At 71.0% G+C, this 112,930-nt stretch carries 103 protein-coding genes (2 of these 103 only partly in view); 33 read left to right on the forward strand and 70 right to left on the reverse strand.

Annotated features, from left to right (window positions below; genetic code table 11):
- The 5 genes from CIK71_RS07695 to CIK71_RS07715 form a co-directional block, all read right to left on the reverse strand.
- Nucleotides 1–450, reverse strand: the start of a protein-coding gene (locus CIK71_RS07695; RefSeq protein WP_096164613.1) for an ABC transporter permease. 762 nt of this gene lie to the left of the window's left edge; the window shows 450 of its 1,212 coding nt (coding positions 1–450); the start codon lies at nt 448–450; its stop codon lies beyond the left edge, outside the window.
- A gap of 26 nt (nt 451–476) precedes the next feature.
- Nucleotides 477–2,018, reverse strand: a complete 1,542-nt coding sequence (locus CIK71_RS07700; RefSeq protein ID WP_096164614.1) for a sugar ABC transporter ATP-binding protein — start codon at nt 2,016–2,018, stop codon at nt 477–479.
- Nucleotides 2,015–2,692 (reverse strand): DUF2291 family protein, encoded by a 678-nt coding sequence (locus CIK71_RS07705; RefSeq protein WP_096164615.1) that lies wholly within the window; start codon nt 2,690–2,692, stop codon nt 2,015–2,017. The genes CIK71_RS07700 and CIK71_RS07705 overlap by 4 nt, the downstream gene beginning before the upstream one ends.
- Nucleotides 2,693–3,074: 382 nt before the next feature.
- Nucleotides 3,075–4,175, reverse strand: a complete 1,101-nt coding sequence (locus CIK71_RS07710) for a zinc-binding dehydrogenase (protein WP_096164616.1) — start codon at nt 4,173–4,175, stop codon at nt 3,075–3,077.
- A 265-nt stretch (nt 4,176–4,440) separates the two neighbouring features.
- Nucleotides 4,441–5,388: a sugar-binding transcriptional regulator gene (locus CIK71_RS07715; protein ID WP_096164617.1), complete on the reverse strand. Its 948-nt coding sequence runs from the start codon at nt 5,386–5,388 to the stop codon at nt 4,441–4,443.
- A gap of 307 nt (nt 5,389–5,695) precedes the next feature.
- Between CIK71_RS07715 and CIK71_RS07720 the strand changes: the two genes are divergently transcribed.
- Both CIK71_RS07720 and CIK71_RS07725 read left to right on the forward strand, forming a co-directional pair.
- On the forward strand, nt 5,696–7,186 hold the full coding sequence (locus tag CIK71_RS07720) for an FGGY-family carbohydrate kinase (RefSeq protein WP_096164618.1): 1,491 nt from the start codon (nt 5,696–5,698) through the stop codon (nt 7,184–7,186).
- Between the two features lie 191 nt (nt 7,187–7,377).
- On the forward strand, nt 7,378–8,229 hold the full coding sequence (locus CIK71_RS07725) for an SMP-30/gluconolactonase/LRE family protein (RefSeq protein WP_096164619.1): 852 nt from the start codon (nt 7,378–7,380) through the stop codon (nt 8,227–8,229).
- A gap of 102 nt (nt 8,230–8,331) precedes the next feature.
- Here the strand turns inward: CIK71_RS07725 and putP are convergent, their stop codons facing one another.
- The 4 genes from putP to CIK71_RS07745 form a co-directional block, all read right to left on the reverse strand.
- Nucleotides 8,332–9,897, reverse strand: a complete 1,566-nt coding sequence (putP, locus tag CIK71_RS07730; protein WP_096164620.1) for a sodium/proline symporter PutP — start codon at nt 9,895–9,897, stop codon at nt 8,332–8,334.
- Nucleotides 9,898–10,522: 625 nt separating this feature from the next.
- Nucleotides 10,523–12,067 (reverse strand): glycerol kinase GlpK, encoded by a 1,545-nt coding sequence (glpK, locus tag CIK71_RS07735; protein WP_096164621.1) that lies wholly within the window; start codon nt 12,065–12,067, stop codon nt 10,523–10,525.
- A 73-nt stretch (nt 12,068–12,140) separates the two neighbouring features.
- Nucleotides 12,141–12,863 carry an MIP/aquaporin family protein gene (locus CIK71_RS07740; protein ID WP_096164870.1) on the reverse strand — a complete coding sequence of 241 codons (723 nt, stop codon included), beginning with the start codon at nt 12,861–12,863 and terminating at the stop codon, nt 12,141–12,143.
- Nucleotides 12,864–13,028: 165 nt separating this feature from the next.
- Complete coding sequence (locus CIK71_RS07745) at nt 13,029–14,771, reverse strand: glycerol-3-phosphate dehydrogenase/oxidase (RefSeq protein WP_096164622.1); 1,743 nt, start codon at nt 14,769–14,771, stop codon at nt 13,029–13,031.
- A gap of 161 nt (nt 14,772–14,932) precedes the next feature.
- On the opposite strand from CIK71_RS07745, the gene CIK71_RS07750 reads away from it, so the two are divergent.
- Nucleotides 14,933–15,892, forward strand: a complete 960-nt coding sequence (locus CIK71_RS07750) for a sugar-binding transcriptional regulator (protein WP_096164623.1) — start codon at nt 14,933–14,935, stop codon at nt 15,890–15,892.
- 223 nt (nt 15,893–16,115) lie between these two features.
- Here the strand turns inward: CIK71_RS07750 and CIK71_RS07755 are convergent, their stop codons facing one another.
- The 13 genes from CIK71_RS07755 to CIK71_RS07815 all read right to left on the reverse strand — a co-directional run bounded on the left by CIK71_RS07755 (nt 16,116) and on the right by CIK71_RS07815 (nt 26,955).
- Nucleotides 16,116–16,514 (reverse strand): ASCH domain-containing protein, encoded by a 399-nt coding sequence (locus tag CIK71_RS07755; RefSeq protein WP_241963922.1) that lies wholly within the window; start codon nt 16,512–16,514, stop codon nt 16,116–16,118.
- A 293-nt stretch (nt 16,515–16,807) separates the two neighbouring features.
- A complete protein-coding gene (fdhD, locus tag CIK71_RS07760) occupies nt 16,808–17,680 on the reverse strand; it encodes a formate dehydrogenase accessory sulfurtransferase FdhD (RefSeq protein ID WP_096164625.1) in 873 nt (290 codons plus the stop codon).
- 95 nt (nt 17,681–17,775) lie between these two features.
- Nucleotides 17,776–18,279: an SRPBCC family protein gene (locus tag CIK71_RS07765; protein WP_096164626.1), complete on the reverse strand. Its 504-nt coding sequence runs from the start codon at nt 18,277–18,279 to the stop codon at nt 17,776–17,778.
- A gap of 212 nt (nt 18,280–18,491) precedes the next feature.
- Entirely contained in the window at nt 18,492–18,980 is a 489-nt protein-coding gene (locus CIK71_RS07770) for an SRPBCC family protein (RefSeq protein ID WP_096164872.1), read from the reverse strand.
- A gap of 247 nt (nt 18,981–19,227) precedes the next feature.
- Nucleotides 19,228–20,178, reverse strand: a complete 951-nt coding sequence (locus CIK71_RS07775) for an ABC transporter substrate-binding protein (protein ID WP_096164627.1) — start codon at nt 20,176–20,178, stop codon at nt 19,228–19,230.
- 49 nt (nt 20,179–20,227) lie between these two features.
- Entirely contained in the window at nt 20,228–20,899 is a 672-nt protein-coding gene (locus CIK71_RS07780) for an ABC transporter permease (RefSeq protein ID WP_096164628.1), read from the reverse strand.
- Nucleotides 20,896–21,546 (reverse strand): ABC transporter permease, encoded by a 651-nt coding sequence (locus tag CIK71_RS07785; RefSeq protein WP_096164629.1) that lies wholly within the window; start codon nt 21,544–21,546, stop codon nt 20,896–20,898. Before CIK71_RS07785 ends, CIK71_RS07780 begins: the two co-directional genes overlap by 4 nt.
- A complete protein-coding gene (locus CIK71_RS07790) occupies nt 21,543–22,373 on the reverse strand; it encodes an ABC transporter ATP-binding protein (protein WP_096164874.1) in 831 nt (276 codons plus the stop codon). Before CIK71_RS07790 ends, CIK71_RS07785 begins: the two co-directional genes overlap by 4 nt.
- 112 nt (nt 22,374–22,485) lie before the next feature.
- The gene (locus tag CIK71_RS07795; protein ID WP_096164630.1) at nt 22,486–23,352 is read right to left on the reverse strand and encodes an amino acid ABC transporter permease; all 867 of its coding nucleotides are present in this window, start codon (nt 23,350–23,352) and stop codon (nt 22,486–22,488) included.
- Nucleotides 23,349–24,053, reverse strand: coding sequence for an amino acid ABC transporter permease (locus tag CIK71_RS07800; RefSeq protein ID WP_096164631.1), 705 nt, complete (start codon nt 24,051–24,053; stop codon nt 23,349–23,351). The genes CIK71_RS07795 and CIK71_RS07800 overlap by 4 nt, the downstream gene beginning before the upstream one ends.
- 130 nt (nt 24,054–24,183) lie before the next feature.
- Nucleotides 24,184–25,152 carry a glutamate ABC transporter substrate-binding protein gene (locus CIK71_RS07805; protein WP_096164632.1) on the reverse strand — a complete coding sequence of 323 codons (969 nt, stop codon included), beginning with the start codon at nt 25,150–25,152 and terminating at the stop codon, nt 24,184–24,186.
- A gap of 79 nt (nt 25,153–25,231) precedes the next feature.
- The gene (locus CIK71_RS07810) at nt 25,232–26,041 is read right to left on the reverse strand and encodes an amino acid ABC transporter ATP-binding protein (RefSeq protein ID WP_275542206.1); all 810 of its coding nucleotides are present in this window, start codon (nt 26,039–26,041) and stop codon (nt 25,232–25,234) included.
- A 113-nt stretch (nt 26,042–26,154) separates the two neighbouring features.
- On the reverse strand, nt 26,155–26,955 hold the full coding sequence (locus CIK71_RS07815; RefSeq protein ID WP_096164633.1) for a hydroxymethylpyrimidine/phosphomethylpyrimidine kinase: 801 nt from the start codon (nt 26,953–26,955) through the stop codon (nt 26,155–26,157).
- Nucleotides 26,956–27,158: 203 nt separating this feature from the next.
- Between CIK71_RS07815 and CIK71_RS07820 the strand changes: the two genes are divergently transcribed.
- Both CIK71_RS07820 and CIK71_RS07825 read left to right on the forward strand, forming a co-directional pair.
- Nucleotides 27,159–27,770, forward strand: coding sequence for a GtrA family protein (locus CIK71_RS07820; protein ID WP_241963920.1), 612 nt, complete (start codon nt 27,159–27,161; stop codon nt 27,768–27,770).
- A gap of 93 nt (nt 27,771–27,863) precedes the next feature.
- On the forward strand, nt 27,864–29,087 hold the full coding sequence (locus CIK71_RS07825; RefSeq protein ID WP_096164634.1) for an aminotransferase class I/II-fold pyridoxal phosphate-dependent enzyme: 1,224 nt from the start codon (nt 27,864–27,866) through the stop codon (nt 29,085–29,087).
- Nucleotides 29,088–29,299: 212 nt separating this feature from the next.
- Here CIK71_RS07825 and CIK71_RS17695 read toward each other — a convergent pair whose 3' ends face one another.
- The 3 genes from CIK71_RS17695 to CIK71_RS07845 form a co-directional block, all read right to left on the reverse strand.
- Nucleotides 29,300–30,175, reverse strand: coding sequence for a hypothetical protein (locus CIK71_RS17695; protein ID WP_176485586.1), 876 nt, complete (start codon nt 30,173–30,175; stop codon nt 29,300–29,302).
- 167 nt (nt 30,176–30,342) lie between these two features.
- Nucleotides 30,343–32,553, reverse strand: a complete 2,211-nt coding sequence (locus CIK71_RS07840; protein ID WP_096164636.1) for a 3-hydroxyacyl-CoA dehydrogenase NAD-binding domain-containing protein — start codon at nt 32,551–32,553, stop codon at nt 30,343–30,345.
- 245 nt (nt 32,554–32,798) lie between these two features.
- On the reverse strand, nt 32,799–33,656 hold the full coding sequence (locus CIK71_RS07845; RefSeq protein WP_096164637.1) for a hypothetical protein: 858 nt from the start codon (nt 33,654–33,656) through the stop codon (nt 32,799–32,801).
- Between the two features lie 117 nt (nt 33,657–33,773).
- On the opposite strand from CIK71_RS07845, the gene CIK71_RS07850 reads away from it, so the two are divergent.
- From CIK71_RS07850 to CIK71_RS07885, 8 genes are all read left to right on the forward strand, one after another.
- Nucleotides 33,774–34,181, forward strand: coding sequence for an ArsR/SmtB family transcription factor (locus CIK71_RS07850; protein ID WP_096164638.1), 408 nt, complete (start codon nt 33,774–33,776; stop codon nt 34,179–34,181).
- A 2-nt stretch (nt 34,182–34,183) separates the two neighbouring features.
- A complete protein-coding gene (locus CIK71_RS07855) occupies nt 34,184–34,666 on the forward strand; it encodes an SRPBCC family protein (RefSeq protein ID WP_096164639.1) in 483 nt (160 codons plus the stop codon).
- 143 nt (nt 34,667–34,809) lie between these two features.
- A complete protein-coding gene (locus CIK71_RS07860; RefSeq protein ID WP_096164640.1) occupies nt 34,810–35,565 on the forward strand; it encodes a GNAT family N-acetyltransferase in 756 nt (251 codons plus the stop codon).
- 47 nt (nt 35,566–35,612) lie between these two features.
- A complete protein-coding gene (locus tag CIK71_RS07865) occupies nt 35,613–36,077 on the forward strand; it encodes a hypothetical protein (protein ID WP_096164641.1) in 465 nt (154 codons plus the stop codon).
- Nucleotides 36,078–36,130: 53 nt separating this feature from the next.
- On the forward strand, nt 36,131–37,246 hold the full coding sequence (locus CIK71_RS07870; protein WP_096164879.1) for a PLP-dependent cysteine synthase family protein: 1,116 nt from the start codon (nt 36,131–36,133) through the stop codon (nt 37,244–37,246).
- Nucleotides 37,247–37,311: 65 nt separating this feature from the next.
- A complete protein-coding gene (locus CIK71_RS07875) occupies nt 37,312–37,650 on the forward strand; it encodes a hypothetical protein (protein ID WP_096164642.1) in 339 nt (112 codons plus the stop codon).
- A 2-nt stretch (nt 37,651–37,652) separates the two neighbouring features.
- Nucleotides 37,653–38,462 (forward strand): nitroreductase family protein, encoded by an 810-nt coding sequence (locus CIK71_RS07880; protein ID WP_096164643.1) that lies wholly within the window; start codon nt 37,653–37,655, stop codon nt 38,460–38,462.
- A 195-nt stretch (nt 38,463–38,657) separates the two neighbouring features.
- Nucleotides 38,658–39,050: an SIP domain-containing protein gene (locus CIK71_RS07885; protein WP_096164644.1), complete on the forward strand. Its 393-nt coding sequence runs from the start codon at nt 38,658–38,660 to the stop codon at nt 39,048–39,050.
- 37 nt (nt 39,051–39,087) lie between these two features.
- Here CIK71_RS07885 and CIK71_RS07890 read toward each other — a convergent pair whose 3' ends face one another.
- From CIK71_RS07890 to CIK71_RS07920, 7 genes are all read right to left on the reverse strand, one after another.
- On the reverse strand, nt 39,088–40,359 hold the full coding sequence (locus CIK71_RS07890) for an acyl-CoA dehydrogenase family protein (protein ID WP_096164645.1): 1,272 nt from the start codon (nt 40,357–40,359) through the stop codon (nt 39,088–39,090).
- Nucleotides 40,359–41,576 (reverse strand): acetyl-CoA C-acetyltransferase, encoded by a 1,218-nt coding sequence (locus CIK71_RS07895; protein ID WP_096164646.1) that lies wholly within the window; start codon nt 41,574–41,576, stop codon nt 40,359–40,361. The genes CIK71_RS07890 and CIK71_RS07895 overlap by 1 nt, the downstream gene beginning before the upstream one ends.
- Nucleotides 41,577–41,729: 153 nt before the next feature.
- Nucleotides 41,730–42,575, reverse strand: a complete 846-nt coding sequence (locus CIK71_RS07900; RefSeq protein WP_096164647.1) for an ABC transporter permease — start codon at nt 42,573–42,575, stop codon at nt 41,730–41,732.
- Entirely contained in the window at nt 42,572–43,729 is a 1,158-nt protein-coding gene (locus tag CIK71_RS07905) for an ABC transporter substrate-binding protein (protein ID WP_096164648.1), read from the reverse strand. Before CIK71_RS07905 ends, CIK71_RS07900 begins: the two co-directional genes overlap by 4 nt.
- Nucleotides 43,726–44,433 (reverse strand): ABC transporter ATP-binding protein, encoded by a 708-nt coding sequence (locus CIK71_RS07910; protein ID WP_096164649.1) that lies wholly within the window; start codon nt 44,431–44,433, stop codon nt 43,726–43,728. The genes CIK71_RS07905 and CIK71_RS07910 overlap by 4 nt, the downstream gene beginning before the upstream one ends.
- Entirely contained in the window at nt 44,430–45,581 is a 1,152-nt protein-coding gene (locus CIK71_RS07915) for an acyl-CoA/acyl-ACP dehydrogenase (protein WP_141393703.1), read from the reverse strand. The genes CIK71_RS07910 and CIK71_RS07915 overlap by 4 nt, the downstream gene beginning before the upstream one ends.
- A gap of 11 nt (nt 45,582–45,592) precedes the next feature.
- Nucleotides 45,593–46,150, reverse strand: a complete 558-nt coding sequence (locus CIK71_RS07920; RefSeq protein ID WP_096164651.1) for a DUF4242 domain-containing protein — start codon at nt 46,148–46,150, stop codon at nt 45,593–45,595.
- 142 nt (nt 46,151–46,292) lie between these two features.
- On the opposite strand from CIK71_RS07920, the gene CIK71_RS07925 reads away from it, so the two are divergent.
- Entirely contained in the window at nt 46,293–46,817 is a 525-nt protein-coding gene (locus tag CIK71_RS07925) for a GNAT family N-acetyltransferase (RefSeq protein WP_096164652.1), read from the forward strand.
- A 277-nt stretch (nt 46,818–47,094) separates the two neighbouring features.
- Here CIK71_RS07925 and CIK71_RS07930 read toward each other — a convergent pair whose 3' ends face one another.
- The 5 genes from CIK71_RS07930 to CIK71_RS07950 are packed head-to-tail and all read right to left on the reverse strand — an operon-like array spanning nt 47,095 to nt 52,914.
- Entirely contained in the window at nt 47,095–48,225 is a 1,131-nt protein-coding gene (locus CIK71_RS07930; protein ID WP_096164881.1) for an L-talarate/galactarate dehydratase, read from the reverse strand.
- Nucleotides 48,226–48,239: 14 nt separating this feature from the next.
- Nucleotides 48,240–49,679, reverse strand: a complete 1,440-nt coding sequence (locus CIK71_RS07935) for a glucarate dehydratase family protein (RefSeq protein WP_217990157.1) — start codon at nt 49,677–49,679, stop codon at nt 48,240–48,242.
- A 35-nt stretch (nt 49,680–49,714) separates the two neighbouring features.
- A complete protein-coding gene (gene garR / locus CIK71_RS07940; protein WP_096164653.1) occupies nt 49,715–50,599 on the reverse strand; it encodes a 2-hydroxy-3-oxopropionate reductase in 885 nt (294 codons plus the stop codon).
- A 38-nt stretch (nt 50,600–50,637) separates the two neighbouring features.
- Nucleotides 50,638–51,999: a GntT/GntP/DsdX family permease gene (locus CIK71_RS07945; protein WP_096164654.1), complete on the reverse strand. Its 1,362-nt coding sequence runs from the start codon at nt 51,997–51,999 to the stop codon at nt 50,638–50,640.
- Nucleotides 52,000–52,029: 30 nt separating this feature from the next.
- Nucleotides 52,030–52,914, reverse strand: coding sequence for a dihydrodipicolinate synthase family protein (locus CIK71_RS07950; RefSeq protein WP_096164655.1), 885 nt, complete (start codon nt 52,912–52,914; stop codon nt 52,030–52,032).
- A gap of 130 nt (nt 52,915–53,044) precedes the next feature.
- Between CIK71_RS07950 and CIK71_RS07955 the strand changes: the two genes are divergently transcribed.
- The 3 genes from CIK71_RS07955 to pdxH all read left to right on the forward strand — a co-directional run bounded on the left by CIK71_RS07955 (nt 53,045) and on the right by pdxH (nt 55,010).
- Nucleotides 53,045–53,833, forward strand: coding sequence for an IclR family transcriptional regulator (locus CIK71_RS07955; RefSeq protein WP_096164656.1), 789 nt, complete (start codon nt 53,045–53,047; stop codon nt 53,831–53,833).
- A gap of 156 nt (nt 53,834–53,989) precedes the next feature.
- Nucleotides 53,990–54,286 (forward strand): hypothetical protein, encoded by a 297-nt coding sequence (locus tag CIK71_RS07960; RefSeq protein WP_096164657.1) that lies wholly within the window; start codon nt 53,990–53,992, stop codon nt 54,284–54,286.
- 40 nt (nt 54,287–54,326) lie between these two features.
- Nucleotides 54,327–55,010, forward strand: coding sequence for a pyridoxamine 5'-phosphate oxidase (pdxH, locus tag CIK71_RS07965; RefSeq protein WP_096164658.1), 684 nt, complete (start codon nt 54,327–54,329; stop codon nt 55,008–55,010).
- Nucleotides 55,011–55,039: 29 nt separating this feature from the next.
- On the opposite strand, the gene CIK71_RS07970 is transcribed toward pdxH, so the two are convergent.
- On the reverse strand, nt 55,040–55,750 hold the full coding sequence (locus tag CIK71_RS07970; RefSeq protein ID WP_096164659.1) for an AAA family ATPase: 711 nt from the start codon (nt 55,748–55,750) through the stop codon (nt 55,040–55,042).
- Nucleotides 55,747–56,256, reverse strand: coding sequence for a GNAT family N-acetyltransferase (locus tag CIK71_RS07975; protein WP_096164660.1), 510 nt, complete (start codon nt 56,254–56,256; stop codon nt 55,747–55,749). Before CIK71_RS07975 ends, CIK71_RS07970 begins: the two co-directional genes overlap by 4 nt.
- Nucleotides 56,257–56,357: 101 nt before the next feature.
- Between CIK71_RS07975 and CIK71_RS07980 the strand changes: the two genes are divergently transcribed.
- Nucleotides 56,358–57,092 carry a DsbA family protein gene (locus CIK71_RS07980; RefSeq protein WP_096164661.1) on the forward strand — a complete coding sequence of 245 codons (735 nt, stop codon included), beginning with the start codon at nt 56,358–56,360 and terminating at the stop codon, nt 57,090–57,092.
- Nucleotides 57,093–57,132: 40 nt separating this feature from the next.
- Here the strand turns inward: CIK71_RS07980 and CIK71_RS07985 are convergent, their stop codons facing one another.
- The gene (locus CIK71_RS07985; RefSeq protein WP_096164662.1) at nt 57,133–58,008 is read right to left on the reverse strand and encodes a GH25 family lysozyme; all 876 of its coding nucleotides are present in this window, start codon (nt 58,006–58,008) and stop codon (nt 57,133–57,135) included.
- Nucleotides 58,009–58,046: 38 nt separating this feature from the next.
- The gene (locus tag CIK71_RS07990) at nt 58,047–58,784 is read right to left on the reverse strand and encodes a glutamine amidotransferase (protein ID WP_096164663.1); all 738 of its coding nucleotides are present in this window, start codon (nt 58,782–58,784) and stop codon (nt 58,047–58,049) included.
- Between the two features lie 95 nt (nt 58,785–58,879).
- On the opposite strand from CIK71_RS07990, the gene CIK71_RS07995 reads away from it, so the two are divergent.
- A complete protein-coding gene (locus tag CIK71_RS07995) occupies nt 58,880–59,836 on the forward strand; it encodes an aminoglycoside phosphotransferase family protein (protein ID WP_096164664.1) in 957 nt (318 codons plus the stop codon).
- Between the two features lie 39 nt (nt 59,837–59,875).
- Here CIK71_RS07995 and CIK71_RS08000 read toward each other — a convergent pair whose 3' ends face one another.
- On the reverse strand, nt 59,876–61,426 hold the full coding sequence (locus CIK71_RS08000) for an HNH endonuclease (protein ID WP_176485588.1): 1,551 nt from the start codon (nt 61,424–61,426) through the stop codon (nt 59,876–59,878).
- 396 nt (nt 61,427–61,822) lie between these two features.
- Here CIK71_RS08000 and CIK71_RS08005 point away from each other — a divergent pair, with 396 nt between their 5' ends.
- Nucleotides 61,823–62,311, forward strand: coding sequence for a glutathione peroxidase (locus CIK71_RS08005; protein WP_096164666.1), 489 nt, complete (start codon nt 61,823–61,825; stop codon nt 62,309–62,311).
- Nucleotides 62,312–62,315: 4 nt separating this feature from the next.
- Here CIK71_RS08005 and CIK71_RS08010 read toward each other — a convergent pair whose 3' ends face one another.
- From CIK71_RS08010 to CIK71_RS08030, 5 genes are all read right to left on the reverse strand, one after another.
- On the reverse strand, nt 62,316–64,127 hold the full coding sequence (locus CIK71_RS08010) for a serine hydrolase domain-containing protein (RefSeq protein ID WP_245857392.1): 1,812 nt from the start codon (nt 64,125–64,127) through the stop codon (nt 62,316–62,318).
- A gap of 91 nt (nt 64,128–64,218) precedes the next feature.
- Entirely contained in the window at nt 64,219–64,698 is a 480-nt protein-coding gene (locus CIK71_RS08015) for a hypothetical protein (RefSeq protein WP_141393704.1), read from the reverse strand.
- Nucleotides 64,699–64,705: 7 nt separating this feature from the next.
- Complete coding sequence (locus CIK71_RS08020; protein WP_096164668.1) at nt 64,706–66,772, reverse strand: dipeptidyl-peptidase 5; 2,067 nt, start codon at nt 66,770–66,772, stop codon at nt 64,706–64,708.
- A 29-nt stretch (nt 66,773–66,801) separates the two neighbouring features.
- Complete coding sequence (locus CIK71_RS08025; RefSeq protein ID WP_096164669.1) at nt 66,802–67,683, reverse strand: PhzF family phenazine biosynthesis protein; 882 nt, start codon at nt 67,681–67,683, stop codon at nt 66,802–66,804.
- A 54-nt stretch (nt 67,684–67,737) separates the two neighbouring features.
- The gene (locus CIK71_RS08030) at nt 67,738–69,153 is read right to left on the reverse strand and encodes an MFS transporter (protein ID WP_245857393.1); all 1,416 of its coding nucleotides are present in this window, start codon (nt 69,151–69,153) and stop codon (nt 67,738–67,740) included.
- 565 nt (nt 69,154–69,718) lie between these two features.
- Between CIK71_RS08030 and CIK71_RS08035 the strand changes: the two genes are divergently transcribed.
- Nucleotides 69,719–71,179, forward strand: coding sequence for a sodium:proton antiporter (locus CIK71_RS08035; protein ID WP_096164671.1), 1,461 nt, complete (start codon nt 69,719–69,721; stop codon nt 71,177–71,179).
- Nucleotides 71,180–71,243: 64 nt separating this feature from the next.
- Nucleotides 71,244–72,557 carry a Na+/H+ antiporter NhaA gene (nhaA, locus tag CIK71_RS08040; protein ID WP_096164672.1) on the forward strand — a complete coding sequence of 438 codons (1,314 nt, stop codon included), beginning with the start codon at nt 71,244–71,246 and terminating at the stop codon, nt 72,555–72,557.
- 73 nt (nt 72,558–72,630) lie between these two features.
- Here nhaA and CIK71_RS08045 read toward each other — a convergent pair whose 3' ends face one another.
- From CIK71_RS08045 to CIK71_RS08060, 4 genes are all read right to left on the reverse strand, one after another.
- Nucleotides 72,631–75,210: an alkaline phosphatase PhoX gene (locus CIK71_RS08045; protein ID WP_096164673.1), complete on the reverse strand. Its 2,580-nt coding sequence runs from the start codon at nt 75,208–75,210 to the stop codon at nt 72,631–72,633.
- A gap of 191 nt (nt 75,211–75,401) precedes the next feature.
- Complete coding sequence (locus CIK71_RS08050; RefSeq protein ID WP_096164674.1) at nt 75,402–75,815, reverse strand: universal stress protein; 414 nt, start codon at nt 75,813–75,815, stop codon at nt 75,402–75,404.
- Nucleotides 75,816–75,920: 105 nt separating this feature from the next.
- Nucleotides 75,921–77,375: an APC family permease gene (locus CIK71_RS08055; protein ID WP_096164675.1), complete on the reverse strand. Its 1,455-nt coding sequence runs from the start codon at nt 77,373–77,375 to the stop codon at nt 75,921–75,923.
- 122 nt (nt 77,376–77,497) lie between these two features.
- Nucleotides 77,498–79,114: an LssY C-terminal domain-containing protein gene (locus tag CIK71_RS08060; RefSeq protein WP_096164885.1), complete on the reverse strand. Its 1,617-nt coding sequence runs from the start codon at nt 79,112–79,114 to the stop codon at nt 77,498–77,500.
- Nucleotides 79,115–79,276: 162 nt separating this feature from the next.
- On the opposite strand from CIK71_RS08060, the gene CIK71_RS08065 reads away from it, so the two are divergent.
- On the forward strand, nt 79,277–80,116 hold the full coding sequence (locus CIK71_RS08065) for an aldo/keto reductase (RefSeq protein WP_096164676.1): 840 nt from the start codon (nt 79,277–79,279) through the stop codon (nt 80,114–80,116).
- Nucleotides 80,117–80,188: 72 nt separating this feature from the next.
- On the opposite strand, the gene CIK71_RS08070 is transcribed toward CIK71_RS08065, so the two are convergent.
- Nucleotides 80,189–81,862: an MFS transporter gene (locus tag CIK71_RS08070; RefSeq protein WP_096164677.1), complete on the reverse strand. Its 1,674-nt coding sequence runs from the start codon at nt 81,860–81,862 to the stop codon at nt 80,189–80,191.
- Nucleotides 81,863–82,031: 169 nt separating this feature from the next.
- Between CIK71_RS08070 and CIK71_RS08075 the strand changes: the two genes are divergently transcribed.
- A complete protein-coding gene (locus CIK71_RS08075) occupies nt 82,032–82,880 on the forward strand; it encodes an aldo/keto reductase (RefSeq protein ID WP_096164678.1) in 849 nt (282 codons plus the stop codon).
- 66 nt (nt 82,881–82,946) lie between these two features.
- On the opposite strand, the gene CIK71_RS08080 is transcribed toward CIK71_RS08075, so the two are convergent.
- From CIK71_RS08080 to CIK71_RS08105, 6 genes are all read right to left on the reverse strand, one after another.
- Nucleotides 82,947–83,702: an iron ABC transporter ATP-binding protein gene (locus CIK71_RS08080; RefSeq protein ID WP_096164679.1), complete on the reverse strand. Its 756-nt coding sequence runs from the start codon at nt 83,700–83,702 to the stop codon at nt 82,947–82,949.
- Nucleotides 83,699–84,838 (reverse strand): iron chelate uptake ABC transporter family permease subunit, encoded by a 1,140-nt coding sequence (locus CIK71_RS08085; protein ID WP_096164680.1) that lies wholly within the window; start codon nt 84,836–84,838, stop codon nt 83,699–83,701. Before CIK71_RS08085 ends, CIK71_RS08080 begins: the two co-directional genes overlap by 4 nt.
- Nucleotides 84,831–85,832, reverse strand: a complete 1,002-nt coding sequence (locus CIK71_RS08090) for an ABC transporter permease (protein ID WP_096164681.1) — start codon at nt 85,830–85,832, stop codon at nt 84,831–84,833. The genes CIK71_RS08085 and CIK71_RS08090 overlap by 8 nt, the downstream gene beginning before the upstream one ends.
- Nucleotides 85,833–85,950: 118 nt before the next feature.
- Nucleotides 85,951–86,961: a siderophore ABC transporter substrate-binding protein gene (locus CIK71_RS08095; RefSeq protein WP_096164682.1), complete on the reverse strand. Its 1,011-nt coding sequence runs from the start codon at nt 86,959–86,961 to the stop codon at nt 85,951–85,953.
- A gap of 132 nt (nt 86,962–87,093) precedes the next feature.
- On the reverse strand, nt 87,094–87,885 hold the full coding sequence (locus tag CIK71_RS17865; protein ID WP_199586252.1) for a phosphatase PAP2 family protein: 792 nt from the start codon (nt 87,883–87,885) through the stop codon (nt 87,094–87,096).
- Nucleotides 87,886–87,985: 100 nt separating this feature from the next.
- Nucleotides 87,986–88,405, reverse strand: coding sequence for a hypothetical protein (locus tag CIK71_RS08105; RefSeq protein WP_096164683.1), 420 nt, complete (start codon nt 88,403–88,405; stop codon nt 87,986–87,988).
- Nucleotides 88,406–88,534: 129 nt separating this feature from the next.
- Between CIK71_RS08105 and CIK71_RS08110 the strand changes: the two genes are divergently transcribed.
- The gene (locus CIK71_RS08110; protein WP_096164684.1) at nt 88,535–89,398 is read left to right on the forward strand and encodes a DMT family transporter; all 864 of its coding nucleotides are present in this window, start codon (nt 88,535–88,537) and stop codon (nt 89,396–89,398) included.
- Nucleotides 89,399–89,423: 25 nt separating this feature from the next.
- On the opposite strand, the gene CIK71_RS08115 is transcribed toward CIK71_RS08110, so the two are convergent.
- Nucleotides 89,424–90,254: a methyltransferase domain-containing protein gene (locus CIK71_RS08115; RefSeq protein WP_096164685.1), complete on the reverse strand. Its 831-nt coding sequence runs from the start codon at nt 90,252–90,254 to the stop codon at nt 89,424–89,426.
- Between the two features lie 121 nt (nt 90,255–90,375).
- The gene (locus CIK71_RS08120; RefSeq protein ID WP_096164686.1) at nt 90,376–91,440 is read right to left on the reverse strand and encodes an FUSC family protein; all 1,065 of its coding nucleotides are present in this window, start codon (nt 91,438–91,440) and stop codon (nt 90,376–90,378) included.
- Nucleotides 91,441–91,687: 247 nt separating this feature from the next.
- On the opposite strand from CIK71_RS08120, the gene CIK71_RS08125 reads away from it, so the two are divergent.
- The 4 genes from CIK71_RS08125 to CIK71_RS08140 all read left to right on the forward strand — a co-directional run bounded on the left by CIK71_RS08125 (nt 91,688) and on the right by CIK71_RS08140 (nt 95,274).
- Nucleotides 91,688–93,202: a purine-cytosine permease family protein gene (locus tag CIK71_RS08125; RefSeq protein WP_096164687.1), complete on the forward strand. Its 1,515-nt coding sequence runs from the start codon at nt 91,688–91,690 to the stop codon at nt 93,200–93,202.
- Nucleotides 93,199–93,831 carry a cysteine hydrolase family protein gene (locus CIK71_RS08130; protein WP_096164688.1) on the forward strand — a complete coding sequence of 211 codons (633 nt, stop codon included), beginning with the start codon at nt 93,199–93,201 and terminating at the stop codon, nt 93,829–93,831. The genes CIK71_RS08125 and CIK71_RS08130 overlap by 4 nt, the downstream gene beginning before the upstream one ends.
- Nucleotides 93,824–94,378, forward strand: a complete 555-nt coding sequence (locus CIK71_RS08135; RefSeq protein ID WP_096164689.1) for a DUF488 domain-containing protein — start codon at nt 93,824–93,826, stop codon at nt 94,376–94,378. The genes CIK71_RS08130 and CIK71_RS08135 overlap by 8 nt, the downstream gene beginning before the upstream one ends.
- A 101-nt stretch (nt 94,379–94,479) precedes the next feature.
- Nucleotides 94,480–95,274 carry an SDR family oxidoreductase gene (locus CIK71_RS08140; protein ID WP_096164690.1) on the forward strand — a complete coding sequence of 265 codons (795 nt, stop codon included), beginning with the start codon at nt 94,480–94,482 and terminating at the stop codon, nt 95,272–95,274.
- 248 nt (nt 95,275–95,522) lie between these two features.
- On the opposite strand, the gene CIK71_RS08150 is transcribed toward CIK71_RS08140, so the two are convergent.
- The 6 genes from CIK71_RS08150 to CIK71_RS08175 form a co-directional block, all read right to left on the reverse strand.
- Nucleotides 95,523–96,536, reverse strand: coding sequence for a TerC family protein (locus tag CIK71_RS08150; protein WP_096164691.1), 1,014 nt, complete (start codon nt 96,534–96,536; stop codon nt 95,523–95,525).
- A gap of 202 nt (nt 96,537–96,738) precedes the next feature.
- Nucleotides 96,739–98,310: a histidine ammonia-lyase gene (gene hutH, locus CIK71_RS08155; protein WP_096164692.1), complete on the reverse strand. Its 1,572-nt coding sequence runs from the start codon at nt 98,308–98,310 to the stop codon at nt 96,739–96,741.
- 14 nt (nt 98,311–98,324) lie between these two features.
- Nucleotides 98,325–99,689 carry an amidohydrolase family protein gene (locus tag CIK71_RS08160; protein WP_096164693.1) on the reverse strand — a complete coding sequence of 455 codons (1,365 nt, stop codon included), beginning with the start codon at nt 99,687–99,689 and terminating at the stop codon, nt 98,325–98,327.
- 2 nt (nt 99,690–99,691) lie between these two features.
- Nucleotides 99,692–101,374 (reverse strand): urocanate hydratase, encoded by a 1,683-nt coding sequence (gene hutU, locus CIK71_RS08165; RefSeq protein WP_096164694.1) that lies wholly within the window; start codon nt 101,372–101,374, stop codon nt 99,692–99,694.
- A 150-nt stretch (nt 101,375–101,524) separates the two neighbouring features.
- Nucleotides 101,525–102,394 (reverse strand): alpha/beta fold hydrolase, encoded by an 870-nt coding sequence (locus CIK71_RS08170; protein ID WP_096164695.1) that lies wholly within the window; start codon nt 102,392–102,394, stop codon nt 101,525–101,527.
- Nucleotides 102,395–102,403: 9 nt separating this feature from the next.
- A complete protein-coding gene (locus tag CIK71_RS08175) occupies nt 102,404–103,222 on the reverse strand; it encodes a formate/nitrite transporter family protein (RefSeq protein WP_241963954.1) in 819 nt (272 codons plus the stop codon).
- A 470-nt stretch (nt 103,223–103,692) separates the two neighbouring features.
- Between CIK71_RS08175 and CIK71_RS08180 the strand changes: the two genes are divergently transcribed.
- Complete coding sequence (locus CIK71_RS08180) at nt 103,693–105,474, forward strand: purine-cytosine permease family protein (RefSeq protein ID WP_096164888.1); 1,782 nt, start codon at nt 103,693–103,695, stop codon at nt 105,472–105,474.
- A 270-nt stretch (nt 105,475–105,744) separates the two neighbouring features.
- Here CIK71_RS08180 and CIK71_RS08190 read toward each other — a convergent pair whose 3' ends face one another.
- Entirely contained in the window at nt 105,745–106,536 is a 792-nt protein-coding gene (locus CIK71_RS08190) for an IclR family transcriptional regulator (protein ID WP_096164698.1), read from the reverse strand.
- A gap of 43 nt (nt 106,537–106,579) precedes the next feature.
- Here CIK71_RS08190 and CIK71_RS08195 point away from each other — a divergent pair, with 43 nt between their 5' ends.
- Nucleotides 106,580–107,650 (forward strand): arginase family protein, encoded by a 1,071-nt coding sequence (locus CIK71_RS08195; RefSeq protein WP_176485589.1) that lies wholly within the window; start codon nt 106,580–106,582, stop codon nt 107,648–107,650.
- A 317-nt stretch (nt 107,651–107,967) separates the two neighbouring features.
- Here CIK71_RS08195 and CIK71_RS18220 read toward each other — a convergent pair whose 3' ends face one another.
- The 3 genes from CIK71_RS18220 to CIK71_RS08215 form a co-directional block, all read right to left on the reverse strand.
- Nucleotides 107,968–109,068 carry a GNAT family N-acetyltransferase gene (locus CIK71_RS18220; RefSeq protein ID WP_338022868.1) on the reverse strand — a complete coding sequence of 367 codons (1,101 nt, stop codon included), beginning with the start codon at nt 109,066–109,068 and terminating at the stop codon, nt 107,968–107,970.
- Between the two features lie 5 nt (nt 109,069–109,073).
- Nucleotides 109,074–109,733 carry a DinB family protein gene (locus CIK71_RS08210; RefSeq protein WP_199586250.1) on the reverse strand — a complete coding sequence of 220 codons (660 nt, stop codon included), beginning with the start codon at nt 109,731–109,733 and terminating at the stop codon, nt 109,074–109,076.
- 390 nt (nt 109,734–110,123) lie between these two features.
- A complete protein-coding gene (locus tag CIK71_RS08215) occupies nt 110,124–111,044 on the reverse strand; it encodes a sulfite exporter TauE/SafE family protein (RefSeq protein WP_096164699.1) in 921 nt (306 codons plus the stop codon).
- A 173-nt stretch (nt 111,045–111,217) separates the two neighbouring features.
- On the opposite strand from CIK71_RS08215, the gene CIK71_RS08220 reads away from it, so the two are divergent.
- Together CIK71_RS08220 and CIK71_RS08225 are read left to right on the forward strand one after the other, a co-directional pair.
- A complete protein-coding gene (locus tag CIK71_RS08220; protein WP_096164700.1) occupies nt 111,218–112,360 on the forward strand; it encodes a phosphotransferase family protein in 1,143 nt (380 codons plus the stop codon).
- 113 nt (nt 112,361–112,473) lie between these two features.
- Nucleotides 112,474–112,930, forward strand: partial view of a fructosamine kinase family protein gene (locus CIK71_RS08225; protein WP_096164701.1) — the 5' portion only. 332 nt of this gene lie beyond the right edge of the window; the window shows 457 of its 789 coding nt (coding positions 1–457); the start codon lies at nt 112,474–112,476; its stop codon lies off the right edge, out of view.

Genomic DNA, 112,930 nt, shown 5'->3' on the forward strand with positions numbered 1-112,930 from the left:
GCGCACCACGTAGAGCATGCCCAGCGTCGCCACGAACGGCGCCACCTTGAACTTCGCGACCAGCACGCCGTTGATCAGTCCGAGCGCCCCGCCGAGCACGATCGCGATCAGCACCGCCGCCGGGACGTTCGGGTACAGGGTCACGCCGAACATGCTGATCGGCACGCCGCGCAGCAGGAATCCGGCGATCACGGCGGTGAAGCCGAGGATCGAGCCGACGGAGAGGTCGATCCCCCCGGTGAGCACCACGAGCAGCTGACCCAGCGACAGCAGCGCGAAGATCGCCACGTGGGAGGACATGATCAGCAGATTGTTGACCGTGAGGAAGTTCGGGGACAGCAGCGAGAAGATGACGATGATGAGCGCGAGGGCCAGGAAGGCCCGGCTCTCGATGAGGAGCTTCGAGATGTCGAGCTTCCTGGGGGCGGTGCCTGCGGCGGTGGAGTTCATGATGCGTATCCGTTCGTGGGGCAGGGTCAGGAGGTGACGACTTCACCGGAGGCGGCCATGACGTCGGCCTTCGCCGCGTCGGGCCCGAACTCGGCGGAGATGCTCCCGCGGCGCAGCACGACGATGCGGTGCGCGATGCTGAAGCACTCGTCGATCTCCGAGGTGGAGTAGAGGACGGCGAGCCCCTCGCGGGCGCGCTCGGCGAGCAGGCCGAACACCTCGGCCTTCGCGCCGATGTCGATGCCGCGGCTGGGCTCGTCCAGGAGCATGACGTCGGGCCGGGTCGCGAGGACCTTGCCGATCACGACCTTCTGCTGGTTGCCGCCGGAGAGGGAGCCGATGCCGACGCCGGGTCCGGGAGCTTTCACGGTCACGTCCTTGATCAGGCCCGTGGCCAGGTCTTCCTCCGCCCGGCGCGAGGTGAATCCGCGATGGAGGAACTGCTTGATGCTCGCGAGGGTGAGGTTCTGGCCGACGGTCATGGTCTGCACCAGCCCGTCGCGCTGGCGATCCTCGGGGACCAGACCGATCCCGCGGGACAGCCGCTCGCGGAGCGACTGCGCGGCGATGTCCTCGCCGCGCAGCAGGACGCGACCGCCGGCGATCTCGCCACGACCGGCGACCGCTTCGAGCATCTCGGTGCGCCCCGCGCCCATCAGCCCGTACACGCAGACGATCTCGCCCTCGCGCACCTCGAGCGAGACCCCGTCGACGACGGCGCGCTCGGGGTTCTCGGGATCGCGCACGGTGAGGTCCTCGATCCGCAGCACGCTCTCGCCGAACTCGTGGCCCCGCGGAGGGGATCCGAGGTCGAAGTTCTCGCCGACCATGTGCCGCACGATCCAGTCGAGGTCGATCTCCTCGCGACGGCCGCGGGCGGTCATGCTCCCGTCCCGCAGCACCACCGCATGGTCGGTGACCTGCAGCGCCTCCTCCAGGTGGTGGGAGATGTAGACGAGCGAGACGCCGCGGGCGGTGAGCTCGTCGATGATGCCGAAGAGGATCTCGACCTCCTTCGCCGCGAGGGCGGAGGTGGGCTCGTCCATGATGAGGATGCGTGCGTCGATCGAGAGCGCCCTGGCGATCTCGACGATCTGCTGCTGTCCGACCCGCAGGTCGCCCACCAGCGCCGACGGGCTCACGTCCAGGTGCATGTCCTCGAGCAGGGCCGCGGTGCGACGGGTCTCCTCGGCGAAGTCGACCCTCCCGCCGTGCGTGATCTCGCGGCCCAGGTAGATGTTGTCGCGCACCGAGAGGTTCGGGGCGAGGCTCAGCTCCTGGTGGATGATCGCGATGCCGTGGTCGCGGGCCTCGGTGGTGGTCGCGAAGGAGACGGGTTCGCCCTCCAGCTCGATCTGCCCGGAGGTGGGCTGCTCGACCCCGGAGAGGATCTTCATCAGCGTCGACTTCCCGGCGCCGTTCTCCCCGAACAGCGTGGTGACCTCGCCGCGGTGGATCTCGAAGTTCACGCCCTTCAGGGCGCGGGTGCCGCCGTAGGTCTTCACGATGTCACGGGCCGCGAGCACGACGTCCCGGGCCGGGTGCTGTGCGTCCGCCGCGGTGTTCACTGGACCTCCAGGGAGACGGGGGTGACGAGCCAGCCCTCGGGGTTGATGGCGGTGAAGGCGCCCGTGACGGTGATGGTCTTCCCGCTCAGCGTGCTCGGGTCGACGGGATCGAGCACCTGCTTCTTCATCTCGTCGTTCAGCGCGGCGCCGGCGTCCTGGAACTCGATCTGGTTGGTGAACTGGCCGAAGTCGTAGCTGCCGGTGGCATCGCGCAGCTCGGTGCCGTTGATGGCCGGGCCGGTCTGGAGGCGCACCGTGACGTCCTCGGGCATGCCTTCGATCGCCACGTCGTAGATCCCTGCCTGTCCCTCGCCGACGGTGCCGGTGAAGGTCGTGGAGTACACCGTGTTGCCGGCGGCCTCGATGCCGTGCTCCTCGGCGGTGGCCTCGGGATCCTCCAGCAGGGCGGGGGCGAGCTCGGTCGCCGGGACGGCACGTTCCGTGATCTGCTCCTGGACGGCGGGAAACTCCTCGGCGCCGAAGGTGGACTTGTCGAACTCGGCGGGACCTGCGAGCTCCTGCTCCTGGCCGTCGGGCACCACCTTGGTGCCCAGGACCACCACGAGCAGGGCGATCACGGTGAGGGCGGCGCCGATCCAGCGGCCGACGTGCTTGACGTGTCGTCGCGCGGGACGAGGGGCGGCCGGGGGTGCGTCGGCAGCTGCAGTGCTCATGCCGATCCTTCCTGTCTGGAGCCGTCGACGATGACGGTCCCCGCAGTGCCGTGGGCGGGACGCTGCGGTGGATGGTGGGTGCGGTTCCTGCGTGGGCGACGACGTCGACGCCTCGGCGCGAGGATCCTCGGGAGCCTACGGGAGCACTGCACGGCTCGCCCTCGTCGGCGGGTCATGCGCGTGCCGTCGGCTGGATGGGACGGGCGGGGTGGGCGCTCTGCGGCGAGCGCCCGACGGGATACGGGCTGGAGAAGGGGTGGGTGACGGGGTAGGAGACGAGGCTGGAGACGGGACGGGTGCGGACAGTCGCGGGCGCGGACTGTCGCGCGGGGGCCGCGGCCGGGTCGTCAGGCGGGACGATCCGGCCGCGGGGCCGGAGGGATCAGGCTCCGGGGAGGAGCGAGACCTTGATCGAGGCGCCGGCGGAGTCGGCGACGGTGTCGAGAGCCTTCTGCACCTCGCCCAGACCGAACTGGTGGGTGCAGATCTCGTCGAGCGGCAGCACGCCGGACTCGATGATCTTGATGGCGGCGGGCCAGCAGTGCGGGCCCAGGTGGGCGCCGAGCACGTCGAGCTCCTTGTCGTCGGAGATGATCGACCAGTCGACCGACACGTTCTCCTTGAACACCGAGTACTCGACGTAGCGACCGAGCTTGCGCAGCAGGTTCAGGCCCTGCGAGACGGCACTGGGGTGGCCGGTGCACTCGATGTACACGTCAGCCCCATAACCGCCGGTCAGAGCCCGGATCTCCTCGTAGACGTCGACCTTCGAGGGGTTCATCGTGAGATCGGCGCCGCACTTCTTGGCGAGCTCGAGCTTGTGCTCGTCGAAGTCCAGGGCGATGACCATCTTGGGGTTCTTGTGCGCGGCGCCGATGATCGCGCCGAGGCCGATGGGACCGGCGCCGGCGATGACGACCACGTCGTCGAAGGTGAGCTGGGCACGCTCGACGGCATGCAGCGAGCAGGACAGCGGCTCGGCGAACGCGGCGTGGTGCGGCGGGATCTCCGAGGAGATCTTGTGGGCTCGGGCCAGGGGCGGCACGATCATGTACTCGGCCATGCCGCCGTCGTAGTGCTTGAAGCCGAACATGTCGTGCGGTCCGCACATCCAGTACCAGCCGCGCTTGCAATACATGCACTCCTCGCACGGCACGATCTGCTCGAGCACGATGCGGTCACCGAGCTCGACCCCGTGCAGCGCGAGCGCCTCGGCGGATCCGGAGACGACCTCGCCGGTGATCTCGTGGCCGGGCGTGATGCCGGGCTCGACCCAACGCTCCCGGTTCTCGTCGCCCCAGAACTTCGCGGCGCCGGCGTAGGCCTTGAGATCGCTCGCGCAGACGCCGACCGCCTGGACCTTGATCAGGAGCTCGTCGGCCGCAGGAGAGGGCACGGCCTTGTCCTCGAGGCGGTAGTCCTCGGGCGCGTGCATGACCACGGCCTTCATGCTGGCGGGAGTTGCTCCGGCGGTCTCAGTCATCTCGACACATCTCCTTCGATACGTTCCGGTCGCAGTGCTCGTACCGGTCGACATCGGCGCCCGTCGGCATGACGGGACCCGGTCGCCAGTGAGCCTAGACACCCTCCGAACATTCGTCAAGCACAAATGTTCCGACCGTTGGTGCCGCCGACGCACGGGCGGGAACGCGCGGACCCGGGGGCGGGGCACCGTCAGTGCCGTCCGGTCAGGTGGGTGGGCCAGGCGGGCGGGGGACGACGTCCGGCCCGGTGAGCGAGAGGCGGCGTCAGGGCTGCTGGCCGAACTCCTCGAGCACGGCCTCGGCGGTCTCCACATCGGTGAGGAGGGTCGTGAACAGGCGTGCCTTCGCCCCTGCGACGATCGACGGGGCCTTGGCCGTGTCGGCGGCCAGCGCGATCGCATGGGGGATCGCGCGCAGCAGCTCGACCGACGGGCGCACCAGACGGTCCGCACCCGGATAGAGCAGGGTGTTGCCGTCGGCGTCGTAGAAATGCAGGCAGATGTCCCCTACCGCGTCATGCAGCGAGGGGTCATCGCGCGGGACCACCGAGGTCAGCGCCTCACGGTGCGCATAGGGGGCACCGATCCCGGAGACCAGCACCTGGGCACGTGCCCACAGGTCGGTGATCTCCACGAAGCTCGGATCCGCCTGCAGCGATCGCCACAGACTGGGGCTGGGCAGGGCCGGCGCGAAGATGAAGCGCGGGGTCGCTCCCGTGCGGTCCACCAGGTTGCGCACGGTCTCGTTGGTCTGGAACGCCGGGTCCGATTCCTGCTGGCCGCCGACGGTCGGAGCGATGACGACGCCGTGCAGATCGGGCATGCCCGACATCCGGCTCACCGCGTGGGTGGTCTTCCCCGAGGACATCAGCAGCACGTCACCCCGGCGCAGGTCCAGACGGCGAAGCTCCTCCCCCAGCAGATCCCCGATGCCGCGGAACTCCCGTTCCCTCTGGTCGCCGGGCGCGATCCGCACCCGCTGCACCCCGAGCAGGTCGCGCAGCTGCACCTCGAGCTCGGTGATGTCGGGCCCGGTCACGTCGAGCACCTCGAAGCGCACCATGCCGATGCGGCGGGCCTCGGTGAGCAGCTTGCTGACGGTGGGACGGGAGACCCCGAGCCTGCTCGCCACCTCCGCCTGGCGCAGGTTGTCGAGATAGTACGCGGAGGCCGCGCGATGCAGGAGCTGCGGATCCATGTGCGAGTCGAGCACGCCTGCTCCTTTCCTCGTCGTCCCGTCCCCGACGTCCACGTCGAGGCACGGATGTGCCGAAACTCGCTGCGGTTCCGGTCCCGGCGCGTCGATCCTAATGGAGGAGCGCACGGCCCCGCCCCCGGCGGCCCCCTCGTCGGCCGCCGCCGTCCCCTCCCGACGGATCGCTCCGAGCCCGGCCGGCCCCGCTTCCGCGATGTCCAGGGAACTCGCCGACCGGGGCGCCGGACAGTGGCAGGATGGTCCAGGCCCTCTCGGCGGAACCGATCGGGCAAGAACGCCGAGGCGGCGACGAAAGGGCAGGTCAATGCTGGAAACACGTGAGGCGGTGCTGGGCGTCGACATCGGGACGTCGAGCGCGAAGGGAGTGCTCGTCGCGCTCGACGGCACGATCCTGCGCACGGCGACCCGGGAGCACACCGTGGAGCGACCGGCCCCCGGGCACGTCGAGATGGACGCCCACGTGTGGTGGGAGGAGTTCGTGGGGATCTCCTCCGAGCTCGTCTCCGGCACAGATGTTCACGTGACGGGGATCGGCGTGTCCGGAATGGGCCCGTGCGTGCTCCTGGCCGACGACGCCGGCGAGCCCGTGCGCCCCGCGATCCTGTACGGCGTGGACTCCCGCGCCGAGCAGCAGATCGAGGACCTCACCGCCCGCTTCGGCGAGGACGAGATCCTCGATCGCTGCGGCAGCGTGCTGTCCTCGCAGGCCGCGGGCCCGAAGATCCGCTGGATCGCCGACCATGAGCCCGAGGCGTTCGCGCGCGCCACCTGCCTGTTCATGCCCGCCTCCTACCTCGGGTTCCGCCTCACCGGGCAGTACGCACTGGACCACGCCAGTGCCAGCATGGTCACCCCGGCCTACGACTCCGCGACGCTGGACTGGCACCGCCCCTGGGCCGAGCACGTCGCCCCGGGCCTCGAGCTGCCGCCGGTGCTGTGGTCCGGCGAGGTGATGGGCACGGTCTCCGAGGCGGCCGCGCAGTCGCTGTCCGGGATCGAGGCCGGCACCCCCGTGGTCGCGGGCAGCACCGACGCCTGGGCGGAGGCGATCAGCGTGGGCGCGACCGCCCCGGGGGACGTCATGCTGATGTACGGGACGACGACGTTCCTGGTCGCGATCACCGATCAGCCTGCGCCGAGCCGTTCCCTATGGGTGACCTCGGGGACCTCGCAGGGCACGTTCACCCTCTCCGGCGGGATGGCCGCCTCCGGAGCGATCACCGGCTGGATGCGGGACCTCACCGGCGGGGCCGACTTCGCGACCCTGGTGCGCGAGGCCGACGCGGCGGGGGTGGGCGCGAACGGCCTGCTCATGCTCCCCTACTTCGCCGGCGAGCGCTCCCCCATGCACGACCCGTCGGCCCGTGGCGTCATCGCCGGACTGACCCTGTCCCACACCCGGGGCGACCTGTACCGGGCCGCTCTCGAGGCCGCGGCCTACGGCGTGCGCCACCACATCGAGGAGCTGCGCGCCGCAGGGGTGCGCATCGAGCGCGTGGTCGCCGTGGGCGGAGGAACCCAGAACGCGCTGTGGCCGCAGATCGTCTCGGACGTCACCGGGCTGCGTCAGGAGATCCCGTGCCGCACCGTCGGCGCCTCCTACGGCACCTCGATGCTCGCCGCCCGGGCCGCCCACGGCATCGAGACCGACGGCTGGAACGCGATCGACCGGGCCTGCGAGCCGGATCCGGCGGCCACGGCACGCTACGACGACCTGTACCGGATGTACCGGGAGCTCTACCCCGCGACCCGCGACATCGCCCATTCCCTGGCGGCGCTGCAGCGCGACGGCTGACGCCTGCGGGCTGATGCCGGACGCATGACGTCTGGCTCCCGACTCCCGGCTCCCGACTCGTGGCTCATGGCTCCTGGCTCCTGGCTCCTGGGAGGAGGGGCGGCCGAAGACCGGTGGCCACCGGAGGCCCGCACGGCCGCCCCACCCCGTACGGTGGACAGACACCGCTTCCCTGCGCGAACGGAGCCCCCATGCACGCCGACCGCATCACCGACTCGCTCTGCCATCACGCCGAAGGCCCCTACTGGTCCGACGAGTGGGGTGGTCTGCGCTGGGTGGACATGCTCGCCGGGGACATCATGCACCTCGGCCCTCGCGACGAGGTCCGTCGGATCGAAGCGCCCTCCCCCGTGGTCGCGTGCGTGCGCCCGGCCTCGAGCGGCGGCGCGGTGCTGGCCCTCGAGAAGGGCTTCGCCTTCGAGGACGCCGACGGCTCGTTCGTGCCGCTGCCCCCGCTGTGGGACGGCCCGATCCGCATGAACGAGGGCGCGATCGCCCCCGACGGCTCCTTCCTGTGCGGCTCCATGGCCTACGGCGCGACGCCCGGCGCGGCCTCGATGTGGCGCCTGCGCCCCGACAGCACCACCACCGAGATCCTCACGGACCTGACCATCTCCAACGGTCTGGCGTTCTCGGCCGACGGCACGCGGGCGTTCTACGTCGACACCCCCACCGGCCGCGTCGACCAGTTCGGCTGGGACGACGAGCAGGGTCTCGTCGAGCGCCGGCCGTTCGCCGACCTCACCTCGCAGGACGGTCATCCCGACGGGCTCACGCTCGACAGCGAGGGCAACGTGTGGGTGGCGATGCACAGCGGCCACCAGGTGCTCGGCCTCGATCCCGAGGGGCAGGTCGCCGAGCGCATCGCGGTGGGTCCGAGGCAGGTCACCGCCTGCACCTTCGGCGGCGAGGACCGCTCCACGCTGTTCATCACCACCAGCCGGGAGAACCTGGCCGACGGGGAGGACCCGGAGGCCGGGTCCCTGTTCGCGGTGCAGCCGGGCGTGCGCGGCCCGGCCGACGAGCGGGTCTTCGGCGGCTGAGCGCACCACGCAGAGGAACGGCGGGGCATCCAGATCCTGGATGCCCCGCCGTTCTTCTGCACAGTGGCCAGTGGTGCGCCGTGCTCGTGCTGGCGCAGGCGATCAGAGGGTCCCGGCGGCTCCCGCCTCGGTGGGTGCCGCATGGGTGCCATGGATGGGGATCTCGCCGGTGGCGAGCGACTCCTCCATGTCGTCGAATTCCTGGATCGTCGAGGCCGGCGGACGCGGCGTCAGGAGGCTCACCACGACGGCGAGCACAAGGCAGATGAGGAATCCGGGGATGATCTCGTAGAGGTGCTCCCCGCCGAACAGACCCCACGTCTCGTCGGGCGTGAACTGGCCCCACACGAACGCGACCGCCGCGCCCGCGACCATCCCGGCCCCGGCGCCGGCCGCGGTCAGGCGGCGCCAGAACAGCGAGAGCAGCACGATCGGTCCGAAGGCGGAACCGAACCCGGCCCAGGCGAAGGCCACGAGGCCCAGCACGGAGCTCTCCGGGTTCAGCGCCAGCACCACGGCGACCACCGAGATGACCAGGACGCCGATGCGGCCGCCCCACAAGGACGCCCGGTCGCTGAGCTTGATCCCCACACCGCCGACGAGGTCCTCGACCAGGGCCGAGCTGCTGACGATCAGCTGCGAGGAGATCGTGGACATGATGGCTGCGAGCACCGCGGCCAGCAGGATGCCGGCGATCAACGGGTGGAACAGGATCTGGGAGAGGTCGAGGAAGACCGACTCGCCGTTCTTGGAATCACTGATGACGGCGTCCGCGTTCTGCTGGAAGTAGGCCAGGCCCGCGAGCGCGGTGAAGACCGCACCGATGACGCAGATGATCATCCAGCTCATGCCCACGACCAGGCCATATCGGGCATCGCGCGAGGAGCGCAGGGCCATGAAGCGCACGATGATGTGCGGCTGACCGAAGTAGCCCAGGCCCCACGCGAGCGAGGAGATGATGCCGATGAAGGTGCCGCCGGCGGTCATGGAGCCGAAATCGGCGTTGACCTCGCGCACAGAAGCGAACATCGCGGCCGGACCGCCGACCACGAACATGGCGGTGATCGGGACGACGAGGAGGGAGACCAGCATGATGATGCCCTGGACGACGTCGGTGTAGCTGGCCCCGAGGAAGCCGCCGAACAGCGTGTACAGGATGGTGACGCCGCCGACGAGCAGCATGCCGGTGAGGTACGGGCCGCCGAACATCGACTGGAAGAAGACGCCGCCGGCGACCATGCCGGAGGACACGTAGAAGGTGAAGAACACCAGGATGATCAGGCCCGCGGCGACGCGCAGGATGTTGGTGCGGTCATGGAGACGGTTGCCGAAGAAGCTCGGCACCGTGATCGCGTTGCCCGCGAGCTGCGTGTACTGCCGCAGTCGTGGCGCGACGAAGAACCAGTTCAGCCCGGCACCGACGGTCAGGCCGACGGCGATCCACGCCTCGACCAGCCCATTCATGTACAGCGCGCCGGGCAGGCCCATGAGCAGCCAGCCGGACATGTCGGAGGCTCCGGCGGAGAGCGCGGCGGTGAAAGGATGCAGCTGCCGCCCGCCGAGCATGTAGTCCTCACCTCCCGTCGTCTTGCGGAAGGCATAGATGCCGATGCCGATCATGGCGGCGAAGTAGATGCCGAGGGCGATCAGCTTGAAGACGAGATCCATGAGAGGACTCCGATCTCAGTGATGGGGAAGGGACGAGGAGGGGGTTGGAGCGGACAGGGTCTGGTGGGGGCGGACAGGGTCGGATGCGATGGTGCTCGTCGAGGCGAAGTCGGGCAGTCCCCCAGTGGAAACCATCCCGACCGATGCTGCCCGAGCATCCCCAGGGGATGCCGTACGGGCGTCAGGAACCACGCGGTTGCGCCGAGGATACGCCTCGGCGCGGCCGAAGCCGCCCCTCGTTGCCGGACGGTGACCTGAGACGGTGGCCTGAGACGGCGACCCGGGACAGAGCGTTCTCAGGCAGCCCGTGCCGTCGCACGGGCGCATCCGGAGCGGCGCAGGGCGACGCACGCACAGGTGCGCGGCGCACGGACTGCGCATCCGGACCACGACAGCACGATGCGCTGGCCTCCCCGCAGGGAGGTCCAGCGCATCATGCCCTCACGGGCGCGAAGCACGATCGATCGAGGCCACCCGATCATCGATCACCCGGCGCACGCAAACTCGCCGCCGACCCCGCATCCGCAGTTCGTCGATCAGCTGTACTGCTCTGCTGGTCTCCTCCCGCGAACGCTGCGCCGCCGACTCGTACCTCGCCGCCGACTCCGCATCCGCAGTTCGTCGATCAGCTGTACAGCGCCTCGGTGTCCTCGTCGACCCAGTCCAGGGTGCGCTCGACGGCCTTCTTCCACAGGCGCAGGTAGCGGTCGCGGGTCTCGTCGTCCATCGCAGGCTCCCAGCGCTTGTCCTCGGCCCAGTTGTCGATGACGTCCTGCTCACCGTCCCAGAAGCCCACGGCGATGCCGGCCGCGTAGGCGGCACCGAGCGCGGTGGTCTCGATGACCTTCGGCCGCACGACGGGCACGCCGAGGATGTCGGCCTGGAACTGCATGAGGGTCTCGTTCATGACCATGCCGCCGTCGACCTTGAGCTCGGAGAGCTCGACGCCCTCGCTCTCGGCGTCGGCGACCATCGCGTCCAGCACCTCGCGGGACTGGAAGGCCGTGGCCTCCAGCGTGGCGCGGGCGATGTGGTTCTTGGTGTGGAACCGGGTCATGCCGACCATCGCGCCGCGGGCGTCGGAGCGCCAGTGCGGAGCGAACAGGCCCGAGAAGGCCGGGACGATGAACAGGCCGCCGTTGTCGTCGACCTCCTTCGCGAGATCCTCGATCTCCGGGGCGTCCTTGATCAGGCCCAGGTTGTCGCGCACCCACTGCACGAGGGAGCCGGTCACGGCGATCGACCCCTCGAGGGCGTAGATCGGCTTGTTGTCGCCGATCTTGTAGGCGACCGTGGTGAGCAGGCCGTTCTCGCTGCGCACCAGGTCCTCACCGGTGTTGATCAGCATGAAGTTGCCGGTGCCGTAGGTGTTCTTGGCCTGGCCCACCTCGAAGCAGGCCTGGCCGAAGGTGGCCGCCTGCTGGTCGCCGAGGATGCCGGCGAGCGGGGTGTCGATGAGCAGGTCGTTCTTGCGGCCGTGCCCGTACACCTCGGAGGACGACTTGATCTCGGGGAGCATGGACAGCGGGATGCCCATGTCCTTCGCGATGTCCTCGTTCCAGTCGAGGGTGTCGATGTTCATGAGCATCGTGCGCGAGGCGTTGGTGACGTCGGTGACATGGATGCCGCCGCTCTGGCCGCCGGTCAGATTCCACAGCAGCCACGAGTCGGTGTTGCCGAACAGCAGGTCACCGGCCTCCGCCTTCTCGCGAGCACCCTCGACGTTGTCCAGGATCCACTTGATCTTCGGGCCGGAGAAGTAGGTCGCCAGCGGCAGGCCCACGCGCTCCTTATACTTGTCCGCGCCCTCCTCGCCCGCGAGCTCATCGCAGATCTTCTGGGTGCGCGTGTCCTGCCAGACGATGGCGTTGTACACGGGCTCGCCGTTGTTCTTGTCCCACACCACGGCGGTCTCGCGCTGGTTGGTGATGCCCACGGCCGCCAGCTGGTGACGGTTGATCTCGGCGCCCACGAGCGCCTGGCCCACGACGTCGCGGGTGTTCTTCCAGATCTCCTTGGGGTCGTGCTCGACCCAGCCCGACTTCGGGAAGATCTGCTCGTGCTCCTTCTGGCCGGAGGCGACGATCTGACCGTCGTGGTCGAAGATGATCGCTCGGGTCGAGGTGGTGCCCTGGTCGATGGACATGATGTACATGGTCTTGTCGTTCATCGGAACTCCTTCGTCATGGATGAGGGGTGGTATGGTCGCAGCTGCGCGAATCGGCGCGGAGCCGCGGGGTGGATCAGAAGTAGAAGATCGAGGCTACGCCCGCGAGAACGCCGCCGATCATGGGGCCGGCGACCGGCACCCACGAGTATCCCCAGTCCGAGCCGCCCTTGTGCTTGATCGGCAGGACTGCATGGGCCAGGCGCGGCCCGAGGTCTCGCGCCGGGTTGATGGCATAGCCCGTCGGCCCGCCGAGGGAGGCGCCGATGGCGAGCACCAGCAGCGCGACCGCGAGCGGCCCGAGCTCGTGGGGCGTGTTGCCGAACATGATGATCACGAAGACCAGCACGAAGGTCGCGATGATCTCGGTGACCAGGTTCCAGCCCTTGGAGCGGATCTCCGGGCCGGTGGAGAAGGTGCCCAGGATGGTGCCGGCGTCCGTCTCCTGGTCGTAGTGGTTCTTGTACGCGAGCCAGGCCAGCACGGCGCCGAGGAAGGCCCCGATCATCTCCGCCACGAAGTAGGTGATCGTCGTGCCGAACGTCATCGGGATGCCCGGTGCGAACTCGGTGGCCTCGCTCGAGAGCAGGCCGATGGTCACCGCAGGATTCAGGTGCGCGCCGGTCTTGTAGGCGGTCCAGACGCCGGCGAAGACCGCCAGCCCCCAGCCGAAGTTGATCATCAGCCAGCCGCCGCCGTTGCCCTTGGTCTTGCCCAGGATGTTGTTGGCGACGACGCCACCGCCCAGCAGGGTCAGCATCGCGGTGCCCGCGATCTCCGACAGCAGGATCGTTCCGATCGTTCCCATATGTTCTCCTCATCGAGAGCCGACCCGCGTCGGTGCGGGTCGGTACCGGCTCAGTGCCGGTGGCAGGCCGAGGGCGGCCTGCGGGGGCGTGCGCTCTGCCGCCCCGGATGGTGCATGTCCACGGCGCCCGGATCTCGTCTCCGGGCGCCCCTTCGGTCATCGTCTCGGCGGCACCTCCGCGACGTCGGCGAGGCAGGCCGCGGCCTGGTCATCGCTGGTGGCGCGCTCGCCCTCCAGGCGGGCGGTGATGAGGGCACGGTAGGTCTCGACCTCGCGGCGGCGGGCAGCGTCGTCCCAGCCCAGCTCGGGGCCGACGAGCGCTGCGACCTCATCGGCCGCGGCGACACCGCGGTCACGGGTCTCGTAGTCCAGCCGGGTACGGCGCTGGAGCACGTCGATCAGGTGGCGGGCGCCCTCGGCGCGGACCGCGTAGAGCGCCTCGGCGCGCAGGTAGCGCGGGGCGTGCTCGAGCGGCGTCCCCAGCGAGGGGTCCTCGTCGATGAGCGCGAGCACGTCGGTCAGCAGTGCGCCGTAGCGGAACAGCAGGCGATCCACGCGGACCTCGTCGAAGCCGTAGCGTCGGCCGATCTCATGCTTGTCGCGCACGAGCGTCTCGTAGCCCTGCGCGCCGATCACCGGCACGGAGCGGGTGAGGCTCGGACGGCCCGGCTCGGAGTCCTTGATCGCGAAGTCGACGACGTCCTCGGCCATCACGCGGTAGGTGGTGAACTTGCCGCCCGCGATCGCGGCCAAGCCCGGCTCGATCTCCATCACGGTGTGCTCGCGGGAGACCTTCGTGGAGCCCGCCCCGGAGTTCTTGCGCACCGGCTGCAGCAGCGGGCGCAGGCCCGAGTAGACGCCGATGACGTCCTCGCGGGTGAGATCGTCGGCGAGGACCTCGTTCGCGTGCTCGAGCACGTACTCGATGTCGTCCCTGGTCGCGCCCACGTCGCGTGGGTCCTGGGTCCAGGCGGTGTCGGTCGTGCCGATCACCCAGTACTCGTCCCACGGGATGATGAACAGCACCGACTTCTCGGTCTGGGTGATGATGCCGGTGTCCGGGACCGCGGGGATGCGGTCGCGGGCGATCGTGACGTGGATGCCCTTGGAGGCGAGCACCTCGAGGCCGGCGTCGGCCCCGGCGAGCTCCTGCTGGTCCTGGGTCCAGACGCCGCCGGCGAGGATGGTCCGGCGGGCGTGGATGTCGAACTCCTCGCCGGTCTCCTCGTCGCGCACCCGGGCGCCGATCACGCGCTCGCCCTCGTGGAGGTAGTCCACGACGCTCGTGTAGTTGGCGACCGCGGAATCGTTCTGGGCGGCGGAGCGCACCAGCATCATCACGAAGCGCGCGTCGTCCATCTGCGCGTCGTAGTACTCGAGCGCGCCGACGGCCTTCTCGCCGTCCAGCGCCGGGAAGACCTTCAGCATCTTGTCGTGCAGCAGGTGGCGATGCATCGGCACCGCACGCTTGCGGCCCACGGATTGCATCGCGTCGTAGAGCATGACGCCGGAGCCGATGAACGCGCGGTCCACGACCTTCTTGAAGAAGGGGAAGACGAACTTGATGGGCTTCACCAGGTGGGGCGCGGTGTGCTCGAGGAGCAGGTCGCGCTCGCGCAGGGCCTCGGCGACGAGCTTGAAGTCGAGCATCTGCAGGTAGCGCAGGCCGCCGTGCATGAGCTTCGAGGAGCGCGAGGAGGTGCCGCTGGCCCAGTCGCGACTCTCGACCAGGCCCACGGAGAGGCCGCGGGTGGATGCGTCGAACGCGGCTCCGGCTCCGTTGACACCACCGCCGACGACGAGCACGTCCAGCGGATCGTCGACCGTGGCGGCGCGCAGGCGCGAGAGGTGCTCCGCTCGGGATCCAGGGGTGAGGGCGGACCGTTGCTGATCGGACACGTGGCTGCTCCTTTGCCGTGACATCTGCTCGGCGGCGTCCGGGCCTCGCGGCCGGGAACCGTCATCGGCACCGCCGTAGGCCGCGGCACCTGATCTGGACATGGTGGAACCTCCGTGCAGTTCGACGCAAGTACGCTGCACGAACGTGCAAGACTGTGCCCATGACTGCCGAATCCCGCCTCGACGCGCTCTACGAGGCTGCACGGATGTACTACGGCGAGCAGCAGACGATGGAGGCGATCGCCGCCGCCCAGGGCGTCTCCCGCTCGACCGTCTCGCGCATGCTCCGTGATGCCCGCGATGCCGGTCTGGTCCAGATCTCGCTGCGCCCGCCCGGCGCCCATCGCGTCGAGGAGCTGCGGCGCCGCATCGCCCGCCAGTACGGGGTGCGGGTGCACATGGTGCCCGTGGGCTCGGGATACGGCGAGCGCGAGCGCCTGCAGTCCGTCGCCGAGACCGGGGCCGAGGTGCTCGACGGGATGCTCGAACCGGGCATGACCGTCGGCATGGCCTGGGGCACCACGCTCGCGGCCCTGGTGCGCTCCCTCCACCCTCGCCCGGTGCCCGGCCTGCGGATCGTCCAGCTGAATGGCGCCATCAACACCGAGGGGTCGGGCCTCACGTACGTCTCCACGGTGCTCGCCCGGGCCGCGACGCTCTGGGACGCGACCGTGCACCACTTCCCCGTGCCCGCTTTCTTCGACTACGCCGCGACCCGGGACGCCATGTGGCGCGAGCGCTCGGTGCACCGCGTCCTCGAGGCCCAGCAGCAGTGCACGCTGGCCGTGTTCAGCGTGGGCGCCTTCGATGCGGAGGTACCCAGCCACGTCTACACCAACAACTACCTGACCGGTGCGGACCTGCGCTCGCTGCGGGCCGACGGCGCCGTCGGGGACGTGTGCACCGTCTTCCTCCGGGCCGACGGCACCTTCCGGGACATCGGCATGAACGCCCGCTGCTCCGGCCCCGACCCCTCCCAGCTCGCCCGGATCCCCCACCGCCTGCTGCTCGCGGCCGGCTCCCGCAAGGCCCTGCCCCTGCGAGCCGCCCTGCGCGCCGGCGTCGCCACCGACGTCGTCGTCGACGAGGTCACCGCCGCGAGCGTGCTCGCCCTGCCGTGAGCCTGGGCGCCCTGCCGCGGCCTGGGCACCCTGCCGTGAGCTGGGGCGCCTCCACCTTGCCGCCCTGCGTCCCGCCTCCCGCCTCCTGCCTCCTGCCTCCTGCCTCCTGCCTCCTGCCTCCTGCCGGGACCGACGTTGTCATCGACGGGCCGCTGGTGACGAGCACTGGCGATATCGCCACGTGACGTCACCAGCGGCCCGCCCGTGACCGGCACGTTCAGGGTCAGCGAGGTGATCCGACGTGCAGCACCCGGAACAGTTCGCACACGACGGGCATGTGCGGGGCGAATCCGTGCACGGAGTGATCTGCCCAGAACTGCTGATGAATGCGCCGCCAGGAGGCGAGGGTCCGGTCGTCCTCCCCCTCCGCGAGGGCATGCTCGGCGGTGACGTCGCCGAAGGGGACGATCTCGATCGCGCTCACCTCGAGGACGGCGCGCGACACCCCGGCACCGTCCAGCACGATAGACAGATCACCGACGGCCGGGAAGGGTTCGCCCTCGGACTCGTAGTCCCCCGCCGCAGACGCCGTCGCGGTCTTCGTCCCGTCGAGCACCAGGGCGAGCAGGTCATCGGCCTGCTCAGGAGTCGCCCCGAAAGCCCAGGCCTCAGGCGGTTCCACGGGGAGCGCAGGATGCTCGGCGCGGGCCTCGGCCCAGAAGTCGGCGCCGTCAACGCTGGCTGCAGAGCCCGCAGAGCCTGCAGAAGCAGTGGACGCATCAGAAGCAGATCCAGAACCAGCGGACTCAGTGCGGTCGGAAGCGGTCACTCGGCGACGCTACGCCCAGAACACCGGCGCGACCAGGTTTTTTTGCCCAGCACTCCGCAGCGCCCAACCGTCCGCGGGCGCCCCACCGTCCTCGACGACCGGCGCCCAGCTGTCTTCGACCCGCAGCGTTCAGCCTCCCTCGACGCTCACCCTTCCGCAGCGGAGAGATCCAGGCGCTCGGGGTGGGTGTAGACGTTCATGCGGCCGTCGCCGTCGTCGGCCTCGCGGGTGAAGCCGACCAGGGTCATGCCGAACTCGTCGGCGGTCTCCACGGCGAGGGAGCTCGCGGCGGAGACGCAGGCCAGCAGCGGGACGCCGGCCATATAGGCCTTCTGGGCGATCTCGAAGCTGGCTCGCGAGGAGACCAGCAGGAAGCAGTCGCGCAGCGGCAGACGATCCTCGAGCAGCGCCCAGCCGATCACCTTGTCGACCGCGTTGTGCCGGCCGACGTCCTCGCGCACCACCAGCAGATTCCCCTCGAGGTCGACGAGAGCAGCGGCATGGACGCCGCCGGTGCGGGCGAAGACGGCCTGCTGGTCGGTGAGCGCGCCGGACGCGACGAGGATCGTGCGGGGGTCCAGGGACCAGCTGTTCAGCAGGGTGTAGCGGCTCTTCTGCCGTACTGCGTCGATGCTCTCGGACCCGCACACGCCGCAGGCCGAGGTGGTGGTGAAGTTCCTTGTGACCAGCGGAAGCAGCTGCGGTCGAGTGGTCGTGAAGTCCATGACGTTGTAGGTGTTGCGGGCGAAACCGCTGCCATCGTCGAGCACCGCGCCGTCGCAGTAGCGGGCCTCGGTGATGTCCTCCCGGTCGCGGATGATGCCCTCACCGTGGAGGAAACCGTGGATCAGCTCGACGTCATGGCCGGGAGTGCGCATGGTCAGCGACAGCTGCTGGCCATTCAGACGGATGTCGAGCGGCTCCTCGACGGCGACACGATCACCCTTGCGCCCGGCGTACAGCTTTCCCTCGCGCACCCGGACGGTGCGGATCCGTGCGCTCTCGGTAACCCTGCCCATGAGTCGAGGGTAGTCCTCTCACCTGCGGTGCGGCAGACCAGCAGCTGGCAGCCCCCCGACCACGGGCAGCCCGTCGGCCCGAGGCGCGGAGCGCGTCAGTCCGTCCGCTTCACCGCCGGCGAGCGCTTCTCGGCCAGCGTGCGTGCCAGCTCGAGCTCCTGCTCCCAGCCCTTGGAGTTCTCCTCGTAGTTCCTCCGACGCACGGAGGCGTCCTCGCTGAGCCGGGCGAAGCCGCGCTCTCGCACCGTCAGGCGGACCTCGTCGTCTCTCGAGGAACCGGCAGGGTCGATGGTGAACTCGACGGTGTTGGAGGCATCGGAGATCTCGCCCATCCCGCCGCCCAGCCAGCGGAAACCGACCCGGTACGGCGGCTCGTGGGCCATGGCCGACATGCTGAACGTGCCGTACACGGGGTCGACGACGCGGGAGATCCCGCCCGCGGTCTGCACGTCGTGCTTGCGGTATTCCCCGTCGTTGATGAACCAGCCCGGCTCGCGGACGATGGCGAACACGACCTCGGCGGTGGCCTTGATGTGGATGCTCCGCACGATCTCGTCGGGGACGTCGTCCGACGCGGCGTGGGTGGCGTCGTCTCTCATGATGGAGCTCCTCCCGTTCAGTGAGCGGCCACTGTGCCGCCTGACCCCAGAGTGGCAGAGTCCGGGCCGCAGTCAAGGGCGAACGCCCCGCAGCGCCGGATCACGCGGTCACGTGCGGTCCGACGCCGAACGGCGCCTCCCGAACGGGAGGCGCCGTCGAGGTGCGCCAGGGTGCTCGCGTCCGCGGCGCACCAGGCAGCGTGCGGCCGACGTCAGTCCTTGGTGGCCGCCGCAGCCAGCAGGTTCAGCGACTCCTCGAGATCCTCCTCAGGGATTGCCGGGAAGCCGACCTGCTTGAGGAGCTTCTCGTCGGTCACGTCCGACCAGTCGTACGTGAGGGTCACCTCGGTGGAGTCGTTGCCCTGGGACTTCAGCTCATACAGCCACTCCCAGCCGAGCGGCTCGGTGGGAGCGGTGCCGTCCTCGGCCTCGGGCGCGGGCTTCCATCCCACCATCTTGTTCTCGTCGTACGCGGTCACGAAGTTGTGGGTGCGGTAGTCGCCGCCCATCGCGTCACGGTGCATGTTCATCACGAACTTCTCGCCGGTCTTGGTGATGCGCTCGGTGTCGTCCGAGTTGCGCACCGTCCCCGAGCCGTCGAACTCGTGGTGGCGGGCCGGCAGCGTGAGCACGCTGAAGAGCTCCTTGGCGGGCACGTCCATCGTGCGGGTCACGGTCACATGGGTCTCGTTGTGCGTCATGCCCTCACCCTGCCGCTTCCCGCCCACGATGTCATCCGCGAGCCGACCGCCCGGTTCTCACCGCTGGTCACAGGCGCTTCACGGGGCGCTCCACAGTCCCGCCCACCCCCAGTCCGAGCTCCACGGGCCAGCCCACCCCACAGTCCAGGCACCACGGGCCAGCCCGCCCTCAGACCGACGACCACCGGTGCGGGTCCTGGCGCGGCGCAATGTCGCGAGGCGCGCGATGCAGTGATCGCGAGGCGCGTCAGGCCAGGCCCTTCTCCTCCAGCCAGCCCTTCGCGATGTCCGCGGAGCTCGCCTGATCCTCGACGCTGCGACGGTTCAGCTCCACGAGATCGTCGGCGCTGAGCTCCGCGATGACGCCGTTCAGGGCCTTCTCCGCCTCGTCGTCCAGCTTCGCGGAGACGACGGGCACCACGTTCTGCGGCAGGATCAGGGACTCGGGGTCCTCGAGCACCACGAAGTCGTTCTCGGCGATCGCGGGATCCGAGGTGTAGAGGTCGGCGAGCTGCACGTCGCCGTCGGTAAGGGCCTGCACGGTGAGGCTGCCCCCGCCGTCCTCGACGGGCACGACGCTGATGTCCACGCCGTAGACCTTCTTCGCACCCTCGGGGCCGTACGGACGCACCTCGAACTCGCTGTTCGCAGCGATCTTCAGGTCGTCGATCCCGGCCAGGTCCGCGATCGTGGTCAAGGAGTTCTCGCTCGCGAAGTCCGAGGTGGTGGTGTAGGAGTCCTGGTCGGTGGCCTCGGCGAAGTCCAGCACCCGCAGCTCCTCGGGGAGGGAGTCGGAGAGAGCCGAGTGGATCTCCTCGGGGCTCGCGCTCTCAGCGTCGGCCTCGTAGTTCTGCAGCAGGTTGCCGAGGTATTCGGGCATCACGTCCAGGGAGCCGCCCTCGAGCTCGGGCATGTACACCTCGCGCTGGCCGATCTGGTACTGGCGGTCGACGGTGAGGCCGGCCTTCTCGAGCACCTGGGCGAACAGCTCGGCGATGATCTCGTTGGAGTAGTACGCCTGCGAGCCGACCACGATCGTGCCGGAGTCCGCCGCGGAGCCGCCCCCGTCGGATGCCGACCCGCCGTCGCCCTCCCCCTCCGCGAAGGGATCCTCGGAGCTGCACGCGGCCGCGCCGAGCGCGACGCCGCCGATGCCGAATGCGCCGAGCAGGTGCCGGCGGGTGCTGTGGATGGCCATGGGAGTTCTCCTGGGGTCGGGATCGAGGGGATCGAAGAGGTCGAGGGGATCAGGCGGTGCGGGCGCCGCGCGGGGCGGTGAGCCGCTGGGTGAGCAGCAGGACGAGGTCGAGCACGAGCGCCAGGACGATCACCAGCACGGAGCCGGCGATCATCTGCGGATAGTCCTGGGAGCCGAGCCCCAGGAAGATGTACCGGCCGAGCCCGCCGTTGCCGACGTATGCGGCGAGCATCGCAGTGGCCACGACCTGCACGGTCGCGCCGCGGAAGCCACCCACGAGCAGCGGCATGCCCAGCGGGACCTCGACGCGGGAGAGGATCTGCCATTCGGTCATGCCCTGGGCGCGCGCGGCGTCGACCGTGGCCGGATCCGCGGACTCCACGGCCGAATAGGCCCCCGCGAGGAGCGACGGGATCGCCAGCACGACGAAGGACAGCAGCGGCGCGCTGAGGCCGATGCCGAGCATCAGGGCGAACAGCGTCACCAGGCCCAGCGTGGGCAGGGCGCGGGCGGCGCCGGCCGCGGCGACGGCGACGCCCTTGCCGACCCCGGTGTGGCCGACGAGCAGGCCGATCGGCACTGCGATCAGCGCGGCGACGAACACGCCGAGCGCGGTGTAGCCGAGGTGCTCGAGGGCGCGCATCGGGATGCCCGACGGCCCGGACCAGTGCACCGGGTCGGCGAGCCAGTCGAACGCCTCGAGGTAGGGGTTGCCGTTCATGAGCGCTTCACCGTCCTGCCTCGGGTCCAGGGCATGAGGGCTCGGCCCAGCAGCACCAGCAGCCCATCGGTGACCAGGGCGAGCACCGCGGTGAGGACCACGCCGGCGGTGATCTCCGCGAGGATGCCGCGGCGGAAGCCGTCCACGAAGAGCATGCCCAGACTCGGCACCCCGAGCACGCCGCCGACGGTGACCAGCGAGATCGTGCTGACGGCGACGACACGCACGCCGGCCAGCAGCACCGGGCCGGCCAGCGGCAGCTCGACCTTGAGGAAGCGCGCGGTCGGCGCGTAGCCCTGGGCGGTCGCGGAGCCCAGCACGTCACGGCTCACGGAGCGGAATCCGTCGGAGGCCGCCGGGACCATGAGCGCGAGGGCGTACAGCGACAGCGCGATCGAGATGTTCAGCGGGCTGCGCACGCCCGTGCCCAGCAGGCCGGGCAGCAGCACGAACAGCGGCAGCGAGGGGATCGCATAGAGCAGCCCGGAGGAGGTGGTGACCGAGGTGCGCAGCCAGCCGCGGGAGTTGGCGAGCTTGGCGAGCGGCAGCGACAGCACGAACGCGAGGAGGATCGGCGGGAGAGCCTGCAGCAGGTGCGACCCCGTGTACCCGGCGATCACGTCGAGATTGGCGAGCACCCAGCTCACGACGTGCTCCTCCCGCCGGCGTCCAGCACTCCGGCGGCCCGCCCGTCGGCGTCCACCACGACGTCCTGCCCGTCGGTGCGCTCCACGTGCAGGGTGCGGGCGCCGCGGTCGGCACCGACGAAGCTCGCCACGAAGTCGTCGGCCGGATCCGCGAGGATCTCCTGCGGGGTGCCGATCTGGGCGATGACGCCGCCGGGCCGCAGGATCACCACGCGGTCGCCGACCAGGAATGCCTCGTCGATGTCGTGGGTGACGAAGACGATCGTCTTGCGCAGATCCCGCTGCAGGTGCAGCAGCTCCTGCTGCAGCTCCCCGCGCACGATCGGGTCCACCGCCCCGAAGGGCTCGTCCATCAGCAGGATGTTCGGATCCGCGGCGAGGCCGCGGGCGACGCCGACGCGCTGCTGCTGGCCGCCCGAGAGCTGCGCGGGATAGCGGCTCGCGAGCGCGGCATCGAGGCCGACGGTCTCCATCAGCTCATGGGCGCGGGAACGGGCCTCGTTCTTCGAGGTGCCGCGCAGCACCGGCACGGTGGTGATGTTGTCCAGCACGGTGCGATGCGGGAGCAGGCCCGAGGCCTGCATGACGTAGCCGACGCTGCGGCGCAGCTTCACGGGATCCAGGCCCGCCACATCGTCCCCGTCGATGTGGACGCGGCCCGAGGTGGGGTCGACCATACGGTTGATCATCCGCATCAACGTGGTCTTGCCCGACCCGGACGTGCCCACGAGCACCATCGACTCGTGCGAGGCGACCTCGAGGCTGAAATCCTCGACGGCGATCGTCCCGCCCGGGTACTCCTTGCGGACGTTCTCGAATCCGATCACGGCCAGCTCCACATCAGGGTCGTCCAACGTCGGTCAGCTGGTGGCGACATTACGCCATCGTGGTGACACCGCAGGGGATCGCCCTGACACCGCTTGACATCGCGGCAGCGGCTCAGCCTGCCGAGGCCCGCGCCTTCATCCGCGCGTCCAGCGCGAGCGCGACCCGGGTCAGCAGGAAGTTGATGACGATGTAGATCAGGGAGACCACCAGGTAGGTCTGCACCAGGTAGCGGGTGATCGAGACCATCGTCTTGCCCTGGAACTGCAGCTCGTTGTAGCTCACCACGTAACCCAGGGTCGAGTCCTTCAGCAGGGTGACCAGCGCGAGGATCAGGCTGGGCAGCACCAGGCGCACGGCCTGCGGCAGGATCACATGGACCAGGGCGTGGCGTCGGCCCAGACCGATCGCGGCGGCGGCCTCGTGCTGGCCGACGTCCACCGCCTTGATGCCGGCGCGGAACACCTCGGCGGTGCTGGCGGCGGAGACCAGGATCATCGGGATCACGAGCATCCAGAACCGCGGGAAGGTCACGCCGTAGGCGGGCAGCGCCAACAGGAAGGCGTAGACGACCAGCAGCATCGGGATGCCGCGGAAGAACTCGATCCACACCGTGGAGGCTCGGCTGAGCACCGAGAGACGGGACATGCGCGCCAGCGCCAGCAGCAGCCCCGCCGGGAACGCGACGACGGCCGCGACGGCGGTGACCTTGAGGGTTCCCAGCAGGCCGTGCCCGAGGAACGCGAGATAGTCCGCGCGCAGGTAGACGACCCACTTGTCCGGGTCGAGCTCGCCGTTCTCGGCGAACGTCCACAGCCCGGCCGCGAGCACGCCGAGGATCACCACGGCGCTGACCACGGACAGCAGCAGGATGCGGCGTCGGCCCTTGGGTCCGGGGGCGTCGAAGAGCACCTGGGTCGCGCCGCGGGAGGTCGCCCGGGGCGTGGCGCGCGAGGGCACCTGGGCGGTCGCGGCGCTCATGCCTGTGCTCCGGCCGTGACGTCGAGCGCGCCCGTGCTGCGGGAGGGGCCGGAGCCACGACCGCCCGGGGAGACGGCCCGCTCGATCATGCCGCCGAGCGCGGCGCCGCCCAGCGACATCCCGAGGTAGACGGCGCCGGCGACCAGGAACATGAGCACTGCCTGCGCGTACTGGATGTTGAGGGTCTGGGTCACCCAGGTGACCTCGCTGACCGCGATCGCCGAGCACAGCGCCGAGCCGATCACCGTGCCGATGAAGACGTTCACCAGCGGCTGGATCATGCTGCGGAACGCCTGCGGGAGCACGACGTGACGCAGGGTGCCGAAGAAGCCGAGCCCGATCGAGCGCGCCGCCTCCGCGTGGCCGACGGGCACCGTGTTGATCCCCGAGCGCACGTTCTCGCACACGAACGCGGCCGAGGACAGGGTCAGTCCCAGCACGCCGCACCAGAAGTAGGGCAGGCGCAGGCCGACGTCCGGCAGCCCGAAGGCGATGAGGATCAGCAGGCTCAGCAGCGGGATGTTGCGGAAGATCTCCACGTACACCGTCGCGGCCCATCTCAGCGGCGGGACCGGGCTGACCCGGCACACCGCGAGCGCGGTGCCGACCACGAGCGCGAGCCCGTAGCCGAGCAGGGTCAGCGCGACGGTGTACGCGATGCCCTGCGCCAGCAGGGGGATGTTCTCGACGATGGGCTGCATCGGTGCCTCTCGGTGCGGGGGTCCGGGGCGGCGGGCCGTCCTCACGCTGCGGTGGGGCGGACGGCCCGCCGACGTCGGCTCGGGCTCGGCTGAGCTCAGCTCAGCTCAACTCGGTTCAGCTCAGCTCAGCTCAGGAGGGGAGATCGCCGGGGACCGGCGGTTCCGGGGCGTCACCGTCGATGACCTCGCCGACGGTGGCGGTCCACAGGGACTCCCAGGTGCCGGAGTCGATGATCGCCTGCAGGAAGGTGTTCACGAAGTCCACCGCGTCCTCGTCGTCCTGCGAGAGGCCGATGCCGTACGGGTCGTCCACGAAGGGCTCGCCGACCACGGTGACGTCGGGATCCGCGGCGGAGTTGCCGAGCAGCACGCCCTGGTCCAGGACGTAGGCGTCGGAGCGCTCCTGCTTGAGCGCGGCCACGCAGGACTCGTTGTCCGGGAGGGTCTGCACGTCGCCCGGATCCGTCACGAACTCCTCGATCGCCTGGACTCCGGTCGAGTTCGACTGGGTGACCAGGTTCAGCCCGGAGAGGTCCTCGGGCCCGGAGACCGTGTCCTTGTCCTCCGTGCGCACCTGGATCGCGGTGCCGGAGAGGTAGTACGGGCCGGCGAAGTTGATGACCTCGAGACGCTCGGGGGTGACCGAGTAGGTGGCGATCACGCAGTCCACGGTGCCGTTCTCCACGAGCTTCTCGCGGGTCTCGACGGTGGTGTCGACGTATTCGACCTTCTCGTCGCCGCCCTCGCCGAGGATGTACTTCGCGAGCAGCTGGGTGATGCCGGCGTCGAAGCCCGTGGGCTGGCCGCCACTGGTGCTGGCCAGGGAGAACACCTGGTTGGCGACGGTGCCGCCGCGGATCAGCGAGCCCTTGTCCTTGATCGCGGTGGCCCAGGCGCTCGCGGAGATCGCGTCGTCCTCCGCGACCGGGCCGGACTCGATGGCGTCCGCGAAGGGCGAACCCTCGGCGGCGTCGTCCTCGCCCAGGGCGGGGCCGTCACCGGTGTCGGAGGAGCAGGCGGCGAGCGCGGCGCCCAGGGGCAGGGCCGCGGCGGCGGCGACCACGGCGCGACGGCCGGGCCGGAAGGAGGTGCTGGTCATGGATCTCTCCGATTCTCGTGCTGCTCCGGTCGAAGCAGGGGTGCGGTGGTTCAGGGGTCTCAGGGGCAGGGGAAGGGGCTCAGTGGGCGAGGATCTTGGACAGGAAGGCCTTCGCACGCTCGCTGCGGGGAGCGGTGAAGAACTCCTCGGGCTCACCCTGCTCGACGATCTCGCCCTGGTCCATGTAGACCACACGGTCGCAGACATGGCGGGCGAAGCCCATCTCGTGGGTGACGACGAGCATCGTCATGCCCTGCTCCGCGAGCTCGGACATCACGTCGAGCACCTCGTTGATGACCTCGGGGTCCAGTGCGGAGGTGGGCTCGTCGAAGAGCATCGCCTTGGGTTTCATGGCCAGCGCCCGCGCGATCGCGACGCGCTGCTGCTGCCCGCCGGAGAGCGCGGTGGGCAGGGAGTTCGCCTTGTCGGCCAGACCTACTCGCTCGAGCAGCTCCATCGCCTGCTGATCCGCGTCGGCCTTGCTCGCCCCGCGCACCTTCCGCGGGCCGAGGGTCACGTTGTCGATCGCCTTGAGGTGCGGGAAGAGGTTGAAGCTCTGGAACACCATGCCCACGTCACTGCGCAGCTTCGTGAGCTCCCTGCCCTCCTCGGGCAGGAGCTGACCGTCGATCGTGATCTCCCCGTCGGAGATGGTCTCGAGGCGGTTGATGCACCGGCACAGGGTCGACTTCCCGGAACCGGAGGCACCGATCAGCGCCACCACCTCGCCGCGGTGGATGTCCAGGTCGATGTCCTTCAGCGCCTGGAAGTCGCCGAAGAACTTGTCGACGCCGCGCAGCGAGATCAGCGCCTCGCCGATCTCCTTCGGGGCGGAGGCGCCGGATCCGGCCGGACGGGGCGTCCCCGGGGTCGTGGTGCTGTCGCTCATTCCTCGAGAATGCGGGTCAGCAGGGCATCTGTCCACAACTCCGCAACGCAGACCGCATGTCGGAACGGTTTCGTGACCAGTACGGGAAGGGGGCGCCCGGCCCGGGCCGGGACTCAGGCCCGGTACTCGCCCTGGTACACGGCTTCGAAGGGCGCGTGCCCGCCCTGACGGTTCTCGATCGAGCTGGAGACCACGGCCTTGGCGACGCGGGCCGCCTCGAGCGGGGTGGCGCCCTTGGCGAGCTCGGCGGTGACGGCGGCGGCGAGCGTGCAGCCCGCTCCCGAGACCCGCTCCTCACCGATCTTGGGGCTGCGCAGCTCCACGACCTGCTCGCCGTCGTAGAACACGTCCACGGCGTCGGGGCCGTCGAGCACCACGCCGCCCTTGGCCAGCACGACCACGTCGTAGGTGTCGTGGATGCGACGGGCGGCCTCGGTGAGGTCCTCGACGCTCTCGATGCTCTCCATCCCGGACAGCGCGAGCGCCTCGAAATGGTTCGGGGTCACGTACGTGGCCAGGGGCAGGATCTGCTCCTTGAGCGCGTTGTCCGTGTCCAGCGCCGCGCCGGGCTCCTGGCCCTTGCAGATCAGCACCGGGTCCAGCACCACGTTCGTGAAGGAGCGCTCGGCGAGCGCGGTGGCGACGGTGTCGATCGTGACCGGAGTGCCCAGCATGCCGATCTTCACGGTGTCGATGTCGTGCACGGCCGTGGTCGCCTCGATCTGGTCGGCGATCACCTGCGGCTCGACGGGCACGAAGCGGTGCGACCAGTCGTTCTGCGGGTCGAAGGAGACGATGCAGGTGAGGGCGGCGGTGCCGAAGGTCCCCAGCTGGTGGAACGTCTTGAGGTCGGTCTGCGCCCCGGCGCCTCCGGTGGTCTCGGAGCCGGCGATGGTGAGGGCGACGTGAGTCATGAGCGTCTCTTCCTGCGAGATGGTGTCCGATGGGGGCCGACGGCACGGCCCCGACCGCGCGCTCCCAGGGGCCGACGTCCCGTCGGACCCGTCGCAGCGGTCGTGCCGCGCGCTCCCAGGGCCACGGGAACCTGATGTGAGGTCCCACCGGCCCGTCGCTGCGGCAGAAGACCGATCCTAACGCCTCGGGTACAGTTCCCGGCGTGCTGACGCCAGAACCGCAGGCGGAGACCGCGGACCACCACCGGTCCGCGCGCCCCCGCACACCCGGATGGGACGCCTGCTCCTCGCTCGAGCTGGCCGGCCACGAGGAGCCCTCCACCACCCGCCGCCGTCCGTCGGCCGTACGACGTAGACCGCGGTCCACGCTGCGCTCCCTGGTTGAGGAGCACCTGGGATCGACGACGAAGTTCCTGCTGGTGGGCGGGATCGTGTTCCTGCTGGACGCCGCGATGTACAACCTGCTCGTGTTCTGGCATCCCGCGCACGGCTGGGGCGAGGGCCTCATGCACGGCAGCCCGCTGCCGGCGAAGGTGCTCACGATCGCCGCGGCCTCGTGCCTCACCTACCTCGGCAACCGCCTGTGGACGTTCGGCGATCGCCCCCGGCCGGACACCTCCCGCTCGATCCTGCTGTTCGTGCTGATCAACGTGATCGCCTCCGGGCTGCAGCTGTCCTGCCTGGGCTTCTCCCGCTACGTGCTGGGGCTGGACTCGGTGCTGGCGGACAACATCTCGGGCACGCTCATCGGCCAGGCGGTCTCGACGTCCTTCCGATACGTCACCTACGGCCGGTTCGTCTTCCCCCGTCGCTGACGCCTCCGCCGATCCCTCCGCTCGGCCCTTCCCCGGGCCTCCGGGAACGGACCGCGTAGAGGCGGGCGCTCGCACTCTGACAGACTCGAGCCCATGGAGACCACCGGCCCTTGGACCCGCGCCTCGCGCGCTGCAGGACTGCTCGTGGGCGGCGAGGCCCGCCCCACCGTCTTCGCCCGGATGTCGGCGAAGGCGGCCGAGACGGGTGCGATGAACCTGGGGCAGGGCTTCCCCGACGACTCCCCGCCCGCTCTGGTCGCCGAGGCGGCGGTCAGCGCGATCCGGGCGGGCCGCAACCAGTACCCGCCGGGCCTCGGCGAGACCGTGCTGCGCGAGGCCATCGCCGAGCACCAGGCCCAGTGGTACGGCCTGCGCTGGGACCCTGCCCGCGAGGTGATGGCGACCACCGGCGCCACCGAGGCGCTGGCGGCGACGATCCTCGCCCTGGTGGAGCCGGGCGACGAGGTCGTGACGCTCGAACCCTTCTATGACCAGTACGCCGCGCTCATCGCCCTCGCCGGCGGAGTGCACCGCACCGTGCCCATCACCTCCCGCTCCAGCGAGAACGGCGACCTGGTGCTCGACGTCGCGGAGGAGGACCTGCGCGCCGCGTTCTCCGACCGCACGCGACTGGTGCTCGTGAACACCCCGCACAACCCCACCGGGCTGATGCTGTGGGTGGGAGCGCTGCAGGCCATCGTCGAGGAGGCGGCCCGGCACGACGCGATCATCGTGACCGACGAGGTCTACGAGCACCTCACCTTCGGCCCCGCGCACCTGCCGATCGCGACGCTGCCCGGCGCTCAGGACCGCACCGTGTCGATCTCCTCGGCAGGCAAGACCTTCTCCGTGACCGGGTGGAAGATCGGCTGGATCACCGCCCGCCCCGAGCTGATCACCGCGATCACCGGCGTGAAGCAATGGCTCACCTACGCCTCCGGGGCCCCTTTCCAGCCCGCTGTCGCGGAAGGGCTGACCATGCCCTCGACGGCCTTCCACGACATCGCGCAGGACCTGCGTGAGCGCCGGGACCTGCTCACCGACGGTCTGCGCCGGATCGGCTTCCGCGTGAGCGTGCCGGAGGCCGGCTATTTCGCGGTGGCCGACGCCGCGCCGCTGGGCGAGGACGACGCCGCCGCACTGTGCGAGCGTCTGCCCGCGGAGGCCGGCGTGGTGGGCATCCCGCTGTCCGCGTTCTACCGGGACGGGCAGGCCGGGGAAGCCGGCTCCTACCTGCGCCTCGCCTTCTGCAAGTCCCGCGCCACGATCGAGCAGTCCCTCGAGCGGCTCGAGGCCTGGGCGGCTCCACGGCGCTGAGCGACCGAACAGCTGAGGGGGTGAGCGACTGAGCAGCCCACTCGCCGCAGCTGCGCGAGAGCGCCCGAACCGCTCCCTCGAGGACAGCAAAGGCCCGCCCTGCTCACCGGATCACCGGCGGGCAGGGCGGGCCCTTCAGCTGCCGCGCGTCTCTCGAGCACTGCTCGAGCCGTGCGCGCTGTGCAGGGTGGGACGGGTCAGGGTGGGACGAGTCAGGGAGCGACCCACACCGGCTCGGCCTCGAAATCGAGCAGGGCCTGCACCGAGAACATCCCGTCGTCGATCTGGTCCTTCGGCACGATCAGACCCATGTCCCACTTCCCGGTGTCACCGTCGGTCAGGGTGTCGACATCGATCGAGTTGTGAGGCGTCACCGTGCCCTGGTCCGTGAAGCTCTCGCCGCTGTTGCTGACGTACTCGACGGTCACGGACATGTAGGCCTCGGCCTCGCTGTCGCCGTGGTACGTCACCTCGAGGGGAACGAGGACGTAGGTCTCGTCATCGGCGGGCTCGGTGTTGAACTGATTGGTGTCCATCACCGTCGACGTGGCATCCCAGTCGACCTCACCGAGGGTGACGTCCAGCGTGCCGCCGTCGCCGTCGTCGATCGTGAAGGTCTCGCCCGTCGCGTAGGGGCTGTCCTTCGCGCCCTTGCCGTCGGCCGCCGCATCGGCGCTCGCCTCCTCGGTGGCGGTTTCCTCCTCGGTGGTCGCCTCCTCCTCGGTGGTCGCCTCCTCCTCGGTGGTCGCCTCCTCCTCGGTGGTGGCTTCCTCAGAGGTGCTGCTGCCGGTGGTCCTCTGCTCCTCGGTGCCGCCGCTGTCGCGCGTGAAGAAATAGATGCCGGCGCCGGCGACGATGATCAGCAGCACGAGCAGCACGCAGCAGCCGCCGACGATGAACGGCCATTTGCCGGGGCCCTTCTTCACGGGCGGCTGCTGGGGGAACTGCTCGGAGCTGCCGAACGCGGGCGCGAAGGAGGGCGAGCCGTCGCCCCCGGGCTGCCCCGGGCCGTAGCCGTTCGGGGACGACTGGCCGTACGGATCACCGGACTGGGGGTGATCCCATCCGTTCTGCGGTGGCTGCGACATGTTCTTCTCCGGTGCCGTGACGGCACCGTCCCCTCTCTCTCCAGACGACCAACATTGGTCGAACCCCCCTGGGCTCGCTCGCCACATGGTACGACGGGCCCGTCGCCACGAGGGCCGTCCGGAGAGGGCAGGGAGGTCGCGATCCGGCGACGATCCGCGTGCCCTGGTCAGCGGCGCGCGGTGAACGCCTCTCCGTGGAAGCTGCGACCGGCGACGCGCTGCGCGGCGCCGGTGGAGTCGAGGTACGGGGTGACGCCGCCGCGGTGACGGGGGAAGCCCGCGCCCAGGATCAGGGCCAGGTCGATCTGCTCGGGGCGCTCGACGACGCCCTCGTCGAGCATGATGCCGATCTCCTCGGCGAGACCATCCCGGACCCGCTCGAGCAGGGCGTCGCCCACCGGCGCCGACGAGGCCGCGGCGGGGTCGGCGCCGGTGCCGAAGGCCTCGGCGACCGTCGGCGAGACCGGAGGGTGCACGGAGTTCTTGCCGGCCTCGGTGAACCGCGCCGACCTCTCCGCCATCGCACCGAGCCCCGGGGAGGCGTGGAAGCGGTCCCCGAGCTCACCGCGCAGCACCGTGCCCACGTGGTCCGCGACCGCCAGACCCACCAGGTCCAGCAGCGCGAAGGGTCGCATCGGCATGCCGAGGGGGTCGAGGGAGGCGTCGACCTCGGCCGGGTCCGCGCCGGCATCGAGCGAGGAGAGCACCTCGCCGAGCACCCGGAACAGCAGGCGGTTGACGATGAAGCCGGGGGCGTCCGCGCTGCGCACCGCGAACTTCCGCAGACGCCGCACCACCTCGAGGCCGGTGGCCAGCGTCGCCTCGTCGGTCGCGCCGGTATGGATCACCTCGACCAGCGGCATCTTGGCCACCGGGTTGAAGAAGTGCAGGCCGACGACGCGCTCGGGATGCGCGAGCTCCTCGGACATGGAGGTGACCGACAGCGAGGAGGTGTTGGTGACCAGCAGCGCGTCGGGCGCGAGCACGCTCTCGAGCTCCGCGAAGACGGACTTCTTGATGGCCAGCACCTCGGGCACCGCCTCGAGCACGAGATCGCAGCCGGCGAGCTCCTGCAGATCGGTGGTGGACGAGAGGTTCTCGGCGATCGTGGCGGCGGTGGCCTCGTCGATCGTGCCGCGAGCGGCGGTGCGGGCGACCACGTCACGGGCGGCCGCGAGGCCCTTGGCGGCGATCGACTCGTCGAGGTCGCGCATCACCACGGGCACCTGCAGACCGAGCGCGAGCTGCGCGGCGATCTGGGAGGCCATGAGGCCGGCGCCGGCGACGCCCACGCGGGTGATCTCGCGGGCGCCCTCGACGGACTTGCGGCCGGGCTTGCCGCGACGCAGCAGCTCGGCGCTGTAGATCGAGGCGGCGGCGGCATCGGAGCGCACCAGGTCGGCGAGCGCCTCGCCCTCGCGGGCGAGGGCCTCGGGCAGGCTCGAGCCGGGCAGCTTCTGGAGCAGTTCCAGGGCGCGGCCGACGGACGGGGCTCCCTGCCCCTCGAGGCGCGCGGCCCAGGTGCGGCGGGTCTCGGCGCTGCCGTGGGCGGCGTCGAGCGCGTCGAGCAGCGCCTCGGCCTCGGGGGTGTCGACACCTGGCAGCGGTGCGGTGCGGCCGGCCCAGGCGCCGAGAGCGTCCGAGGGCGCTTCGGCAGCGGCCTCGGCGACGACGGGATCGACCACGTCGGCATCGGCCACGTCGACGTCGATGTGCGCGGCGACCAGGGCGGCGAACTCGTCGAGCGCCTCGTCGAGATCCTCGGCGACTTCGTCGACCAGGCCGATCTCGAGCGCCTCCTCGGCGCCGAGCTGCTTGTCGCGGGCAGGGTCCTCGAGGATCATCCGCACGGCGGTCTCGGGGCCGACGACGGACTGCAGGAGCGTGGTGCCGCCCCAGCCGGGCAGGATGCCGAGGCCCGTCTCCGGCACCCCGATGCCCTTCACGGAGGCGGCGGCCGTGCGGACATCGGCCATGAGCGCCACCTCGAGGCCGCCGCCGAGGGCCACGCCGTTGAGGTGCGCGAGGAGCGGGACGGGGCTGGTGCGCACGCGCACCTGCAGGTCATGGGCGGCGCGGGTCATCGACTCGACATTGCCGGCGGCGGCGGGGTCGGCGAACATCGACAGGTCGGCGCCGGCGAGGAAGACGCGGCCGGTGCCGGTCATCGCGATGGCCTGGATCTCGCCGGCCTCGGCGCGGTCGAGCGCGGCCGCGATCTCTCCGGTGACGGCGTCGATGGACTGCGGCCCGAGAGTCGCCGGCCGCTTCTCCTCGCCCTCCGGCGGGGCGAAGGTCAGCACGGCGACGGTGCCCAATCCGGGATGCTCACGGTCTTCGGTGAGGACTCGGGTGACGTGCTCGGTGTAGCTGCTCATCAGTGACCTTTCGCGATCTCTTCGTCGAGGGTGGCGGCGCCCCGCACGGTTGTCTGATACCGCGGGTTTCAGGTAGATCATGCCTCAGATCGCGCACCGGTGTCCACCTGCGCAGCGCAGTGCAGGGCGCCCTCGGCACCGCGCTGGACAGGGATCCTCGGCGCCGCGCAGCACAGGGCTCCCCCGGCGCCGCTCGGCGGGAGGATCCCGGGAGCAACCGTCACGCGATGCCGCAGGAGGAGACCTCAGGCGACGCCGTAGTAGAGGACCTCGCCGCTGTACGTCTCCACACCGAGTCGGAACTCGTCGATCTCCTGCGAGGGCACCACGTAGAGGGCGCGGAACTCGGCGCTCTCCCCGTCGGACAGGGGCTTCACGGCGCGCAGGGTGTCCGGCAGGAGGCCCTCGGCGACATCGTGGAAGTAGGTCCGGTCGGTCTCCCCGGCGAGCCAGAGCTCCTCGACGGGGGCGAACTGGCCGGGACCGTCGTACCGGGCCTCATAGGTGACCTCGACCAGCTGGAACCCGTCTTCCAGCAGACCGTCCTCGCCGGCGCGCGGCAGCGTGGCCTCGAGGTCGACCTCTCGCGCGCTCACGCTGAGCGTGCCCTCGGTCCAGACGGTCCAGCCGAAGGTGTGCTCGCCGACGTCGCCGGGGTGGTCGTACCCGCCGGTGCCGTCGGTCAGCTCCTCGCCCTGCGCGTCGGTGACCGTGCCGGGCTCCTTCGTCCGCGGGCTCTGCTCGTCGGCCGGCGCCTGAGTGGCGGGCGGGGCTGCATCCGGTGCGGGAGCGGGGTCGCCCCGGAGCAGCGACAGCACCCCGCCGACGACGAGCGCGGCGACGGTGACGGTGACGACGGCCTGCAGGGCGACGATGGCGAGGATCGACCAGGGGGTGAACCGTCGGCCGGGATGCTTCACCGGCCCGGACTCCGCCGAGGCTCCCGGCACACCCTCCGGCCCCGCGAAGAGCGAGTCGCCGAGATCGCCCGGGCCGACGGGCTCGCTCTCGCGCCGGTCGGGCAGCTCGACGGGCGCCGGCTCCGCGGGGACGGAGGCGCCGTCCCAGTCGTAGTCGGGCCGAGGCCCCCGGTGCTGCGTCACCCCCCGAGCATAAGTGCGGACAGGACCTCCCGTCCCCGGGGATCCGACAGGCCCAGCAGCGCACCCGATCACATCGGGCTCTTGCAACGCACAACCATTTGGTTGTAGATTCCGGGTATGGACACGATCGACGAGGAGCGGGCCGACGCCTGGTTCCATGCCCTCTCCGACCGCACGCGGCGCGACATCCTGCGGCGCGTGATGCGGGGAGAGCAGTCGGTCTCATCGCTGGCCAGGAACTACTCCATGAGTCTCACGGCCGTGCAGAAGCACGTCGTGACCCTCGAGCGGGCAGGCCTGATCACGAGGCGTCGCAGCGGCCGGGAGACCCTGGCCAGCGGCCAGGCCGGAGCAGTGCGGTCCGCCGCGCGGCTCCTCGCCGAGCTGGAGGACGTCTGGCGCGAGCGCATCGCCCGCATCGACGACCTCCTGGGCGCGGAGGCAGCCTCCTTGCCCGCAGCACCGCAGCATCCGCCGGCAGCGCAGCATCGTGCGGCGGCCTCATCGCCCCCTCGGAAGGACTGACCATGCCTGTCACCGACATCCGCCACGATCTCGACGCCCTCACCCTCACGATCACCGCGGAGTTCGCCGCCCCTGTCCAGCGCATCTGGGAGATCTACGCGGATCCGCGCCAGCTCGAGAAGGTCTGGGGCCCGCCGGAGTTCCCCGCCACGGTGGTCGACCACGACCTCGCTCCGGGCGGCCGCGTCACCTATTACATGACCGGCCCGGAGGGCGGGCGGCACTACGGCTACTGGACGGTGCTCGCGGTGGAGGAACCGGAGTCCTTCACCTACGAGGACGGCTTCGCGCACGAGGACTTCTCCCCGAACACCGATCTGCCCGTCTCGACCTGCGTGAGCACCTTCGCAGCGCAGGGGGACGGCACGCTGGCCACCTATGTCACCAGCTTCGCGTCCCGCGAGGGGCTGCAGACCGTGCTCGACATGGGTGTCGAGGAGGGCTCGCGCACGGCGATCGATCAGATCGACGGTCTCATCGCCTGATCAGCAGGTCGTCGCGGATCGCGCCACGCGTCGTCACGCCGCGTGACACGATCCGCGGCGTCCGCGCCCGCGGAGGGTAGCGTGTCGGGGGCATCTCCCGGCCTCGCGAGGCCGGGCCTCACCGGCTCGATCGAGGAGCACGCATGGCCCTGCAGAACGCGCAGAACGGGCAGGCTGACCAGCCCGGACCGGCCGAACGCACCGAGCACGCCGACGCACTCGGCGACCCCGTGCTCGACAACCCTGTTTGGTCCTCGCTGACCGGGCGTCACGCCCACCTGGCCATCGGGAACGAGCTGGTCCGGCATTTCCCGGCGGACGTCTCGCCGTTCGTCGGGGTGAAGGACTGGGAGCACCCGGAGGTCTGGGACGCGATCCTGGACGTGTTCGGGCACGACGCCGTGGTGGGCGTCTCCCACGCCGACCCGCTGCTCCCGGACGGCTGGACCCCGGTGTTCAGCATCCCCGGCGTGCAGCTGGTGCAGACGGACCGGTTCGAGGCCCGGCCGGACGACGAGGCGATCGAGCTCGGCGCCGCGGATTCCACCGACATGCTCTCCCTCGTCGAGCGGACCAAGCCCGGGCCGTTCCTCCCCCGCACCCATGAGCTGGGGCGGTACGTCGGGATCCGGCGCGCCGGACGCCTGATCGCCATGGCCGGCGAGCGACTGCATCCCGACGGATGGACCGAGATCAGTGCGGTCGCGGTCGACGAGGACTTTCGCCGCCAGGGGCTCGCCTCGCGGCTGATCCGCGATGTCGCCTTCCACATCCAGCAGCGCGGCGACCAGGCCCTGCTGCACGCCTCGGCCGGCAACACCGGAGCGATCGCCGGCTACGAGAAGCTCGGCTTCCGGCTGCGTCGCGAGGTGCTGTTCGGGGCGGTGCGCACCCCGTAGCCTCGACGGAGACCCCGCAGGAGCAGAACGCCCCGAAGGAGCAGCCGATGAGCACGTCGACCACTGTCCGGCAGGCCACGCCGCGCCGGGTGCCCCGATGGGCCCACGCGAGCGCATCGGTCCTGCTCGGCCTCGCCTTCGTGCTGCGGCTGGCCCTCGTCCCGGTTCCGCTCACCCTCGGCCTCGTGCTGTTCCTCGTGGTGGCGGGCCTGTTCGTCGTCGTCTCCCTCACGATGCAGATCCGCTGCTGGGGCACGCTGCTCGCCCCGGCCCTCACCCCGGCCCGGATCGTCGTCTCGGTGTTCTCCGTGGCGCTCGTGCCCCTGCTGGCGAACTTCCCGACGGAGGTCGCCCTGCCCTGGCGCATCGCGGTCACGATCCTCCTGCCGGTGACGCTGTACACCCTCCTCCGCTGGGACGATGCCCGCACGGTGGAGCTGCTCGGCGACCGTGCTCGACGCGAGGACAGGCGGTGCTCGACCTCCTCCACTGCCACCGCCTCGACCGTCTGACGCCGACCCCGAGGGCGGTCCGCCTCGTGACGGCACCCGGGTACCGTCGTCGCATGGATGAACAGCCGACCCTGCTGACGCAGCTCGAGGACGTGGACCGCAGCGACGAATCCCTGCGGGCGTGGGTGGCGGAGCGGATACGCCGCCTGGATGCCGACGACCGCCGCTCCTCCGACACGCATCTGATCAAGGCCGAGCTGCCGGCCGACTGGGGCATCGAGCTGTACCTCAAGGACGAATCCACACATGCCTCGGGCAGCCTGAAGCACCGGCTGGCCCATTCGCTGTTCCTGTTCGCACTGGTCAACGGCTGGCTGCGCCCGGGCATGCCGGTCATCGAAGCATCCTCCGGCTCGACCGCGGTCAGCGAGGCGCACGTGGCTCGGATGCTCGGCCTCCCCTTCATCGCCGTCGTCCCGCGCGGCACCAGCCTGCGCAAGATCTCGCTCATCGAATCAGCGGGTGGGCGCTGCCATTTCGTGGAGCGGGCCGAGCTCATGAGCAGCGAGGCCGCGCGCCTGGCGCAGGAGCAGGGCGGCCTGTTCCTGGACCAGTTCACCCACGCCGAGCGGGCCACCGACTGGCGCGGGAACAACTCGATCGCCGTGAACGCCTTCGCTCAGCTCGAGCTGGAGCCCCACCCGGTGCCGCGCTGGATCGTCGTCGGCGCCGGGACGGGCGGGACCAGCGCGACCTTCGGCCGCTACCTGCGGTACCGGAGCCTGGACACGTCGCTGTGCGTCGCCGATGTCGAGAACTCCGCCTTCTTCGGCGGCTGGGTGCAGGGCGATCCGTCGGTGACCACCGAGACCGGCTCGCGGATCGAGGGCATCGGCCGGCAGCAGATGGAGCCGAGCTTCGTCCCGGAGGTGGTGGACCGGATGATCCGGGTGCCCGATGCGGCCTCGGTCGCCGGTGCGCGCCATCTCTCCGAGAAGCTCGGCCGACGGGTCGGTGCCTCGACCGGCACCAACCTGGTGGCGACCGCGAAGCTCATCACCCAGATGCGTGAGCGCGGCGAGCAGGGCTCCGTGCTGACGCTGCTGTGCGATCCGGGCGACCGGTACTCGGACACCTACTTCGACGACCACTGGGTCGCGGAGCAGGGCTGGGACCTCGCGCCGTGGCGCGCCGAGCTGGAGCGGATGCTTCCGATCCTGAGCGTCTGAGCCGGGTCTCGGCCGCCCGTTCGGTCCACCAGGTTCCCTCGCGGCGCTCCGCCCGGCATGCTGGCATGGTGCACACACTCCTCGTCCGCACGGCGGTACGCACCGGTACGGCGGCGTACACCGTCAACGGCGCGCTGGGGCTGTCCGTCGCCGTGGGCGCGGTGGACACCTCGACCATGCGCTGGCTCCACCACGGTCTGTACATCGCGACCGTGACCTCGACCCTGCTGGCGATCGCGACCGCGACCCTGCGACGGGATCCGTCCGCACTCGCCCTCGCCCCGGCGGTCGTGCCCCTGTTCCTGCTGCAGCACCACGGGTCCCGGCCCTTGGGCCGCCACGCCCGCACCGCCGTGCTCGCAGCTCCCTGCTATGCCGGGGCGCTCGCCCTGGCCCGGAGGTGATGATGGAGTTCCTCGATGCCGTCTTCGGCCGACGCACGACCAACGGCCCCTTCCTGCCCGATCCCGTCCGCGAGGACCATCAGCAGCTGCTGATCCGTGCTGCGGCGGCGGCGCCCTCGCAGTTCAACAGCCAACCCTGGCGCTTCGTGCTGATCGAGGACCGTGCGACCATCGACCGCGTCGCGGCCCTCAGTGGCGAGAGCATGACCCAGGTGATGGGCGAGGGCACCTTCTTCCACCGCTATCGCAAGTACTTCCGCTTCTCCCGTCAGGAGATGGACCGCACGCGCAGCGGGATGCTCTTCGACCGGCTCCCGGCCCTGCTGCGCCCCTTCACCGGACAGGTGTTCACGGAGTCGGGGCAGAAGATGATGAACCGGCTGAGGGTGCCGCAGAAGCTCGGCGAGGAGAACCGGAAGCTCGTGGCCGGGTCCCCGCTGCTGGTCGGCGTGATGCTGGAGCGCGGCGAGTACCGGCCGGAGGCCCTCTCCGGGTTCTATTCGGTGTTCAGCATGGGGGCGGCGATGGAGAATCTCTGGCTGACCACCACGCAGCTCGGCATGGGCATCCAGTTCGTCTCCTTCCCGATGGAGGTCCCTGAGAACTGGCAGCAGATCGTCCAGCTGCTGGAGGTCCCCGACGATCTCGAGCTGATGGCGGTCTACCGGCTCGGCTACCTGCCGGAGAAGATGCGCCGGCCGGCGATCGACTGGTCGAGCCGGGAGCGGAAGCTGCCCTCCCAGTTCGTGTTCCGCGAGTCCTGCACCACCCCGCAGACGGGATGGGACGAGGACACCCGCCCGGGCACCTGACGCGCGCGACCGGGGGCATCGGTGGCCATCGGCGCCGCCGCCGCTGGCAGCCCTCGCTCCGAGTTCGGAGGGTCGGGTCCCGAGCGTGACGCCACCACCGTTCACATCTTAGGTGAGCCTTGCCTAAGCGTCAGTCGAGTCTCTACGCTGGGATTCCGGCGATCCGCCGACCCGTCGACCCCGCTGAGGAGCACCGTGCCCGCGCGCCCCGACCGTCACCTCCTGATCGGCGACGAGCAGGATCTGCCCCTGCTGCGCGCGCTGCTCCCCTCCTTCCCGCAGGACGCCTCCGGCGAGCTCGTCCTCGAGCTCCCTGCCGAGCACGGCCCGTTGCCCTCGACACCGCCCGGCATCTCCACCCGGATCCTCCCGTGCGAGCCCGGCACTCCGGGCGGACTGCGGGCCTGCGCGGCCCTCGACGCCTGGGCGGGCGAGTGGCTGCACGGGGACCACGCCCGCCCCGAGGCGCACTCGATCTTCGTGGGCCTGACCGGGAACCTGCTGGTCACCCGCCTCTGCGAGGCACTGGCGACGCGTCATCGCGGTCTGCACATGCATCGGCCCAGCCACGCCGGGTCACCGTTGTGACCGCAGGCGACGGCGAGCCGGGCGCACCCGGCAGTCCTCACACGAAGGCGCTGACCCCCGTGATCGAGCGGCCCACGATGAGCGACTGCATGGTGTCGGTGCCCTCGTAGGTGTGCAGGGCCTCGATGTCGCTGCGATGGCGCACCACACGGTTCTCCAGCAGGATCCCGGAGCCGCCGAGCAGGTCGCGGGCATCGGTCGCGATCTCGCGGGCCGCGCGGGTGTTGTGCACCTTGGCCAGTGAGGCCTGCTCGGGCCGGATGGCGCCGGCGGCCTCGAGCTCGGCGAGCCGCACGCAGTACAGCTGCATCGAGGTGAGGGTCTGCAGCATGGAGGCCAGGCGCACCTGGACGTTCTGGGCCTTGGCGAGCGGGCGACCGAACTGGATGCGGTTCTGCGCGTGCTCGAGGGCGGCCTCGTAGCAGGCGGTCGCGTGGCCGAGAGCGCCCCAGGCCACGCCGGCGCGCGTCGCGAACAGCACGCGAGAAGTGTCCTTGAAGGAGCGGGCGCCCGGCAGGCGGGCATCCAGCGGGATCCGCACGTCGTGCAGGGAGATGTGCGCCTGGTGGATGGCGCGCAGGGCGACCTTGCCGCGGATCACCTCGGCCTCGTAGCCGGGCAGCGACTGGTCCACGAGGAACCCGCTGACCTGGCCGTTCAATGCGGAGTCCGACTCGTCCTCCACCCGCGCCCACACCACGGAGAGATGGCAGTCCGCGCCGTTGCCGATCCAGCGCTTCTCGCCGCTGAGCACCCACGAGTCCCCGTCCCGGCGGGCCACGGTCTCGAGCGAGACGGAGTCGGAGCCGTGGTCGGGCTCGGTGAGCGCGAAGGCGCCATATTCGGTGCCGGCGGCGAGCGGCTCGGCCCAGCGCTGCTTCTGCTCCTCCGAGCCGAGCAGCATGATCGAGCGCAGCGCGAGCCCTCCCTGCACGCCGACCATGGTGCCGACGGAGCCGTCGATCCGCGAGAGCTCCATGTTGACCAGGCCTGTCGCGAGCGGTGTGAGGGAGCGGTGGCCGGGAACGTCGAGTCCGTCGGTGAGCAGATCGAGCTCGCCGAGACGCCCGATCAGCTCGATCGGGTACTCGCCGCGGTCCCACCAGTCGTTGATCCGCGGCAGCACCTCGTCGGCGAGCGAGCGGGCGTCCGCCCAGGCCGCGAGGTCGTCACCGGCGACGTCCTGGAACAGGGAGAGGTGATCGGCGGTGCGGGGCAGGAGGTCCGCCGGGGTGGCGGCAGAGGCGTCCGGCGCGGAGACGACGGCGCGATCGGTCGCGACGGAATCGCTAGTGCTGGTGCTGGTCATCAGGACATCCTCTCGATGATGAGGGCCATGCCCTGCCCGCCTCCGACGCACAGGGTGGCCAGGCCGAAGCGGCCCTCGCGCTCGCGCAGGCCGTTCAGCAGGGTGGTGGTCAGGCGGGCTCCGGTCGAGCCCCAGGGGTGGCCCAGCGCGATCGCGCCGCCGTGGACGTTGAGCTTGTCGTGGTCGATCCCGAGATCCTCGGCCGACGGGATGACCTGCGCGGCGAAGGCCTCGTTGAGCTCGACCAGGTCGATGTCGTCGATGGTCAGGTCGGCGAGCGCGAGGGCCCGACGGGTGGCCTCGACCGGGCCGAGGCCCATGATCTCGGGGCTGAGGCCGGAGACGCCGGTGGCGACCACGCGGGCCAGCGGCGTGATGCCGAGCTCCTTGGCGTACTCGGCCTCCATGATCACCAGGGCGGCGGCGCCGTCGTTGAGCGGGCAGCAGTTGCCGGCGGTGACGGTGCCGTCGGGACGGAAGACGGGGTCCAGGCCGGCCGCGGCGTCGAGCGTGACGCCGGCCCGCGGGGAGTCATCCGCGCTGATCACGGTGCCGTCGGGCAGGGTGACGGGCGTGATGTCGCGGTCGAAGAACCCGGAGGCCTTCGCGGCCTCGGCGCGGTTCTGCGAGCGCACCGCGTACTCGTCCTGGGCGGCGCGGGAGATCCCACGCAGCTCGGCGACGTTCTCGGCGGTCTGGCCCATCTGGATGTACGCGTCGGGCAGCTCGCCGTCCTGGCGCGGATCGTGCCAGGGGGCGGGGATCTCGCGGCTTGCACGCTTGTCGGTGCGCTCCCACGCCTCCCGGAACTGCGGATCGCGTGCGTCCTCCTCCATGAGCTTGCCGGAGCTCAGGGAGATCGACTCGACGCCGGCGGAGATCACGGCCCTCGCCTCGCCGGAGGCGATCGCGTGGAAGGCGGCGCGAGTGGTCTGGATCGAGGAGGCGCAGAACCGGGTCACGGTCGCACCGGGCACCGAGTCCAGGCCGAGACGGATCGCGACGGTCCGGGCGAGGTTGCCGCCCTGGTAGCCCTCGGGGATCGCACAGCCCAGCTGCAGGTCGTCGATGGTGGACGGGTCCAGCTCCGGGACCTGGTCGAGGGCGGCCCGGATCATCTGGGCCGCGAGGTCGTCCGGTCGGACGTCCTTCAGGGAGCCCTTGCGGGCGCGGCCGATGGGTGAGCGGGCGGTGGCGACGATGACGGCCTCGGGCACGGAGATCTCCTTCGATGGCGGCAGACGTGGACGCGGGCACGACATCGGCGGAGCCGAGCGGCCGCGACCAGCTTTCCCGATACTAAGGGTTCTAGATACTTCGTGGGAAGTCGGGGGCCCGCGCGGCCGACCGGGCGGACGCCGTGCGGCCGCTCAGGCAGGCAGAGGGCGTCCGCTGCGGCGGCGCGGGGTCAGCAGCAGGCGAGCCAGGGCGTCGATCGCAGCGCCGAGTGCTCCGATCACGAGGATCACCACGATCATCTCGTCGTACGCGAGGCGGTCGCGGGCGTTGAGGATCTCGTAGCCGAGGCCGCTGGTGACCCCGAGCATCTCGGCCGGCACCAGCACCACCCAGGAGATCCCGAGGGCCATGCGCACCGACTGCAGCACCGCCGGGCGCACGGAGGGCACCACCACGGTGCGCAGGATCTCGCCGCGGCGCGCTCCGAGCGTGTGGGCGACGGCGATGAAGCGCTGATCGATCGACATGACGGCGGAGGAGGTGCCCAGCACGATCGGCCAGACGGCGGCGGCCGCCACCAGGAACACCACCGGCGCGGAGCCCACGCCGAGCAGTGCCACGGCCACGGGGGCCCAGGACAGCGGCGAGATCATCCGCACGAACTGGACCACGCCCCCGCTCGCCCATCGCGTGGGCCGATGCAGCCCGATCAGCGCACCCAGCGGCACCCCGAGGACCGTGGCGATGAGGAGACCCAGCAGGAGCCGGGTCGTACTGGTCAGGAGGTCCTCGAGCAGCACACCGGTGGACAGCAGGGAGGCCAGCGCCTGCGGGACGCCCCAGGGGGACAGCGCCGCGAGCATGGGGCTTCCCGCACCGCCGACGGCCGTCAGGGCCCACCAGGCGAGGACCGCCGCGACCACGCCGAGCAGTCCCCAGGCCCAGGGGGCGGAGCGTCGGCCGTCGGCAGGCGGCGAGGCGCCGGCACCGGCGTGCGGCGCGTCGGCCGTCTCGAGGTCGGTGGGGGCGATGCTCATGGCGAGATCTCCTCGGGGTCGTCGAGGCCGGTCAGGGCCGAGGGGTCCAGGCGGCGGGCGGCATCGCGCAGCGCCCCGTCGTCGACAACGAGGCCGTGGGCGTCCTCCGCGTCGAGCCGGTCGAGCGCGCCGAGCGGGGCGTCCAGCAGCGTCGAGCGCATCTCCTCGACGAGCCGGGTGGTGAAGCCCGGCCGCAGGACCGGGGTGAAGTCGATGGTCTCGCCGTGCCAGTCGGGGTGCGCGACGTGCGCGTGCCCGGCATCGGGCCGGCCGAGCGCTGCGGTGATGGCCGGAAGGGGCTGCGGGAGATAGCGGCCGGAGAGCTCGGCGGCGACGGCCTCGCGGTCCTCGCGGCAGGCCTGCTGGGCGCGCACGAGGGCATTGGCGACGCCCTGGATCTGCTCGGGCGGCCGGCGCAGGAGCCCGCCGGTCGCGACGGTCACGCAGCAGGGGTGGGAGCGCCAGACGTCGCCGAGGTAGCGGCCGATGGTGCCGATGCCCTTGCCCTCGGCCATCGCGTTGAAGGGATCCGCCACGGTGTAGCCGCCGATCGAGCCGGCGTCCAGGGCAGGGATCATGTCCGACGGGGCCATCGGCACCAGGGTGACCTCGCCGCGATCACGGGAGGCGGTGCGGCGCACGACGGGGGTGAGCCCCTCGGCGCGCAGCATCTGCTGGACGATGACGTTGTGGATCGAGTACCAGGCGGGGATCCCGATCGTGCGCCCGGCCAGTGCACCGACCTCGGGGACATCGCGGCCGAGGGTGAGTGCCGAACCGTCGACGTGATTGGCGCCGAGCACGCGGATGTCCGCACCGAGGTCCAGCCGCATCTGGAGGGCCATCGGGAACAGCAGGTGCACGAGGTCGACGCTGCCCCCGAGCAGGGTCTCCCCCATCGACGCCCACGAGCGCAGGCGGACGGGCTCGTCGACCTCGACCCCTTCCTCGGCGAAGAGGCCGCGCGCGTGGGCGACGAGCAGCGGTGCGGCATCGGTGATGGGCAGGTAGGCGATGCGCAGAGGACGGTCCGGATCCACCGGGGAGGCGCTGCTGCGGCGCACGCCGAGCCCGACGGCGCCGCCGGCCGCGCCGGACAGCAACAGCGATCCGCCCGCGCCGAGCAGGGCACGGCGGCTCGGAGCCGCTCTCACACCGCCGCCTGGACGGTGCCGCCGCGGTAGTGGGCGAGGATCTCCTGGCGTGTGGTGCCGGCCTCCCGGGGGCGCCACTGGGCGGTGAACCCGCGGGCGCCCTCGAGGTAGACGATGCGGTCGGCGACCACCAGGGCCTCGTCGACGTCGTGGGTGACGAGCACCGCGGCGATCTGCACCCGGGTGAGGACCTCGCGCAGCCACACCTGCAGGTCGGCGCGGATCGCGGGATCGAGGGCGGAGAACGGCTCGTCGAGCAGGACCACGCCGGGGTCCACGGCGAGCGCGCGGCCGAGGGCGACGCGCTGGGCCTGCCCGCCGGAGAGCTCCGCGGGCAGGGCGGCGGCGAGCTCTGCGATCCCGAGATCCTCGAGCAGCTCGCGCACGCGAGCGTCGCTGACGCGCCCCGCGTTCGCGGCGTAGCGGGCGCCGAGGCCGACGTTCTCGGCGACGGTCAGCCACGGGAACAGGTCCGGTGACTGCGGCACGAGCGCGGGCCGACGGGAATCGGCGAGGTCGATGCTGCCGGCCTGAGGCTCGTCGAGCCCTGCGAGCACACGCACCAGGGTCGACTTGCCCGCTCCGGAGGCGCCGAGCACGCAGACCGTCTCGTGCTCGCCGACGTCGAGGTCGAGACCGGCGAGCACAGGGGCCGGGGCGCCCGTGTGCCAGCGGGTCACTCCTCGCAGCGCGAGCTTGCTCATGGCCGGCTCCTGGCGCTGTCGTCGGCTGACACGAGGAGATGACGCAGATGGGTCTCCGTGGGCGACTGCACCGGGAGGAACGCCGCCTCGCGGGCGCGCCGCGAAGTGTCGGACGCCTGCGCGTAGCCGCGCCCGCCGACGGTCTTCTGCTCGAGCTGGGTCGCGCGCCCGGTGAGCAGTGCGACCTCGAGACGGACGCTGACGAGCTCGCGCGGCGAGACGGCCGCTGCAGCGGCGTCGGCCTCCCCTACATCCCCAGCATCCCTGGCATCCCTGGCATCCCTGGCATCCCTGGCATCCCTGGCATCCCACGCGGCGGTCCGGACCGTGCGCACCAGGTCATCGCGCAGCGACTCCCAGTCGGCGCGCCCGGCCGCGAGCTCGTCGGCCAGCACCCGCTGCGCGACGGGATCCGCCGCGGCCTCGGCGGCGTCGAGCGCCGCTCCCGCCAGTCCCAGGCACATCCCGCTCTGGAGCAGCAGGAAGGCGGCGCGAGCGCGGTCGCGGAAGTCCGGGACGTCCTGCGTGAGCACGTCCCCCGCCGGAACAGCGACCTGCTCGAGACGAAGCACGCCGGAGGACGTTCCGTCCAGCGCCATGAGCCCGACCAGCGGCGTCACGCCGACACCGGGGGCGTCCCGGGCGATGCGCACGATCGCGCGCCGGCCGTCCTCCCAGCGCACGGGCATCACGATCCAGGCGCCCTCGCGCAGGTTCGAGCACCAGGGCAGGACGCCATCGACCGCGAGCGAGCCGTCCGGACGATCGGTGGCGACCAGCGGGATCTCGCCGAGGCCGGCCTCCTCCTTGTAGGCGGGGGCCATGCCGGAGGCCAGGGCGAGCCTGCCCGCCTCGGCACCGTCGGGCGGCGTCGAGCCGGTGACCCAGTGGTACTCGAGCGCGGAATGGTGCCCCCACAGCGAGAACGCCGTGGCGGTGCAGCGCCTGGCCAGAGCGTGGATCAGCTCGACCTGGAGGGGCAGCGGCGCCGCGAGCAGCCCCAGCTCACCGAGCTCGCGCAGAGTCTCCCAGGGGTCTCCCCCCTCGCGATCGACGGCGCGGGCCCGCTCACCGGCCCGTTCGAGCACCGGCAGCGCTCCCGCAGGCAGCTCCGCGAGCCCCAGACGGGAGCGGACAGGGGCCGTCACCGCCTCCGGGCTCACGAGGACGAGGCCCCGAGATCGATCGCGCCGAGCGCCCAGATGCGGTCGACCGGGGTCTCGACGGCGTCGCGGGCACGACGGACGGCGTCCTCGTCGGGCGCGTCGTAGAAGCACAGGCACTTCGCGGTGTCCTCGCGCACGTAGGTGCGCAGGAACGACGTCTCGGGGACCTCGGCGTACTTGGGGGCGTTCGCCTTCTTGCGGGCGAGGTACTTCTCCATCGTGATCTCGGCGGGGATGTCCCACTCCACGAGGTATCCGGCCCCGCGGCGCAGCGCCTTGATGTCCTCGAGCTCCGCCCCGACCAGGCGCACCTCGTCGGGCCCCTCGACGGACGTCGCCGCATCGCCCACCGCGGCGGAGATCTCGCCGGCGGTCTCGGCGGACTCCGCCTCGACGATCGTGAACAGACGCGAGTGGTCGGCCGCGACCTGCGACTCGATGACCTCACGGGATGCGTCGGCCCCGGCGCCTCCCACCAGAGCGTCCAGAACGGCCTGGACGCCCTCACGGGTGGCGGAAGCGGGTTCGATCTCGAACAGGAACAGAGCCATGTCACACCTCTCGACGGAATCTTCGGGAACACACCCGAAGCACAACTTATGGACAGCATAAGGGCCTACGCGGGGTCCCTGCATCCTCCGTGGCCTGCGGCGTGAGGACGCCCTCCCCCGCCCGCTGAGGCAGACTCGGCGTATGAGCTCCACGCCCACCACCCCGCCGACGTTCACGATCGACCGTCCGCGGCTCGAGGACGTCCCCGCGATCGCGCGGATCCACGTGGACGGGTGGAGGGCGGCTTACTCGCATCTGCTCGCGGGTGAGCAGTGGTTCGGGCAGCAGGCGGTCGACCGACGTACCACCCAGTGGACCTCCTGGCTCACGCCCGACACGCCTGCTCACGACCAGGGGATCTACCGCATCGGTCGCGACGCCGAGGGCACCCCGATCGGGCTCGCGGCCTCCTGGCCTCCCCGCGAGAAGCAGCCTGTGCGCGGCCGGGAGCTGTCGATCCTCTACATCGAGGAGGCGTGGTTCGGGAGCGGTCTGGGGCGCGCGCTCGCGGAGTCGGTCCTCGACGGCGGGCCCGCCTCGGTGTGGGTCGCCGAGGAGAACCCCCGGGCACGCCGCTTCTACGAGAAGCTCGGCTTCACGCCCGACGGGGCGGCCCGCGTCGAGGAGCAGCTCGGGAACATCCGGGACATCCGCATGGTGCGCTGAGCGGCCGAGCCCCCGCCCCCGGGAGCGGCAGCCATCCCACCGACAGGGGCGGTCACCGTGTCACCGACGGGCCTATGGCGACGAGCACTGGCGATATCGCCGGTGCACCTCACCAGCGGCCCGCCCGCGACATGGGCCCCGACCATCCACGGCCCGGACGACGCCGACGAGGCGGTTGAGCGCAGGAGCGGTGCCCCGAGACCTGCACCCGGCGCCCCGACCCCGACCCCGAGACCTGCACCCCGGATCCCGCATCCCGAGCCCCGCGTCCTGGCTGTCAGCTCCTGCCGAGCACCACGGACTCGCGGGTCAGGGCACGGCACCGCTGCGACAGGGTGATGCCGAGGCCGGGGCGGTCCGGCACGAGCATGCGCCCGTCGCGGGTCTCCAGCCGCTCCTCGAACAGCGGGTCCAGCCAGTCGAAGTGCTCGACCCAGGGTTCGCGCGGGTAGGCGGCGGCCAGGTGCAGGTGGATCTCCATCGCGAAGTGCGGAGCGAGCTGGAGGCCGGCGTGGTCGGCGAGGGTCGCCAGGCGCAGGAACTGGGTGATCCCGCCGACTCGCGGCGCGTCGGGCTGGATGATGTCGCAGGCTCGGGCGTCGATCAGGCGCACGTGCTCGGCGACGGAGGCGAGCATCTCCCCCGTCGCGATCGGGGTGTCCAGCGCGTCGGCGAGCTGCCGGTGCCCCTCGACGTCGTAGGCGTCCAGCGGCTCCTCGATCCACACCAGGTCGAACTGCTCGAGCCAGCGCCCCATGCGCAGGGCCGTCGGCCGATCCCACTGCTGATTCGCGTCGACCATGAGCGGGGCATCCTCCCCGATCGCCTCGCGCACGGCGGTGACGCGCGCACGGTCCACGGCGGGGTCGGGGTGGCCCACCTTGATCTTGATGCCGCCGATGCCGGCCTCGAGCGAGCGGACGGCGTTCCGGGTGACCTCCTCGAGCGGTGCGTTGAGGAAGCCTCCCGAGGTGTTGTAGGTGCGCACGGAGTCCCGGTACGGGCCCAGCAGCTTGGCGAGCGGGAGCCCGGCGCGCTTGGCCTTGAGGTCCCACAGGGAGATGTCCAGCGCCGCGAGGGCCTGGGTGGCGAGTCCCGAGCGGCCGACGGAGGCCCCCGCCCACAGCAGCCGTTCGTACAGGCGGGGGATGTCGGAGGGGTCCTCCCCGATCAGGAGGTCGGCGACCTCCTTGGCGTGCGCGTACTGCGCCGGCCCACCGCCTCGCTTGGAGTAGGAGAAGCCGATGCCCTCCAGGCCCTGCTCGGTGCGGATCTCCGCGAACAGCAGCACCACCTCGGTCATGGGCCGCTGTCGGCCGGTGAGCACCTTGGCGTCGCTGATCGGCGTGGACAGCGGGAGCACCACGCTCGACAGCTCCACCGAGCGGATCCGGTCCTGTCCCGGCATCTGGTGGGTGAGGGTCATCGTCGAGCTCCTGTCGCTGTGCTTGGTGCGGTGGCCGGTGCTGCCGCCGGCCCTAGGGTCGGGGCCTCGTCGCGCACGAGGCAGGGACGCCGGGCATCGAACTCCCATCCCGGCACGAGGTACTGCATGGTCACGGCGTCGTCGCGGCCGCCGGTGCCGACGATCCGCTCACGGTGCAGCGCATGCGCGGCCTCGAGGCGGTCGCGATCGATCTCGATTCCCAGCCCCGGAGCGTCCGGGTCCACCGTGATCTTGCCGCCGGCGATCCGGTGCGGCTGCCGGGTGAGCTGCTCGAGCCCCTCCTGCCAGATCCAGTGGGTGTCCAGCGCGTTGTACCTCCCGGGGGCGGCGGCGCCGCAGTGGGCGATCATCGCCAGGGAGATGTCGAAGTGGTTGTTGGAGTGGCAGCCCCAGGTCAGGCCCAGGTCGTGACACAGCTGGGCGACCCGGACCGAGCCCTCCATGGTCCAGAAATGCGGATCGGCGAGCGGGATAGACACCGACTGCAGCGCGAGCGAATGGGTCATCTCGCGCCAGTTGGTGGCGACCATGTTGGTCGCCGTCGGCAGCCCCGTGGCCCGTCGGAACTCCGCGAGCACCTCGCGCGCCGAGTAGCCGCCCTCGGCCCCGCAGGGGTCCTCGGCGTAGGCGAGCAGGCCCTGCGCGTCCGAGCACAGCTCGATCGCCTCCTCGAGCGACCAGGCCCCGTTGGGGTCCAGCGTGATCCGGGCGTCGGGGAAGCGGGCCTTGAGGGTCCGGATCGCCTGCATCTCCTCGGCGCCGTCGAGCACTCCGCCCTTGAGCTTGAAGTCCTCGAAGCCGTACCGGTCGTAGGCGGCCTCGGCGAGCCGCACGATCGACTTGGGTGTGAGGGCCTCCTCGTGGCGCAGCCGGTGCCAGTCGTCGTCCGCCTCCCTCTCGCGCACGTAGTCGAGGTCGGTGCGGTCCGGATCGCCGACGTAGAACAGGTACCCGAGGGTCTTCACCGCGGTCCTCTGCTGCCCGTCCCCGAGCAGGGCTGCGACCGGCAGCCCCACCCATTTGCCGAGCAGGTCGAGCAGCGCGGCCTCGATCGCGGTCACGGCGTGCACCGTGGTGCGCTGATCGAAGGTCTGGTCGCCGCGGCCCGCGCTGTCGCGGTCGGCGAACTCCTCACCGATACGGCGCAGCACGTTCTTGCGGTCCGCGATGCTCGCGCCCTCGACGAGCCGGCGGGCGTCCTCGAGGGTGCGGGTGATCGGCTCGCCGCCGGGGACCTCGCCCACGCCGGTGGTGCCGTTCGAGTCGGTCAGCAGCACGACGTTGCGCGTGAACAGCGGACCGTGCGCGCCGGAGAGGTTCAGCTCCATGCAGTCCCGTCCGGCGACGGGGAAGACTTCCATCCGCTCGACGGTGGGTGCCGTCGTGCCTCGTGCTGCTGTGCCCTGGGCGGTCATCGAGTGCTCCTGTGCGGGGGTGCGTGCCACGGTGCTCATTCGGCGATCCTCCGCCCGGCGAGCGTCTCGTAGTAGGTGGCGAGCGAGGAGTGGTCGTCATGCTCGTGCCCGGCCGCCGAGATCGCGGTCATCATCTCGCGAACGGCTGCGGTCAGCGGCAGCGACGACCCGCTCTCGTGCCCGGTGCCCAGCGCATTGTCGAGGTCCTTGATGTGCAGGTCGATGCGGAAGCCTGGGGCGTGGTCGCCCGAGAGCATCTTCGGCGCCTTCTGCTCCATGACCTTGGAGCCGGCGAGGCCGCCGCGGATCGCGTCGATGACCGAGGCGGGGTCCACGCCGGCGGTCCGGGCGAGCACCGCCGCCTCGCCGAGGACCGCGATGTTCACCGCGACGATGGCCTGGTTGGCGAGCTTGGCGATGTTGCCGGCGCCGATCGGGCCGACGAGCGTGACGGAGCTGCCCATGAGGTCGAGGATCTCGCGGACCCGGTCGAGGTCCGCCTGCGCACCGCCGACCATGAAGGCCAGGGTGCCCTCGATCGCGCCGGGCTCTCCGCCGGAGACCGGCGCGTCGAGCATGCCGACACCGCGCTCGGCGAGCGCCTCATGGAGGCGACGGCTGACCGCGGGGGCGATCGAGCTCATGTCCACCAGAAGCGATCCCGATGCGGCACCCTCGAGGACGCCGTTCTCGCCGAGCACGACCTGCTCGACATCGGGGCCGTCCGGGAGCATCGTGAGGATGATGTCGACCTGCTGGGCGACCTCCTTCGGGGTGTCCGCCGTGTCGGCGCCCTGGTCGGCCAGCTCCTGCATGGCGCGGGGCGACCGGTTGTGCACGACCAGCTCGTGACCTGCTGCGAGCAGGTGCGCCGCCATGGGGCGGCCCATGATTCCGAGTCCGATGAATCCGATCCTCATGATGAGGTCCTCTCTTCCTGTGCGGTGGTGGGTGGGGGTCAGGCCGGGACCACGAGGCTCAGCAGCATGACGCCGCCGAGACCCAGGATCGCCAGCACGGTGGTGTAGCTCGTGCGGATCTTCAGGGCGTCCGTGACCTCGAGGTTGAAGTACTCCTTGAACAGCCAGAATCCCGGATCGTTGACGTGGCTGAAGGCGATCGACCCGCAGGCAGTGGCGAGCACAGCGAGCTCGGGCGAGACGCCACCGGCCGCGACCAGCGGTGCGGCGATGCCTCCTGCGGTCGAGACCGCGACCGTCGCGGAGCCGATCGCGATGCGCAGGATGACGGCGATCAGCCAGGCCAGCAGCAGCGGGTTCACCGACAGGCTCCCGCAGACGTCCGCGATGTAGTCGGCCACGCCCGCCGCGGTGAGTACCTCTTTGAAGGAGCCGCCTGCACCGACGACGAGGATGATCATCGCCATCGCCTTCGCACCGCCGCCCATCGAGCTCGCCACGTCGGTCATGCTGTGCCCGAGTCGCGGTCCGAGCGCCCAGGTCGCGACGACCAGGGAGATCAGCAGCGCGACCGTCGGCTGACCGATGAAGCCGATGGCCGAGCCCAGCCGGGACTCGCCCGGCAGGAGGATCGCGTAGACGGCGGCGCCGGCGATCAGCACCACCGGAACCATCGCGACCAGCACCGAGAGCCCGAGCGAGGGCATCTCCTCCTCGGTGAACTCCTTGTCCGTCGCGAGGCCCGGGGGAATCTGCGGATCCAGCTTCTTCACGAACGGCAGACGGGGCCAGATCATGGCGATCAGGGCGCCCGCGGGCACAGCGATCGTGAGGCCCAGCAGCAGCGTCGTGCCGATCGAGGCGCTGTAGAGCCCGGCCACGGCTGTCGGCCCCGGATGCGGCGGCAGGAAGCTGTGCATCGTCGAGAGGGTGATCGACATCGGCAGCGCGATCCACAGGAGACGCTTGCCCGTGGTGCGCACCAGGGTGAACGCGACCGGCACGATGATGATGAAGGCGACCTCATAGAACATCGTCCCGCCGACGATCACCGAGGTGGCGATCATCGACCACTGCACGCCCTTCTCCCCGAGGGCGCGGGACAGGGACTGCGCGATGCGCTGCGCGGCGCCGGCGTCCCCGAGGACCCGGCCGATCATCGCACCGAGCCCGATCACGATGAGGGTCGAGCTCAGCTGGCCGCCGAGGCCGTCCTCGATGAGGAGGGGCACGGCGCTGAGCCCGGCTGGCTCACCTTCATAGGTGAGGCGGTCGGTGAGCACCGCCCACAGGCCGACGAGGCCCGAGACGAGCAGGAGTGCGACGAAGCCGTTGAGCTTCAGTCGCGTCATGAGGACGACGAGGAGCACGACCGCCAGGGCGACTATGACCAGGGGCATGGGAGTCCTTTCGCTGCGATGCGGGGAAGGTCAGAGAGCCGCGAGCGACTCCACGACGCTCGTCAGCTCCGTGCGCAGCCGGGGATCGATCTCGCGTGCTGGGGCGAAGCAGCTGCCGGCGTCGATGCCGGCGATGCGCAGCCCCTCCTTGAGAACCAGGGGGAAGGTCGCGCGGCCGACGAGGTCCCGCAGCGACGTCAGAGCCTCCTGCAGCTCGCGGGCCCGGGTGAGGTCCCCGGCCCGGTACGCCTCGTAGATGCCCGAGACCACCTGCGGGGCGACGTTTGCCGTGGAGGCGATCGCCCCCTCGGCCCCGGCCTCGAGGGCGGGGAGGATGTGGGTGTCGAGGCCGACGAGGACGGTGAAGCCCGCCGGGCGCGCATCGAGGATCGTGCGCAGACGCTCGAGGTCCCCCGCGGAGTCCTTCAGGCCGACCACGCCGTCGACCTCGGCGAGCTCGAGGACCGTCTCGACGGAGAGCTCGACGTGGGTGCGCCCGGGGTTGTTGTAGAGCAGGACGGGCAGGTCGGTGCCGCCGGCGATCTCCCGGAAGTGGGTGACCAGCTCACCTTGGGTGGGCGTCATGAAGTACGGGGTGAGCACCGAGAGGCCGGCGACGCCGCCCACCTCCTCGATCATCCGCGCCGTGCGCAGGCAGTCGCGGGTGGTGATCTCGCTGGCCCCGGCGTAGACGGGGACGCGGCCGGCGACGTGCTCGACGGTGATCTCGACGACCCGGCGCTTCTGGTCCTCGTCCAGGCCGTAGATCTCGCCGCTGCTGCCGAGCACGAAGATGCCGTGCACACCGCGGTCGATGGTGAAGTCGAGGACGTCGCGCAGACCGTCCTCGAGGAGGTCCCCCGACTCGGTCAGCGGGGTGACGAGGGCGGGGATGATTCCGTGCGGACTGCTCATGGGCTGCTCCGGTGCAGAGGCGAGTAGGTCGGAGTCAGGTTCACATATGTGGACAACGTGACACAAGGGGGCTCGAGTGTTTTTCTCCGAGAACCGGAATCAGAGGCGCGTTCCCGGTTACCATCGGGCCATGGCCACGAACCCGACCTCCGACGCAGCCGGTGCCTCCGGCGTCCGCGAGGTGAAGTCCGCTGCCCGGACGATCGAGGTCCTCGAGTTCCTGGCCGCCCGGCAAGGGACGCTCACCCGGCTGAGCGAGGTCTCCGACGCCCTGGAATGGCCGCGCTCCTCGACCCATGCACTGCTCCAGACCCTGGTCGCCCGGGGCTGGGTGCAGACCGAGCCGACGGGCTCCTACTACTCGATCGGCATCCGCGCCCTGCTCGCCGGGACCAGCTACATCGACCGCGATCCGCGGGTGCGCCTGGCGCATCCGATCCTCGCGGACCTCGCCACCTCCCTCGGCGAGACCGTCCACCTCGCCCGCCTCGACCGCGACCAGGTCGTCTACCTCGCGACGGTCGAGTCCCGCGAGTACACGCGGGTCATGCCGCGCGTGGGCCGTCGGCTGCCGGCTGTGCACACCTCGCTCGGCAAGGCGATCCTCGCCGAGGAGCCGGCCGCCCGGCCCACCGAGATGGCGCCCGCCCTGACCCGCTTCTCCCACACCCGGCTCGCGGAGCTCGAGGAGGACCTCGCCCTGGCCGAGCAGCGCGGCTACGCGATCGACGAGCAGGAGAACACCGAGGGGCTGCGGTGCATCGGCCTCGCACTGCGCTACACCCGCCCGGTCACCGACGCCATCAGCTGCTCGGTGCCGATCCGTCGACTCACCCCGGGGCGCTGGGAAGAGATCATCGCGGCCCTCGAGGTCGCCCGCGACCGCATCGAGGAATCGGCCCCCGTCGTCGGGCCCTGACGCCCTGACCTGGTCGGCCTCCAGTGAGGCGGACAGCGCTCCGGGCACGGCTCCACCCGGGGTCGGGGGCCGGCCTCGAAGGATCCGACCCGAGGAGGACCGGTCCGCGCTCCTGGGGGGACGCTCCGGCACCCCGTCCGCCGCGATGCTCGAGGCATGAGAAACGCAACCATCGCCACCAGCCGCACCCGAGCCGCCTCCGAGGAGCCCATCGCCTACCGTCCCCTGCCTGCCGCGTGGGGCGACGTCGAGGCGCTGCATGCCGTGCGCGCCGCCAAGGCCCGCGCCGCCGAGCAGGGGGTCGACCCGAGCACCCTGGCCCTCGAGGCCACGACAGCGCCCGAGAGCACCAGGCCCACGACCCGTGACACCGCCGCGACCGGATCCCGTCCGGCCGCTCGCGGCCGCCGCCTCATCCCGCGACACCACAGGCGCCGTCTCGCGACCGTCTGAGCCGCCGTCGGCCGCGCCGGAGGTCACTAGGATCACGAGCATGACCGATCGATCCGCCGCACATCATCTGGCCGAGGAGCGCCTCGACTATCTCGCCGGGTCCCTGCCCGACGACGCCCCCGCGGACCCGCTGGCCCTGTTCGACGTCTGGATGGACGAGGCCTTCGCCCGCCGCGAGCAGCACGGCGATCTCTCCGACCCGTCGGCCGTGGTGCTGTCCACCGTGGCGCTGGATCCCGGCGGTGTCCCGCGCCCCCGCTCGCGCACGGTGCTGCTGAAGGGGCACGACGACGGCGGCTTCGTCGTCTACACGAACCTCTCCTCCCCGAAAGCTGCGGAGCTCGAGGCCACCCCGCGCGCCGCCCTCCTGCTGCCCTGGTACCCGCTGCAGCGGCAGGTGCGCATCGAGGGGCGGGTCGAGCGGCTGCCTGCGGCGGAGTCCGAGGCGTACTGGGCGCAGCGCCCTCGCGGCTCGCAGCTGGGAGCCTGGGCGTCCCACCAGTCCCAGCCGATCGACTCGCGCGCGGATCTCGATGCGCGATATGCCGAGATCGAGGCCCGTTTCGAGGGTGCCGACGTGCCACGGCCGGAGTTCTGGGGCGGCCTGCGGATCCATCCGGAGCGCGTCGAGTTCTGGCAGGGCCGCGAGAACCGCTTTCACGACCGGATCGTCTACGACGTCACGGCCGACGGCAACTGGCAGCGGCACCGCCTCCAGCCCTGAGGACAGAGCTCTCCGACTCCTACCCCGGATCAGGTGAGGTGGCGGAGGAAGCGCTGCGGGGACTCGAGGAAGCTGCGCCAGGTGCGCACGAGTTCGAGGTGGTCGTACTCCGTGCGTCGCAGGCCCCACTCCCCCACCTCGAGCAGGTCGCCCCCGGGCAGCGCGGCGAGCACCGGGGAATGGGTGGACAGGATGATCTGCGAGCCACCCTCGGCGAGGTCGCGCAGCAGCCCCAGCAGGGCCAGGCAGCCGCTGAGGGAGAGCGCGGACTCGGGCTCGTCCAGCAGCCACAGGCCACGGATCCGCGAGCGCTCCGCGACCAGCTCGAGGAAGGATTCACCGTGGCTGCGCTCGTGCATCATGCCGCCCACGCCGATCTCCTCGTAATACGTGAACAGCGAGTGCATGGTCTCGGCGCGCAGGAAGAAGCCCGACTTCGAGGCTCCTGCACCGCGCACCAGCTGCAGGTGCTCCGCGAGCGCGGACTCCGTCGTGCGGGTGGCGTGCATGGCCCCGGTGCCGCCGCCTTCGGCGTTCAGCCCGTACGCGCCGGCTATCGCCTCCACCACGGTGGACTTCCCCGCCCCGTTGTCCCCGGTCAGCACCGTGATCTGGCCGAGCTCGAGGCCGTCGTCGAGCACCTGGCGCACCGGCGGCAGGGTGGCGGGCCAGACGGCGCGGTCCGCAGGGGCGAGCCTGTGCTCGCGCACCGCACGCAGCGGCAGCAGGAGGTCGCTCATATGCCGAATGCCTCCGGATAGGAGATCTCACCGCGCGGCACCGGCCGGGCCGAGTCGAGCGCGACGGCCAGGAAGGCGTCGTCGGGAGCGTCGAAGGGCGAGGTGATCCCGGCCAGGGACGCCGGTTCGAAACCGAAGCGGGGATAGAAGTCAGGGTGCCCGAGCACGACCACCGCGTTCTCGCCCTGGCCACGAGCCGCCTCCAGACCAGCTCGGATCACGGCGGAACCTGCCCCGCGGCCCTGGACGTCCGGCAGTGTGGCGCACGGCGCGAGAGCCAGCACCGGTTCGCCGCCGACGGTCGCACGGGTCAGCAGCGCGTGCGCGACGAGGCGGCCGTTCTCGTCGGTGGCCACTGTGGAGAGACCCTCGATCCAGGCCGACGCATCGGCGCGTAGGGCGTCCACGAGATCCGCCTCCTCGGCGGTCGGGAAGGCTTCGGCGATCAGGGCGTGAAGCGCGGGAGCGTCGCTCGGCAGCTCAGGGCGTGTGGTCCACGGTGTCATGGCTCCAGAGTGCACCACGGGCCGGACACCGCAGCCGCTAGGCTCTCCTGCGGGCCCGGGACACGGCGGGTCTTTCGACCGACCAGCTCCCGAGGTGGATCATGGCCCAGCCCCGCTCCCGCACCCCGCTCATCGTGGGGATCTTCGCCGCGATCGCCTGCCTGGCTCTCGTGCTGCTCGTCGTGGCCGCGCTCATCGCCGGCATCGTGTACTTCCGCTCCCTCGACTCCGGGGGCTCCGGGGGCTCCGGGGACCAGCGCGACGGCACGTCGACCTCCGGTGAGCTCATCACACCGCCCGGTGTCGACGAGGACCAGCCGTACCTCGAGATCAGCACCAGCTCGGACGGGCCGGTGGTCGATGTCTACCTCGACTTCCTCTGCCCGCACTGCAAGACCTTCGAGGAGGCGCAGGGCGAGGACCTCGCGCAGCTGGCGCTCGACGGCGAGATCACGCTGCGCATGCATCCGCGCCCGATGCTCGACCCGAACTCCACGCCCGTGGGTTACTCCGGCCGGGCGGCGAACGCTGCCGTCTGCGCCTACGCCGAGGATCCCGAGCTATGGTTCCCGGCCGAATCGGCCCTGTTCGAGGCCCAGCCGGGCACCGAGGGGCTCACCGATGACGAGCTCGCGCAGGTGGTCGACGAGGCCACCGGCCTGGACGTCGGCCAGTGCATCGCCGAGGGCACCTATCTGCCCTGGATCGAGGACGTGGTGGAGCCCGAGGCCGGATCGAGCACCCAGGGCACGCCGACGGTGCTCCTGGACGGAGAGCAGTTCACGGGCGACCTCGCCGCTCCCGGCAGCGTCAAGGAGGCCGTCGAGGCGGCCTGAGGCTCGCCCGGTCGGTCCCGCCCTGCCCGTCTGCCCGGTCCTACCCGTCGACCTCATGGGCGATCGCGCCTTCGCCGTCCGCGATGGAGGAGCCCTGGCGCAGGATCTCGATGCGGGCCACGTCGATGTCGACGCCGCCCTCGATGCCGGAGACAGTGCCGTCGAAGCGCAGCTGCCAGACGGCCCAATCCTCCTGCTGAGGGCGATCCGAGGCACGGAACAGCCAGTCCGGACGCGGTTCGGTGACCGGCAGTCCGTAATGGTCGCGCCATTCCTTCGAGGAGTAGATGAGCAGGCGGCGGCCCCAGGCCTTCTCCACCGCGGCCGTGAAGTCGTCAATCTCGGCCTGGGCGTCGACCCCGCCGGGACGCTCCGCGCAGGCCCCGTCGAACTCGAGATCGATGGCCGGCGGGAGGGCGGCGTCGTCCGGCGGGGCGGCGGCGAGGAAATCCGTGGCCTGGTCCGCGCCCGAGGAGCACAGCGTGAAGTAGTGGTAGGCGCCCGGGGTGAGGCCTGCCGCGCGGGCTCCATCCCAGTTCTGCTGGAACATCGCGTCGGTATAGCCGGCGCCCTCCGTGGCCTTGATGTAGGCGAAGGAATAGCCGTCGGCGGCGACCTCCTCCCAGTCGATCTCCTTCTGATGAGCCGACACGTCCAGACCCATCACCTCGTTCTGGGCGAGGTCGACTCCGTCGGGGAGGTTCTCCGTCGCAGCGGCGTCCGGCGGGATCGCGCGCACGGACAGGGCGTCGTCATCGGCCTCGAAGGGGGTGCGCGCAACGGCTCCGTCGGACCCTCCGCGCAGGCCGCCGATAAGCAGGGCCGTGCAGCCGCCGAGCACCAGCAGGAGGATCACGGCGAGCGCGCCGGCTATCAGCTGGCGACGCCGGACCTGCTCTGGGGTGAATCGGGGCACGCGGCGACGCTACCGGAGAGGCGTCGCCCGCCCCGGCATCATCGCGCGAACAGCGTGGCGAACGCGCGCAGCAGCTTCGGTGGTTCGTCGGCCGTCTCGCGCTGGAGGGCGGTGAAGATGTCCTCCATCTCGTCGGGCGAGAAGTAGCCGTGGTCGCGGTAGGCGCGGGCCCGCTCGATGATCGAGGGGATGTCGAGCTCCGGATGGAACTGGGTGGCGTACTGCCGGGTGCCGACGCGGAACATCTGCACCGGCGCGGTCGCCCCGCTCGCCAGGACGGTCGCGAACGACGGCAGGGTGTGGACCGCCTCCTTGTGGCCGACGAGGCCGGTGAAGGTCGTCGGCAGGCCGGCCTCCTTCACCAGCGGGTCCTCGAGACCGGCCGCGGTGAGCGTGACCTCGACGGCGCCGAGCGGCTCGCCGTAGGTGCGGTCGATGAGGGCGCCCTGGTGGGTGCCGAGGGTGCCGATGCCGTAGCAGGCGCCGAGGAACGGAATGTCCTGGGCGATCACCTGGTCGAGCACGCGGAAGATCTCCTTCTCGGCGCGCTTCTCCGCCTCGGGCTTCGACTCCTCCGGCTCCGAGACGGTGAACGGGCTGCCGCACAGGATGATCCCGGAGATGTCCTCGAGATCCTCCACCGGGAAGCGGTCGCGATCCAGGCGGGCCCAGATCAGGTCGTCCTCGCCCAGACCGGTGAAGGCGAGCACGGCCTCCCTCTCGGTGAGGGCGACGTCGTCTTCGGGGCGGGTGGCGATCTGCACGAACGGTTTCACGCAAGAATGCTAACCGTCGGGCCGGAGCTCGCGGACATACGCTGGTGCTGCGCACTGCTGCTGCTCCGTCGTGGGCGGCATCGAAGGAGACCGCCATGACGCCGCCCGCAGATCCCCCAGATCCCTCAGTCCCGGCCCTCGTCGCCGGATTTCCGGTGCCCGAGCAGCTCGCGGCCGCCGATGACCCGGGCGTCGTCGCGTGGCGGGCGGGGCTGGACGGCGTGGTCACCGAGCTGCTCTCGCAGTGGGATCTGATCCCGGCGGCGCCGTTCGAGCCCGGGGGCTCGTCCGCGTGGGTCGCCCCGGTGCGGGATCAGTCCGGCGCTGACCTGGTGCTCAAGGTGGCGTGGGCGCATGAGGAGTCCCGCGACGAGGCGGCGGGGATGACGGCCTGGCAGGGTCGCGGCGCGGCCACGGTGCATCGCAGCGAGCGGCGCGGGGCGACATCCGTGCTGCTCATGGAGAAAGTCGTGCCGGGTACGGAACTGGCACAGCTGCTGGCGTGGCCGGAGCGGGACGAGGTCGTGGCGGGCATGCTGCGCCGCCTCTGGGTGACCCCGGAAGAGCTGCTCCCGACGCCGGAGAGGACCCCGTTCCGCCCCCTCGCCCACATGTGCGCTTGGTGGGCCGACGAGGCGCAGGCGCGCGCCGAGGCCGGGCACTCCCCGCTGCCCGGAGAGGTGGTGCAGCGGGGGTTGGAGCTTTTCAGGTCGCTCCCGCAGGACTGGGACGGCGAACAGATGCTGCTGGCGACCGACTTCCATCACCACAATGTGCTGGCGCGCGGAGAGGACGGGTCGCGGGAGTGGGTGCTGATCGACCCGAAGCCGTATGTGGGCGATCCGCACTACGACCTGCTGCAGCACATGCTCAACGATGCGGACCGGCTCCGCGCTCGGCCCGGTGCGTTCGCCGATCGCATGGCCGAGCTGACCGGGCTGGACCCCGCACGGACGCGCCGGTGGCTGTTCGCGCGATGCGTGCAGGAGGCCGGTGTCGCGGACGGCGCGGCGGAGGCGGCGATGCGGCTGGCGGACGACGGGGTCGGGTGACCTGGCTTCACCTTGCGATCCGCCTATCCGTCTATCCGCCTATCCACCCTCGTCCTCCTGGGGCGCGGCGTCCGGCGGGGCACCGGGCTGAGGGCCGGCGCGGTCCGTCGCGTTGTCTTGGTGCTTCGGGGAGCGCGGGCCGAGGAGCCGCGTCGGGCCCGTCACCCGGGTGATGCCGGAGTACCCGGTCCAGGCCACCCGATGACCGGTGCCGCCCGAACCCTCGATGCGTTCGACGCTCGCGGCGTCGTGCTCCTTCTGGTTGCAGTGCGCGCAGGTGTCCTGCCCGTTGTCGACACTGGTGGGACCGCCTCGGGAGAACGGTCTGATGTGGTCGTGCTGCCGGGTGTAGGCATTGCAGAAGGGACCGCGACAGTGGGTGTCGCGCCAGGTCAGGAATTTGGCCATCGCCGGCGGGAACGCACGCCCGCGGGCCTCGACCGCGACCAGCTCGCCGGTGGCGGGGTGCGTGTACAGGCGGCGGAGCACCGCACGGGTCTCCTCGCCGTCCTCCCCGAACGGGTCCGGCTCGGTGGACGAGGGAGGCGTGGTCACAGCGCGGAGCTGCTCGCGGACGGCCTCGGCGGGAACGGGGCCGTAGCCCTCGATCTGGGCGGCATCCCCCGCATCGGGCCTGAACAGCGCCCGATCGGTGATGATCACGCCGACGTCGAGATCGACGGCGTCCATCGCTCCATCACGGCCCAGCACGGTGTCCACCAGGGCGTCGGCCATCAGCGCGCTGTGCCCTGCGTCCGCTCCGCCAGCGCGACGGCGCTCCGCCTCGAGGGAGAGCCGCTTGTGGAGCAGGCGCGCATCGAGGGCCGGGAGATGAGCGCTGAAGCGTGCCATCCCGTGCTCCCCCGGTGTGAGGGTCACGCTGCGATGCCTCCGCGCCCTCCGGTGACGCAAGGCCGCGCCCTCGGCGTCGAGCTCCATGATCGCGGCGGCCGCTTCGGCGCGCCATCCGCGCACCCCGGCCCCGTCGAGAAAGGGCAGTCGTGCAGCGAGGGCCTCGTCGACGCTCCGACACTGCTCCTCGGTCAGAACCGACGCCGCACCGGACACCGCGTAGGCGGCCTGGGCGGAGACCTTGCGCCCCGCGAGGGCGTCGAGCATCTTCGGCATCGACGACACCAGGCGGCGAGCCGAGGCCAGCGTGCTGCCTGCTGCCGAGGGAGAGCACCGCGTGATCAGGGACAGGTCCCGGCGCAAGATGCCGCCCGCCTGCTTGTCCAGGACGGCCTGCGAGGGCACGGCACTCGATTCGTGCGCGGCGGCGTCGCGGGCCGCCGCCGTACGGTCGCGACGGGTGACCTCGGCGAGCGCGACGACGGTGCGCGCTTCCAGCGCATCCTGGGCTCCCCGGATGACCTGCTGGGACGTCATGAGGTCCACGAAGGCGCTGCGCTCCGCGCCCTGCGTCGCGAACAGGTCGCCGGGGTCCTTCGCGACCTCCTCGAGTGCGTGCCCCACGTCGCCGAGCAGCCGGGCGAGACCCTCCGGGCCGGCTGCACGCACGGCCTCCGGCGACCACGGGGAGTCGGGGGACTCCTCCGGGCCGCCGGAAAACCTCTGCGCATTCGTCATGCTCTCATTCTCCCCGCGCCGCCTCATCATCGACACCCTCCGCGGGGAATTGTGGATAACTCGCTCGAACGCCTCGCAGAAAGCGGTTGATCGTCGCCCGCCGACACGCACACTCAAAGGAGCCAACCTGAGAACGACCCCGCTACATGACCACTACCTGCTACGACACCTCTCCGTCCGCTCCCTCCAGCACTCCCGACAGAGCCGGGAACGAAATCACCGGAACAACGCCCAGAAATACGTCACGAAGCCATCTCCACCACCTCCGGAAAAATCCAGGGAACCACGCGAATTGTGGATGAACAGCGTCGGTGGAGGAAAGGTCGGCCAGCCGCATCGGCCACGCCCACCGGCGCACCCCACCCCGCTCGCAGCACCCGGGGCCACAATGGAGACATGACCTCACTCGCCGATTTCACCGCGACCACGATCACCGGGACCGAGAAGGACCTCGCGGACTACGCGGGCTCCGTCGTCCTGGTGGTCAACACCGCCAGCAAGTGCGGCTTCACGCCGCAGTACGCCGGACTGCAGGATCTCTACGCCCGCTTCCACGACAAGGGGCTCGCCGTCCTCGGCTTCCCGTGCGACCAGTTCATGAACCAGGAGCCCGGCTCCGAGTCCGAGATCGCCGAGTTCTGCTCGGTCAACTTCGGCGTCGAGTTCCCGATGTTCGCCAAGGTCGAGGTCAACGGCGAGGGCGCGCACCCGCTCTACCAGTGGCTCACGGGAGCGCACGGGGACATCCCCGCCGGCGAGATCGGTTGGAACTTCACGAAGTTCCTGCTGGACCGCGACGGTGCCGTGATCGGGCGATACGCCTCGGACGTCGAGCCGGCGAGCATCGCGGGAGACGTCGAGAAGGCCCTGGCCGAGCAGGCTTGAGCCGCTACTCCCCCAGCTCCCACCCGTCGGCCACGACCAGATCGCGGTCGTCGGGGCGGTCCGTGTCCAGCACGGCCTCGCCGCCGTCGAGCACACGCACCCTGCCCGCCCATGCGCCGAGGCCGCGGGTGGCGGCATCGGTCACCAGGCTCAGGCGCAGCTGCGTCTCGCCCGACCCCGGGACGGCGAACGTGCCGGTCCAGCGCTGACGCCTGCCCCAGCCGGTGATCTCGCCGGCGGGCACCTCGACGCTCTCCTGATGCGGGGCCGAGAGCGTCCCCGCCAGCGGGGTCCAGGCCGAGCCGCCGTCCTGCGAGGCCTCGACGGTGAGCACGTCGTACGCGGTCTCGAGATGGGCGAAGAGGTCCAGCTGCAGCTCGCCGGCGCCGCTCGGGAGGTCGACAGCGCAGGTCAGCGTCGCCGTCGTCTCGTCCTCGCCCCCTGCGTACCAGCCGGAGCGCACCTCCTCGGGCACGATCCCGAGCGCGTGCGCCACGCAGGTGGAGACCTCGCGTCGGGTCTCCGACGTGGTCGACCATTCGCGGGTGGGATGCACGGAGTTCGCGAGCAGCACCACGATCGTGTCGGTGAGCGGGTCGATCACCAGCGACGTGCCCGTGAAGCCGGTGTGGGTGCCGCTGTAGGGGCTGGTGAGACCTGCGTGGTAGTACCAGGCCTCGAGCTCCGGGCCCAGGCCACGGCGGGCGCCGCCCACTCCGGTCACGTCGGCGATGCGGTCGGTGAACATGTCCTGCACGGTTCCGGCCTGGAGGATCCGCGCGTCCCCGTAGCGGCCGCCGCCGAGGAACATCTGGGCGAACACCGCGAGGTCGCGCGCGGTCGAGAACACGCCGGCGTGCCCGGCGACACCTCCGAGCGAGTAGGCGTTCTCGTCGTGCACATGCCCGTGCACCAGGTAGCCGTAGAAGTCGATGTACTCGGTCGCGGCGATGCGATCCTTCAGCGCGCTCGGCGGGTTGTACATCGTGTCGGCCATGCCGAGCGGCTCGGTGATGTGCTCGCGCACGTACTCGTCCAGGCTCTGCCCCGAGAGCTTCTCGATGATCAGGCCGAGGGTGATCAGCCCCAGGTCGCTGTAGACGTACTCGACGCCCGGCGGGTTGTCCGGCTCGACGGTCAGCACGGCGTCGAGCCGCGAGGGGATGTCCGGGAAGGCGGAGTAGAGGTTGATGAACGCCGGCAGTCCGCCCACGTGCGTGAGCAGATGCTGCAGGGTGACCTGCTCCTTCCCGTTCTCCGCGAAGCTCGGCAGGTGGGAGGCGACGGTGTCCTCCAGCGATAGCCGGCCCTGCTCGACCAGCTGCATCAGGGAGGTCGCGGTGAAGATCTTCGAGATCGAGGCGAGGTCGTAGATCGTGTCGGTGCGGGCAGGGATCCACTGGTCCTCCGGCAGCTCCTCGCCCGCATCCTTCCAGCGCAGCGCGTAGCCGTCGGCATGCTCATAGGCGATGCCGGCCTGCGAGGCGACCAGGAGGGAGGCCCCGGCGAACCGCGGCGGATCGACCCCGAGCGCGTCCGAGACGATCCCGGGCAGATCGTCGAGCACCGCGGCGTCGAATCCGACGTCCGACGGCTCGGCCGTGTGCAGGGTGTCGCCCGATCCCCTCCGGTCCCACGGGTGGCGGATCGGCTCCCCATGACGCCAGGTGGTCCCGGAGCGGGTGCGGGGCGCCCCCTTCTTCGGTGCCGGGTCGCCTTCGGCGCGGGCCGCGGCGGGGAGGCCGACGGCGGTGGCTGTGGCGGTGGCCAGGGCGGCTGCGGTCAGTCCGGTCCGACGGGAGATCGGGAGGTCCATGAAGCTCCTTCGCATCAGGGGCCCGCGCACCGGCGGGATGCGGTGCGGGCCGCGAGCCACGTTATCGACACCATCGCCGACGTGGCAACCGTCACACCTCCCCGACGGCCTCCCGCTGCCGACGCACCTCGGCGACACCGCGCAGCAGGACGACGGCCCCGACCAGCAGGAGCACGGACTGGAGGAGATCCACCACGGTCTCCAGGACGCCGGCCGCACGCGACACCGCGGCGGCCGCGCCGGAGACGTCCCCGCTCGCGCTGAAGGACACCGAGAGGCTGAGCGCCCACGCCACCAGCAGCACGATCCCGCCCCGGCGCAGCGGGCCCCTGCCCCGAACCGTCACCACGATGGCGAGCACCAGGGTCGCGACGCCCAGGCCCAGCGCGAGGAGCGCCCCGGCGATGGCCAGGAACGCCAGGACGATCGACGCCGGCACCACATCGACGTTCACCACGGCGTCCGGGCTCACGAGCCCGACGAGCTGCATGATCAGGCCGCCCGCTCCCAGCAGTGCCGACAGCGCCGCGGCCCAGATCGCCGGCCGCACCGGCTGTCTGAACGGATCCACGTCCATCTCAGCCCCTATCGAGCTCGAGCACCGGGACGCAGGGCGGGCTGAAGCCGAGCACCTGCCCGTAGAACGACAGCGTGCCCTCGGTGGCGCGGATGATCGAGTCCGCTCTGCGGAAGCCGTGCTGCTCGCCCGCGAACAGGAGGTAGGCGTGCGGGATCCCCTTGGCGGCGAGCGCATCGCGGAACAGCTCCGACTGGCTCGGCGGCACGATCCTGTCCTCCTCTCCCTGGAGCAGCAGCACCGGGACCTCGAGCTCGTCGACGTGGCTGAGCGGCGCGCGCTCGACGTACAGGTCCCGCCGCTCCGGATACGGGCCGACGAGGCCGTCGATGTACCGCGATTCGAAGTCGTGGGTGTCCAGGCGGAAGCGCTCGAGCTCGGCGACCCCGAAGCTCGAGGCACCGGCGGCGAAGGTGTCGGTGCGGGTCAGGCACGCCAGGGTGGTCCATCCGCCCGCGCTGCCGCCTTCGATCGCGAGCCGGTCCCCGTCGGCGATGCCCTCGCTGACCAGGTGCTCCATGACCGCGACGGTGTCCTCCACATCGACCACGCCCCACTGCCCGCGCAGCCGGTTGCGGTACGCGCGGCCGTAGCCGGTCGAGCCGCCGTAGTTCACGTCCACCACTCCGAGCCCGCGCGAGGTGTAGTACGCGGTGGGCAGGTGCAGCACTGGGGGGACGTGGCCCGTGGGGCCTCCGTGCACGCGCGCGATGAACGGCGGCAGGTCCCCTTCACGTCCGGCCAGCCCCTCCTGATGCGGGCGGTGGACGATCGCGTGCACCATCTCGCCATCCGGCAGCGGCACCTCGATGCTCTCGCCGGTGGGCAGCACGGCGGGGTCGGGGGCGTCCGTGCGGGAGGAGCGCAGGACGGTCAGCGAGGAGAGTCCGGCCGACGGGTCCAGCCGCGCCGTGCTGATCGCGGCGAACCGCGTGGGCGAGGAACCGGCCAGCACGAGCAGGCCGTCGCTCCGGAGCCGGGCCGCGGTGATCTCGGTGAGCGGGCAGTCCAGCGGCGTGAGCTCCGCTCCGCCGGCATCTGTGAGCCGCAGGATCCCGAGGCCGACGGCGGCGCGCCCGTACTGCACGAGCGCGGTGTCCGCGTCGAGGACCTGGAACCAGGTGGTGCCGAGGGCCCACATCGGCCCGGCGAACTCCTGATCCAGCTCGAGCACCTGACGGGCGCCGTCGTCGGCCGACCACACCCAGGGATTCCACCAGCCCGACGCATCGCAGACGGCCAGCAGATGCTCGTCGTCGAGCCATTCGGGCTGCATCACGGAGGTCTCGGCGTCCCCGAGCACCACCTCGCCCTGCCCGGCGCTGCCGGCCAGCAGCGGGGCGACGTGCAGCTCGGTGCCGTCCCAGGGCATCTGCGGATGCTCCCAGCTGAGCCAGGCCACCCGGGCGCCGTCGGGGCTCACGCGCGGATGCGCGACGAAGCGCGAGGCGGGGGTGACCCGGCGGATCGCGGAGCCGTCCTCCGCGGCGGAGCCGTCCAACGGGACGGCGGCGACATAGCGCTCGATCAGCGGCGCGCCGTCGGCTCCCGCGCGAGGGCCCTCCGCACCGCCGGTGTGGTCCTCGCAGATCCACCAGATCTCGGTGGAGCCGTCCTCGAGGGTGACCGCCGTGGGGTCGGCCCAGCGCAGGGAGGGGCCCTGCGCGCTGTCGACCTCGGGGCCGACCGGCGTGAGCGGCCGGGGCCGCTCGCCCTCGCGGAACGCGTGGACGCGCTGGTCCTCGAAGTTCACGAAGACGACGAGCGGCGTGCCCTCGGCATCCGGGAGCGCGGTCCAGCTCGCGCCGCCGTATTCGTGCACCCGTGAGCGGGCGTTGAACGGCCCGGGGAGCACGGTCACGGGCTCGGCGGCCGCATCCGGCCCCTCGGGCCCCACGTCGCCGGCGGAGCGCATGATCGCCTGGCGACCGCCTTCGGTCGCGATGCCCTCCGTCCACCACACGGCGTCACCCACCAGCTGCGGGCCGCCGAGCCGGATGCCGCCGGTGGCGAGCTGCTCGGCGGTGATGGGCGAGGGCCAGGACCCGTACGGGAGTGTCGTCACCATGGGTTCAGGGTAGAGGCCCCCGGCGCGATTCAGGCCAGGATCCGCCCGTCGACGGTGAGAACGGTGCTCCCGCCGATCCAGATCGTGCCGTCCTGCTCGACGTCCACCACGATGAGGCCGTCGCGGCCCAGGGCCGTTCCCTGGGTGGCCACCCAGTGCGCGGGCATCCCGCCGCGCGCCACCATCCACTGCGCGATGCCGGCGTTGAGGCTGCCGGTGACGGGGTCCTCGACGCCGGCGAGCGTGAAGGCACGGACCTCGTAGAGCGGTCTGTCGGCGTCGAGAGGGGTGTTCCCGTCGGCCGGAGCGCGGTGCCGGCCCACCACGCCGAGCTTCGCGTCCGCCATCCACGCCAGGTCGGGAGCCAGCGACAGCACCTGCTCGGCAGATTCCAGCTCGAGCACTCTCCAGCCCGGTCCGTTGTCGGCCCAGGTGTGCCCGCGAACCGACGAGCGTTCCACGCCCAGAGCCTCCGCGAGCCGCGCGACGTCGGCCTCGTCGAGGGGGCCGCTGCGCCGCAGCGGCGGGGCGGCGAACGCGAGCCGGTCCTGATCCTGGCGCACCGTGATGAGCCCGGCCTCGCACTCCTGCACGATCTGGTCGCCAGCCGGCTCGCCGCCCGCCCACAGCCAGGCGCGTGCGGTCCCGAGGGTGGGATGACCGGCGAAGGGTAGCTCGCCGGACGGGGTGAAGATCCGGACCCGGTAGTCGGCGTCGGGGACGGTCGCGGTCAGCAGGAAGGTGGTCTCCGAGAGGTTCGTCCAGCGCGCGATGCGCTGCATGTCGTCGGTGCGCAGCGCGTCCGCGTCGAGCACGACGGCGAGCGGGTTGCCGCGCTGGGGGCGGTCGGCGAACACGTCGAGCTGGAGGAAGCGATGACGGCGCGGCGGCGCAGAGGGAGTCCGGGGCATGACCCCATCCTCTCTCCTCCGTCCCAGGCGTCTGGAGCGAACCGGGCTCCGGGCTCAGCGACCCGCTTCGTCCAGGGCCTTGTCCTCGGCCAGCATCGCGTCGATGCCGTAGTCCTCCGGCTCGGACTCGGGGATCTCCGTGCCGTGCAGGGACGCGCCGGCGGTCTCCTTGAGGAAGAGCAGCGCGACCATGCCGAACACGCAGCCGATCATCACGTAGACCGCCGGGAACTCGAGGAACCCGGTGGACTCCACGACCGCTTCGTTCAGCGGGGCGGCGGTGCCGCCGAAGACCGAGGTGAACACGTTGTAGGTCACCGCGAAGCCCGCGAAGCGCACGTGTGCCGGGAACATCGCCGGGAAGGTCGCCGAGATGGTGGACAGCTGCGGGATGTACAGCAGTCCCAGGACCGCGAATCCGAGGATCGCGAGGCCGAAGCTCTGGCCCATGAGCATGTACATCGGCAGGGCCATGACGAACAGTCCGATCATCGAGAACCACCACATCCTCTTGCGGCCGATCCGATCGGACAGGGATCCGCAGAACGGGAGCATCGCCATCATGGCGATCTCTCCGATCAGGATCACCATGAGCGACTCGTTCGGGGTGAGGTGGATCTTGGTCTCGAGATAGCCGGGCATATAGGTCAGCAGCGTGTAGTTCGCGATGTTCAGGGGGATCACGAGACCGGCCATCACCAGGATCGGCCGCCAGTACTCGGTGACCAGATCGCGCAGCCCGCCGGTCGCGCTCTCCTCGGACTCCCCGGCCTTCTCGAGGTCCTGGAACACCGGGGTCTCGTCGAGCCGGGACCGCAGGTAGAGGCCGATCAGGCCCAGAGGCGCGGCCACGAAGAACGGCACCCGCCAGCCCCAGGCGGCCATCGCGTCCTCGCCGATGATCAGCTGCAGCACCAGCACCACCACGGTGCCCAGGGCGAAGCCGCCCAGCGTGCCGAACTGGAGGAAGCTGCCGTAGAGGCCGCGCCGCTTGTCCGGGGCGTACTCGGCCATGAACGTCGCCGCACCGCCGTACTCGCCGCCAGTGGAGAAGCCCTGGACCAGGCGCAGCACCGCCAGCAGGATCGGGGCGAGGATGCCCACCTGCTCGTACGTGGGCAGCACACCGATGAGGAAGGTCGCCGCGCTCATCAGGATGATCGTCAGCGCCAGCACGTGCTTGCGGCCCAGGCGATCGCCCAGCGGGCCCCAGACGAAGCCGCCGAAGGGCCGGGCGATGAAGGAGATCGCCAGGAAGGCGTAGGTCCAGAACAGCCCCTCGGACCCCGAGGGGAAGAAGTGCGCCGCGATATAGGTGGCGACCACGGCATAGGCGCCGTAGTCGTACCACTCGGTGGCGTTTCCCATCGCCGAGGCCGCGACGGCCTGGCGGATGGTGCGGCGGGGAGGGAGGTCCTCGAAGGCGGTGCCCTCGGAGGACGAGGATTCAGCGGCGATCGGTGTCGTCACGGACGGAACTTCCCGTTCTTCGCGCACGCGCCGCGGCGCGTGATGGCGGCGCTCCCGGGGGCGCCGGGAGGCGCTCGACATTCCGGGGGCGGCCGATGGCAGGTGGTCATCGGACGAGCGGCGGGAGCGTCCGGGCCGAGACCCGCTCGGCCGAATGCTCCCGCCGAAAAACAGGATCACGGTACGTAGATCGAGTGCCAACGACCAGCAGAGACGTCCGGTGCGAGGCCGATGCCGCAGGTCACAGGAAACCTTCGACACACGGTGACCAACTGGTAGGAAGTAGGCGGAACGCGGTCGGCACGCCCCTCGAGCCGACGTCGAACGGACGCCGTCACCCCGGCCCAGCACGTCGTGAGAGACTGACCGCGGAGAGCCGGGAAGTCTGGTCGGCACGGGAGGAACATCCCGTCCTCACTCAGCGACGCCGTCAAGGAACACCCCATGGCTCCCCAGCCCCTCAGTCCGCGAGTCGGTGCGCGGATCGGCCCCCTCCCCTCACGGCCGCCCGGCCGGAGCGCGACTGATCCCCTCCGGCCTGGCCCCGAAGGTGACGTGACCCGCGATGTCCTTCCCCGTGTGGACCCTGATCCCGTTCGTGCTGATGCTGCTCGGCATCGCGATCATCCCCCTGGTCCCCGCTCTCGCACCCCTCTGGGAGAAGCCCCGCAACCAGCTGATCTATGCCCTGGCGCTCGGCGTCCCGGTGGCGATCGGGCTGCTGCTGGCCGCCCACCCCGAGCTCGTCGCGCATGCCCTCATGGAGTACGGGCAGTTCATCGTGCTGCTGCTGGCGCTGTTCACGGTGTCCGGCAGCATCGTGCTGCGCGGCGACCTGGCGGCCACCCCACGCACCAACACGGCCTTCCTGGCCATCGGCGGCGTCCTGGCCAGCTTCATCGGCACCACCGGAGCTGCCATGCTGCTCATCCGCCCGATCCTCGCCACCAATGCAGAGCGCCGCTACCGGGTGCATACCGTGGTGTTCACGATCTTCGTGGTCGCCAACTGCGGCGGCCTGCTCACGCCGCTCGGCGACCCGCCGCTGTTCCTGGGAATGCTCCGCGGCGTACCGTTCACCTGGACCTTCTCGCTGCTGCCGATGTGGCTGTTCGTCAACGCTCTGCTGCTGATCACCTACTGGGCGCTGGATCGTCGCTTCCACTCCCGCGAGGCCCCCGAGGCCCTCGCGATGGACACGGAGAACCGCGAGAAGCTGCGCCTGGTCGGTGCCCCGCACCTGATCTGGTTCGCCGTCATCATCTTCGCCGTGGCCCTGGTGCCCTCCCTGGACATCGATGCTGTCGCACACGGAGAGCTCGAGGGCACGAACTGGGTGCCCTGGCGCGAGATGCTGATGCTCGCCGCCGCCGCCGGGTCCTTCCTGCTCGGGTCCAAGAAGGTCCGCTTCGAGGAGAACGAATTCAGCTGGTCCCCGATCGCAGAGGTCGGCGCCCTCTTCATCGGCATCTTCCTCACGATGGTCCCGGCACTGCAGGTGCTGCGCGCCGCCGCCCCGAACCTGCCGCTGAACGAGATCACGCTGTTCGTGTTCACCGGCGGGCTCTCCTCCGTGCTGGACAACGCCCCCACCTACGTGACCTTCTTCGAGATGGCCACGCAGATGCCCGGCGAGCCCCGGATCGGCGACGTGCCCGAAGCATTGCTGATCTCGATCTCCCTGGGTGCCGTGCTGTGCGGGGCGCTGACCTACATCGGCAACGGACCGAACTTCATGGTGAAGTCCGTCGCCGAGGACCAGGGCGTGAAGATGCCGGCCTTCTTCGGCTACGTGCGCGCCGCCTTCATCTACCTCGCCCCGGTGCTGCTGGCCATGCTCCTGCTGTTCATCGCGGAGCCGTGGTGGGCGAAGGCGCTCGGCGCGCTCGTGGTCGCGCTGATCCTGGTACGGGCGATCCGGCTCGCGACCTCCCCGCCACCGCAGGTGCTCAGCCGCGGAGACCGCCGCCGCGACGACCCCGCCCCGACCTCCGACCCCGAGGCCGACGCTCCGCCGCAGCTCTGACCCCCGCGGCGCCGGGCCCGGCCACCTCATCCGACCGCAGCCACGCACCGCAGGAGACCAGATCATGAGCACACGAGCGACCCTCGAGCACGGCACCTACCGCGAGCACTCGCGGCTTGAGGAGATCGTGGTGCGCGCCGTCCCCGGTGGCGCACTGCTGCTGATCGCCACGATCCTCTCGCTGATCATGTCCAACTCCGGGCTCTCGGAGCTGTACTCGACAGTGCGCGACGCCCATGTGGGCTTCACCCTGGGACCGCTGAACCTCGATCTCACGATCGGGCACTGGGCGGCCGACGGACTCCTCGCGGTCTTCTTCTTCCTCGCGGGCCTCGAGCTCAAGCAGGAGTTCGTCGTCGGCGACCTGCGCTCCCCCTCGCAGGCCCTGGTCCCGGTGGCCGCGGCCTTCGGCGGCGTCGCGGTGCCGGCTCTCCTCTACACGCTGATCAACCTCGGCGGCCCGGAGGGTGCCGGCGGCGGCTGGGCGATCCCGGCGGCGACGGACATCGCCTTCGCGGTCGCCATCCTCGCGCTGTTGGGATCGAGCCTCCCCACCGCTCTGCGCACCTTCCTGCTCACCCTCGCGATCGTGGACGACCTCGTCGCGATCACCATCATCGCGATCTTCTACACCAGCGACCTCCGGCTCGGGTTCCTCGCCCTGGCGGTGATCCCGGTGGCCCTGTTCTGGCTGCTGACCAACAAGGCCGAGGCTCTGTTCAAGAAGCACTACTGGACCGCCTGGGTGCTCCTGCTGCCCCTCGCCGTCATCACCTGGGTGCTGTTCCTGAACTCCGGGGTGCACGCCACCATCGCGGGTGTGGTGCTCGCCTTCATGGTCCCCACCCGCGGCCTCTCCCCGTACGGGAAGCAGCATTCCCTCTCCCACACCCTCGAGCACCGTCTGCGGCCCTTCTCCTCCGCCATCGCCGTGCCGGTGTTCGCGTTCTTCAGCGCGGGCGTGGCCGTGGGCGGCCTCACCGGTCTGCTCGACGCCTGGCAGTCGACCGTGGCCCTGGGCATCATCGTGGGCCTCGTGGGCGGGAAGATCCTCGGCATCGTAGGCACGTCGTTCGTGCTCACGAAGCTGACCAGCGCCCGCCTGGACCCCTCGCTGCGCTGGCCGGACATGCTGGGGATGGCCGCTGTGGCCGGCATCGGCTTCACCGTCTCACTGCTGGTCTCCGAGCTCAGCTTCACCGCCGGGGACCCGATGTACGACGCGGCGAAGGTGGGCGTGCTGACCGCCTCGGCGCTGGCCGCCGTGCTCGGTGCCGCGATCCTCGTCCCCCGCAATGCGATGCACCGCCGCGAGCAGGCGGCGGAGGGGGCGGCCGGGGCATCGGACTCCACGAAGGTCACGGAGGCCGACGGGTGACCCGATGACGGCGTGACAGCGTACAGGGCCCCGGTCCGCGGATCTGCGGACCGGGGCCCTGTGCTGTGCCTGCTCAGCCGCCCATCATGAAGGTGATCTGCTGCTCCTCGCTCATGCGGTGGAGGAATGCGGCGGTGGCGTCGCGGTGCATCGGCTCCAGGGGGCGGTAGGTGCCGTCGGCCCAGCCGTTCGCGATCCCCGCGGACCGCAGCCAGGCGATCTCCAGCGCGTACCGGCTGCTCGCCGGCACGTCCGCGAACGGCGCCTCGGTGGGCTGGTCGACGCTCGGCGAGCCGGCGAAGCGGTGCACGAACGCCGCCATGGCGTCGCGGGCGATCGGCGCCGTGGGACGGAAGGTGCGATCGCTCCATCCGGTCGTGATGCCCTGCTGGTAGGCCCAGATGATCGCGTCGTAGTGCTCCTGACCCTTCGCGACATCCGTGAAGGGCTCGGTGCGCGGCGGCGTGACCTTCGGGGAGCCGGCCAGGCGGTGCAGGAACGCGGCCATCGCATCGCGGTTCACCGGTGCGAGGGGGCGGAAGGTGCCGTCGTCCCAGCCCGTGGCGATGCCCTCGTCGTAGGCCCAGAGCACGGCCTCGTAGTGCTCGTCGCCCGGGCCGATGTCGGTGAACGGCCGCTCCTCGGCGACCGGCAGGATCTGCACGATCGTCGGCTTGGGTCCGGTGCCCTCGTCGAACTCGGGGAACATCGAGGTGGGCTCGTCGAAGGAGCCGTCCTCACCGGGGTGCTGCACGGCGACGAAAGCAGTGCGGTCCTGGTCGCGCACGATCGGGCCGCAGGTCTCCGCCTGGGCGGGCATCGAGGCGAACTGCTCGACCCGGCCGCGCTCCTCGCCCTCGAGCGTCACGCGGAACAGGCCGTCGTTGTAGCCGATGCCGTCCGGTGCGCCGTCGGTGGAGATCCACAGGTTGCCCGCCGAGTCGAAGGCCAGGTTGTCCGGGCAGGAGATCGGCGAGACCTTGTCCTGCGGGTAGCCGCCGAAGTAGGTGCCCTCATCGGTCTCCGGGTCCCCGCACACCAGCAGCAGGTTCCAGGCGAAGGTCGTCGAGGCCTGGTCGCCCTGCTCGTCGATCTCCACGATGTGCCCGTCACGGTTCTCGGCACGGGGGTTCGTCTCGTCGGCCGCGGCCTTGCCATCGGTGCCGCGATCGGAGTTGTTGGTGCAGGCCACGTACACGCGGCGGCTGGCGAGCGAGGGCTCGACGTCCTCGCAGCGGTCCATCTTGGTGGGGCCGACGGAGTCCGCCGCGAGGCGGGTGTGCACGAGCACCTCCTGGACGCTCATGCCCTCGACCGCCGACTCCCCGTCGACGACCAGCGGGAGCCACTCCCCGGTGCCGTCGAAGGCGCCGTCGGCCGGCAGCTCGCCGGTGCCGTCGATCTGGCCGGACGGGGAGTTGCCGGTGAACTTCGCGACGTAGAGGTCGCCGCTCTCGAGCAGGGTCTTGTTGTGCTCGCGATCGCCCTCGATGTAGCTCTCGTGGGACACGAACTTGTAGAGGTAGTCGAACTTCTCGTCGTCCCCGGAGTAGGCGACGGCCCGGCCGTCCTCCGCGATGATGACGTTCGCGCCCTCGTGCTTGAAGCGGCCCAGCGACGTGTGCTTCCGCGGGGTCGACGTCGGGTCCCAGGGATCGACCTCGACGATCCAGCCGAAGTGGTTCACCGAGTTCTCCAGGCCCTCGGCGGTGGCGTCGTAGCGGGGATCGATCTCCTGCCAGCCGCGGGCCAGCTCGTTCTCGCCGAGCCCGTAGCGCTTGTCTTCCGCCGAGGTCCCGGAGGTGCGGAAGTAGCTGTTGAAGTTCTCCTCGCCCGAGAGCAGCGTGCCCCACGGGGTGAGGCCGCCCGAGCAGTTGCCGAAGGTGCCCTGGGTGCGGGTGCCGGTGGAGAACTGGACGGTCTTCAGCAGGTCGTCGCCGCGGGCGGGCCCGGTGAACTCGTAGCGGGTGTCCGCGAGGAAGCGACGGTTGTAGTCGCTGTCCACCACCGGGGTGTACGGATGGCGGCGGGTCTTCCGCTCGAGCTCGACCACGGTGAGGCCGTGGGCGGCGAGGGTCACCTCGGCCAGGGTCTGCGGATCGGTGTCCGCGGGGAACATGATGTTCTCGTTCGTGTACTCGTGGTTCACGAACATCAGGGCCCGCGTGCCGTCGGTGCCCTCGATCTCCTGGATCTCGGTGTAGTCGTTGTTGTACCCGAACTGCTGGGCCTGCGACTGCCCGGTCTGGGCGTTCCAGTCGAAGTCCGGAGCGTCGGACCACAGCTTGTCGCCCCAGCTGATGACGGGGTGCCAGGCGAAGCCCTCGGGGACGTCGAAGCTGTCGACCTCGAAGTGGACCGGGTCGATCGCGTCGAACTCCAGCGGGCTGCCGCCGGGTGCCGCGGCCGCCGGCGCGGGGCCTCCGATGCCGCCGGTACCGGTCACCCCGATCGCGACGGCGCCGGCCGCGGCGCCGCCCAGCAGCGCACGACGGCTGAGCACCCCCGAGGCGATGTCCCGGAAGTAGTCGTTGCCGGTCGTGTTGCACGTCGTCTTGGTGCAGGCGTTCCCGCACTTCAGGGCGCACGTCACGGGCGATCGTTTGCCGCGGACGTGGTCCTTCATGAGCAGGGGGAGGTCGATGAGAGCCATGGGGATCCTTTGCAGTCGATCAGGTCCCGTCCGTCTGGACGGACGGGTCGAGATGACGATGCGCCAGAATCATGTCCCGGCCCTCTCCCCCAGGGAACGGGCGGATGAACACTGAGGTGCGGGACGGAGAACGCCCGGCCCCGTGGAGGGACCGGGCGTTCAGGGTTCAGTCTCGGATCAGGCCGAGACGGTCAGAAGCGGGTGGGCGCCACGAAGGTGTCGGGCTTGACCAGCACCACCGGGACCGGGGCCTCGATGGCGACCCGCTGCGAGGTCGAGCCGAGCAGGATCTTCCCGATCGGGGTGCGCCGACGGATGCCGAGCACCACCAGGGCGACCGGCTCCGAATCGATCGCATCGAGGATGTCGTCGGCCGGATCGTCGCGCCGCGGGACGGTGCGCAGCTCGTGCTCGAGACCGGTCTCCGCGAGGCGCTCGGGCAACGGTCGCTGATCCGTCACCCCGCGGGCCTTGCGGGGATCGGGCGCACGCTCGGAGGCCAGCACGAGCAGCCTCGCGTCACGACGGTTCGCCTCCTCGATCGCGTAGGCGAGCGCCGCTTCGCTGGTGGCGCTGGGGACGTAGGCCAGCAGGATGGTGGTCATGGCATCTCCCGGGTGGAGCGGACGGAGGGGCGGGGCGGGGCGGGGCTGGGCGAGCGGGGGCTAGGCGAGGGGGTTGAGGCGAGCTGGGCTGCGCGGCGCGCCGACTCACGGCTTGCCGAGGTCGTCGGGATGGCGGAACCGGGTGCGTCGGGCCCTGACCGCGCTGTTGTAGAACCAGGTGATGGCGTACAGCACGAGGCCCACCGCGAGCAGACCGCCGGCGATCACGTAGTTCTGCATCGGCTGCGCGAGCGGGGTGATCAGCGCGAACGAGGTGATCGCACCGATCACCGCGAGAACGGTCGGGGTGCGGAAGTGCTTCACGTCGACGGTGTCGTTGCGCAGCACCAGCACCGAGATGTTGACCATGCCGAACACCGCCAGCAGCAGCAGCGCCGTGGTGCCGCCGAGCGCCGCGATGGTCTCCTCGGCGAGCACGAAGCGCACCGTGAACACGAGAGCGAAGGCCAGCACGGTGGAGAAGACGATCCCGGCCCACGGGGTACGGGTCGAGGCCAGGACGCCCCTGAGGAAGCCGGGCAGCACGCCCTGCTTGGACATGCCGTAGAGCAGGCGCGAGGCCATCATCATGTTGATCAGCACCGTGTTGGCGACGGCGAAGATCGAGATGAACGCGAAGATCGTGTCGATCGGGATCTCCGGTGCGCCGACCTTCACGACCTCCAGCAGCGGGGTGGTGGAGTCCGTGAGGCGGCCGATGGGCACCACCGCGACCGCGAGGATCGAGATCAGCACGTAGATGACACCGGTGATCGACAGGCCCGTGATGAGGGCCTTCGGGAAGTTCTTGACCGGGTCGACGGTCTCCTCGGCCATGTTCACCGAGTCCTCGAAGCCCACCATCGAGAAGAACGCCAGGGCGGTCGCCCCGATGATCGCCATGAACATGCCCTTCTCGTCCTGCGTCTCGAAGATGATGACGCGGGAGAAGTCCGCCTCGCCGCGGGCCACGGTGAAGAAGCCGACCAGGATCACGAGGCAGAGGCCCGTCAGCTCGATCGCGGTGAGCACCACGTTGGCCTTGACGGACTCGGAGACGCCGCGCAGGTTGATCAGGGCCACCAGCAGCAGGAACACCAGCGCGATGGCAGTGGTGACCCCACCGGAGGCGGCGCCCAGGGTCTCCTCGAGCCCGAAGGCCTTCAGCACGTTCTCCGCGAGGAAGATCGCGCTGGTCGACGCCGACGTGATGCCCGAGGACAGCACGGCGAAGGTGACCATGAAGGTCAGGAAGTGGATGCCGAAGGCCTTGTGCACGTACAGCGCCGCCCCGGCGGCCTGCGGATACTTCGTCACCATCTCCACATAGGAGAGGGCAGAGACCATCGCGATGGCGAAGGCGATGATGATGGGCATCCAGCCGGCACCGCCGACCTCGCCGGCGACCTTGCCCGTCAGCGAATAGACACCCGTGCCGAGGATGTCGCCGACGATGAACAGCAGCAGGAGCTTGGGCGTGATCGCCTTCTTCAGCTCCGGCTGGTCCGAGGTGCCGGAGCCCTCAGGTGCGGTGGGGGCGACCTCGTGCGGTTCGCTCATGGTGATCCTCCCGGGATGGGGACTCGTGCTGACCGACCAGGGCGGCGACGGGCTCGGGCAGAGCACCATTGCCCGGGGACCGAGGGCGGCTGTGCGCGCACTCTATCCTGTCGTCGGCCTCGTCACATCGTGTCGGAACTTCGCATCCCCACGAGGGCACGGGCGGCGGCTGGATCAGCTGGATCAGCTGGGTCGTCGGCCGACGCCTCCAGCATCGTCAGGCGGAGAGTCTGCACCCACTGCCGGGAGGCGTCGGAGCTGATCGCCAGCACGCCGAGGGCCGAGGCGCCGACCCCCACCAGCAGCGAGTGCGTGATCTCGCCGGACGTCGAGGTGGCGATCACCAGCCGCGTGAACGCATCGGCCGTGAACAGCGCCATCAGCGCGATCCGCGCCCAGCGGCTGCGACGCACCACCCCCACCAGCAGCAGCACGAGCACCACCGCGAAGGCGGAGGCCAGGTAGATCTGGTCCCCGGCGGGGAGGAACAGGGAGGCGTCGACGAACAGGGCCGAGAAGTCGACGCCCAGCAGGAGCCCGATCCACTCGGCGACCACCACGCAGGCCTGGCCCAGCACCAGGGCGCCGGTGAACACCACGGTGGGCGGAGGCAGGTGGTGGTCCGTCGCCCGGGAGATGATCTCGTGGACGTCGTCGACCGTGCCGTGCCACTGCGCCGACAGCTCGTCGCCCAGCTCGGCGCGTGCGTCCGCACGTGCGCCGGCGCTGGTCAGCCTCGCCGCGGCGAGCGCCGACTGGGTGGCGGCGCGAGCGCGGGACTTCATCACGGTGGTGCCGGTGGGCCGATGCCGCGGCAGCATGATCGCGGTCGCCCCGTCGGAGCGGGACGCGGCGCCGGAGACGTCGAGCACGGGCAGGTGCCCGTCGGTCGCGAAGCGATCCCCCTGGCCGTTGCGGTCGTGATAGGCGGTGGAGAACTCCTCGATCACCTCGACCCCGATCTCCGGATCCGCGTAGCGCACGGTGTCCAGCAGGTAGTCGCGCTCGACGTCGATGTTCTCGTCGATGCGGTGCGTGATCTGCAGGGTGAAGAAGGAGAAGCCGACGGCCCGGTCGTAGGTTCCGGCCGCGAGCCAGTCGGTCCGGTACCCGCCCGGCAGCACGAAGTCCGAGGGCATCCGCCAGAACCGCACGTGGTGGCGCTTGGTGGTGGTGCCGCCGACCTCCTGCTGGTACGTGAAGTCGTGGCGGCGTCCCATGAGGAACAGGTCGGAGACGGGGGCGCTCGGGTAGGAGCGGCGCAGCAGCGTGGAGCGGACCATCGACCAGGCCGACGCCAGCGTGCGCTCCTCGGCCAGCACCCAGCCGGCGCGGCGCATCGCGACGTGCAGGTCCCGTTCGGGCCCGTCGAAGGCGAGGTTGATCGGGTCCGACAGCACCCCCTCGGTGGTGCGCGTGCGCCCGAAGAAGTAGTCGGGGAGGTAGATCCAGGTCATCAGCTGGTGCAGGCGCGGCAGCGTGATGTAGGTCAGCAGCACCCAGAACCCCACGAGGTACAGCAGCCGCGCGGGCGTCAGGGAGAAGCCCTCGACCAGGTACAGCAGCGCGAGCCAGATGGACACCACCACACCGGCGACGATGAACAGCGTGTCCAGGAAGCCGTACAGCTCGAACCGTCGGCCCCGCTGGGTATGGCCGCGGGCATGATCGTAGGCAGGGGGCTGCTCCGGGATCGGACGCTCCGACGGAACCAGGCGCGCCTCGCGTGCGGGCGTCACCGGCAGCGCTCCGGGCTCCACGACGTCATGGGCACATCGTAGGGGGACGGGCGGCGGCGCTCGTCCAGGGATCTCCCTGGATGCGCCGTCGGCGAACCGACCCGGGGTTCCCTCCAGCTCGGCCGTACTCTGACTGCATCCCCCATCGAAGGAGCTTTCCTGATGACCAGCATTCCTGCCGTCCGCTTCCACGACGGCCATGAGATCCCCCAGCTCGGCTACGGCGTCTGGCAGGTCGAGAACGACGTGGCGGCCGACGTCGTCGAGCAGGCCCTCCGCGCCGGCTACCGACACCTCGACACCGCTGCGGTCTACGGCAACGAGGAGGGTGTGGGCCGCGCGATCCGAGCCTCCGGCGTCCCGCGCGAGGAGATCTTCGTGACCACCAAGCTGTGGAACGACTCCCACGCCCATGACGACGCCCTCGCCGCGATCGACACCTCGCTCGAGAAGCTCGGCCTGGACCACGTGGACCTCTACCTCATCCACTGGGCCAAGCCCATCCAGGGCAAGTACCTCGAGGCCTGGAAGGCGCTCATCGAGATCCAGAAGAGCGGCAAGGCCACCTCGATCGGTGTCTCGAACTTCCCCCAGGCGGAGCTCGAGGAGATCATCGAGGCCACCGGCGTGACCCCGGTGATCCACCAGGTCGAGACCCACCCCACCTTCCAGCAGACCGAGCTGCGTGAGGTCGAGGCCGCCCACGAAATCCTCCACCAGTCCTGGTCGCCGCTCGGCCAGGGCGGCGCAGGCGACGACCTCGGCGACCCCGTCGTCACCGACATCGCCGAGGCGCACGGCGTGACCCCGGCGCAGGTCGTCATCGCCTGGCACCTCGCCAAGGGCTTCGTCGTGATCCCCAAGTCGGTCACGCCCGAGCGGATCGTCTCGAACCTCGCCGCCGCCGACGTCGCGCTCAGCGAGGGCGAGATCGCCCGGATCGATGCCCTGGATCGGGCCGACGGCCGCATCGGCGGCGACCCGCAGGAGTGCGACTTCTGATCCTCTGATCGATCCTCGCACCCCGCGCGCAGCGGCCCGGCTCCCACGACGGGAGCCGGGCCGCTGTCTGCATCAGGACTGCGGGACAGCGCCCTGGCGTCGCGCGGCGCGAGCCACCGCCACCGCGCCGATCAGGCCCAGCAGCAGGAATCCCGCCGAGCCGGCCATCGCGATCCGGGCGCCGTCGGCGAAGACGGTGTCGAGCTGGTCGAGCGTGCCGGATCCGGCGCCCTGGGCTCGCAGCTGCGAGAGGATCGATCCGGCCGAGTCCGTCATCGCCTGCCCGTAGCGGGCGGCGTCCCCGGTGAGCGAGTCGGTGCGGGCCGCGAGCCCGACCGCCAGCAGCGCCCCGGAGATCGCGGTGCCCAGCGCGGTGCCGAGCTGGCGGACGGTGGACTGCGTGGCCGACCCCTGCCCGGACTGCTCCCGGGGCACCGGGGCGAGCACGGTCGAGGTGAGCTGCGCGGAGGCGAGCCCGAGACCGAGTCCGTAGACGACCAGGGTCGCGACCAGCAGGGCGACCGGGGTGGACGGGCCGAGCAGCCCGGCGAGCACGCCGATGCCGAGCACCTCGAGACCGAGCCCGACCAGCACCGTGCCGGGCGCTCCGATGGCTGCGGCCAGATGCCGCGCCAGGGTGCCCGAGAGGAAGGCGCCGCCGGCCATCGCCGCGAGCACCAGACCGGCCTGGAGCGAGCTCATGGCCAGCACGTTCACCAGGTACAGCGGCAGCACGAACAGCAGTCCGAACTCGCCGATCGCGACGGTCCCGGCGGTGAGGTTCCCCCAGGCGAACGCGCGCAGACGGAACAGCGACAGGTCCAGCAGGACCTCCCGTCCCGCAGCGCCGCGAGCGGCCTCGAGCCGCACGAAGGCGATCAGCGCCACGAGCCCGACGAGCAGCAGCACGGGGGTGCACGAGAGCCCGCCGGGGGCGTGGAGCGTGAGGCCGCCGAGCTCGAGCGGGGACTTCTCCGTCCACCATCCCAGCGTCGTGGACTCGACGATCGCGAAGACGAGCGAGCCGAGCGCGAGGGCGCTGAGCAGTGCCCCGAGCACGTCGAGGTCCCGCCTCCGGCGCTGCGGACGCGGAGCCTCACGGGTCTCCCCCATCCACGCGAGGGTGCCGGCGAGGACCAGCACACCGATCGGCACGTTGACCAGGAAGATCCACGGCCAGGAGAACGAACTGGTCAACCAGCCGCCGAGCAGCGGGCCGAGGGCCGCGGCGCCGGCCATCACCGCGCCCCAGACGCCGAACGCGGCGGCGCGCTCGGAGCCGCGGAAGGTCGCGTTCACGGTGGACAGCGTCGAGGGCAGGATCAGTGCGCCGCCGACGCCCTGCAGCAGTCGGGCGGCGATCAGCGCGGCTGCTCCCCCGGCCATCGCGGCGAGCACCGAGGCGATGACGAACAGGCCGACACCGGCCAGGAAGAGCTTCCGCCGGCCGACCAGGTCGCCGACGCGTCCGGTGATCAGCAGCAGCGCGGAGAGGACCACGGCGTAGCTGGTGGAGACCCACTGGGCGTCGGTGAGGTCCAGGCCCAGGTCGCCGATGATCGTGGGCAGCGAGACGGCGACGATCGATCCGTCGATCACGATCAGGGCGAGGCCGGTGGCCAGCACGGCGAGTGCCTTCCAGCGGCGGGGGTCCGTCGAGGGATCAGCGGGAGGGATGGACGGGGTTCGGGGCGCGGAGGCGGCCGATGCGGTCGCCCCGTGGCGCGAGGGGCGGGGGTTCGTCATGCCGACCAGGTTATGACACGCCGTCAGATACGTCGATACATCGAACGGTTGATCCTCGCGCTCGGCTGATCCTCGTGCTCAGGGGCCGACGCGCTCGCGGGTCGGCAGCGTCCTGCCGATCGTCGGCCACCCCGTAGCCTGGGCCGAGACCCCGAGGAGAGGAACCCCCATGTCTGCAGGCAAGCCCGCCGTCCCGTCCCTCGAGCTGGCCGGTGGCCACTCGATCCCGCAGCTCGGCTACGGGGTGTTCAAGGTCGAGAACGACGTCGCGGCCGACGTCACGCTCACGGCCCTCGAGGCCGGCTACCGCCACCTCGACACCGCGAAGGTCTACGGCAACGAGGAGGGCGTGGGCCGGGCGATCCGCACCTCCGGGGTTCCTCGCGAGGAGCTGTTCGTGACCACCAAGCTGTGGAACGACGCGCAGGCCTTCGACGACGCGATCGCCGCGTGCGAGGCCTCCCTCGAGCGTCTCGGCCTGGACTACGTGGATCTGTACCTCGTGCACTGGGCCGTGCCCTCGCAGGGTCAGTACGTCGAGGCCTGGAAGGCCCTGATCGAGCTGCAGCAGCGGGGTCTCGTCCGCGCCATCGGCGTCTCGAACTACCCGGCGGAGCAGCTCCAGGAGATCATCGAGACCACGGGCGTCGCTCCCGCGATCCACCAGATCGAGCTGCACCCCTACTTCCAGCAGCGCGAGCTGCGCGAGATCCATGCGCAGCACGGGATCCTCACCGAGGCGTGGGGACCGCTGGGCCAGGGCAAGTCCGACCTGCTGGAGAACCCGGTGGTCACCGGCATCGCCGAGGCGCACGGCGCGAGCCCGGCGCAGGTGGTCCTGGCCTGGCACCTCGCGCACAGCATCGTGACGATCCCGAAGTCGGTCACGCCCTCCCGCATCGTGGAGAACCTCGCGGCCGCTGAGCTCGAGCTCACGGCCGACGAGGTCGCCGCGATCGACGACCTGGACCGGCCCGACGGCCGCGGCGGCGCAGATCCGGCCACCAAGACCTCCTGACCCGGGGCAGGGCGCGAGGCACGTCCCCGCGCCCTGCGCCCTGCGACCCGCGCGCTGCGACCTCCGTCAGAAGTAGACCGCGAGCGGCCCCGTCGGCCCCTCGATGACCTGCACCGGGGTGTCGAACACACGACTGAGCACCGCGCCGTCCATGATCTCGGCGACGGGGCCGGCCTCGACCACTCCGCCGTTCTTCATGGCGACGATGTGGTCCGCGTAGTGGGCCGCGAAGTTGATGTCGTGCAGCACCACCACGATGGTGCGGCCCAGCTCCCGGGCGGCATCGCGCAGGCGACCCATCATCTGCACGCTGTGGCGCATGTCGAGGTTGTTCAGCGGCTCGTCCAGCAGCACGTACTCGGTGTCCTGGGCGAGCACCATGGCCACGTAGGCGCGTTGACGCTGCCCGCCGGAGAGCTCATCGAGATAGCGGCTCTCGAGCTCGTCGAGGTGGAGGAAGTCGATCGCCTCGGAGATCTTCTGCTCGTCCAGCGGGGTCAGGCGCCCCTTGGAGTAGGGGAACCGCCCGAAGCCCACCAGCTGGCGCACGGTGAGGCGGGTGATGAAGTGGTTCTCCTGGCGCAGCACCGAGAGAATCTTCGCGAGGTCCTTCGAGGCCGTCGAGGCGATGTCGTACCCGGCCACCTCGATCGCGCCCTCGTCGATCCCCAGCAGCCGCCCCACCATCGTCAGCAGCGTGGACTTCCCCGCGCCGTTCGGGCCCACCAGGGCGGTCACGCCGCCGGAGGGGATGTCGAGGGTGACCGGCCCGATCTCGACGGTCTCCGAATACTGCTTGCGCACCGCATCGATGCTGATCACAGGCGCCCCTTCCGCATGATGACGACGAGGAACACGGTCCCGCCGACGAGTTCGATGATGATGGAGACGACGCCCTGCGCGTAGAACACGTGGTTCATCACGAAGTAGGCGCCGGCGAGCACGACGAAGCCGATCAGCACGCCCACCGGGAGCAGACGGCGATGGTCGTGGGTGCCCGCGAGCTGGTAGGTCAGCGTCGCGACCAGGAAGCCGAAGAAGGTCATCGGTCCGATCAGCGCGGTCGAGACCGCCATCAGCACCGAGACCAGCACCAGGGTGTAGATGGTCTGGCGGCCGTGGTCCACGCCGACGTTCAGGCACACATCCCGGCCCAGGGAGATCACGTTCAGGGTGCGGGCATTCAGCCAGACCAGCACCCCGGCCACCAGGCACAGCGGGATCGCGTAGGGCAGGTACTCGACGCTCGCATTGGTGACGGAGCCGAACAGGCGAGCCGTGAGCACATCGAACTCGCTCGGGGTGAGCAGGCGCTGCATGAAGCTGGAGACCGACCCCAGGCCACCTCCGAGGATGATGCCGATCAGCAGCATCACCTGCAGGTTCGCGTACTTTCCTCGCAGCAGCCAGCCGTACAGCGCCACGGACAGCGCCACCATCAGCGCCACCTGCAGCAGGAACTGGCCCGTGCCCTGCAGGGCGACCACACCGGCCACCCCGAGGAAGTACACGGCGCCGGTCTGGATCACGGTGTACAACGATTCGAAGCCCATGATCGACGGCGTGATGATGCGGTTGCTGGTGACCGTCTGGAAGGCGATCGTGGCGACGGCCTGGCAGAACGCGGCCACGCCCATCACCACCAGGGAGGTCGCCCGCATCTCGGCGATCAGCCAGAACCCGCGACTGCCCACCGGCATCGGGTTGTCGATCGCGAGCAGGCCCAGCGCGAAGCCCGCGGCGAGCACCAGGAGGGCGCCGAGCACGATCCAGTAGCGCACCTGGGCCGCACGGTCGCGGAACGCGCCCGAGCCGCTGCGGGACCGGTGCGGGACGCCCAGCGGGGCGATGTCCTCCGCGGTGTCCGTGGGGGCGGTGGAGATGTCGAGATGGTCGTCGCCGGTCGGGCCGCCGAGACGGCGGCTCCCGGGAGCGGTGCGCGTGCGGAGATCATCCATGGCGGCGCTGCCTGAGCAGGAGGGCGATGAAGACGATCGCGCCGAGGATCCCGAGGATCAGGGAGACCGGCACTTCGAAGGGCATGATGATCGTGCGGCTGACCAGATCGCACACGGTGACGATGGCGATGCCCAGCAGGCACACCCACGGCAGGTTGCTGCGCAGGTCGTCGCCCCGGACCAGGGAGACGACGTTGGGCACGATGAGGCCCAGGAAGGGCAGATTGCCCACCACCACGGTGACCACGCCGGTGGCGATCGCGACCAGGCCGGTGCCCATCAGCAGCACGCGCTGGTAGTTCACGCCGACGTTGGTGGCGATGTCCTCCCCGAGCCCGGCCACGGTGAGGCGATCCGCCACGAAGAACACGGCGATGCCGACGGCCAGCACGATCCACAGCACCTCGTACTGCCCTCGCAGCACCGAGGTGAACGACCCCGCGAACCACACGCCGAGGTTCTGCAGCGCGTCGAACTGGAGCGCCACGAACGAGGAGACCGCGCCCACGACCGAGCCCAGCATGATGCCGATGATCGGCACGATCAGCGAGCTGCGCAGGGTCACCCGTCGCAGGAACAGGAAGAACACCATCGTGCCCACGAAGGAGAAGACGATCGCGACCACCATGCGGGTCAGCAGATCGGCCCCGGGGCTCACGACCATCACCAGGATCAGGCCCAGGCCCGCCCATTCGGTGGTGCCCGTGGTCGAGGGCTCCACGAAGCGGTTCTGGGTCATCAGCTGCATGATCAGCCCGGACATCGCCATCGCGGCCCCGGCCAGGACCAGCGCGATGGTGCGCGGCACGCGGGTGATCGCGAACATCTCGGCGCCGTCCTCGGCGCCGAAGACGTCGTAGACGCCCGTCAGGAGCGAGGCGACCAGCAGCAGCGCCACGGCGACGATGCCGACGACGAGCTTGCCGTCGAGCAGCCGTTCGCGACCGCGCCGGCGCGCGGGCGGCGCGTCGGCCGTGAGGGAGGCGTGGGACATCAGAGCACCTGACAGGAAGAGAGGAGAGAGAACGGAAGGACGGGGTGAACGCACACCGCGGCGGACGGGGCCCTGTGGGCCTCCGTCCGCCGCGCGGTGCTCACGGGACGAGCATGGCTCAGGCGTTGCCCTCGAAGGCGTCCGCCAGCGTCTCGAAGTACTCGGTGTACGTCTGGATGGACTCGTTGGTGTACGTGTCCGCCGGCATGTAGACGATGTTGCCCTCGGTGATGGCCGTGACCCCCGCCAGCGCCTCGGAGGACTCCAGGACGGTGTCGGCCGGCTCGTACTCCGGATCGTCTGCGGAGATCGCGGCATCACGGTCCATCACCAGGATCCAGTCCGGGTTGGAGTCCGCGATGGCCTCGACGGAGATGTCGTCGCCCTGGTCGTCGTCGCTCGCTCCCTCGACCTCGAGCGCCGGGACGAAGTCGAAGGCATCGAAGGTCCAGCCCAGCGCGCGGCCGGCGCCGGGGGCGATGTAGCCGATCTCGCCGCCGGAGACGTTGACGGCCATGACCGTCGAGGATCCGTCGTAGGCGGCCTGGACGCGCTCCATCGAGGAGTCGAGCGCGGTGCCGAGCTCTTCCGCCTCGGTCTCCTTCTCGAAGACCTGGCCGAGGACCGCCACCTGGCGCTTCAGCTCCTCCGCGAAGGGCTCGTCGTCGCGGGGGTCGAGCTCGAGGATGCTGGCGTCGGGGGCGTACTTCACGAAGTCGTCGTGGTACTGCGAGAAGCGCTGGCCGTTGATGATCAGCGTGGGCTCCGCGGCGACGACGGCCTCGAGGTCGGGCTCGCGGTGGTTGCCGAGGTCGATGATCGACTCGTCGTCCTTGAGGGAGTTGGTCGACGGCATGAGGGCACGGGCTGCGGCGGTCAGGGTGACACCCCAGCTCTCGAGGGTCTCGAAGGTGCGGTTGTCCGTGGCGACGACGGACTTGGGCGGGACCTGGACGCTCTGGGTGCCGTTGTTGTCCTCGATCTCGATCGTGCCGGCGGCGTCGGCGGCGCCCGCGTCGGACGCACCGCCGCTCGCCGCGTCGCTGGAGCCGCCGCAGGCGGCGAGGGCAAGGCCGAGTGCACCGGCGGCGGAGACGGCGCCGAGGTGCCGACGGGTGATCGCAGTCATGGAGAAGACCTCTGCTCATCAGTGGTGGGGGAATCGCTCCACGGTGGAGCTGCCACTGAGGCTAGCCTCACCTCCGAACTTTTCGCCACTGCAGGCTTGCGTTATTGGACTTTCCGCGCTGTGATCGTTCCCTCAGGCAACAATCCGGTCACGGAACCCGTGGTCAGGGACGGTTCTCGTGATAATTCGCGCGAGGAGGAGGCTCAGCGGCGGGATCAGGAGCATCGAAGCCAGGACGTCTGTCGAGTAGTGCATGCCCACGGCCACCCGGGACCAGGCGGTGGCCAGGACGACGAGCGTGGCGAGGGCGATTCCGAGACCGATCCGGAACCGGGTGGTGGCGGCCGGGAGTGCGCACAGGATCGCGAGGCAGAGGGCGGTGGCGAAGGCGGTGTGGCCGCTGGGGTAGCTGAAGGACGTGGGCTCGGCGAGCAGCTGATGGAGCAGCAGATCGCCGTCGGGGCGGGGGCGACGCACCACGAGCTTGACCACTGCGACGAACCCCCAGGGCACGGCGATCATCACAGCCAGGCGCGCTCCGATGAGCAGGCTGCGCCGCACCATGCCCGCAGCCAGCGCGGCGGCCACTGCGAGAGCGACTGCCACGCGCGGCCCGAAGACGAGATCGATGCCGAGAGCGATGCGGGCAGCAGGCCCCGTGAGCGTGCGGTTCGCCGCATCGCTCAGGGCCAGGTCGAGGGAGGCCACGGCGGCCGAGCCGCGAACCAGCAGGCCCAGCAGGGCCACCACCGTGACCAGGCCCAGGATCACCGCCCCGAGCCGGAGCCCGGCCCGAAGAGCGCTGCGGCGTGCGTCGGCGTCGGGTGGCGCGGGGTGGGACGGCACGGTGTCGGGCGGCGTGGGGTGGGGCGGCACGGCGCGAGGGGTGTCCCGGGAAGGCGGGGGCGTCGCAGGAGTGGTCACGCAGACCAGTGTGCCCCGCACCGGTCATCCGTGCGGGGCACCTGATCCACGCCGGCTGACGCCGCCGTCATCAGGCGGCGTCAGTCGCCATCGAGCGGGGTCAGGCGTCGAGCGACTTCTTCGCGCCGCCGGAGAACAGCAGCGCACCGGCGATCGCGAGCAGCCAGGTGTCCTTGGCGATGGCGGTGCCGTCCTGCGTGGGGCGCACGCCGTCGGACTCGGTCATCCCGGGGGTGCGCAGGTACATCGACACCATGGAGCCCGAGAAGGCCGCGAGGCCGAGGCCGGCGACCTTGGTGGGCACGAAGGGCAGCAGCAGCGAGGCCCCCACGGCGATCTCGCCGTAGCTGAGGAACTTCGCGAACTGCTCCGGGGTCAGCTTCGCCAGGGGCGGGACGCCCTGGGCGGCCATGCTCTGCAGGCCGGCGGCCGCCTCGGCGGGCAGGCCGAGCTTGCCGATGCCGGAGTTGAGGATGAAGGCGCCGGGGACGGCGCGGAGGAGGGCGGTGCTGAGCGACATGAGGTTCTCCTGGATCGGGATGCTTTCGTTTTCAACCATAAGGCAGGGCGGCGCGGCTGTCGACCCGTCGCGAGATACTGGCACGATGTTCTTCCCCGCAGCATTCGACCTCTCCGCGCCCGCACCCTGATGAGCACGTTCGCCCTCGCTCTCGTCCTCGTGGCGGCACTCTGCCACGCGGTGTGGAACCTCGCGGCGAAACGGGTGCGCACCGACGGCTACGCCTTCGTGTGGAGCTACGACCTGGGCTCCGTCCTGCTGTGGGCGCCCCTCGCGATCATCTCCCTCGTGCAGTCCGGGATCGGGTTCTCGCCGGCGCTGCTCCTGGCGCCGCTGGTCTCCGGGGTGCTGCACATCGCCTACCAGCTGACCCTGCAGACGGGATACGCCCGCGCCGATCTCGGGGTGGTCTATCCGGTGGCCCGCGGGGTCGGTCCGGTGCTCAGCATGGTGGTCGCGATCCTGGTGCTCGGCGAGCGACCGGGCTGGGCGGCCGCCCTGGGCGCGCTCGTGGTGGTCGGCGGCATCGTGGTGGTGGCGACCGGGCGCTCCGCCGCGGGCCGCCACGGGCTGCGCGCCGGCGTCGCCTGGGGCGCGGCGACAGGGCTCGCCATCGCCGCCTATACGCTGTGGGACAGCTACTCGGTCGCCACCCTCGAGCTGCCGCCCGTCCTCTACTTCGTGACCAGCTGCCTGTGGCAGGTCGTGCTCATGACGCCGACGCTGCTGCGACGCCATCGCGCGAGCCTGCCCCCGGTGCTCCGCCTGCACTGGCGGGAGATCGTGCTGGTCGCGGTCCTGTCGCCGCTGGCGTACATCCTGGTGCTGGAGGCGATGCGCACCGCGCCCGTCTCCCTCGTCGCCCCCGCCCGGGAGTCGAGCATCGTCGTGGGCTCGCTGCTGGCCTGGTGGCTGTTCAAGGAGCCCGATCCGCTGCGACGGATGCTCGGCGCAGCGATCGTGCTCGCGGGGATCGTGCTCATCGCGGTGTGAGGCCGCCGGCGGTCAGCGGGTCCGCTCAGGCCCGGGCGATGACCTCCCCGTGCAGCAGGGCGAACCAGCCATCCTCGTTCGCGGCCCAGCGGCGGAAGTCCTCCGCCATCGCGCCGCGCTCCGCGGCGTCGGCCCAGCCCTCCCGCTCGAGCTGGTCGGCGAACGGGCCTGCGGTGAGCCTGCCGGCGCAGGTCGCCGCCCAGGCCGCACGGGACTCGGGGGTTGCGTGCAGCCACGTCGAGGCACCCGGTTCAACGTCCTCGAAGCCCGCCTCGTGCGCCCAGGCGAGCAGCCGCCGACCGGCGTCGGGCGTGCCGCCGTTGGCTCGGGCGGCACGCAGGTACAGCTCCCGCCAGCGGTCGATCCCCGGCGCCTCGGGGAACCACCGGAACCCCTCGTAGTCGCTGTCGCGCACCGCGACGATCCCACCCGGGCGGGTGACCCTCCGGGCCTCGGCGAGCGCGGCCACCGGGCGCGGCAGATGCTGCAGCACCTGGTGGGCATGGACGACATCGAAGGCGTCGCTCTCGAAGGCCAGATCCTGGGCGTCCCCCACCACGACCTCCACCTCGGCCAGCCCCTGGCGCTGCAGCTCGGCGCGGGTGAACGCCGCCGCCTCCTCCCCCACCTCGAGCGCCGTGACGTTCCGGGGGCCGACGATCCGGGCGAGGCCCGCGGTGATCGTGCCCGCGCCGCTGCCCACGTCGAGCAGCCGCTGCCCGTTTCGAAGCTGCGGGAGCAGGTGCGCGGCGGAGTTCTCGGCCGTGCGGGCGCGATGGCTGTCGAGCACGGCGGCCCCGTAGCCGTGGGTGTACGCGGCGCCGGAGGAGGGGGTGCTGGACGGGGTGGTGGGCATGCGCCGACGCTACGCCCGGCTGCGCGCGCCGAGCAGGAGCGACCGACTGCTGGGAGTCACGGTGCTCGGTGGGCTCCGGACGAGTCAGCGGACTCGGGGCGGATCGGTGAGCTCGGGCGGATCAGGCCGATGCCGAGCGGTTCCGATGCCGGTCCACCAGGGCCGCGGTCACCACGATCACGATGCCGACCACCACGCCGATGGCCGTCTCGAGCACCCGCGCCTCGAGCATCGGCCCGACGGGCTGGGGGTGCGCCAGCTGCACCATGAGCAGCGCGAGGGGAGTGATGAACAGCAGGGCGAAGGCGTAGTTGCGCAGCACGTACATCTCGGCGAGGAACTGCAGCACCACCACCCAGACCACGAACTGCCAGGGCTCGCTGGGGAAGGAGAGCAGGAACGCGGTGGTGACGATGCCCAGCGTGGTGCCGATGACGCGGTGCAGCCCGCGCTCGACCTGGAGCGTGCGGCCAGGAGCCGACAGCAGGGCGATCGCCGCGATCTGCGCCCAGTACGGGAAGGGCAGCCCGGAGGCCAGGCCCAGCATCCCGGCGACCGCCGAGGCGATCGCGAATCGCGAGAACTCGGCGCCCAGCTGTGCACCGGTCCAGCGTTCGGCGCCCGGATCCACGTGTGCAGCCGGATGCCGCTCGCCGGCCCAGTGGCCGAGCAGGCCCAGCCCCACGCACAGCGTCGCCGCACCCGCAGCCACCAGGAACGCCGCCCACACAGGAGCGGCCGGCGGCGCGGACGCCACCGCGGCGACCGCGAAGAGCGGGAAGATCGCCCCGCCCGGCTTCAACCCGCGCGCGAGCACGAGCACGGCGGCCAGTCCCGCGACGACGGAGCTGACCAGCAGCGTGGTCCACGACGCCGCCGTCGGGTCCATCAGCTCGCCCACGCTGGAGAGCGTCGCCCCGAGGGTCACGCACACGGTGAGCATCGCCCCGGCGAGCGCCTGGCGTCGGAACCGCATCCGGGTGGGCTCGTAGCGCGAGTAGATGCCGGTGAACGCGCCGAACCCCACGTACATCGCCCAGGAGACGTGGTCGGTCAGGAGCAGCACGGACATCGGGATCGCGAGTCCCACGGCGATGCGGAACGCCGGGATGTGGTCGACGCGACGGGGTCCGAGGCTCAGCATGCGCTGGGCCGTCCCCTGGATCTGGACGGGCAGTGCGGGCACAGAACTCCTTCCGAACAGCCGCGCAGGGCATACCGCGGGCCGTCCCTGTGCTGGTGGCGGGGTGTCGACGAGGGCGATCGCACGCTTCCTCGGACGGGGAGCGCAGCGACAGCGCTCCCTTCGATGATAGAGCGGGGCCGGGCGCCCCCTCCCCCATCGGTCGCGTCACAAGTGGGAGAATCCGGACAGTCCCTGCTGCATCCCCGTCGTCCGGCCCTCGGGCCGGCCCTGCTCCTGCGGAGTCGACATGACACCCCCTGACCGCTCCACCGCTCCCCTCCCGCCGGCCGCCGTCGGCGGAGCCGGGGTCATCGAGACCACCGGGATCGAGATCATCGCCGAGGCCGAGCGCACCGCCCGGCCACGTGATCTCGTATGGCCCTGGTTCGCCGCGAACGTCTCCGTGTTCGGCATGAGCTACGGCTCCTACCTGCTCGGCTTCGGCATCAGCTTCCTCCAGGCGACGATCGTGGCGGTCGTCGGCATCGTCCTCAGCTTCCTGCTGTGCGGGCTGGTCGCGATCGCCGGCAAGCGCGGCAGCGCGCCGACGATGGTGCTCTCCCGCGCCGCCTTCGGAGTGCACGGGCAGAAGGTGCCGGGCATCGTCTCGTGGCTGACGTCGATCGGCTGGGAGACGTCGCTGGCGATCTCCGCCGTGCTCGCCACGGCCACCGTGTTCGACGTGCTGGGCCTGGCCTCCGGGCAGGCGGTCACCGTGATCGCCGCGATCCTCATCGCCGCGCTGATCGTCACCGCGAGCGTGCTGGGCTATCACACGATCATGAAGCTCCAGTCGGTGCTCACCTGGGCCACCGGCGCCATGACCATCGTGTTCATGATCCTCACGATCCCCCATATCCAGTGGTCCGCCGTGGCGTCGATGCCGCACGGCTCCCCGCAGGCGATGGTCGGCGCGCTGGTGATGGTGATGACCGGCTTCGGGCTGGGCTGGATCAACATCGCCGCGGACTGGTCGCGGTACCAGAAGCGCTCGGCGTCCGACGGATCCATCGTCCTGTGGAACACGATCGGCGGCGCCGCGGCCCCCGTGGTGCTGGTGATCTTCGGGCTGCTGCTGGCCGGCTCCGACGAAGGTCTCGCCGGCGCGATCGAGAACGACCCCATCGGCGCACTGGTGACGATCCTGCCGCTGTGGGCGCTGATCCCCTTCTGGATCGTGGCCGTGCTGACCCTGGTCTCCGGCGCCGTGCTGGGCATCTACTCCTCGGGTCTGACGCTGATCAGCCTGGGGATCCGGATCCCCCGCCCGGCCGCCGCAGCGGTCGACGGGCTGATCCTCACCGCCGGCACGATCTGGGTGGCGTTCTTCGCGACCAGCTTCATCGGGCCGTTCCAGAGCTTCCTCATCACCCTGGGCGTGCCGATCGCCGCGTGGGCCGGGATCCTCATCGCCGACGTGCTCTCGCGCCGCGCGGACTACGACGAGAAGGCCCTGTTCGATCCGGCCGGTCGCTACGGCTCGGTGGACTGGACGTCCGTGCTCACCATGGTGGTCGCCTCGGTGCTCGGCTGGGGCCTGGTCGTGAACTCCTTCGCCGACGCCGCGCCGTGGAACAACTGGCAGGGCTACCTGCTCGAGCCGCTGGGCCTGGGCACCTTCGTCGACGATCCGGCCGGCGCCTACTGGGACGGCAACTGGGCGTACTCCAACCTCGGCGTGCTGCTCGCGCTGGTGCTCGGTTTCGTGGTGACGTTCGTGGCGCGGCGCGAGAAGATCCGCCGCCAGGAGCGTGGCGCATGAGCGCCCCCTGGCTCCTGGTCATCGATCCGCAACGGATCTTCGCCGACCCCGCCTCCGAGTGGTGCTCGCCGTTCTTCCCCGCCGCGATGGAGAACATCGCGCGCTTGGCGGAGTCCGTCGGCCCCGAGCGCACCCTGGTCACCCGCTGGCTGCCCACGGCGGACCGTGCCACCGCCTGGGGCGACTACTTCCGCGCCTGGCCCTTCGCGGACGTCCCCGCGGAGGATTCCCGGTACGAGCTGGTCGAGGCCGCCCGCGGGCTGTCCGCGCATCCGACGATCGACGAGCCGACGTTCGGGAAATGGGGGTCGCAGCTGGCCGAGCGCGTGGGCTGGGTGGAGAATCCCGGCACGCATCTGCTCGTCACCGGGGTGACCACGGACTGCTGCGTGATCTCGACGGTGCTCCCCGCGGCCGACGCCGGGGTACGGCTGAGCGTGGTCACCGATGCCGTCGCCCATTCGGCGGCGGAGAACGGCCCGCCGGCGCTGCACACGATGAGCCTGTTCCCGCCGCAGGTCGACCTGCGCAGCACCGACGAGATCCTGGCCGACCGGAAGCTCTTGCCCGACCATGAGGCCCCGGACGTCCAGACCCCTCGGCAGATGCGAGCCTGGGGACATGGCTGACGCACTGCTCACCGTCGGTCACGGCACGCTGTCGCGCCCGGAGCTCGCCGATCTGCTGCGCGGAGCAGGGATCGAGCAGCTCGTGGACGTGCGCCGCTTCCCCGGCTCCCGGGCGAACGACGCCGCGGCCCGCGGCGTCGTCGAGGAGATCTGCGCGGAAGCCGGCATCTCGTACCGCTGGGACGAGCGCCTGGGTGGACGGCGCCGGCTCACCAAGGACGAGGACGCGCAGTCTCCTGATACCTGGTGGCGCGTGAAGCAGTTCCGCGCCTACGCCGGATGGACCCGCAGCGAGGACTTCCGCGCCGGGATCACCGATCTGCGGGCCGACGTGGCCCGCTCCCGCACCGCGGTGATGTGCTCCGAGGCCGTGTGGTGGCGCTGCCACCGCCGCCTCATCGCCGACGTGATGCTCCTGGAGCACGGGGTCGACGTCGCGGACCTCATGCACACCGGGAAGGAACGCCCCCACGAGCCGAGCGAAGGGGCACGGCTCGACGAGAACGGTCATGTCGTCTGGGACCTGCCCGACCGCGACGAGTCCTGACGGCGGCGAGTCCTGACCGCGCAGGGCTCCAGCGGTCCGCGCCCTGACCGCGCCGGAAAAACCGGTGGCCGCGAAGGCTCCCGGGCCCTACCGTCGGCCCCATGCACTCTCCCACCTCACGCACCACGCCGCCCCTGCCCCGCACCGCTCTGATCACGGGCGTGGGCCGGCGGCGCGGGATCGGCGCCGCGATCGCCCGCGGTCTCGCCGCCGACGGCTATGACCTGGCCCTGAACTACCACGACCCCTACGACCGCCGGGTGCTCGGGGAGAAGGCCGACGTGGACCTGCTGGCCGAGGAGCTGCGGGCCGACGGTCGGCGCGTCGAACTGCTCCCCGGTGACCTCGAGGACCCCGCGGTCCCACCGTCGCTCGTGGCCGCGGCCCGGGAGGAACTGGGCCCGCTGGGCGTGCTCGTGACCTGCCACTGCGAGTCGGTGGACTCCTCGATCCTGGACACCACGGTGGAGAGCTTCGACCGCCACTACGCGGTCAACCTGCGCGCCACCTGGCTGCTGCTGAAGGCCTTCGCCGAGCAGGTCGAGCCGGGCCGCGACACCGCGGGCGGCGCGATGATCGCCCTGACCAGCGATCACACGGTGCACAACCTTCCCTATGGTGCGACCAAGGGGGCGCTGGACCGCCTCGTGCTGGCCGGCACCCACGAGCTCGCCGATCGCGACGTGCGCACCAACGTGATCAACCCCGGGCCGATCGACACCGGATGGATGGACGACGAGATCCGTGCCTCCGGGGCGGCGAGCACCCCGGCCGGGCGCCTCGGCGGCACCGACACCGTCGCGGACCTCGTGCGCTTCCTCGTCTCGCAGCAGGGTGCATGGATCCGCGGGCAGCTGCTCTACTCCAACGGAGGGTTCGCGTCCCCGGCGCTCTGAGGCGGCTCGGTCCGCACCGCGCCGCAGCGCCAGCAGGGCGCGCTCGGGTCCCGTGCGCCGTCCCCCTCCGGCATCGCGCCGCACTCCGGGCACAGCAGACCGATCCAGCACACCGCCTCACCGGCGGGGCCCGGCTGCTCGACGTCCTCGTCCACCGCTGACTCCTCGCGCCGCGTCCTCCGGGCCCGGGCGCTCCTGCTCGGGCCCGTGCTCACGACTGTACGCCGCGCGCCGTGCCCCGGCGGTCCTCAGCGCTCCGCGCCGGAGCCGCCCTCGTCGTCGGCGGCGTCGGCCGTCGTGGAGGTCTTCGAAGCGAACACCAGGGACGCCACGACCGCACCGGCCATGGAGAGCACGATGACGCTCAGCGACAGCCAGATCGGCACCTCGGGGATCTTCTGCAGCACCGAGAAGCCCGGGATGATGTCCAGCGGCGCCTCGTGGATGGCATGGATCAGCAGCTTGATGCCGATGAAGCCGAGGATCGCGGCGATGCCGTAGTGCAGGTAGGCCAGTCGCTCCAGGAGGCCGCCCAGCAGGAAGTACAGCTGGCGCAGTCCCATCAGGGCGAACAGGTTGGCCGTGAACACCAGGAACGGGTTCTGAGTGACCGCGAAGATGGCCGGGATCGAGTCCAGCGCGAACATGACGTCGGTCAGGCCGATGGTGACGAACACCAGCAGCATCGGGGTGAACAGCTTCTTCCCGTCCACGACGGTGCGCAGCTTGTTGCCGTCGTAGCTGTCCGAGACGGGGAACATCCTGCGCACCGTGCGCATGATGAACGAGTCGGAGTCCTCGTCGTCCTCCTCCTGGGTCTGCTTCCAGGCCGTCCACAGCAGGAACAGCCCGAAGAGATAGAAGACGCCGGCGAAGTTGTCGATGATCACCGCACCGGCGAGGATGAACAGTCCGCGGGCGATCAGCGCGATGATGATGCCCACCATCAGCACTTCCTGCTGGTACTTCTTCGGCACGGCGAACTTCGACATGATCACGATGAAGACGAACAGGTTGTCGATGCTCAGCGAGTACTCGAGCAGCCACCCGGTGACGAACTCGGAGGCCGGTTCCATCCCGCCCACGAAGAACAGCACCACCGCGAACACGATGGCCAGGCTGACGTAGAACCCGATCCACCCGGCGCACTCCTTCATCGAGGGCAGGTGGGGCCGCTTGAGGACCATCAGGAGGTCGACGAGAAGGATGGCGACGAGCACGACCAGGGCCGCGATCTCGAATCCGAGGTGGAGCTCTCCCATGTGCAGTCCTTGGGGTGGGGCGGACGTTCTTCCCGAGATGACGGGACGGGCCGACGGGGGCAACCCGCCCCAAGAGTACAAGTGGCGAGCCCGCGCTCACCCGCGGGGCCGTGATCGTCCGCTCACGCCTGTGCAGCGGGGAGACGATCGGCCACCCGCGCCGCGGGCAGCAGATGCCCGCGGCGGGCAGCGCTCTGCGCCCTCAGCGCAGCGTTCCGGTGACCTCCTCGACGGCCGCGAGCACGGCCCCGTCCAGCAGGCGCGCCTCGGCCTCGGCGATGTCGGGGGCCAGGAAGCGATCGGGGCCGGGGCCCTGCACCGTGCGTCGCAGCACCTCGACCGCTGCCGCGCTCGCGGCCGACGGCTCCAGCGGTGCGCGCAGATCGATCGCACGAGACGCGGTGAGCAGCTCGATGGCCAGCACGCGGCGCAGGTTCTCCACGCTCGTGCGCAGCTTGCGGGCGGCATGCCAGCCCATCGACACGTGGTCCTCCTGCATCGCGGAGGACGGGATCGAGTCCACGCTCGCCGGGACGGCGAGCCGCTTCATCTCCGAGACCATCGCCGCCTGGGTGTACTGCGCGATCATGAAGCCCGAGTCCACGCCCGGGTCGTCGGCCAGGAAGGGCGGCAGCCCGTGGGAGCGCGACCTGTCGAGCATGCGATCGGTGCGGCGCTCGGCGATCGAGGCGAGATCCGCGGAGACCACGGCGAGGAAGTCCAGCACATAGGCGACAGGGGCGCCGTGGAAGTTTCCGTTGGAGGTCACGGTGCCGTCCTCGAGCACGACGGGATTGTCGATCGCGCTGGCCAGCTCGCGCTCGGCGACGGTGCGGGCGTGCTCGATGGTGTCGCGCACGCCGCCGGCCACCTGCGGGGCGCAGCGCAGCGAGTAGGCGTCCTGCACGCGGGAGCCCTCGGCGGCGACATCGGCGATGATCGGCGAGCCCTCGAGCAGGGCGAGGATGTTCGCGGCCGACGCCTCCTGGCCCGGGTGGGGGCGCAGCGGCGCGTGCAGCTCGGGGCGGAAGACGGTGTCGCGGCCGCGCAGGCCCTGCACGGTCAGCGCGGTGGTGAGGTCCGCGGTGCGCACCAGCTCGTCGAGATCGGCGATCGCCATCAGCAGCATGCCGAGCATGCCGTCGGTGCCGTTGATCAGCGCCAGGCCCTCCTTCTCCTCGAGCAGCACGGGCTCGATGCCCGCCTCGGCGAGCAGCTCGGGCACGGGGCGCTCTGTGCCGTCGTGGTCACGGGCCCGCCCCTCTCCCATCAGCACGATCGCGCAGTGGGACAGCGGCGCGAGGTCGCCCGAGCAGCCGAGGGAGCCGTACTCGTGGACGATCGGCGTGATCTGCGCGTTCAGCAGCGCGAGCATCGTCTCGACCACCACGGGGCGCACCCCGGTGCGGCCGGAGGCGAGGGTGCGGGCACGCAGCAGCATCAGGGCACGCACCACCTCGGTCTCCACCTCGGGGCCGGCGCCGGCGGCATGGGACCGGATCAAGGACCGCTGCAGGGCATGGCGCATGCTCGGCGCGATCGCGGTGTCGGCGAGGGCGCCGAATCCGGTCGAGACGCCGTAGACGGGAGCGTGCCCCGGGGCGGCCAGTGCATCGATGTGGGCGCGCACCCGGACCACCTCCTCCCGGGCGGCGGCGTCGAGCTGCACCGGGGCCCCGCGGCGGGCGACCGCGAGGACGTCGGCGGCGGAGAGCCCGGAGGTGGACAGGGTGATGGCGGAGCCGTCGGCGGTGCGGGCGGTGGTGCTGGTCATGGGGTGCCTTTCGGTCAGCGGAGGAGGTGGCTCAGGAGCGCGGGACGCTGCGGGACGCCGGCCCGCCACACCTCGTGGGTGAGCGGCATGCCGGGGCGGTAGGCGAGGTGGATGGCCGCGGGGGCGTCGAGCACATGCAGGTCGGCGCGGGCGCCGACGGCGAGGTGGCCGACGTCGCCGCGGCGCAGTGCGAGGGCCCCGCCGCGGGTGGCAGCGTGGATCGCCTCGGCGAGCGAGAGGCGCATCTGCAGGACGGCGGTCGCCACGCAGAAGCTCATCGAGCTGGTGTAGCTGGTGCCGGGGTTGCAGTTCGACGCGATCGCGACGGCCGCTCCCGCATCCAGCAGGTCCCGGGCCGGGGCGAGCGGGGCGCGGGTGGAGAGGTCGCAGGCCGGGAGCACGGTCGCGACCGTCGGCCCGGCATCGACCGCGAGGCGGCCGGGGACGTCCGCGCAGCCGGGCGAGATCACCGTGGAACCGGGCGCGGCAGCCGGGGAGCCGCTGCTCGTGGCGGGGCGGGTGGGCCGGGAGGCGGTCGCGGCGAGGGCCTCGACGTCGGCCGCGGAGAGGTGGTTGACGTGGTCGACGCTCGCGGCGCCCAGCCCGGCGGCGAGGGCGACGCCCCCGGAGCGGCCCAGCTGGTTGCCGTGGACCCGCAGGCCGAGGCCCGCTTCGGCGCCGGCGCGCAGCACCCGCTCGGACTGCTCGGGGTCGAAGGCGCCCTCCTCGCAGAAGACGTCGATCCAGCGCACGTGGGGGGCGACGGCGAAGAGCATCTCCCCGGTCACCAGGGCCACGTAGTCCTCCGCGCCCGGGCGGCCCTCGCGGCCGTCGAACTCGGCGGGCACCAGATGGGCACCGAGGAAGGTCGCCTCATCCAGCTCCCCCTCCCTCACCAGCTCGGACGCGAGCCGGGCGGCGCGCAGCTCGTGCTCCACGGTGAGGCCGTAGCCGGTCTTGGTCTCGAGCGTCGTGGTGCCGCCGGCGACCGCCTCCGCGATCCGGCCGCGCACGAGCGCGCGCAGGCGGTCGTCGGTCGCGGAGCGGGTGGCGGAGGTGGTCACGCCGATGCCGCCCGCCGCATAGGCCTCCCCGGCCATGCGGGCCTCGAACTCCGCGGCCCGGTCCCCGTCGAAGATCAGGTGGGAGTGGGAGTCCACCCAGCCGGGGAGCACGGCGCGACCGCCCAGGTCCACCCGCTGGTCGGTGGGCGGCGTTTCGGCGGCCGGGCCGCTCCAGGCGACGATGCCGTCGTCGATCACCAGGGCCGCGTCATGACGGAGCTGGTCGTCGGTGACCGTGCCCGGGCTGGCAGGGTCGTCGAGCTCGGGGTCGAGCGTCCACAGCTCGCTGATACCGGTCAGCAGGATGCTGGTCATGATCAGTCCCGTCGGGTGGGGGTCATCGGCACGCGCACCCCGCGCTCGTGGGCGACCTCGTCGGCCCGGGAGTATCCGGCATCCACGTGGCGGATCACCCCCATCGCGGGGTCGTTGGTCAGCAGGCGCTCGAGCTTGCGGCGGGCCAGGTCGGTGCCGTCGGCCACACCCACCTGACCGGCGTGGATCGACCGGCCGATGCCCACCCCGCCGCCGTGGTGCAGGGACACCCAGGTGGCGCCCGAGGACGCTGCGGTCAGGGCGTTCAGCAGCGGCCAGTCGGCGATCGCGTCGGAGCCGTCGAGCATGGCCTCGGTCTCCCGGTACGGGGAGGCCACGGAACCGGAGTCGAGGTGATCGCGGCCGATCACGATCGGGGCCGAGACCTTCCCGTCGCGCACCAGGTCGTTGAAGAGCATGCCGGCGCGCTGGCGGTCGCCGTAGCCGAGCCAGCAGATCCGTGCAGGCAGGCCCTCGAACTCGACGAACTCGTCAGCCGCATCGAGCCAGCGGTGCAGATGCTCGTTCTCGGGGAAGAGCTCCTTGATCGCGGCATCCGTGACCTTGATGTCCTCAGGGTCCCCGGACAGCGCCACCCAGCGGAACGGGCCGAGACCCTCGCAGAACAGCGGCCGGATGTAGGCGGGCACGAAGCCGGGGAACTCGAAGGCACGCTCGTAGCCGGCTTGGCGGGCCTCGTCGCGGATCGAGTTGCCGTAGTCGAACACCTCGGCGCCGGCGTCCTGGAACTCGACCATCGCCTGCACCTGGCGGGCCATCGACTCGCGCGACTTCTTGGTGAAGCCCTCGGCGTCCGCCTCCGACTCCCGCTGCCAGTCCTCCAGGCTCACCTCGGTGGGCAGGTAGGACAGCGGGTCGTGGGCGCTGGTCTGGTCGGTGACCACGTCGATCCGGAGGTCGCCGGCGCGGTGGCGCTCGAGCAGGGCGGGGAACACCTCGGCCGCATTGCCGACGATGCCGATCGAGAGACCGCGCCGCTCAGCCTGAGCGGCGTTGGCGAGGACGATCGCGTCGTCGAGGTCGTCGGCGATCTCGTGGCAGTACCGCTTGGCGACGCGACGCTCCAGGCGCGTGCGGTCGACGTCCGCGATGAGGCACACCCCGTCGTTGAGTGTGACGGCCAGCGGCTGGGCGCCGCCCATGCCCCCGCAGCCGCCGGTCAGCGTGATCGTGCCGGCCAGGGTGCCACCGAAGCGCTTGGCGGCCACGGCGGCGAACGTCTCGTAGGTGCCCTGGAGGATGCCCTGAGTGGCGATGTAGATCCAGGATCCGGCGGTCATCTGCCCGTACATGGTCAGGCCCTCGGCCTCCAGGCGACGGAACTCGGGCCAGGTGGCCCAGTCCCCCACGAGGTGGGAGTTGGCCAGCAGCACGCGCGGCGCCCATTCGTTCGTGCGCAGCACGCCGACGGGTTTGCCGGACTGCACCAGCAGGGTCTCGTCGTCCTCGAGGTCGCGCAGGGTGTCGACGATCGCGTCGAACGCCTCCCAGGACCGGGCGGCGCGCCCGGTGCCGCCGTAGACGACCAGGTCGTCGGGCCGCTCGGCGACCTCGGGATCGAGGTTGTTCATGAGCATCCGCAGCGGAGCCTCGGTCTGCCAGGACTTGGCGCTGAGCGAGGTGCCGCGGGCAGCGCGGACGGGGCGGGCTCCGGGGAGAGTCATCATCGGCTCCTGGGGTCGGGTGCTGCTGAGGTGTTCCCTCCAGGACACCACCGCCGACCGGGCGGGTCGAGGGGCGCGGGAGCGGATCTGTCCGGGATACCGGACACGGGGCGCGGCGAGGAGGGCCGACGGCGGGTCAGTCCTACCTCGTCAGTCGTGATGGCTCGCGGTGGCGACGATCTCCGCGAGGATCTCCCGAACGCGCTCGGGCTGCTCGACCCAGGGCAGGTGCCCGGCGTCGGAGACGACTCTCTTGCGGGGTGCGCGGGCATGGGCGGCGAGCGCGACCACCGGGCCGACCGGCCGGGGATCCGCCATGCCGTGTATGAACGTGATCGGGCAGCGCACCGCGGTCGCCCAGGTGATCTGATCCATGTCGTCGAAACTCACCAACGCCCGGTTGGCCTGGTGGTTGATCGCGTGCGACGAGGCCGCCATCGCCGCGGCGAGGTCGTAGCCGGCCTGCGGGTCGGCGTAATCCGTCGCCCAGGACAGGCGTCGCCACTCGACCTCCTCCGCGGTGGTGCGCTCGCGGCCGTCCAACTCGGCGAACCGCTCCGCCCACGGTGCGAGACGGCGGGCACGTTCGGCACGGTACGGCGTGCGCCAGTCGCCGATGCCCACCCCGTCGACGTAGCCCAGCGCCGTCACCCGACCAGGGTGGGTGCCGGCGTAGGCGAGGGCGAGGGTCGCCCCGAAGGAATGCCCGATCACCACTACGCGGTCGTGGCCGAAGGCGTGACGCAGTTCGTCGATGTCCTCGACGAAGCGCTCCATGGTGAGGTCGCCGGGCGAGGCGCCGGACCCGTCGGACTCGCCAGTCGGGCTGGTCGACCTGCCGCAGCGACGCTGGTCGTAGCGGTGCACCGTGGCTCGACCCGCCAGCATCTCGGCCACCGGGGAGAGGTAGTCCCATAGCCCCGGCCCGCCGTGGACCAGGATCACCGCCGGTGCGTCCTGCGGGCCGGGATCGGTCCAGGTCGCCAGGCGGGCACCGTCGCTCATCGTCATGAATTCCATGCCCCGACGCTACTGTCCGCGCGCGGCGATCAGCGCCTCCCGCTCCTCGCGCACCAGCTCCCAGGTGCGCACCAGACGCGGGAGCGTGAGCATCACCAGGCCGCCGGCCATGTTCAACGGGATCACCCAGGCGAACCACACGAGCCAGGAGGCATAGGAGTAGTCGGACCCCGCATGCATGGCCCCGAAGATCACCGCAGAGCTCAGCGCTCCGTGGAGCATGCCGAGGCCCACCACGAGGAACCCGCTGATCAGGGAGTTCGCGATCGTCGCGATGCCCTCCCTGGACCCCTGCGCCATCCTCGTCACCAACGTGATGGTGAAGCCCGCCAGCAGTGCGAGGGCGGCCGTCTCCAAGGTGAGGCCCTTGCCCAGGTACTGATCGGCCGTCTCCAGCAGGATGGTGTCGAAGCGGGGGAACGCCGCGACGACGACCCAGGCGAACGACCATCCGCCGACGAGGTTCGTCACCAGCGTCACCGACCACAGCCGCACCAGCTGAGTCCAGGTGCCGTGACCGGCGGCGATCGCGTTGATCGGCACCAGGAAGTCCTCGGTGAACAGCTCGGAATGGGCGAGGCGCAGGGCGTACAGGCCGATGCCGAAGGCGAGTCCGCCGAGCAGCTTCGAGCCGGTCGCATCGACCACGGCGAGCATCGCCATCAGCCCGAGCCCGACGTCGATCCCGCCGAACAGGCCGGTGATGATCAGGGCGCGCCAGGTCCGGTTCAGGCGGTTCGCGCCCTCCTCGACGGTGCTGCGGAACTCGTCGACGAGCTTGTCCTCGACCGGCTCGTCGGACTCCCCGAGCCACTCGCGCTCGGCCATCTCCCCCTGTTTGGCCCGCCGACGCCGCGCACCGTGCGTGTCCCGTGTGCCGGGCGCAGCAGGGGTGCTGCGCTCGTCGGGGCCGCCCCGTTCGTCCGGTCGGTCCTCGTCGTCGGGTCGGTCCGGTCCGTCGGGCCGGTCCGGTTCGTCCCTGCGCTCCTGCTCGCCCTCAGTGACCATGGCCGGAACCTTCCCTCGGGAATGACGGTGGAGAAACGGTGCGGCGCACGCTACCAGCAGGGACGGACCGCGCCGGACGAGGTGTCCGCACCCCCTCGACCGCTGCGCACGTATCCTGCTGCCCAGCGCGGCGGGAACCCCGGCGTGAACGCTCGACGACAGGGCCATTCACCACGCACCACGACGAGCCGGGAGCGGCTCGCCGGAACATCACGACGGTGTTCGACGCATGGACGCGAGCATGGTCATCGACGAGGACGACGGACGCTGAAGATGTGGAGGCGAACCTGATGTCACGGAAGACACCGGATGAGATCGATCGGGAGATCGCCCGGATGGACTCCGAACAGCTCCCGGCCGGCAAGCACGAGCTGCACGGGGCGGGCCACTTCGCAGGACTGTATGCGGCCGAGAACGTCGCAGGAACGGAATTCGTCTTCGGCGCGACCTTCGTCATCCTCGGCGCCGGGATCTGGGATGTCCTCATCGGTCTGGCCGTCGGCAATCTGCTCGCGGTGCTGAGCTACCGGATCCTCACCGCGCCGATCGCTACTCGGACACGGCTCAGCGTCTACACCTTCCTCGACCGGGTCGCCGGGGGGATGACGTCCAAGATCTACAACGGGCTGAACGCTGTCGTCTTCGCGATCATCTCCGCAGCCATGATCACGGTCTCGGCGACTGCACTGCGTCTGATCCTCGACTTCCCCGCGCAGACGGAGGCGTATCCCACCAGCGTGGGTTTCATCGTCCTCGCGATCGTCTTCGGGGTCGTCGCCGTGCTCGTCGCGGCCTTCGGGTTCAATGCGCTCGCCGAGTTCGCCAGCATCTGCGGGCCATGGCTGATGGTCATGTTCGCCGCCGGGGGCATAGTCCTCATTCCGAGGGTCGCCGACGAAGCACTCGGAACCACCGTGATGTCGGGATGGAGCGACTTCATCGCCATCGGCGGAGACACCGTCTTCACGGGCAAGACCCCGGACGGCGCAGACGGCATCGGCCTGCTGGGAGTGATCGGGTACGCCTGGGCCGCGAACACCTTCGCGCACGCCGGCCTCATCGACATGTCGCTGTTCCGGTACGCCAAGAAGAGCTGGTACGGGTACATGTCCGCCACCGGGATGTTCCTCGGCCACTACATGGCCTGGATCTCGGCAGGTTTCATGGGCGCGGCGACTGCCGCGATCACGATGAAGAGCATCACGGTCCTCGAACCCGGGCAGGTCGCGCTGCAGGCATTGGGCTACGCAGGCTTCGTCGTTGTCGTCGTCGGCGGATGGACCACGGCCAACGCCAACCTGTACCGCGCCGGGCTGGCCGGTCAGGGGGTCTTCCCTCAGTTCTCGAGGGCGAAGGTCACGCTGATCGTCGGGGGCGTGGTCGTCGTCGCGGCCGTCTTCCCGTTCATCTACCGGGGCTACCTGAACCTCGTGACCTACGCCGGGATCGCGCTCGTGCCGATCGGCGGGATCCTCTTCGCCGAGTACTGGCTCCTGCCCAGGCTCGGGATGACCCGGTACTGGGCTCGCTACAAGGGCGTGCAGAACGTCGCCGCACTGCTGGCCTGGGGGATCCCGCTGGCCGCCGCGGCGGTGGTGCTCGTCATGGGTCTCGTCCCCGTGTACTTCCTCTTCCCGCCCGCCTGGGCCCTCAGCGTGGTCCTCTACGTCGTGCTCGCCAAGCTGATGGGAGCGGCCGAGCCGTATCCCGACGGCAAGGCTGCCGACGAGCTCTTCGCGGAGCGGGTGGAGGTGTTCCATGCCCAGCAGGCGCGCGAGGAACCCTCCGAGGTCGACACGCGGGACCGCCGGACGCTGACCAGAGTGCTCAGGGTCGTCTGGATGATCGTCCTCGTCGTGATCTTCGCGGACGCCCTCATCGTCCTCTTCTCCAGTCCGGATCTGGCGACCTTCGAAGCGCATCGCGACCGGTTCTTCCTGATCGCAGCCGTCGGAACGGTGCTCTACTTCCTCGCCGCCTACTGGGAGCTGCGCCGACGAAAAGCGCATGCCAGGCAAGCCCTCGCCGTCCACGATGGCCCCTCGTCCGCAAGGAGCCCGCGGCTCCCGTAGCGATGGCCAAGCAGCTTCGCGACGCCCAGGTGGTCAGCTCTTCCCGGTGCGTGAGCGCGCCGGTGCTGCACACGACGAACTCCCGGGGGCTCCAGGGGGCCTCGGGGTGTTCGCACGACGCTGTGCGTCTATGCGGGCTGGTGTCGTCGATGCCGCCGAGCTCGGCGGAGGCTCGGTCACGCCGCCTGACCAGATAGGACAGATGAGGCAGACAGGGCAAGCCGCTCATCCTGACACTTGGGCTACCCCTGAGTAGGCGAATCGGGGAGATCACTCGGGGAGATCAGCAGCGATCCGGCGGCCCAGCAGGCGCCGCGTGATCTCGTCGGCCGCGCGCCGGACCACCGCGGCGAGCCGCCGGCGCCGTTCCTCATCGACCTGCGACTCGACGAAGGTCAGTGCGACGGAGGCCGCCGGCCAGCCGCTGTGGTCCCGCACCACCGCGGCCAATGAGCCCAGCTCGTCGGTGACCTCCCCGGATTCGTGGGCGATACCGTCCGCGCGCACCGTGACCAGCAGCTCGCGCAGATCACGAGGAGTCTCCGGGACGGGCGCCGCGGTGCGGGAGGTGAAGTCGTCGCGGTGGCCGAACAGGGCGCGCAGCTGCGCGGGAGGGAGCTCGGCGAGGATCGCCCGGCCGCTCGCGGTGAGGTGCGCGGACAGCCGCACGCCGACGTCGGTGACCAGGCTCGGCCGATTCCGTGCGCGCTCCTCGACGACGTAGAGCACGTCCCGACCATGCAGGACGGCGAGGTGGCCGGACTCCCCGATCTCGTCGACCATCGCTTCGATGACCCGTCGGCCGATGCGCGCGAGCGGCTCCTGGCGCAGGTAGGCGCCGGAGAGCTCGTAGGCGGCCGGACCCAGCCCGTACAGCCGCTCCTGGCCCAGATGCATGACGTATCCGTGCTCGACGAGGGTCGCCAGCAGATCGTAGGTGCGCGACCGCGACAGCTCGAGCTGCTCGGCGATGCGGGTGGCCGCTATCGGCGTGCGCCGCGAGGCGAGGAAGGTCAGCAGACGCAGCGTCGCGTCGGCCGCCGGGACTTTCGGGGGTGCCATGATGGTTCAGGATGCCATCCGGACGATGACGCGAGGAGCTTCGATGACGACCACACCTGCCGAGATGGCCGAACACTGGTCCGGGCGGCACGACGGTGACGGCCCCGAGCACGCCCGCTGGCACCAGCTGGTGCAGGTCATGGGGCTGCACGGGCACGACGAGGCCGCCGAGCCCGCGGCCGAGCCCCACGTCGCGCTGCTGGGCTTCCGCTCCGAGGAGGGAGTGCGCCGGAATCAGGGCCGGGTCGGAGCCGCCGAGGGGCCCGTCGCCCTGCGCCGGGCGCTCGCACCGCTCGCCCTGCACGGTCCGCTCGCCCGCGGCGAGGTGGGCCTGCACGATCTGGGCGACGCGGAGACGCTCGGCGAGGAGCTCGAGGCCGGTCAGGCCGCGGCCGCCGAGCTCACTGCCCGCGCCCTCGATCGCCCCGGGTCCCGCCTGACCGTGGTGCTCGGCGGCGGGCACGAGACGGCGTGGTCCTCCTACCTGGGGCTGGTCGGCTCCCGAAAGGGCCCGGGAGCGGGTACGGGCACGGGAACTGGCGCTGCTGCGGGCGCCGCCGATCCCGGGATGACGAGTGCTGAGCGGCGCTGGGGAGTGCTGAACCTCGATGCGCACTTCGACCTGCGCGACGAGCCGCAGCCCACCTCGGGCACGCCCTTCGCACAGATGGCCGAGGCCGAGGAGGCCGCTGGGCGCACCCTGCACTACGCGGTGCTCGGGATCGCCGAGCCGTCGAACACGGGCGCCCTCTTCGCCACGGCGCGGAGGCTCGGCGTGCAGTGGTGGACCGATGAGCAGTGCCTGGCTGCCGGTGCCGACGGGATCCGCGATGTCGTCGCGCAGTTCGCCGCTGACCTGGATGTCCTGTACCTGACCATCGATCTGGACGTGCTTCCGGCAGCTGTGGCTCCCGGCGTCTCCGCCCCCGCCGCCTACGGGGTGCCGCTGCCGCTGATCGCCGCGGCAGTGCAGGCTGCGGCCAGCAGCGGGAAGCTCGCCCTGCTCGACGTGGTGGAGCTGAACCCCGCCCTCGACATCGAGGGGCGCACCGCTCGCGCCGCAGCCCGCCTGATCGACGATGCCGTGCGCACGGTCGTCGGCGGGAGCGCCTGAGCCGCTGGCCCGCACCGCTTGGCGCGCGCCGCCCGGCACCCAGCACCCAGCACCCAGCACCCAGCACCCAGCACCCGGCACCGAACCACCTCGGACCGAGCCGAGCCGCCTCCGCGCCGGCCCCACACTGTCCTGTCCCAACCCGAGCACCCCTCCTGAATAGGCGGAATAGGGGTGGTCTCAACGCCTATTTCGCCGGGGTAGACCTGCGCTGGCTCGAGCGGACCGTCGCTGCCCGAGCATGGCGACCCCCGCGACCCCCGAGCCACCCAGGACCGCTGCGGTCCCCACGACCCCCACGACCCCTACGACCGCCGCTATTGGCGCACGAAGGAGCGCAGCTCCGGCTCGTGATCGTGGACCTCGGTGAACCCGAGCGACTCGTAGAAAGCTCGCTGGCCCGGCTCGGCATCGGTGAGCAGCACCTGCTGGCGCACGTCGGCGAAGGGTGCGAAGGCCGCGTCGACGAGGCGTCGGCCGACTCCTGACCGTCGTGCATCGGGGTGCACGAGCACGTCCTGCAGATAGACGATGGTGGCGCCGTCTCCGATCACCCGGGCGAGGCCCAGCAGGCGGCCGTCGCGTCGGGCGGTGACCACACGGGCGCTGCCGGCGAGTGCACGCATCAGCGTGGCGGGCTCGTCCGTGTAGGCGCCCCAGCCCACCGCCCCGTAGAGGTCCAGGGTCTCCTGCAGCGCCGGCATCTCCGGGCCGACGACAGTCCCTTCGGTCGCAGGCGGCATCGACGACCCCGTCGGCCGCCACCGCGAGTCGACCAGCTGGAACAGGCGGCAGTCCGACCATTCCCCGCCGAGCCGGAGGTAGGAGGGCGCCAGACCGTATTCGGCGAACCCGCAGTGCTCGAGCACGCGGCAGGAGGCGTCGTTGCCCACCTTCACCTCGGCCTGGATCCGATGCAGTCCGAGGCCGCCGAACGCCACGCCGATCGCGCTGCGCACCGCCGCAGTGGCGACTCCGCGACCGGTGACGGCATGGTCGACCCAGTAGCCGAGCGAGGCGGAGTCGAACGCGCCGCGCGTGATGCCCGAGAGGTTGAGTCGGCCGACGAGTCCGGTCACACCGTCCTCCTCGAACCGGATCGCGAGCGGGAGGCTACGGCCCATCTCGCGGTCGGCGAGGGCATGCGCGATCGCCGTGCGCTGCGCGGCCTCGGTGCACCAGTCCTCCTCCCGTGCGGGCGCGGCCACCAGCAGCTGGTCCTGATTGCGTGCCTCGAGCTCCGCGAGCGCGGGGGCGTCATCCGCCGCGAGGAGGGTCAGCGTGACCTGATCGGGCCGGATGGGACGACGCGGCGGCAAGGCGGGCGAGGCGGGCGAGGCAGGTGAGGAGGGTGAGGCTGGTGTGGTGGGTGTGACTGGTGTGGAGGGCACGGCAGGCGGGAACGGCACAGCGGGCATGGCGCTCATTCTCCGGTACGACCGTCGATCACCTCGCACAGCAGGTCGAGATGCCCGAGGTGGCGGGCGTACTCCTCGATGAGGTGGGTGAGGATCCAGCGCAGGTTGACGTGCTCCCCGTGGCGCAGTCCCCGCACCGGCCCGTCCAGGTCGCTCCAGCTCGCCTGTGCGGCGCGGGTGGCGTCCAGCTCCTGGCGGTAGGCCTCGATATCGGCGAGCGCGGTGGCGGGCTCGATGTCCTCGAAATCCCCGTCGGGATTGTCCTCGCTGCAGTGCGGATCAGGCTGCTCGTCATCGAGCAGGACCTCGCGCAGCCAGTAGGCCTCGTTGTCCGTGAGGTGGCGGATGATCCCGATCGGGCTGAGAGCCGACGGCGGCACCGACCTGGTGCACAGCTGCTCAGCGTCCAGCCCGTCGATCTTCCGCAGTGCCGTCTCGCGGTAGTACTCGATCCAGGCGTCGAGCGACTCCCGCTCGCCGGCCATCGGCGGAGGGTCGACCCGGGTGGCGGGCAGCGAGCGCGCGGTCGAGATGGCGGGCGATGGGGCCGCGGACGAGGTGTCGGACGCCGAGGGCGGAGTCGAGGTGTCGGACGCCGAGTCCGGGGACGAGGCATCGGGCGACGAGGGCAGAGTCGAGGTGGCGGAGTCGTCGGGAGTGCTCATGGTGAGCACCTTTCCACGGGCTCCCTCCAGCGGCCAGTGGTTTCTCCGCGCCGCGGGCCCGGCGAGGCGTGCAGCATGGTGGAGCTGAGCTCCTCCCTCGGCCTCGGCGCCCGCACCGCCCGGCACGCTGCTCGGCGGCCAAGCACGCGCCGGCCCGACAGTGCTCCACCCCGAGCACCCCGTCCGAAGAGGCGGAATAGCGGGCTCTCAACGCCTATTTCGCCGGGGTAGAACTGCCGCTCCCCTGGTACCTCGCCAGCCCGCTTCCCGGTCGTCTGCTCGCTGTTCCCCAAGTACCTCGCCCGCCCGCTTCCCACCCGCCTGCTCCCTGCTCCACCGCTTCCACCGCGCCCCCGCGCCCTGCGCCCCGCGCCCCGCGCCCCAGCCGGATCAGACGAGCAGGGTCTGGACCAGGGTCACCGCGGCGACGCCGCCCAGCAGCCCGGAGAACAGCAGGGTCAGCGTGGAGGCGCGGGCCTTCGCCGACAGCGGGCCGCCGACGATGCCTCCCGCTGCGGAGCCGGCCGCGAAGATCAGGGTGGTGGCCCAGTCGATCTGGACGTCGGTGCCCACGCGTGCCAGCAGGCTCGCGGCGGTGGCGATCACCATGACCAGCAGGCTGGTGCCGGAGGCGCGGCGCATGGCCAGGCCCAGGGCGATCACCAGCATCGGGACCACGATGAAGCCGCCGCCGACGCCGAAGAAACCGGTGAGGAGCCCGGTGAGGGTGGCTGCCGCGATGACGAGCGGCAGCCGGGGCGAGGCGGGCCGGGTCGGGGTGGTGGGCAGCTCGGCCTCGCCGTGATGGTGCAGCAGGCCGTCGGCCGATTCGGTGGTGTCCGGGCCGGGCTGGTCCAGCACGGGATCATCGTGGATCGCGACGGTCGCCTCGGCGTCGGCCCCGCGAGAGCCGTGGGCGGCGGCCTCGGCGCGCTCCTCGCTCCGGGTGCGCAGCGCGCGGCGCAGCATGGCGAACGCGACCGCGACCAGCAGCACCCCGAACAGCGTGAGCAGCACCTGCTCCGGAACCAGTGCGGAGAGCCGGGAGCCGACGACGGCACCGGCCACGGAGATCGCGGCGAACACCGCGCCGCTCCTCCACTCCACGTTCCCGTGCCGGGCATGGTGGGGAAGGCTCACCAGCGCGGTGATCAGCACGATGATCAGGCTCGAGGCCGTCGCGGAGTGCGCCGGCATGCCGAGCAGGAACACCAGCACCGGCACCGCGAGGATGCCGCCGCCCGCTCCCAGCGCACCGACCACGATGCCGACACCGATGCCGACGCCGATCGCGAGCAGGGCGAGCTCCATGGACGAACTCCTCGAGGGTGCAGGGCGACGGGCGGCTGGAGTCGGCGGTGCTTCACGGCGGCCGGTCGCGACAGTGATCAGGACCCTCCCACGGTACGCGGAGTCCGAGGGTGCTCGCGCCCGCTCCCCCGTAGGATCGAGACCCCCTCTCCCCCGTCTCCCCAGGAGTCGATGTGGTCCGCTCACCGTCCAGCCGCTCCGCGGCCCTGCTGGATCCGGCCTCGCCCGCCCTGGGCGAGCAGCTGCGGGAGGCCTGGCGCGCCGGAGCCCTGCTGCGGCCGACGGGTACGGGCCAGCTGGCTCCGAGCGGGCCCGGCCGCGACGGCTCCGAATCGGCCGCTGCGACCCCGTCGGGCGAGGCGCAGGTCTCCCTCGCGGGTGTGGGCGAGCGCTTCGCCGCCTGGCGCGTGGTGCCCCAGCGCGGCGCAGCAGTGATCGTGCGGGTCCCCCACGTCGCACCGGATGAGCTGACCCAGGACCTCGGCCAGGAGATCGCGGCGCTGTCCCTGCTCCCCGCATCGGTCGGCCCTGCACCGGTCGTAGCCCATGAGGACCCCGCGACCAGCCCGATCGGGCACGCGTTCGTGGTGGCATCCGACGTGCCCGGCACGGCGGCCGCCCCGGAGGCCTGGACCGACCTGGAGCTGGCCGCCCACGCCGACGTCCTCGCCCGTCTGCATTCCGTCCCCGCCCCCGGGCGGGGCCCGGTGGGGCTCGGTCCGGATCCATGGGCCGCCGTGCCGCGCGGTGCGCAGTCCCTGCTCACCGAGGTGGAGGAGGAGGTCGCTGCCTGGCGCAGCGCGCATGGCCCGGTGATCGCCGAGCACGGCTTGGAGCCCTTCCTGGAGGCGGCGCTCGCCCGGGTCGCGACGATCGAGCAGGACCTCGCCGCTCTGGACGGTTTCGTGCTGGCCCATGGCGACCTGTGCGCCACGAACATCCTGTGGGAGCACGGGGCGGGCGGCCCGACGGCCCGATACATCGACTTCGAGTGGGCGCAGGGCGATGATCCCGCCCGTGACCTGGCGATCATCGGGGGCGCGGTGCACGGCGGGCCCTGGTACGTCCCGCTGGACCCGGACCAGGTGACCGCGTTCGTCGACGCCTATGTGCGCGCCCGCAGCCGGGCCGGCGAGCTGCCCGCCTCGGTCGCGGACACAGCTTCCCTCCGCGACCGGATGCGGGCATGGATCGCGTACGAGCGCACCGCGATGCTGGTGCACGTCGCCTCCCGGGCCTCCACCCGATCCCTGCACCGTCGGGTGCTGCCGATCCTGCGCGGCACCCTCGCCCAGGAGCTCGGACTGCCCGCCTGAGATCTCGCCGCGGCCGCGCACGGCCCGCCCCACGCTCCACCGCGCATTGCGGCGCGCACCACGGTGGGACCGACCTCGGTTGCCACGCGGAGCGATCTGCGTACGGTGGGGCCATGAGCGACTTCGAGAAGAACGGACCGAACGCCCCCAAGGGCTACTTCGCCGCGGAGGCCGCCGGCCTCCAGTGGCTGGCAGAGCCGCAGGTGGTGCCCGTGGTCCCGGTGCTCGAGGAGGGCAAGGACTTCCTGCGACTGGAGCGCCTGGAGGAGGTCGCACCCTCGGCCGACGCCGCCCGCGAGTTCGGTGCGCAGCTCGCCCGACTGCACGACGCCGGGGCGCAGAGCTTCGGCTGGTCCCCCGCCCCGACCGCCTGGTTCGGTCCCCTCGACAGCCCGTTCGAGGTCGCCACCGCCGAGCACGAGGACTTCCCCGACTTCTGGTCCGAGGACCGCCTGCGACCGCTGGCCGATCGCATCACCCGCACCCTCGGTGCCGACGGGCACGACACCATCGACGAGGCGATCGACGTGATCGCCGACGGCGCCTTCGACGGCATCAGCGGGCAGGGCA

This window comes from Brachybacterium alimentarium (assembly GCF_002332425.1).
Taxonomy (GTDB): Bacteria; Actinomycetota; Actinomycetes; order Actinomycetales; family Dermabacteraceae; genus Brachybacterium; species Brachybacterium alimentarium.

Excerpts from the sequence above, each read along its gene's own strand:
- CIK71_RS07775 (WP_096164627.1), bottom strand. The coding sequence starts at position 20,178 with ATGGCCATCCACAGCACCCGCCGGCACCTGCTCGGCGCATTCGGCATC.
- CIK71_RS07960 (WP_096164657.1), top strand. The coding sequence starts at position 53,990 with ATGAGAAACGCAACCATCGCCACCAGCCGCACCCGAGCCGCCTCCGAG.
- fdhD (WP_096164625.1), bottom strand. The coding sequence starts at position 17,680 with ATGGGCAGGGTTACCGAGAGCGCACGGATCCGCACCGTCCGGGTGCGC.
- CIK71_RS07815 (WP_096164633.1), bottom strand. The coding sequence starts at position 26,955 with ATGACTCACGTCGCCCTCACCATCGCCGGCTCCGAGACCACCGGAGGC.
- CIK71_RS08110 (WP_096164684.1), top strand. The coding sequence starts at position 88,535 with ATGAGCACGTTCGCCCTCGCTCTCGTCCTCGTGGCGGCACTCTGCCAC.
- CIK71_RS07720 (WP_096164618.1), top strand. The coding sequence starts at position 5,696 with ATGCTGGAAACACGTGAGGCGGTGCTGGGCGTCGACATCGGGACGTCG.
- CIK71_RS08055 (WP_096164675.1), bottom strand. The coding sequence starts at position 77,375 with ATGAGCGAACCGCACGAGGTCGCCCCCACCGCACCTGAGGGCTCCGGC.
- hutH (WP_096164692.1), bottom strand. The coding sequence starts at position 98,310 with ATGACCAGCACCACCGCCCGCACCGCCGACGGCTCCGCCATCACCCTG.
- CIK71_RS08175 (WP_241963954.1), bottom strand. The coding sequence starts at position 103,222 with ATGGCCGAGCGCGAGTGGCTCGGGGAGTCCGACGAGCCGGTCGAGGAC.
- CIK71_RS08210 (WP_199586250.1), bottom strand. The coding sequence starts at position 109,733 with ATGAGCACTCCCGACGACTCCGCCACCTCGACTCTGCCCTCGTCGCCC.
- CIK71_RS08045 (WP_096164673.1), bottom strand. The coding sequence starts at position 75,210 with ATGGCTCTCATCGACCTCCCCCTGCTCATGAAGGACCACGTCCGCGGC.
- CIK71_RS07860 (WP_096164640.1), top strand. The coding sequence starts at position 34,810 with ATGGCCCTGCAGAACGCGCAGAACGGGCAGGCTGACCAGCCCGGACCG.
- CIK71_RS07750 (WP_096164623.1), top strand. The coding sequence starts at position 14,933 with ATGACTGCCGAATCCCGCCTCGACGCGCTCTACGAGGCTGCACGGATG.
- CIK71_RS08130 (WP_096164688.1), top strand. The coding sequence starts at position 93,199 with ATGAGCGCCCCCTGGCTCCTGGTCATCGATCCGCAACGGATCTTCGCC.
- pdxH (WP_096164658.1), top strand. The coding sequence starts at position 54,327 with ATGACCGATCGATCCGCCGCACATCATCTGGCCGAGGAGCGCCTCGAC.
- CIK71_RS08005 (WP_096164666.1), top strand. The coding sequence starts at position 61,823 with ATGACCTCACTCGCCGATTTCACCGCGACCACGATCACCGGGACCGAG.
- CIK71_RS07705 (WP_096164615.1), bottom strand. The coding sequence starts at position 2,692 with ATGAGCACTGCAGCTGCCGACGCACCCCCGGCCGCCCCTCGTCCCGCG.
- CIK71_RS07955 (WP_096164656.1), top strand. The coding sequence starts at position 53,045 with ATGGCCACGAACCCGACCTCCGACGCAGCCGGTGCCTCCGGCGTCCGC.
- CIK71_RS08135 (WP_096164689.1), top strand. The coding sequence starts at position 93,824 with ATGGCTGACGCACTGCTCACCGTCGGTCACGGCACGCTGTCGCGCCCG.
- CIK71_RS08180 (WP_096164888.1), top strand. The coding sequence starts at position 103,693 with ATGTCACGGAAGACACCGGATGAGATCGATCGGGAGATCGCCCGGATG.
- CIK71_RS07950 (WP_096164655.1), bottom strand. The coding sequence starts at position 52,914 with ATGAGCAGTCCGCACGGAATCATCCCCGCCCTCGTCACCCCGCTGACC.
- CIK71_RS08090 (WP_096164681.1), bottom strand. The coding sequence starts at position 85,832 with ATGTCCCACGCCTCCCTCACGGCCGACGCGCCGCCCGCGCGCCGGCGC.
- CIK71_RS07980 (WP_096164661.1), top strand. The coding sequence starts at position 56,358 with ATGGCCCAGCCCCGCTCCCGCACCCCGCTCATCGTGGGGATCTTCGCC.
- CIK71_RS07710 (WP_096164616.1), bottom strand. The coding sequence starts at position 4,175 with ATGACTGAGACCGCCGGAGCAACTCCCGCCAGCATGAAGGCCGTGGTC.
- CIK71_RS08085 (WP_096164680.1), bottom strand. The coding sequence starts at position 84,838 with ATGGATGATCTCCGCACGCGCACCGCTCCCGGGAGCCGCCGTCTCGGC.
- CIK71_RS07995 (WP_096164664.1), top strand. The coding sequence starts at position 58,880 with ATGACGCCGCCCGCAGATCCCCCAGATCCCTCAGTCCCGGCCCTCGTC.
- CIK71_RS08095 (WP_096164682.1), bottom strand. The coding sequence starts at position 86,961 with ATGACTGCGATCACCCGTCGGCACCTCGGCGCCGTCTCCGCCGCCGGT.
- CIK71_RS08050 (WP_096164674.1), bottom strand. The coding sequence starts at position 75,815 with ATGACCACCATCCTGCTGGCCTACGTCCCCAGCGCCACCAGCGAAGCG.
- CIK71_RS17695 (WP_176485586.1), bottom strand. The coding sequence starts at position 30,175 with ATGTCGCAGCCACCGCAGAACGGATGGGATCACCCCCAGTCCGGTGAT.
- CIK71_RS08115 (WP_096164685.1), bottom strand. The coding sequence starts at position 90,254 with ATGCCCACCACCCCGTCCAGCACCCCCTCCTCCGGCGCCGCGTACACC.
- CIK71_RS07875 (WP_096164642.1), top strand. The coding sequence starts at position 37,312 with ATGGTGCACACACTCCTCGTCCGCACGGCGGTACGCACCGGTACGGCG.
- CIK71_RS07840 (WP_096164636.1), bottom strand. The coding sequence starts at position 32,553 with ATGAGCAGCTACACCGAGCACGTCACCCGAGTCCTCACCGAAGACCGT.
- CIK71_RS07855 (WP_096164639.1), top strand. The coding sequence starts at position 34,184 with ATGCCTGTCACCGACATCCGCCACGATCTCGACGCCCTCACCCTCACG.
- CIK71_RS08075 (WP_096164678.1), top strand. The coding sequence starts at position 82,032 with ATGTCTGCAGGCAAGCCCGCCGTCCCGTCCCTCGAGCTGGCCGGTGGC.
- CIK71_RS07945 (WP_096164654.1), bottom strand. The coding sequence starts at position 51,999 with ATGCCCCTGGTCATAGTCGCCCTGGCGGTCGTGCTCCTCGTCGTCCTC.
- CIK71_RS08125 (WP_096164687.1), top strand. The coding sequence starts at position 91,688 with ATGACACCCCCTGACCGCTCCACCGCTCCCCTCCCGCCGGCCGCCGTC.
- hutU (WP_096164694.1), bottom strand. The coding sequence starts at position 101,374 with ATGACTCTCCCCGGAGCCCGCCCCGTCCGCGCTGCCCGCGGCACCTCG.
- CIK71_RS07805 (WP_096164632.1), bottom strand. The coding sequence starts at position 25,152 with ATGACCAGCACCTCCTTCCGGCCCGGCCGTCGCGCCGTGGTCGCCGCC.
- CIK71_RS07880 (WP_096164643.1), top strand. The coding sequence starts at position 37,653 with ATGGAGTTCCTCGATGCCGTCTTCGGCCGACGCACGACCAACGGCCCC.
- CIK71_RS08035 (WP_096164671.1), top strand. The coding sequence starts at position 69,719 with ATGTCCTTCCCCGTGTGGACCCTGATCCCGTTCGTGCTGATGCTGCTC.
- nhaA (WP_096164672.1), top strand. The coding sequence starts at position 71,244 with ATGAGCACACGAGCGACCCTCGAGCACGGCACCTACCGCGAGCACTCG.
- CIK71_RS07800 (WP_096164631.1), bottom strand. The coding sequence starts at position 24,053 with ATGCAGCCCATCGTCGAGAACATCCCCCTGCTGGCGCAGGGCATCGCG.
- CIK71_RS08190 (WP_096164698.1), bottom strand. The coding sequence starts at position 106,536 with ATGGCACCCCCGAAAGTCCCGGCGGCCGACGCGACGCTGCGTCTGCTG.
- CIK71_RS07725 (WP_096164619.1), top strand. The coding sequence starts at position 7,378 with ATGCACGCCGACCGCATCACCGACTCGCTCTGCCATCACGCCGAAGGC.
- CIK71_RS07795 (WP_096164630.1), bottom strand. The coding sequence starts at position 23,352 with ATGAGCGCCGCGACCGCCCAGGTGCCCTCGCGCGCCACGCCCCGGGCG.
- CIK71_RS08010 (WP_245857392.1), bottom strand. The coding sequence starts at position 64,127 with ATGGACCTCCCGATCTCCCGTCGGACCGGACTGACCGCAGCCGCCCTG.
- CIK71_RS07930 (WP_096164881.1), bottom strand. The coding sequence starts at position 48,225 with ATGCCGGGACAGGACCGGATCCGCTCGGTGGAGCTGTCGAGCGTGGTG.
- CIK71_RS08105 (WP_096164683.1), bottom strand. The coding sequence starts at position 88,405 with ATGTCGCTCAGCACCGCCCTCCTCCGCGCCGTCCCCGGCGCCTTCATC.
- CIK71_RS07900 (WP_096164647.1), bottom strand. The coding sequence starts at position 42,575 with ATGAGCATCGCCCCCACCGACCTCGAGACGGCCGACGCGCCGCACGCC.
- CIK71_RS07910 (WP_096164649.1), bottom strand. The coding sequence starts at position 44,433 with ATGAGCAAGCTCGCGCTGCGAGGAGTGACCCGCTGGCACACGGGCGCC.
- CIK71_RS07935 (WP_217990157.1), bottom strand. The coding sequence starts at position 49,679 with ATGACCGCCCAGGGCACAGCAGCACGAGGCACGACGGCACCCACCGTC.
- CIK71_RS08025 (WP_096164669.1), bottom strand. The coding sequence starts at position 67,683 with ATGCCCCGGACTCCCTCTGCGCCGCCGCGCCGTCATCGCTTCCTCCAG.
- putP (WP_096164620.1), bottom strand. The coding sequence starts at position 9,897 with ATGGATCTCGTCTTCAAGCTGATCGCCCTCGGCATCTACTTCGCCGCC.
- CIK71_RS07780 (WP_096164628.1), bottom strand. The coding sequence starts at position 20,899 with ATGAACGGCAACCCCTACCTCGAGGCGTTCGACTGGCTCGCCGACCCG.
- CIK71_RS08070 (WP_096164677.1), bottom strand. The coding sequence starts at position 81,862 with ATGACGAACCCCCGCCCCTCGCGCCACGGGGCGACCGCATCGGCCGCC.
- CIK71_RS08170 (WP_096164695.1), bottom strand. The coding sequence starts at position 102,394 with ATGGAATTCATGACGATGAGCGACGGTGCCCGCCTGGCGACCTGGACC.
- CIK71_RS07825 (WP_096164634.1), top strand. The coding sequence starts at position 27,864 with ATGGAGACCACCGGCCCTTGGACCCGCGCCTCGCGCGCTGCAGGACTG.
- garR (WP_096164653.1), bottom strand. The coding sequence starts at position 50,599 with ATGAGGATCGGATTCATCGGACTCGGAATCATGGGCCGCCCCATGGCG.
- CIK71_RS08160 (WP_096164693.1), bottom strand. The coding sequence starts at position 99,689 with ATGACCAGCATCCTGCTGACCGGTATCAGCGAGCTGTGGACGCTCGAC.
- CIK71_RS08150 (WP_096164691.1), bottom strand. The coding sequence starts at position 96,536 with ATGGGAGAGCTCCACCTCGGATTCGAGATCGCGGCCCTGGTCGTGCTC.
- CIK71_RS07770 (WP_096164872.1), bottom strand. The coding sequence starts at position 18,980 with ATGACGCACAACGAGACCCATGTGACCGTGACCCGCACGATGGACGTG.
- CIK71_RS08020 (WP_096164668.1), bottom strand. The coding sequence starts at position 66,772 with ATGGTGACGACACTCCCGTACGGGTCCTGGCCCTCGCCCATCACCGCC.
- CIK71_RS07925 (WP_096164652.1), top strand. The coding sequence starts at position 46,293 with ATGAGCTCCACGCCCACCACCCCGCCGACGTTCACGATCGACCGTCCG.
- CIK71_RS08000 (WP_176485588.1), bottom strand. The coding sequence starts at position 61,426 with ATGACGAATGCGCAGAGGTTTTCCGGCGGCCCGGAGGAGTCCCCCGAC.
- CIK71_RS07870 (WP_096164879.1), top strand. The coding sequence starts at position 36,131 with ATGGATGAACAGCCGACCCTGCTGACGCAGCTCGAGGACGTGGACCGC.
- glpK (WP_096164621.1), bottom strand. The coding sequence starts at position 12,067 with ATGAACGACAAGACCATGTACATCATGTCCATCGACCAGGGCACCACC.
- CIK71_RS07890 (WP_096164645.1), bottom strand. The coding sequence starts at position 40,359 with ATGACCAGCACCAGCACTAGCGATTCCGTCGCGACCGATCGCGCCGTC.
- CIK71_RS07765 (WP_096164626.1), bottom strand. The coding sequence starts at position 18,279 with ATGAGAGACGACGCCACCCACGCCGCGTCGGACGACGTCCCCGACGAG.
- CIK71_RS08215 (WP_096164699.1), bottom strand. The coding sequence starts at position 111,044 with ATGGAGCTCGCCCTGCTCGCGATCGGCGTCGGCATCGGTGTCGGCATC.
- CIK71_RS08140 (WP_096164690.1), top strand. The coding sequence starts at position 94,480 with ATGCACTCTCCCACCTCACGCACCACGCCGCCCCTGCCCCGCACCGCT.
- CIK71_RS07975 (WP_096164660.1), bottom strand. The coding sequence starts at position 56,256 with ATGACACCGTGGACCACACGCCCTGAGCTGCCGAGCGACGCTCCCGCG.
- CIK71_RS07920 (WP_096164651.1), bottom strand. The coding sequence starts at position 46,150 with ATGGCTCTGTTCCTGTTCGAGATCGAACCCGCTTCCGCCACCCGTGAG.
- CIK71_RS07810 (WP_275542206.1), bottom strand. The coding sequence starts at position 26,041 with ATGAGCGACAGCACCACGACCCCGGGGACGCCCCGTCCGGCCGGATCC.
- CIK71_RS08195 (WP_176485589.1), top strand. The coding sequence starts at position 106,580 with ATGACGACCACACCTGCCGAGATGGCCGAACACTGGTCCGGGCGGCAC.
- CIK71_RS18220 (WP_338022868.1), bottom strand. The coding sequence starts at position 109,068 with ATGCCCGCTGTGCCGTTCCCGCCTGCCGTGCCCTCCACACCAGTCACA.
- CIK71_RS07850 (WP_096164638.1), top strand. The coding sequence starts at position 33,774 with ATGGACACGATCGACGAGGAGCGGGCCGACGCCTGGTTCCATGCCCTC.
- CIK71_RS07970 (WP_096164659.1), bottom strand. The coding sequence starts at position 55,750 with ATGAGCGACCTCCTGCTGCCGCTGCGTGCGGTGCGCGAGCACAGGCTC.
- CIK71_RS07865 (WP_096164641.1), top strand. The coding sequence starts at position 35,613 with ATGAGCACGTCGACCACTGTCCGGCAGGCCACGCCGCGCCGGGTGCCC.
- CIK71_RS08065 (WP_096164676.1), top strand. The coding sequence starts at position 79,277 with ATGACCAGCATTCCTGCCGTCCGCTTCCACGACGGCCATGAGATCCCC.